Origin of the sequence: Planomicrobium soli, assembly GCF_003014655.1 — a bacterium.
GTDB classification, from domain to species: domain Bacteria; phylum Bacillota; class Bacilli; order Bacillales_A; family Planococcaceae; genus Planococcus; species Planococcus soli_B.
This window is the reverse complement of sequence record NZ_PYAT01000007.1, coordinates 115344-230686: the sequence shown is the minus strand read 5'-3', so window position 1 is coordinate 230686 and position 115343 is coordinate 115344. Positions and strand designations below refer to the sequence as shown.

102 protein-coding genes, 2 pseudogenes and 1 riboswitch (1 of these 105 only partly in view) are annotated in these 115343 nt (G+C 42.9%); of the genes and pseudogenes, 31 read left to right on the top strand and 73 right to left on the bottom strand.

Annotated features, from left to right (window positions below; translation table 11 throughout):
- Nucleotides 1-577 carry the end of an MFS transporter gene (locus B0H99_RS11160; protein ID WP_106533739.1) on the top strand. The gene continues 629 nt to the left of window position 1, outside the view, so the window shows 577 of its 1206 coding nt (coding positions 630-1206); its start codon lies beyond the left edge, outside the window; the stop codon is at nucleotides 575-577.
- Between the two features lie 131 nt (nucleotides 578-708).
- Nucleotides 709-1596 (top strand): MerR family transcriptional regulator, encoded by an 888-nt coding sequence (locus B0H99_RS11155; RefSeq protein WP_106533738.1) that lies wholly within the window; start codon nucleotides 709-711, stop codon nucleotides 1594-1596.
- A gap of 121 nt (nucleotides 1597-1717) precedes the next feature.
- Here B0H99_RS11155 and B0H99_RS11150 read toward each other — a convergent pair whose 3' ends face one another.
- Together B0H99_RS11150 and B0H99_RS11145 are read right to left on the bottom strand one after the other, a co-directional pair.
- Nucleotides 1718-1903: a hypothetical protein gene (locus B0H99_RS11150; RefSeq protein WP_106533737.1), complete on the bottom strand. Its 186-nt coding sequence runs from the start codon at nucleotides 1901-1903 to the stop codon at nucleotides 1718-1720.
- Nucleotides 1904-2033: 130 nt separating this feature from the next.
- A complete protein-coding gene (locus B0H99_RS11145) occupies nucleotides 2034-3332 on the bottom strand; it encodes an NCS2 family permease (RefSeq protein ID WP_106533736.1) in 1299 nt (432 codons plus the stop codon).
- Nucleotides 3333-3705: 373 nt separating this feature from the next.
- Here B0H99_RS11145 and B0H99_RS11140 point away from each other — a divergent pair, with 373 nt between their 5' ends.
- Nucleotides 3706-4635, top strand: coding sequence for a nuclease-related domain-containing protein (locus tag B0H99_RS11140; RefSeq protein WP_245894507.1), 930 nt, complete (start codon nucleotides 3706-3708; stop codon nucleotides 4633-4635).
- A 191-nt stretch (nucleotides 4636-4826) separates the two neighbouring features.
- Here B0H99_RS11140 and B0H99_RS11135 read toward each other — a convergent pair whose 3' ends face one another.
- The 6 genes and pseudogenes from B0H99_RS11135 to B0H99_RS11110 all read right to left on the bottom strand — a co-directional run bounded on the left by B0H99_RS11135 (nucleotide 4827) and on the right by B0H99_RS11110 (nucleotide 9860).
- A complete protein-coding gene (locus B0H99_RS11135) occupies nucleotides 4827-6038 on the bottom strand; it encodes a NupC/NupG family nucleoside CNT transporter (protein WP_106533735.1) in 1212 nt (403 codons plus the stop codon).
- 318 nt (nucleotides 6039-6356) lie between these two features.
- Nucleotides 6357-6536: pseudogene (locus B0H99_RS11130) on the bottom strand (MFS transporter); the annotation flags it as partial.
- 134 nt (nucleotides 6537-6670) lie between these two features.
- On the bottom strand, nucleotides 6671-6916 hold the full coding sequence (locus B0H99_RS11125; RefSeq protein ID WP_106533734.1) for a hypothetical protein: 246 nt from the start codon (nucleotides 6914-6916) through the stop codon (nucleotides 6671-6673).
- A 123-nt stretch (nucleotides 6917-7039) separates the two neighbouring features.
- The gene (locus B0H99_RS11120) at nucleotides 7040-8206 is read right to left on the bottom strand and encodes a TraB/GumN family protein (RefSeq protein ID WP_106533733.1); all 1167 of its coding nucleotides are present in this window, start codon (nucleotides 8204-8206) and stop codon (nucleotides 7040-7042) included.
- 134 nt (nucleotides 8207-8340) lie between these two features.
- On the bottom strand, nucleotides 8341-9186 hold the full coding sequence (gene ypfJ, locus B0H99_RS11115) for a KPN_02809 family neutral zinc metallopeptidase (protein WP_106533732.1): 846 nt from the start codon (nucleotides 9184-9186) through the stop codon (nucleotides 8341-8343).
- 65 nt (nucleotides 9187-9251) lie between these two features.
- Nucleotides 9252-9860: an SAM-dependent methyltransferase gene (locus B0H99_RS11110; protein ID WP_106533731.1), complete on the bottom strand. Its 609-nt coding sequence runs from the start codon at nucleotides 9858-9860 to the stop codon at nucleotides 9252-9254.
- A 107-nt stretch (nucleotides 9861-9967) separates the two neighbouring features.
- A riboswitch (Lysine riboswitch) is annotated at nucleotides 9968-10146 on the top strand.
- A gap of 124 nt (nucleotides 10147-10270) precedes the next feature.
- Here B0H99_RS11110 and dapA point away from each other — a divergent pair.
- Nucleotides 10271-11161, top strand: a complete 891-nt coding sequence (gene dapA / locus B0H99_RS11105; RefSeq protein WP_106533730.1) for a 4-hydroxy-tetrahydrodipicolinate synthase — start codon at nucleotides 10271-10273, stop codon at nucleotides 11159-11161.
- A 47-nt stretch (nucleotides 11162-11208) separates the two neighbouring features.
- Here dapA and B0H99_RS11100 read toward each other — a convergent pair whose 3' ends face one another.
- The 17 genes and pseudogenes from B0H99_RS11100 to B0H99_RS11020 all read right to left on the bottom strand — a co-directional run bounded on the left by B0H99_RS11100 (nucleotide 11209) and on the right by B0H99_RS11020 (nucleotide 30509).
- The gene (locus B0H99_RS11100; RefSeq protein ID WP_106533729.1) at nucleotides 11209-12048 is read right to left on the bottom strand and encodes an STAS domain-containing protein; all 840 of its coding nucleotides are present in this window, start codon (nucleotides 12046-12048) and stop codon (nucleotides 11209-11211) included.
- A 70-nt stretch (nucleotides 12049-12118) separates the two neighbouring features.
- Complete coding sequence (locus B0H99_RS11095; RefSeq protein ID WP_106533728.1) at nucleotides 12119-13075, bottom strand: GGDEF domain-containing protein; 957 nt, start codon at nucleotides 13073-13075, stop codon at nucleotides 12119-12121.
- A gap of 12 nt (nucleotides 13076-13087) precedes the next feature.
- Complete coding sequence (locus B0H99_RS11090) at nucleotides 13088-13888, bottom strand: alpha/beta fold hydrolase (RefSeq protein ID WP_106533727.1); 801 nt, start codon at nucleotides 13886-13888, stop codon at nucleotides 13088-13090.
- A 145-nt stretch (nucleotides 13889-14033) separates the two neighbouring features.
- The gene (locus B0H99_RS11085) at nucleotides 14034-15353 is read right to left on the bottom strand and encodes an MATE family efflux transporter (RefSeq protein ID WP_106533726.1); all 1320 of its coding nucleotides are present in this window, start codon (nucleotides 15351-15353) and stop codon (nucleotides 14034-14036) included.
- Nucleotides 15354-15540: 187 nt separating this feature from the next.
- The gene (locus tag B0H99_RS11080) at nucleotides 15541-16461 is read right to left on the bottom strand and encodes an SDR family NAD(P)-dependent oxidoreductase (RefSeq protein ID WP_106533725.1); all 921 of its coding nucleotides are present in this window, start codon (nucleotides 16459-16461) and stop codon (nucleotides 15541-15543) included.
- A 33-nt stretch (nucleotides 16462-16494) separates the two neighbouring features.
- Entirely contained in the window at nucleotides 16495-17409 is a 915-nt protein-coding gene (locus tag B0H99_RS11075; protein ID WP_106533724.1) for an SDR family NAD(P)-dependent oxidoreductase, read from the bottom strand.
- A 25-nt stretch (nucleotides 17410-17434) separates the two neighbouring features.
- On the bottom strand, nucleotides 17435-18352 hold the full coding sequence (locus B0H99_RS11070; RefSeq protein ID WP_106533723.1) for an SDR family NAD(P)-dependent oxidoreductase: 918 nt from the start codon (nucleotides 18350-18352) through the stop codon (nucleotides 17435-17437).
- A 125-nt stretch (nucleotides 18353-18477) separates the two neighbouring features.
- Nucleotides 18478-18771, bottom strand: a pseudogene (locus B0H99_RS11065) (LutC/YkgG family protein); the annotation flags it as partial.
- Between the two features lie 242 nt (nucleotides 18772-19013).
- The gene (locus B0H99_RS11060) at nucleotides 19014-19340 is read right to left on the bottom strand and encodes an L-rhamnose mutarotase (protein WP_106533722.1); all 327 of its coding nucleotides are present in this window, start codon (nucleotides 19338-19340) and stop codon (nucleotides 19014-19016) included.
- Between the two features lie 115 nt (nucleotides 19341-19455).
- Nucleotides 19456-20508 carry a rhamnose ABC transporter substrate-binding protein gene (gene rhaS / locus B0H99_RS11055; protein WP_106533721.1) on the bottom strand — a complete coding sequence of 351 codons (1053 nt, stop codon included), beginning with the start codon at nucleotides 20506-20508 and terminating at the stop codon, nucleotides 19456-19458.
- Between the two features lie 70 nt (nucleotides 20509-20578).
- The gene (locus B0H99_RS11050; RefSeq protein WP_245894506.1) at nucleotides 20579-21622 is read right to left on the bottom strand and encodes an ABC transporter permease; all 1044 of its coding nucleotides are present in this window, start codon (nucleotides 21620-21622) and stop codon (nucleotides 20579-20581) included.
- On the bottom strand, nucleotides 21619-22653 hold the full coding sequence (locus B0H99_RS11045) for an ABC transporter permease (protein ID WP_106533720.1): 1035 nt from the start codon (nucleotides 22651-22653) through the stop codon (nucleotides 21619-21621). The genes B0H99_RS11050 and B0H99_RS11045 overlap by 4 nt, the downstream gene beginning before the upstream one ends.
- 26 nt (nucleotides 22654-22679) lie before the next feature.
- Nucleotides 22680-24191 (bottom strand): sugar ABC transporter ATP-binding protein, encoded by a 1512-nt coding sequence (locus tag B0H99_RS11040; protein WP_106533719.1) that lies wholly within the window; start codon nucleotides 24189-24191, stop codon nucleotides 22680-22682.
- 170 nt (nucleotides 24192-24361) lie between these two features.
- Entirely contained in the window at nucleotides 24362-25990 is a 1629-nt protein-coding gene (locus B0H99_RS11035) for a response regulator transcription factor (RefSeq protein ID WP_106533718.1), read from the bottom strand.
- The gene (locus B0H99_RS11030) at nucleotides 25977-27800 is read right to left on the bottom strand and encodes a cache domain-containing sensor histidine kinase (RefSeq protein WP_181313654.1); all 1824 of its coding nucleotides are present in this window, start codon (nucleotides 27798-27800) and stop codon (nucleotides 25977-25979) included. Before B0H99_RS11030 ends, B0H99_RS11035 begins: the two co-directional genes overlap by 14 nt.
- Nucleotides 27790-28830 carry an autoinducer 2 ABC transporter substrate-binding protein gene (locus tag B0H99_RS11025; protein WP_106533779.1) on the bottom strand — a complete coding sequence of 347 codons (1041 nt, stop codon included), beginning with the start codon at nucleotides 28828-28830 and terminating at the stop codon, nucleotides 27790-27792. The genes B0H99_RS11030 and B0H99_RS11025 overlap by 11 nt, the downstream gene beginning before the upstream one ends.
- 179 nt (nucleotides 28831-29009) lie before the next feature.
- Complete coding sequence (locus B0H99_RS11020; RefSeq protein WP_106533716.1) at nucleotides 29010-30509, bottom strand: L-fucose/L-arabinose isomerase family protein; 1500 nt, start codon at nucleotides 30507-30509, stop codon at nucleotides 29010-29012.
- Between the two features lie 111 nt (nucleotides 30510-30620).
- Here B0H99_RS11020 and B0H99_RS11015 point away from each other — a divergent pair, with 111 nt between their 5' ends.
- Nucleotides 30621-31496 (top strand): AraC family transcriptional regulator, encoded by an 876-nt coding sequence (locus tag B0H99_RS11015; RefSeq protein ID WP_106533715.1) that lies wholly within the window; start codon nucleotides 30621-30623, stop codon nucleotides 31494-31496.
- A 243-nt stretch (nucleotides 31497-31739) separates the two neighbouring features.
- Nucleotides 31740-32768 (top strand): DUF2382 domain-containing protein, encoded by a 1029-nt coding sequence (locus tag B0H99_RS11010; protein ID WP_106533714.1) that lies wholly within the window; start codon nucleotides 31740-31742, stop codon nucleotides 32766-32768.
- A gap of 179 nt (nucleotides 32769-32947) precedes the next feature.
- Here the strand turns inward: B0H99_RS11010 and B0H99_RS11005 are convergent, their stop codons facing one another.
- The 5 genes from B0H99_RS11005 to B0H99_RS10985 all read right to left on the bottom strand — a co-directional run bounded on the left by B0H99_RS11005 (nucleotide 32948) and on the right by B0H99_RS10985 (nucleotide 39182).
- Nucleotides 32948-34408, bottom strand: coding sequence for a CoA-acylating methylmalonate-semialdehyde dehydrogenase (locus tag B0H99_RS11005; RefSeq protein WP_106533713.1), 1461 nt, complete (start codon nucleotides 34406-34408; stop codon nucleotides 32948-32950).
- Between the two features lie 65 nt (nucleotides 34409-34473).
- Nucleotides 34474-35685, bottom strand: coding sequence for an iron-containing alcohol dehydrogenase (locus B0H99_RS11000; protein WP_106533712.1), 1212 nt, complete (start codon nucleotides 35683-35685; stop codon nucleotides 34474-34476).
- Nucleotides 35686-35947: 262 nt separating this feature from the next.
- Nucleotides 35948-37741 carry a sigma-54-dependent Fis family transcriptional regulator gene (locus tag B0H99_RS10995; protein WP_106533711.1) on the bottom strand — a complete coding sequence of 598 codons (1794 nt, stop codon included), beginning with the start codon at nucleotides 37739-37741 and terminating at the stop codon, nucleotides 35948-35950.
- Nucleotides 37742-37903: 162 nt separating this feature from the next.
- A complete protein-coding gene (locus B0H99_RS10990) occupies nucleotides 37904-38623 on the bottom strand; it encodes an anti-sigma factor (protein ID WP_106533710.1) in 720 nt (239 codons plus the stop codon).
- The gene (locus B0H99_RS10985) at nucleotides 38616-39182 is read right to left on the bottom strand and encodes an RNA polymerase sigma factor (RefSeq protein WP_106533709.1); all 567 of its coding nucleotides are present in this window, start codon (nucleotides 39180-39182) and stop codon (nucleotides 38616-38618) included. The genes B0H99_RS10990 and B0H99_RS10985 overlap by 8 nt, the downstream gene beginning before the upstream one ends.
- A 278-nt stretch (nucleotides 39183-39460) precedes the next feature.
- Between B0H99_RS10985 and B0H99_RS10980 the strand changes: the two genes are divergently transcribed.
- The 5 genes from B0H99_RS10980 to B0H99_RS10960 all read left to right on the top strand — a co-directional run bounded on the left by B0H99_RS10980 (nucleotide 39461) and on the right by B0H99_RS10960 (nucleotide 44368).
- Nucleotides 39461-40279: an alpha/beta fold hydrolase gene (locus tag B0H99_RS10980; protein WP_106533708.1), complete on the top strand. Its 819-nt coding sequence runs from the start codon at nucleotides 39461-39463 to the stop codon at nucleotides 40277-40279.
- Nucleotides 40280-40734: 455 nt separating this feature from the next.
- Nucleotides 40735-42066 carry a hypothetical protein gene (locus B0H99_RS10975; protein ID WP_106533707.1) on the top strand — a complete coding sequence of 444 codons (1332 nt, stop codon included), beginning with the start codon at nucleotides 40735-40737 and terminating at the stop codon, nucleotides 42064-42066.
- A gap of 55 nt (nucleotides 42067-42121) precedes the next feature.
- The gene (locus B0H99_RS10970; protein ID WP_106533706.1) at nucleotides 42122-43090 is read left to right on the top strand and encodes a class F sortase; all 969 of its coding nucleotides are present in this window, start codon (nucleotides 42122-42124) and stop codon (nucleotides 43088-43090) included.
- A 106-nt stretch (nucleotides 43091-43196) separates the two neighbouring features.
- On the top strand, nucleotides 43197-43871 hold the full coding sequence (locus B0H99_RS10965; RefSeq protein ID WP_106533705.1) for a hypothetical protein: 675 nt from the start codon (nucleotides 43197-43199) through the stop codon (nucleotides 43869-43871).
- Between the two features lie 125 nt (nucleotides 43872-43996).
- Nucleotides 43997-44368 (top strand): DUF3221 domain-containing protein, encoded by a 372-nt coding sequence (locus B0H99_RS10960; protein ID WP_106533704.1) that lies wholly within the window; start codon nucleotides 43997-43999, stop codon nucleotides 44366-44368.
- A gap of 198 nt (nucleotides 44369-44566) precedes the next feature.
- Here the strand turns inward: B0H99_RS10960 and B0H99_RS10955 are convergent, their stop codons facing one another.
- The 3 genes from B0H99_RS10955 to B0H99_RS10945 form a co-directional block, all read right to left on the bottom strand.
- Nucleotides 44567-45946: a copper amine oxidase gene (locus B0H99_RS10955; RefSeq protein WP_106533703.1), complete on the bottom strand. Its 1380-nt coding sequence runs from the start codon at nucleotides 45944-45946 to the stop codon at nucleotides 44567-44569.
- Between the two features lie 171 nt (nucleotides 45947-46117).
- A complete protein-coding gene (locus B0H99_RS10950; protein WP_245894503.1) occupies nucleotides 46118-50290 on the bottom strand; it encodes a tetratricopeptide repeat protein in 4173 nt (1390 codons plus the stop codon).
- A 163-nt stretch (nucleotides 50291-50453) separates the two neighbouring features.
- On the bottom strand, nucleotides 50454-51509 hold the full coding sequence (locus tag B0H99_RS10945) for an LLM class flavin-dependent oxidoreductase (protein ID WP_106533702.1): 1056 nt from the start codon (nucleotides 51507-51509) through the stop codon (nucleotides 50454-50456).
- A 257-nt stretch (nucleotides 51510-51766) separates the two neighbouring features.
- Here B0H99_RS10945 and B0H99_RS10940 point away from each other — a divergent pair, with 257 nt between their 5' ends.
- On the top strand, nucleotides 51767-52243 hold the full coding sequence (locus tag B0H99_RS10940; RefSeq protein WP_106533701.1) for a hypothetical protein: 477 nt from the start codon (nucleotides 51767-51769) through the stop codon (nucleotides 52241-52243).
- Nucleotides 52244-52345: 102 nt separating this feature from the next.
- On the opposite strand, the gene B0H99_RS10935 is transcribed toward B0H99_RS10940, so the two are convergent.
- The 3 genes from B0H99_RS10935 to B0H99_RS10925 form a co-directional block, all read right to left on the bottom strand.
- The gene (locus B0H99_RS10935; RefSeq protein WP_106533700.1) at nucleotides 52346-53077 is read right to left on the bottom strand and encodes a class I SAM-dependent methyltransferase; all 732 of its coding nucleotides are present in this window, start codon (nucleotides 53075-53077) and stop codon (nucleotides 52346-52348) included.
- Nucleotides 53078-53174: 97 nt separating this feature from the next.
- A complete protein-coding gene (locus tag B0H99_RS10930) occupies nucleotides 53175-53564 on the bottom strand; it encodes an RDD family protein (RefSeq protein ID WP_106533699.1) in 390 nt (129 codons plus the stop codon).
- Between the two features lie 118 nt (nucleotides 53565-53682).
- Nucleotides 53683-54681: a GNAT family N-acetyltransferase gene (locus B0H99_RS10925; RefSeq protein WP_181313653.1), complete on the bottom strand. Its 999-nt coding sequence runs from the start codon at nucleotides 54679-54681 to the stop codon at nucleotides 53683-53685.
- A gap of 338 nt (nucleotides 54682-55019) precedes the next feature.
- Here B0H99_RS10925 and B0H99_RS10920 point away from each other — a divergent pair, with 338 nt between their 5' ends.
- The 11 genes from B0H99_RS10920 (at nucleotide 55020) to B0H99_RS10870 (ending at nucleotide 67289) form a co-directional block, all read left to right on the top strand.
- Nucleotides 55020-56327 carry an ATP-binding protein gene (locus tag B0H99_RS10920; protein WP_106533697.1) on the top strand — a complete coding sequence of 436 codons (1308 nt, stop codon included), beginning with the start codon at nucleotides 55020-55022 and terminating at the stop codon, nucleotides 56325-56327.
- Between the two features lie 323 nt (nucleotides 56328-56650).
- Nucleotides 56651-57928, top strand: coding sequence for an ATP-grasp domain-containing protein (locus B0H99_RS10915; protein ID WP_106533696.1), 1278 nt, complete (start codon nucleotides 56651-56653; stop codon nucleotides 57926-57928).
- A 69-nt stretch (nucleotides 57929-57997) separates the two neighbouring features.
- Nucleotides 57998-59023 (top strand): GNAT family N-acetyltransferase, encoded by a 1026-nt coding sequence (locus B0H99_RS10910; RefSeq protein WP_106533695.1) that lies wholly within the window; start codon nucleotides 57998-58000, stop codon nucleotides 59021-59023.
- 146 nt (nucleotides 59024-59169) lie between these two features.
- The gene (locus tag B0H99_RS10905) at nucleotides 59170-60060 is read left to right on the top strand and encodes a PucR family transcriptional regulator (protein ID WP_106533694.1); all 891 of its coding nucleotides are present in this window, start codon (nucleotides 59170-59172) and stop codon (nucleotides 60058-60060) included.
- A 139-nt stretch (nucleotides 60061-60199) separates the two neighbouring features.
- Nucleotides 60200-61297 carry an ABC transporter ATP-binding protein gene (locus B0H99_RS10900; RefSeq protein ID WP_106533693.1) on the top strand — a complete coding sequence of 366 codons (1098 nt, stop codon included), beginning with the start codon at nucleotides 60200-60202 and terminating at the stop codon, nucleotides 61295-61297.
- Nucleotides 61298-61873: 576 nt separating this feature from the next.
- Nucleotides 61874-62290, top strand: a complete 417-nt coding sequence (locus B0H99_RS10895) for a hypothetical protein (RefSeq protein ID WP_106533692.1) — start codon at nucleotides 61874-61876, stop codon at nucleotides 62288-62290.
- 117 nt (nucleotides 62291-62407) lie between these two features.
- Nucleotides 62408-64429, top strand: coding sequence for a sensor domain-containing protein (locus B0H99_RS10890; RefSeq protein ID WP_106533691.1), 2022 nt, complete (start codon nucleotides 62408-62410; stop codon nucleotides 64427-64429).
- A gap of 47 nt (nucleotides 64430-64476) precedes the next feature.
- Nucleotides 64477-65382 (top strand): sensor domain-containing diguanylate cyclase, encoded by a 906-nt coding sequence (locus B0H99_RS10885; RefSeq protein ID WP_106533777.1) that lies wholly within the window; start codon nucleotides 64477-64479, stop codon nucleotides 65380-65382.
- Between the two features lie 269 nt (nucleotides 65383-65651).
- Nucleotides 65652-66104: a MarR family winged helix-turn-helix transcriptional regulator gene (locus B0H99_RS10880; protein WP_106533690.1), complete on the top strand. Its 453-nt coding sequence runs from the start codon at nucleotides 65652-65654 to the stop codon at nucleotides 66102-66104.
- Between the two features lie 25 nt (nucleotides 66105-66129).
- Nucleotides 66130-66639: a spermidine/spermine N(1)-acetyltransferase gene (gene paiA / locus B0H99_RS10875; RefSeq protein ID WP_106533689.1), complete on the top strand. Its 510-nt coding sequence runs from the start codon at nucleotides 66130-66132 to the stop codon at nucleotides 66637-66639.
- 26 nt (nucleotides 66640-66665) lie between these two features.
- Nucleotides 66666-67289: an FMN-binding negative transcriptional regulator gene (locus B0H99_RS10870; RefSeq protein WP_106533688.1), complete on the top strand. Its 624-nt coding sequence runs from the start codon at nucleotides 66666-66668 to the stop codon at nucleotides 67287-67289.
- Between the two features lie 144 nt (nucleotides 67290-67433).
- Here the strand turns inward: B0H99_RS10870 and B0H99_RS10865 are convergent, their stop codons facing one another.
- The 3 genes from B0H99_RS10865 to B0H99_RS10855 all read right to left on the bottom strand — a co-directional run bounded on the left by B0H99_RS10865 (nucleotide 67434) and on the right by B0H99_RS10855 (nucleotide 70491).
- Nucleotides 67434-69848, bottom strand: a complete 2415-nt coding sequence (locus B0H99_RS10865; protein ID WP_106533687.1) for a heavy metal translocating P-type ATPase — start codon at nucleotides 69846-69848, stop codon at nucleotides 67434-67436.
- Between the two features lie 73 nt (nucleotides 69849-69921).
- Nucleotides 69922-70125, bottom strand: coding sequence for a copper chaperone CopZ (gene copZ, locus B0H99_RS10860; RefSeq protein ID WP_106533686.1), 204 nt, complete (start codon nucleotides 70123-70125; stop codon nucleotides 69922-69924).
- A 78-nt stretch (nucleotides 70126-70203) separates the two neighbouring features.
- Nucleotides 70204-70491, bottom strand: coding sequence for a metal-sensitive transcriptional regulator (locus B0H99_RS10855; RefSeq protein ID WP_106533685.1), 288 nt, complete (start codon nucleotides 70489-70491; stop codon nucleotides 70204-70206).
- A gap of 166 nt (nucleotides 70492-70657) precedes the next feature.
- Between B0H99_RS10855 and B0H99_RS10850 the strand changes: the two genes are divergently transcribed.
- Nucleotides 70658-71182, top strand: a complete 525-nt coding sequence (locus B0H99_RS10850; protein ID WP_106533684.1) for a hypothetical protein — start codon at nucleotides 70658-70660, stop codon at nucleotides 71180-71182.
- A gap of 168 nt (nucleotides 71183-71350) precedes the next feature.
- Here B0H99_RS10850 and ytvI read toward each other — a convergent pair whose 3' ends face one another.
- The 7 genes from ytvI to B0H99_RS10815 all read right to left on the bottom strand — a co-directional run bounded on the left by ytvI (nucleotide 71351) and on the right by B0H99_RS10815 (nucleotide 80338).
- Nucleotides 71351-72412, bottom strand: a complete 1062-nt coding sequence (gene ytvI, locus B0H99_RS10845) for a sporulation integral membrane protein YtvI (RefSeq protein ID WP_106533683.1) — start codon at nucleotides 72410-72412, stop codon at nucleotides 71351-71353.
- 277 nt (nucleotides 72413-72689) lie between these two features.
- Nucleotides 72690-74150 (bottom strand): potassium/proton antiporter, encoded by a 1461-nt coding sequence (locus B0H99_RS10840; protein ID WP_106533682.1) that lies wholly within the window; start codon nucleotides 74148-74150, stop codon nucleotides 72690-72692.
- A gap of 461 nt (nucleotides 74151-74611) precedes the next feature.
- On the bottom strand, nucleotides 74612-76651 hold the full coding sequence (locus tag B0H99_RS10835) for a catalase (RefSeq protein ID WP_106533681.1): 2040 nt from the start codon (nucleotides 76649-76651) through the stop codon (nucleotides 74612-74614).
- A 146-nt stretch (nucleotides 76652-76797) separates the two neighbouring features.
- Nucleotides 76798-77667 (bottom strand): ABC transporter permease subunit, encoded by an 870-nt coding sequence (locus B0H99_RS10830; protein WP_106533680.1) that lies wholly within the window; start codon nucleotides 77665-77667, stop codon nucleotides 76798-76800.
- Nucleotides 77651-78586 carry an ABC transporter ATP-binding protein gene (locus B0H99_RS10825; RefSeq protein WP_106533679.1) on the bottom strand — a complete coding sequence of 312 codons (936 nt, stop codon included), beginning with the start codon at nucleotides 78584-78586 and terminating at the stop codon, nucleotides 77651-77653. The genes B0H99_RS10830 and B0H99_RS10825 overlap by 17 nt, the downstream gene beginning before the upstream one ends.
- Nucleotides 78587-78662: 76 nt before the next feature.
- Nucleotides 78663-79793 (bottom strand): zf-HC2 domain-containing protein, encoded by a 1131-nt coding sequence (locus B0H99_RS10820; RefSeq protein ID WP_106533776.1) that lies wholly within the window; start codon nucleotides 79791-79793, stop codon nucleotides 78663-78665.
- Nucleotides 79790-80338, bottom strand: a complete 549-nt coding sequence (locus tag B0H99_RS10815; protein WP_245894501.1) for an RNA polymerase sigma factor SigX — start codon at nucleotides 80336-80338, stop codon at nucleotides 79790-79792. The genes B0H99_RS10820 and B0H99_RS10815 overlap by 4 nt, the downstream gene beginning before the upstream one ends.
- A gap of 258 nt (nucleotides 80339-80596) precedes the next feature.
- Here B0H99_RS10815 and B0H99_RS10810 point away from each other — a divergent pair, with 258 nt between their 5' ends.
- Complete coding sequence (locus tag B0H99_RS10810; protein ID WP_106533677.1) at nucleotides 80597-81448, top strand: STAS domain-containing protein; 852 nt, start codon at nucleotides 80597-80599, stop codon at nucleotides 81446-81448.
- Between the two features lie 175 nt (nucleotides 81449-81623).
- Here the strand turns inward: B0H99_RS10810 and B0H99_RS10805 are convergent, their stop codons facing one another.
- The 5 genes from B0H99_RS10805 to B0H99_RS10785 form a co-directional block, all read right to left on the bottom strand.
- Nucleotides 81624-81989, bottom strand: coding sequence for a DUF805 domain-containing protein (locus B0H99_RS10805; protein WP_106533676.1), 366 nt, complete (start codon nucleotides 81987-81989; stop codon nucleotides 81624-81626).
- Nucleotides 81990-82192: 203 nt separating this feature from the next.
- The gene (locus tag B0H99_RS10800) at nucleotides 82193-83053 is read right to left on the bottom strand and encodes a Cof-type HAD-IIB family hydrolase (protein WP_106533675.1); all 861 of its coding nucleotides are present in this window, start codon (nucleotides 83051-83053) and stop codon (nucleotides 82193-82195) included.
- An 807-nt stretch (nucleotides 83054-83860) separates the two neighbouring features.
- Entirely contained in the window at nucleotides 83861-85342 is a 1482-nt protein-coding gene (locus tag B0H99_RS10795) for a glycoside hydrolase family 1 protein (RefSeq protein ID WP_106533674.1), read from the bottom strand.
- 76 nt (nucleotides 85343-85418) lie between these two features.
- Nucleotides 85419-87332, bottom strand: a complete 1914-nt coding sequence (locus B0H99_RS10790) for a beta-glucoside-specific PTS transporter subunit IIABC (protein ID WP_106533673.1) — start codon at nucleotides 87330-87332, stop codon at nucleotides 85419-85421.
- Between the two features lie 299 nt (nucleotides 87333-87631).
- A complete protein-coding gene (locus B0H99_RS10785; RefSeq protein WP_106533672.1) occupies nucleotides 87632-88468 on the bottom strand; it encodes an HAD family hydrolase in 837 nt (278 codons plus the stop codon).
- Nucleotides 88469-88915: 447 nt separating this feature from the next.
- On the opposite strand from B0H99_RS10785, the gene B0H99_RS10780 reads away from it, so the two are divergent.
- Together B0H99_RS10780 and B0H99_RS10775 are read left to right on the top strand one after the other, a co-directional pair.
- Complete coding sequence (locus B0H99_RS10780) at nucleotides 88916-90355, top strand: glycoside hydrolase family 1 protein (protein ID WP_106533671.1); 1440 nt, start codon at nucleotides 88916-88918, stop codon at nucleotides 90353-90355.
- 233 nt (nucleotides 90356-90588) lie between these two features.
- Entirely contained in the window at nucleotides 90589-90822 is a 234-nt protein-coding gene (locus B0H99_RS10775) for a hypothetical protein (protein WP_106533670.1), read from the top strand.
- A 126-nt stretch (nucleotides 90823-90948) separates the two neighbouring features.
- Here the strand turns inward: B0H99_RS10775 and B0H99_RS10770 are convergent, their stop codons facing one another.
- The 5 genes from B0H99_RS10770 to B0H99_RS10750 form a co-directional block, all read right to left on the bottom strand.
- Nucleotides 90949-92790: a beta/alpha barrel domain-containing protein gene (locus B0H99_RS10770; protein WP_106533775.1), complete on the bottom strand. Its 1842-nt coding sequence runs from the start codon at nucleotides 92788-92790 to the stop codon at nucleotides 90949-90951.
- 238 nt (nucleotides 92791-93028) lie between these two features.
- Nucleotides 93029-94300: a serine/threonine transporter SstT gene (gene sstT / locus B0H99_RS10765; RefSeq protein WP_106533669.1), complete on the bottom strand. Its 1272-nt coding sequence runs from the start codon at nucleotides 94298-94300 to the stop codon at nucleotides 93029-93031.
- 340 nt (nucleotides 94301-94640) lie between these two features.
- Nucleotides 94641-95801, bottom strand: a complete 1161-nt coding sequence (locus B0H99_RS10760; RefSeq protein ID WP_106533668.1) for an iron-containing alcohol dehydrogenase — start codon at nucleotides 95799-95801, stop codon at nucleotides 94641-94643.
- Nucleotides 95802-96081: 280 nt separating this feature from the next.
- Nucleotides 96082-97041, bottom strand: a complete 960-nt coding sequence (locus B0H99_RS10755; RefSeq protein WP_106533667.1) for a VOC family protein — start codon at nucleotides 97039-97041, stop codon at nucleotides 96082-96084.
- Between the two features lie 39 nt (nucleotides 97042-97080).
- A complete protein-coding gene (locus B0H99_RS10750; RefSeq protein WP_106533666.1) occupies nucleotides 97081-97473 on the bottom strand; it encodes a DoxX family protein in 393 nt (130 codons plus the stop codon).
- 186 nt (nucleotides 97474-97659) lie between these two features.
- Here B0H99_RS10750 and B0H99_RS10745 point away from each other — a divergent pair, with 186 nt between their 5' ends.
- Nucleotides 97660-98205, top strand: a complete 546-nt coding sequence (locus tag B0H99_RS10745; protein WP_106533774.1) for a helix-turn-helix domain-containing protein — start codon at nucleotides 97660-97662, stop codon at nucleotides 98203-98205.
- A 55-nt stretch (nucleotides 98206-98260) separates the two neighbouring features.
- On the opposite strand, the gene B0H99_RS10740 is transcribed toward B0H99_RS10745, so the two are convergent.
- The 5 genes from B0H99_RS10740 to B0H99_RS10720 all read right to left on the bottom strand — a co-directional run bounded on the left by B0H99_RS10740 (nucleotide 98261) and on the right by B0H99_RS10720 (nucleotide 102789).
- On the bottom strand, nucleotides 98261-99466 hold the full coding sequence (locus B0H99_RS10740) for an MFS transporter (RefSeq protein WP_245894511.1): 1206 nt from the start codon (nucleotides 99464-99466) through the stop codon (nucleotides 98261-98263).
- A 93-nt stretch (nucleotides 99467-99559) separates the two neighbouring features.
- Entirely contained in the window at nucleotides 99560-100378 is an 819-nt protein-coding gene (locus tag B0H99_RS10735) for a MerR family transcriptional regulator (RefSeq protein ID WP_106533665.1), read from the bottom strand.
- Between the two features lie 93 nt (nucleotides 100379-100471).
- Nucleotides 100472-100873 carry a DUF4181 domain-containing protein gene (locus B0H99_RS10730; protein WP_106533664.1) on the bottom strand — a complete coding sequence of 134 codons (402 nt, stop codon included), beginning with the start codon at nucleotides 100871-100873 and terminating at the stop codon, nucleotides 100472-100474.
- A gap of 142 nt (nucleotides 100874-101015) precedes the next feature.
- Nucleotides 101016-101891, bottom strand: a complete 876-nt coding sequence (locus B0H99_RS10725; protein WP_106533663.1) for a DMT family transporter — start codon at nucleotides 101889-101891, stop codon at nucleotides 101016-101018.
- Nucleotides 101892-102027: 136 nt separating this feature from the next.
- A complete protein-coding gene (locus tag B0H99_RS10720; protein ID WP_106533662.1) occupies nucleotides 102028-102789 on the bottom strand; it encodes a hypothetical protein in 762 nt (253 codons plus the stop codon).
- Nucleotides 102790-102923: 134 nt separating this feature from the next.
- On the opposite strand from B0H99_RS10720, the gene B0H99_RS10715 reads away from it, so the two are divergent.
- On the top strand, nucleotides 102924-103784 hold the full coding sequence (locus B0H99_RS10715; RefSeq protein WP_106533661.1) for an alpha/beta fold hydrolase: 861 nt from the start codon (nucleotides 102924-102926) through the stop codon (nucleotides 103782-103784).
- A 58-nt stretch (nucleotides 103785-103842) separates the two neighbouring features.
- Here the strand turns inward: B0H99_RS10715 and B0H99_RS18220 are convergent, their stop codons facing one another.
- On the bottom strand, nucleotides 103843-103962 hold the full coding sequence (locus B0H99_RS18220; RefSeq protein ID WP_425440384.1) for a GNAT family N-acetyltransferase: 120 nt from the start codon (nucleotides 103960-103962) through the stop codon (nucleotides 103843-103845).
- 639 nt (nucleotides 103963-104601) lie between these two features.
- Here B0H99_RS18220 and B0H99_RS10710 point away from each other — a divergent pair.
- A complete protein-coding gene (locus B0H99_RS10710; RefSeq protein WP_106533660.1) occupies nucleotides 104602-106284 on the top strand; it encodes a sensor domain-containing diguanylate cyclase in 1683 nt (560 codons plus the stop codon).
- 505 nt (nucleotides 106285-106789) lie between these two features.
- Here the strand turns inward: B0H99_RS10710 and B0H99_RS10700 are convergent.
- From B0H99_RS10700 to B0H99_RS10665, 8 genes are all read right to left on the bottom strand, one after another.
- Nucleotides 106790-107254 (bottom strand): DUF2691 family protein, encoded by a 465-nt coding sequence (locus B0H99_RS10700; protein ID WP_106533658.1) that lies wholly within the window; start codon nucleotides 107252-107254, stop codon nucleotides 106790-106792.
- Between the two features lie 104 nt (nucleotides 107255-107358).
- A complete protein-coding gene (locus B0H99_RS10695; protein WP_106533657.1) occupies nucleotides 107359-107703 on the bottom strand; it encodes a hypothetical protein in 345 nt (114 codons plus the stop codon).
- 369 nt (nucleotides 107704-108072) lie between these two features.
- Nucleotides 108073-108426, bottom strand: a complete 354-nt coding sequence (locus B0H99_RS10690) for a histidine kinase (RefSeq protein ID WP_106533656.1) — start codon at nucleotides 108424-108426, stop codon at nucleotides 108073-108075.
- A gap of 107 nt (nucleotides 108427-108533) precedes the next feature.
- A complete protein-coding gene (locus B0H99_RS10685) occupies nucleotides 108534-108824 on the bottom strand; it encodes a hypothetical protein (protein ID WP_106533655.1) in 291 nt (96 codons plus the stop codon).
- A 220-nt stretch (nucleotides 108825-109044) separates the two neighbouring features.
- Nucleotides 109045-110010 carry a carbohydrate kinase family protein gene (locus tag B0H99_RS10680; protein WP_106533654.1) on the bottom strand — a complete coding sequence of 322 codons (966 nt, stop codon included), beginning with the start codon at nucleotides 110008-110010 and terminating at the stop codon, nucleotides 109045-109047.
- A gap of 28 nt (nucleotides 110011-110038) precedes the next feature.
- Nucleotides 110039-111508 (bottom strand): glycoside hydrolase family 32 protein, encoded by a 1470-nt coding sequence (locus B0H99_RS10675; protein ID WP_106533653.1) that lies wholly within the window; start codon nucleotides 111506-111508, stop codon nucleotides 110039-110041.
- Between the two features lie 499 nt (nucleotides 111509-112007).
- On the bottom strand, nucleotides 112008-112226 hold the full coding sequence (locus B0H99_RS10670; RefSeq protein WP_106533652.1) for a hypothetical protein: 219 nt from the start codon (nucleotides 112224-112226) through the stop codon (nucleotides 112008-112010).
- 39 nt (nucleotides 112227-112265) lie between these two features.
- Complete coding sequence (locus B0H99_RS10665; protein ID WP_106533651.1) at nucleotides 112266-112658, bottom strand: hypothetical protein; 393 nt, start codon at nucleotides 112656-112658, stop codon at nucleotides 112266-112268.
- Nucleotides 112659-112943: 285 nt separating this feature from the next.
- Here B0H99_RS10665 and B0H99_RS18155 point away from each other — a divergent pair, with 285 nt between their 5' ends.
- Nucleotides 112944-113078 carry a hypothetical protein gene (locus tag B0H99_RS18155; protein ID WP_281258870.1) on the top strand — a complete coding sequence of 45 codons (135 nt, stop codon included), beginning with the start codon at nucleotides 112944-112946 and terminating at the stop codon, nucleotides 113076-113078.
- 519 nt (nucleotides 113079-113597) lie between these two features.
- On the opposite strand, the gene B0H99_RS10660 is transcribed toward B0H99_RS18155, so the two are convergent.
- Genes B0H99_RS10660 through B0H99_RS10650 form a run of 3 tightly spaced genes read right to left on the bottom strand, consistent with a single transcriptional unit; the run spans nucleotide 113598 to nucleotide 115082 of the window.
- On the bottom strand, nucleotides 113598-114203 hold the full coding sequence (locus B0H99_RS10660; RefSeq protein WP_181313652.1) for an NADPH-dependent FMN reductase: 606 nt from the start codon (nucleotides 114201-114203) through the stop codon (nucleotides 113598-113600).
- 22 nt (nucleotides 114204-114225) lie between these two features.
- Nucleotides 114226-114678 carry a MarR family winged helix-turn-helix transcriptional regulator gene (locus B0H99_RS10655; RefSeq protein ID WP_106533650.1) on the bottom strand — a complete coding sequence of 151 codons (453 nt, stop codon included), beginning with the start codon at nucleotides 114676-114678 and terminating at the stop codon, nucleotides 114226-114228.
- A gap of 53 nt (nucleotides 114679-114731) precedes the next feature.
- Nucleotides 114732-115082, bottom strand: coding sequence for a DoxX family protein (locus tag B0H99_RS10650; protein WP_106533649.1), 351 nt, complete (start codon nucleotides 115080-115082; stop codon nucleotides 114732-114734).
- Nucleotides 115083-115343 lie beyond the last annotated feature (261 nt).

The following is a 115343-nucleotide window of genomic DNA, read 5'->3' as shown; positions in this document are numbered from 1 at the left end:
AGTCAGCATGCCTTACTTTATTCCGCTGGTCATCACACTCGTCATGAGTTTCGGTTTGCTGGCATATGAATCGGTTGTCGGCTTGTATTTGGACAACCAATTCCAATCAACAGCAAAAGACATCGCGTTTATGATTACAGCAACCGGCGTTGTCAGTGTTATCGTTCAGCTGTTTATCGTAGACCGCATTGTGCGCCGCTTTGGTGAAACCGCAGTCTTAATAGCATTCCTGATTGTTGCTGCGGCTGGTTTCTTCTTGTCTTTGATCGCTGGAAACTATGCGATGTTCTTCGCCGTTTCACTGATCATATTCATGGCATCATCTATTCTGCGCCCTGTACTTAACACCATGATTTCAAAAATGGCTGAAGGCGAAGTCGGTTTTGCCATGGGCATGAACAATGCCTATATGAGTATCGGAAATGTCATGGGCCCACTGCTTGCCGGTATGCTTTATGATATCAATATTGTTTATCCGTTTATCCTCGGCTTATTGTTATTATTAATCACAACAGCTATTACAGTAGTTTGGCAACGTTCTCGTACGGCTAAACCGTCTGCCGTAATCTCCAGATAAAAAAAGCTGGTCCCAATTGGGATCAGCTTTTTCATTTGTATGCTAGTGTACACAGCTTTACGTAACACTCCTTCAGGATGTATAATAATTATATAACTATTAGACTAAACTATAGAAATGAAGGTAATGCTATGTACAACATCAAAGCAGCCGCCAAAATATTAGATATGCCAAAAGTGACCATCCGTTCATGGGAAACACGCTATGACGCAATTACACCTGCGCGTACAGAATCCGGGCATCGTCTCTACTCAGATCAGAATTTGGAAGACTTGAAATGGTTGAAAATTCAGGTGCAGGAAAAAGGCATGAAAATTAGCCAAGCCGTCCAGCAGCTTCACCTCTCACGGAAAAAGTTCCATGCAAAACAGGACGACACAAGGGAACATCATAACCAGCCTTATGATAAACAGATACAAGAACTATATGGAGCTGCAGCCGAAATGGACACGGAGCGCTTCAACTATTTACTTGATTTGAATTTTTCGCTTTTCCATTACCGGATCGTTTTTTTCTCAATAATTGCTCCTCTTATGGTCCGCATTGGAAACGAGTGGGAAAAAGGCAATATTACTGTAGCTCACGAACATTTGATCAGCCATATCATCCAACAGCGATTCAACCAGTTTTTCCGTGTCTTCCCTACTGCACCTGATTTGCCGAAAGCGTTGGCATTGTGTCCGAGCGGAGAACATCATCAGCTTGGTTTGCTGCTGTTTACATTATTTCTTCGGGAAAATGGATTTTCAGTCGCTTACATCGGACCGGACACGCCTCTTGAAGGGCTTGATGAATTGATTGATAAGCAAAATTTTAAGCTTCTTTGCATGTCGATTTCCAATGAAAAAATGAAGCCCGTCATGGACAACTACATCGATAAACTAGCCAAAACAAATCCGGATATGCACTTTATTGTTGGAGGAAGAGCATTGAAGGAACCTGAGGTTGAAGGAAATGTTGCCTACCTCGGCACTTCTTACGAATTCTGGCAAGAATGGCTCCAGCAGCAACCGTTATAAATAAAAACGAAAAATCCCGCCAGGCTTTGCAGGCGGGATTTTTATTTGTACAAAAGCTGTACGTATTAACTTTGGCTAGTTTGTTCTTTCAATAAGCCTTTATAAAAATTAACCGAACGGTTTATTGCAAGTCCAAATCCTGATAAGCCGACTGGAATGGCCCATTGTCGGATACTTGGGAATGATAGAGAGCCTTTAGCGCAAAATTCTTCTCCAAGTCCATATCTTTCATCAATACTTTCATCTGTTTCTTCAATTCCGGATTTTCACTGACAAGTCGTTCCATTTTTGATTTGGTAAATTTCATGTGGATGCCAACTCCTTTCAACTTTTTTGTGATTTTATTATACCATGTCCCATCTGATGTCAGGAAATAGCCAGAAAACCTTTTTTATTGTATAGAAAAACGCATTTGCTTTCGCAAATGCGCTTTTGTGTCATCCGATTACATGGAATATGAAATTCATCAGGAACAAAGCAGCGATGATGTAAAGTGTAATTGAAACTTCACGGGCTTTTCCAATCGCGATTTTTAAAATCGGATATAGGATAAAGCCAATACCGATACCGTCCGCAATGCTGTAAGTAAACGGAATAAGCGCAATAATCAATAGTGCCGGAAAGCTTTCGCTCATATCCTGCATATCAAGATTTCGAATATTTTGAAGCATAAGGCCGCCAATAATCACCAAAATCGGGGCAATGGCGCTATCCGGAATCAATTTGATAACCGGAATGAAAAACACCGACACCAAAAACAACACGCTGGCTGTAATGGAAGTCAATCCTGTCCGTCCGCCTGCCACCATACCCGAAGCGCTTTCGACCGATGCCACTGTGGGACTGGTGCCGAAAATGCCGGATGCCATTGAAGACAACGACGTTGCTTGGAACGCGCGGCTAAACTTTTCAGGGCGATTGATAAAATTGACTTGTCCATGAACGAGCCCGATGTTTTCAAATACCAGTACCATTGTCAGTGAAAAGACCGCTATCCAAAATGTCATTGACACGATTCCGTCAAACGACAATGCGCCAAACACCGAGAATGCTTCTGATACGTTAATCGATGCGCCATCCATCCGGCTGAAATCGATCAAACCGAAAAACGAAGCAATCACAGTTCCCGCCACAATGGTAATCAGGAAATTTCCTGGTACATTGCGGACAAATAAAATGATGGCGACGATAAACGTCAAGACCGTTGCAAGCACGTGCGCTTCGCCAAGTGAGCCGAGTGCCAAGATTGAGGCTGTTCCTCGTTCAACAATGCCGCCTTTTTCAAGTCCGATGAGCATCAGGAATAAACCAAGCCCAACTGTAATCGCTTCTTTCAGCGAATGCGGCACAGCAGCACTCAAAAGTTTCGAAAATCGCGTGAATGCTACAGCGACAAAAATCACACCTGAAACGAACACCACACCAAGCGCTTCTTGCCATGACAAGCCCATTGACTGGACCATCGTGTATGAAAAAAGAGCATTGATGCCCATGCCTGGAACCAGCAAAATCGGAGCATTGCCCCAAAAGCCCATAACCAGACAGCCGAATACAGAAGCCGCTATGGTTGCGACAATTGCAGCTTCAAGCGGCATGCCCGCTTCCGACAAAATTAATGAATTGACCGCAATGATGTACACCACTGTAAAAAAGCCGATCAACCCTGCCGACATTTCGCGCTTTACTGTTGTTTCATTTGCTTGAAGACCAAAAAACCGGTCTACCCAATTAAACATAGTTTCTACCTTCTATTAAATTAGCCCTCTCCCAACCCGCTCTTCCTATATAGAATAGGTGAGCCAATACAGTAGTTTAATGAAAAAAGATACCACTGTCAAGGAAGAAAGCTTTATAGGATTCTATTCTTTAAGGAGGAATGAAAATGGCTCGAACAGGCTTTTTTTCTCTGAATGTGCGTAAGTTATGCTGAATGTGCGTATTTTTCTCTGAACGTGCGTAAGTTATGCTGAATGTGCGTATTTTTCTCTGAACGTGCGTAACAGCTAATAAGTTTTCGTGAAGCATGAACATTCTATAGTATAGAGGAAGAAAGCAGTGCTATAATGCAGTTAATTCATATTAGGAGGGATTTGTATAGCTGTAGAATTATTGCCAATTGCCGAAGCACTGGAATTGTTGTTGGGAAGATTGGAAAGCGATCATCCTCAGCGGGAGTTTCTTAAACGAAAACTTCACTGGACGATGGCAGGCACCCGAGGCGAGAGCCGTTTGCAGAAAGAGTTCAAGGAATTCTATTTGGAAGACGAGTTCCACATCCTGTGGAATGTCAACTTGAAAATCGGTACTTGGCCGGTGCAAATGGACGGTCTTCTGCTTACAAGTCACGGTGCTATCATTATCGAGTCGAAAAACATCAATGGTCAGCTTTATTTCAATAAAGAAACAGACGAATTTTTCCGTCTTACTATTGAAGGAGAAAAAACCATTCTGGAAGATCCGAGAATTCAAATGAACAAGCACATTCGCTTTCTGAAACAGTTTTTCAAAATAAATAATATCCGTTTGCCGATAGCTGGTTTGATTGTCTTCACAGCTAAAGAATGCGAATTCCTTTCTAAGCCACCTGATACAGCCATTTGTAAAACTTATCAGATGGTGGAGTATCTTCTAAAGATTTTGCTGGCCTTTCCCCCAGAATCCCCAAACCTTAACCTGCTGAAAATCAAAAGAATGATCCTGGCTAATCAAGCCCCTTATAAACATCCCCCTCTATGTGTGCATTTTTTCATCGACTCCAAAGATTTAAAGCCAGGGGTCTATTGCCGGAGCTGCAAAGAGCTGACAATGCAGCGCAACAAACGTAATTGGGAGTGCAGCAAGTGCGGTGCGCGTGACGAATCCGCCCATATTTTAGCTATTCGTGAGTATTTGACATTTGTAGAGAGACATCTAACAAACCAAAAACTCCGCAGTTTTTGCGGAGTTGAATCTAGAGCAGTAGCCACTCGCTTGTTAGGGAGAACAGATTTGAAAAGAATTGGCGAGTCAAAAGCGTATTCGTATCACATGCCGGAATGAAAAAGTCTCACTCATATGAGACTTTTTTATTTTATATTGCTCATTTTGCTGAACGTGCATAAGTTTCGCTGAGCGTGCGTATTTCTTCCTGAACGTGCATAAATTCTTCTGAACGTGCGTAATCCGCTCACAACTGCTCCTCCAGAACAAAAAAAGGCATCTGCGTTTTCGCAGATGCCTTAATCATTCTATTATAAAAACATACCAGCAATTGACGCACTCAGCAGAGAAGCTAGCATCCCTGCCGCAACAGCCTTAAGGCCCATGCGCGCGATGTCTGGACGGCGGGTCGGTGCCATTGCACCAAGTCCGCCAAGTAAAATTGCCAACGAGCTTAAGTTCGCGAAACCGCAAAGGGCGAAGCTGACAACGATGACCGTTTTAGGCGACAAGTTAGCAATTTCAGGTGCAAACGCTGTGTACGCCACAAATTCGTTGAGCACCAATTTTTGTCCGATAAAGCTGCCCGCTTGGACCGCTTCAGCCCACGGCACGCCGATTGCAAAAGCAAGCGGCGAGAAAATGATGCCGAGGATGCTTTGAATCGTCAAGTTTTCTGCGCCGAACCAGCCGCCGAACCAGCCAAGCACCCCGTTCAATAACGCAATCAATGCGATAAATGCCAAAAGCATGGCGCCGACATTTAATGCCAATTGCAGACCATCAGCTGCTCCGCGTGCCGCAGCATCCACCACGTTAACTGAAGTTTTGTCTTTTTCCATAATAAAATCTTTTTCTTCCACTGTTTCAATTTCCGGCATCATCATTTTAGCCATGATCAAACCGGCTGGAGCCGCCATGAAGCTTGCGGCCAACAGATACTCGAGAGGCACGCCAAGAAGCGCATAACCTGCTAATGTCGAACCGGCCACTGAGGCCAATCCGCCTGTCATAACAGCGAATAATTCAGATTTAGTCATTCCCGCGATGAACGGGCGCACTACCAATGGGGCTTCCGTCTGTCCGACAAAAATGTTCGCCGCAGCTGAAATAGATTCCGCTTTGCTTGTTCCAAGAAGTTTCGCCAAAGCGCCGCCCAAAAATTTGATAATAATTTGCATAATGCCAAGATAATAAAGAACCGAAATTAAAGAAGAGAAGAAGATGATGATCGTTAGTACTTGGAAAGCAAATACAAAACCGAAGTTTGTTGTATCGGCTGCAGGGCCAAATACAAAGCTGATCCCTTCTCCCGCGTAGTTAATTACATTCTGTACAACATTGGAAAGCCAAAGCAAAGCTTTTCTCCCTAACTCCCATTCTAGCACCATAAATGCAAATGTAATCTGAATCGCTAAACCACCAAGGATTGTCCGTGGTTTGATAGACTTTTTAGCTCCGGATAGTAAGAACGCTATCCCTAAAACAACGAATATGCCAAGTATTCCCCACAATAAATTCACTGCTTCACCTCATTAATTTAATTTCCTGATTAGAATATTTAGGCAATTCAACACCTATATATTCAGTCGTCAGACATCTTACCAAAGAAAGCAAGAGAAGTAAATGGACAGGTTGTGACAAAACATCTTCTAAAAAACTAACCTTTATTAAAACAGCATGTTTTTAGAATAAAATAGCTCAGTTTTCTTCCTCCGGCACCGCCCGTTTTAGAAAAAAGGCCATAAAAACACCAATTCCGCTCAAAATGCCTGCTGTGATAAATGAAATATTCACTCCACGCGCCAGGCCTTCCATACCTCATTGTTGCGGATTCAACGCCGTGTTGAAAATTTGCCAATCAAAAAAGCAGTGACTGGAATCATGACTCCGTTAACCAGCATAAAGACGGTCGTCAGCCACTGCGCGGTGTTGGCATTAATCTGTAGATCTTCCATGATATGCGGCAAAGCAGTCGCAAGGAGCGTCTGGTTTAGTATAGCAACAAACACTCCGGCCATTAGCACAGCCAAGAAAGAGCCTTTTTTAAAACCCTTTCCTGCTAAAGCTGTTTGGTTTTCCACTATACCCTCACCTCATAACCTGGAGAAAGAAGGATTGCTATACGGTTATTGCTTCTTTTTCATATTGCCTGTTAAAAAGTATGTTTCATCTTATAACGCATATAATACGCACCGGCAAACAATAAAATCGGCGGTACAATGGCCATCTTGAACCAAATTCCATCATCCCCCATAAAAATCAGCAAACTGGGCAATAACATTGCAGCCCCGCTCCACGCCAACAACTGCCATGATTTTTTCCAGATTCCCACGATCAACAGCACAAAAGATAAAATAACGAGTGACCAGAGCACAATCCCTGCCAAGAAAAAACTCATTTTTTTGCGCCTCCCATGCATGATGGTATGTTCTTATTTCTGCTATACCCCTTTCTAAAGTGAACTATCATTTTTAAAAAGAAAAATCGGACGAGAAATTTCTCGTCCGATTTTGAATAACTTTTATAAATTTTTTAAGAACAGCCGGATAACATCGGCGCCGCCAATGATATTGCCTGCTGCCGTTCCAAGGTTAGTCAAAACGACAACCAAAAGAACACGCGTGACTTTATTGTCCCAGAAACCTTTCAGTGTAAAGACATCTTTCGACAAGGTTTCAAAATCCCCGACATTCGGCCGGCGGACATACGCTTGCGCAAGACCCGAGAACCAGCCAGCGGCAAGCAACGGATGCAGTGCTCCGATCGGTCCGCCGACAAACGCAGTCAAAATGGCTAGCGGATGGCCGAATGCTACAGCTGCACCGATCGCGCCAAGCGTTGCCGTCCATAACACCCAGCTTTTCGTCTGGTCAATTCCAGCAGCCGGATTCAGGTAGAAAGTATAGGCAATGATGGCTACCAGCAAAATCGGCAACGCCCAGCCAATTATTGTCGGCCATTTTGATTTGGGCGGCCGTGTAGCAAGCGCTTCTAAATCATGGTCGCGATGCACTTCTTTTGTAATTCCCGGCACATGCGCAGCTCCAAGTACGGCTACAATTTTATTGCCTGGCGCTTCTTTGATTTTCTGCGCCAAATACTGGTCGCGCTCATCAATTAGCGGTGTTTTGAGTTTAGGAAATGCTTGTGTAAAATCATTCATCACAGCATTCAAAGTATCCTGTGATTTCATTTTCTCCAAGTCTTCCTCGGATATGGTTTCTTTGCTGAAGATGCTGTAAAAAACAGAGGTCAATAATTGGGCTTTGCCCATTAGACCGATATTGCCCCAAATCCGTGAAAATGTAATTTGAATGTTGCGGTCGGCAAGCACCAGATTGGCATCAATTTCTTTTGCAGACTCGATGCCTTGAATCATTTCCTGTCCCGGCTTTATGCCGAATTGGTCGGCCAAGCGATTTTGGAACGATGAAATCGCCAAGTTCATCAGCAAAAAACTAGCTTTCTTTTCTTTGATCACTTTGAATATATCGGTCTCTTTCCATTTGCTGTTTTCAGTTACCGATTGATAGCGCTGCGCATCAAGCTCAATGCAAACCGAGTCCGGACGCTCCCTTTCAATAACTTCTTTAACCTGCTCCGCGCTTAGTTTGGAAACATGTGCGGTTCCGATCAAAATAAGTTCTTTGTCGCCTAATTGTATTCGGGTAATGTTTTCTTCCGCCATAGTGAACTTCCTTTATAGAAATGTATTTCTTTCCACTCGATGCATGAAAAGACTGTCTATTCTTATAATGAATCACAATGGCCGAAATATCAATGCTCTACCGTCAGTTTCCACAAGAGTACACGAGAAAAACGTCACAAATCCTTCGCATTGAAGGTGTCGCCTTCTTTCAGGTTGCCTGCTTCAAAGCCACGGTAAAACCATTTCTTGCGCTGTTCACTCGTACCATGCGTAAAGCTGTCAGGCACGACATAACCACGCGCCCGTTTTTGTATAGTATCATCGCCGACCGCGCTTGCTGCTGTTAACGCCTCTTCCAAGTCGCCCTCTTCAAGAAGCCCCATTTCTTCCGCATGATGGGCCCAGACACCCGACAAATAATCCGCCTGCAATTCCAGGCGAACCTGTAATTGGTTATATTCCTTTTCACTAAGCTGATTGCGGAGAGGCTGGACTTGCTCCATTACACCAAGCAGGTTCTGCACATGATGGCCGACTTCGTGAGCAATGACATACGCCATTGCAAAGTCGCCTGGCGCCTGAAACTGCTGCTGCAGCTCATCGTAAAAGCTTAAATCAATATACAGCTTCTGGTCTCCCGGACAATAAAACGGCCCGACAGAAGCTCCTGCAGTCCCACAAGCTGAATTGACGCTTTCCGTAAACAAAACCAAGGTTGGCTCTACATATTCCATGCCTTCCTCCGCAAAAACCTCTGACCAGATCGTTTCGGTATCTGCCAAGACGACCGAGACAAATTCCGCACGTTCCTGATCCTCCGCCGTTTCCACGTAAGGCTGTCCTGAGCCTGTTCCTGCACCACCCAATTCATTCAAGACCGCTGTCGGGTCACCGCCCATGAGCGCAACAATCAAGACGAGAACCAAACCGCCAAGCCCGCCACCAACAAGCTTTCCACCGCCTCCCATTCCTCTTCTATCTTCCACATTCCGGCTAGCCCTTCTGCCTTGCCACTTCATAAGATTCCCCCCACTTTCATCAATCACACTTTAATTGCTTATACCCCAATATCTCAACTTATTAATCAGCTTTGCGACAGATGGTATACCAAAAAGCGTTCACGCATATTTTTTTGCCCCTCGGCCAAAACAATTTCTACTTTCCGTTCAAAGGATGTTCTGCGCTCAAGAAAATCAATATAGTCCTCCGATGGGAAAAATAGCAGCAATTTCACTTCGCGCTCCGTCTCTTCCACGGAACGCAAAATATTCGTAATGACAGACATGAAAATCTGAACCGAGAAAGGATTAAAAAAATAGAAGCGGTTATCCTGTGGAGCGATAGCATAATCTTGAGCCGCACAGCAATAAAACCTGATGTTCCCACTGGCCTGCTTTCTGCCCTTCTCGTATGCCGCCTGATTTTCCAGCGCCTCGTTATAAAACGCCGGATTAACTTCAATACCGGCCGTTTCACAGCTAAATCGATGATGGATATAAAAATTCAGCCGGCCTTTGCCGCAGCCGAAGTCGACAAGCCGATCTCCAGAGTCCAATTCATACCGGCTGAAGAACTGGTCCAGCAACGCATAGGGGGTTGGCTCATACCGGTGAAAATGCGGTGAGTCATTGAATCCCTGCTGGTTCCCCTCTGTTTTTATCCGCAGAAATTTATCGTATTCGCTCTCCTTCATGATTCTCCACCTCTCATCTAGGCATGATATACCCGATTCCTCTTGCATTTAGCAGCGTTTTTTGTTAAAGTCTAGCTAATTCAATATTTCCTGCTTCAATCATTTGAAGTGAGGATAGAGGTGCAAAAACCATTAGTATACAAGCCGAGGAGTATGAGCTCCAAGGACGTTTGCAGAAAGGGGGATTTGCCGAAGCGATAAGAATCTCATGCTCTTATCCGCTGGTTCTGCATTGAACAAATGCTGGACTGTCATATAGGAAACTATATGGAGGGCTATCTGACGCACAGAAACGAGTGGTAAACATTGTTTCTACTGCACCAACGAGAGCCTCGTTGGTGCTTTTTTGTTTATTCCCGGTTGCCCAACACCTCAGGATTAACAACAAAAAATGATAAGGGTGTGAGCTTATGAATTTTGGCCAAGTAGTAACAGCGATGGTAACTCCTTTTGACGCAAATGGAGAAATTGATTTTCAAGCGACAAAAACATTGGTGGAGTATTTGATTTCCAACGGATCGGACGGGCTGGTCGTCGCCGGCACTACCGGAGAATCGCCGACTTTGAGTTCTGAAGAAAAAGTGGAGCTGTTCAAATTTGTCGTAGCAACCGTTAATGGACGGATTCCAGTCATTGCCGGAACCGGCTCCAACAATACACGCGCTTCCATCTCCCTGACAAAGCAAGCAGAAGAAGCAGGCGTTGACGGCATCATGCTCGTCGCACCGTATTACAACAAACCTTCACAAGAAGGCATGTTCCAGCATTTCCAAGCTATTGCAGCAGTTACTTCCCTGCCAGTTATGCTTTATAACATTCCAGGGCGCAGCGTCGTCAACATGTCGGCCGAGCTGATCATCCGCCTGTCTGAAATTGATAACATCGTCTCCGTGAAAGAAGCGAGCGGCGATTTGGATGCCATGGCAGCCATCATTGAAGGAACGCCAGATACATTTTCTCTTTATAGCGGAGATGACGGTTTGACATTGCCTGTGCTTGCAATTGGCGGACATGGGATTGTCTCTGTCGCTTCGCACGTGATCGGAAGCGAAATGCAGGAGATGATTTCAAGCTTTAAACAAGGAGACACAGTGAGCGCTGCATCCGCCCATCGCCAATTGCTTCCTATCATGAAAGCATTGTTTGCCGCACCAAACCCTACACCAGTGAAAACCGCCTTAAACTTGACTGGCGTTCCGGTCGGCGGGGTTCGGCTGCCGATGATTCCATTGACCGCTGAACAAAGCGAAACATTAAAGCAAGTGTTGCCTGCCGACAAATTAAACGCAGCGACAAAATAAGATTGGAAAAAGTAAAAGCCGCTGAAGAAAAAATTCAGCGGCTTTTTTTAACTGGTAAAATTTAATTTTTGGACCGCTTGCTTCAAGCTGCCGCCAATTTCAAGGCTATTGATATCTACATCAAGCTGTGTTAATGTCAAGGCGATTTCTGGACGAATCCCTGTTAGAATTGCGCGGACCCCTACGAGTTTCAATGATTGTACAATTTGGATAACTTGTTCCGCGACCATTGAATCGACTTTAACTACACCGGACAAATCGACGATCAATGACGTAATCCGCTGACGGTTCGCCGCCAGCAACGTTTTTTCAAGCATATATCGCGCTCTTTCCAAATCGAGATCTCCAATAATCGGCAAAACCGCAATATGGTCGTTTAACGGAACAACCGGCGCAGACAATTCCAAGAACTCTTTTCGGGCTGCAGCTAGATTTTTCTGATAAGCATCTATATATGCTGTGCTGTATGAATTGACCGCGTGATCTAAAAATGAATGGAATACTTCCATGCCCTCAAAAATGTTTTCAGTGGACATTTTTTGGTGCAATGCTTCTGTCTTAATCACTTTTCCGATGTGCTTCCGGTAAAGGGAAGTTTCCATCAGCGCACTTTCCAAAGACATGCCTTGTTCCAAAAAATACCTGCCTGTCGATTCTCCCCATTGCGTAATCTTATCGAGTACTTCTTTTTCCAAATAATGCTGCATTGAATTGCCCAGCAACTCTACAAAATTCGCTCTGGTTTCGGTTACAACTTCCATCAATTCCTTGTATGCCTTCAATTCTTCCTCAGGGACGTTTTTAATTGTTTCTTCATGGATCAACTGGGCAATGAGATATTTATCCTTTACCACCCGTTCCCCCAACCATACAATCTCTTTCTCCATTTGGCCCTCCCACACGGTCTTTCAAATTTTCTTTTTTTATTGAATAAGTCCATTCGTATTTACTTTTACTCTATTGCATGTATGCCCATTGAGCAGTAACCCGGTTGCGTCCGGAGCTTTTGGAACGGTATAATGCCTCATCTGCTTTTGAGAACAAGCCCGCTGGATTATCGCCGCTTTCGTAGACTGCAACGCCGATACTGACTGTGATATTTACATGCTTCCATTCTCCATGCTCAATGTTTTCCCGAATTCTCTCGGCCATCTTTAAGGCTCCGTCACTGTCTGTGGCTGGAAGGACAATAACAAATTCTTCCCCTCCCATGCGGGCGACAATGTCCTGATCCCGTGTTTCATTTTGAAGTTTCCCAGCTAGTTCTTGCAGCACCGAATCCCCGACCGGATGTCCATATGTATCGTTCACTTGCTTGAAATGATCGATATCAACTACCAATAACGTTAGCGGTTCGCCGGTCTCTGAAGATTCCCCTGTCAGTTGCAGCAATTGTTCGTCCAAATAACGTCGATTCTTCAAACCAGTCAGCGAATCCGTTTCTGTCATTCCTTGAAGTTGCGCATTTAGCTCTTCCAACTCCTGTTTCTTTCCTTCCACTTCTTTCATCAAATCTTGAAGTTTTTTGTACGCTTCTGCTGATTCCTGGTGGATTTTCTCAGCTTGGCGCTTTGCCATGAGCAATTCATTTTCATATTCCTGTCGGATAGTCATCGGCAAGAGTACGCATTCATAACGGCCATTCCGTTCCGCAGTATTCATCAGCACCGGTATGCGGCCATTGACACTTTTTAAGGTCAGGAACATTTCCTCCACTTTACCATGCATCTTGATCGATGGCGTAAAGTAGGTTTGAAAGTAAACGCGTGAGGCAACTGTCAGCATTTCATGCATATGAATCAAAGGTTCATCTACTCCGATCAGTTGCTTCAGCGTTTCGTTCATTTCAATGATGTAATTGGATGAATCGATCACTAAGTAGCCGCAAGGCGCTAAATTCAATTGTTCATCCATCCCGATTTCCTCCTATTCTGCTAGGTACTCTTTTATGCGGCAAATCGTTTCTTCGGCATCGCTGATGTGTGGATTATGGCCCATAGCGTCCATTATGACAAATTTGCTGCCTGAAATTTTGCGATGAACATATTCGCCGACTTCAGGAGAAGCAATAGCATCATATTTCGGTTGCAATATCAACGTTGGCACCGTTACTTTTTCGAGATCTTTCCTGACATCCGAACTGAAGGTCACTTCCGCAAACTGGCGTGCTATGACTGGATCGTTTGAAATAAACAGCTTCTCAAGATCCTCTGCTAAATGCGGCCGCTCCGGATTTTGCATACTGACCGGAGCCAAGTATTTTGCCCATTCCTTATAGTTTACTTCCATCATTTCCAGCAAATCTTCAATGTCTTCTTTATCAAAGCCTCCACGATAATCCGGTTCATTCAAGTAGCGCGGTGAAGGTCCGACCATGATTAACTTATCCATCAATTCCGGCTTTTCTATTGAAGCAAGCGCCCCGATCATACTGCTCACCGAATGCCCGACCAAAATGATTTTTTCCAGATCAAGCGCCTCGCATACTTCCAATAAATCCTGTTTATAGCCATGAAGGGAATTATACCGTTCTGTTGAGTATTGGGATTTATCGCTTTTCCCAGATCCGACATAATCGAACAGCACCACCCGGTACTTGTCTTCAAAGGCCGCCGACACTTCACGCCAGACTAGTTGGTCACAGCCGAAGCCATGGGCGAAAACCATTGTCTGATCTCCCTGCCCTTTTACGTGCACGTTATTGCGTTTCAAGATTTCTGCATTCATATATTGGTCCTCCATTGCAGCATTTAGTCGATAATATAGATTATAGCGAATTTCCTAACTTCTTCTATAATAGCATTATATATGAATTATAAGTTATTCTGGTTCTAAATTCATATCAACCCTAACTTTTAAAAAGCTGCCTTATTTAAGAAACTATTTTTGCTGATTCCGTATACTTTCTATTTAACCTGGGAACATATAGTGCCAAAAAGAAAGAGCGGCCAAGGCTGAACACGATAAATGCCAGCCACAGCCCATGGTTACCGAATATCGGCACCAGGGAAAACAGCGCCAGCAAATAGACGAGCAAGGCAAAGATCATTGAATTTCGAATCGGTGCGGTTTCAGTGGCCCCGGTGAATAACCCATAAAGAATAAGGCCGAAACTTGCCGTAAATGGAAAGATGATGAGCCACTGATCATATGTCTCTGCTAAAGCAATCACTGATGGAATGTTAGTAAAAATTGAAATAATGCGTTCGCTGAAAAGATAATAGACGCCGGCAATAATCACTGAAGAGATAACAGCCCATTGAGATGATAAAGATAACGTCTTTGTATAGAGCTCTTTGTTCTTTGAGCCCATTGCCTTCCCGGCTAAAATGCTCGATGCATTGGAAAACCCATCATAAGCGTATGCCATCAGATAATGGATTTGAAAAAGCACAGCATTTGCCGCTAACATTTCCGTGCCGAACGAAGCCCCTTTCATCGTAAACAAATTGAATACCGTCAATAGGCATAACGTGCGGATAAAAAGATCTTGGTTGACGCCCATCATTTTTTTTAAAGAGCCGGCATCGATGATTTCCTTTAGTGGCGGAAATTTAGTCCGCCCTAAAAGTTCCTTCCATAAAATGAATATCCCTAGGGAAAACGCAAAAAATTCAGCAATAAGCGTTGCTGCCGCCACTCCTGATATTCCCCAGGAAAATCCGTTGACAAATAGCAAAGCTAAAATGATATTCAGTACATTCATCAAAATTTGAATCGTCACTGAAACTTTGATGCGTCCCATCCCCATCAGCCAGCCAAGAATCACATAGTTCAATAAAGTAAATGGAACACCCCAGATGCGGATGCCAAAATACTCCGAAGCGAACTTGCTGACGTCTGCTGCCGGATTGATCATAGCCAATGCTGCCTGCTCAATCGGTTTTTGCAGCAATAAAAACCCAAGGCTGACGAGCAGGGCGATGAAAAATGGGCGGGCCAATGCCAACACACTTTGCTGTTCATCATTCGCTCCACTCGCCTGTGCTGCGAAACCGGAAGTGCTGACGCGCAAAAAACCGAAAAGCCAGTACATGGTATTGAATATGATGGCACCCACTGCAACGCCGCCAATATAAGCGGGATTAGGAAGCTGCCCGACGACAGCCGTGTCAACAGCGCCAAGCAGCGGGGTGGTAATGGTTGATATGGTAAGAGGAATTGCTAAAGCTAAATATGCGCGATGATTCATTTATCTGCTCCTAACTATACTTGTTGCCGTGTTTCCTGCTGTTAATACACAATGTATATCGATTATAACAAGGTCTTTAAACGTCTACAGCATATTTTTCCAGCCACTTTCTTCACTATTATACAGAAAGCCAGAATGAGGCCTATAAATGAAAGAAAGCTGGCCTATGAGCAGCCAGCCCTCTTTCTCATGTTCTTTTTTGCTGTTCCTCTTCTTGTTTCATCCGCTCCCGTATGCCGCCGGAAACGCCGGTTCCCGTTTCCATCGGTTCGTACAGGCTTCCGGAAGTCGGAGGTGCAGGCGGAGCGCTTTGAATAATTTTTTTGACGTACTTGGCATTAAATGCTTCCGTTGTTCCAGGCGCCAAATGACTGGATATAGCGGCACTTTTCGCTTTTATGCCGGTATCAACACTCTCTTTTGGATTGTCGATCAAATCGACAATTGCATCGATGACGATTTCCGGATCGTCCATCGGTTTTAGTTCAGCTGCATGCCCCGTATAGTTTCCGGTATGTTCGAACCAAGGTGTATCCGTTGCCCATGGATGCACGGTGCAAACATGAATCTTATCATAGCCTTCCAGCTCAATTTCCTGATGGAGAGCTGCGCTTAACCCTGTTACCGCAAACTTTGTAGTGCTGTATGGCGTGTAATAAGGATATGGAATTTTACCGGATACCGAACCTACATTGATAAGCGTACCGGTTTTTTGTTCCTTGAAATGACGGAGTGCATAATGGCTGCCATAAATGGTACCGATCACGTTGATTTGGACGGCTCGGGTAATGTCTTTTGTCGGAACTTCTGTAAAAGGGCCGATCACGCCAACCGCCGCGTTATTGATCCAAACGTCGATTGCCCCGAAAGCAGCTATTGCCGATTCGCACAAATGTTTAACATCTTCCTCTTTGCTGACATCCGTTGTCACGGCCAATGCATTCGGTCCGATTTCTATTGCCAACTCTTCAATCAATTGTGTACGCCGGGCCGCCAATACAACATTTGCCCCTTCGGCTCCCAGCTTTTGCGCGACCCCTTTTCCAAATCCACTTGATGCACCCGTAATAACAACGGTCAACCCCGCATGCTTTTTCTTATTGGCCATCGAGCTATCCCTCCGCTTCGTTAGTTTCATTCATTATTGATCACTAATTTTTTTTCGGGCCAGCCGTTCTCTCAAGTCGCCGGATACACCTGTGCCTACAGGATGCGATTCATGCAAGCTTCCGGAAGTTGTCGGGGCAGGCGGAGCATCCATCAGCATTTTATGCAGCGCTTTGCCTGTGGACTTATCGGTGGTTCCTGGCACAATGTTGCCGATGAATGCTGTCCCGGTCACTTTAGCACCGATTTCCGCTTGTTCTTTTGGTTTGTCGACCAATCCGATAATTGCATCAATAACTTTCTGCGGATCATCAGCGGGCCCAACCAAAATCTCATGGCCGCTGTAATTTCCGGCATGATAAGTCCATGGCGTATCGGTCACCCAAGGGTCCACGACACAAACATGGATATCTTCGAAATCATCCACTTCCATTTCCTGATACAAACCTTTGCTAAGGCCGGAGACGGCTGCTTTCGTACCGGTGTAAACCGCTCCGAAAGGAACTGCGGCTTGACTTGCGAAAGAAGCAATATTAATGAGTGTACCGGATTTTTGCTCTTTGAAATGCCGAAGTGCATAGTGCGTGCCGTAAATGGTACCAAGCATATTGATTTCCACTGTGCGGACCAAATCAGCTAAAGGCGTTTCCGTAAACGATCCATATGTTCCCACACCCGCATTATTGATCCAGACATCAATTTTCCCAAAGGTTGAGATGGCCGTTTCGCATAAATTTGCAACGTCTTTTTCCTTGCTGATATCCGTGGTTACTGCAATAACGTTCGGACCATATGCCTGTGCAATTTCTTCAATCACATTCGTACGGCGTGCCGCAAGCACCACATTTGCTCCTTGGGCGGCCAGCTGCTGCGCAGTGCCTCTGCCAATGCCGCTCGATGTGCCGGTGATGACCACCGTCAATCCTTGCCGATTTGTTTGGTTTGCCATAGTGGTTCCTCCTGTCGCTTATCGTCTACTCTTCCTGCCCTTTCAATTTCCGCTTCAGCTTTTCACGTAAGTCGCCTGACACTTCCGTACCTTCAGCAGTTGGGGTGTGCAAACTGCCTGACGTAGCGTCAGCTTCCGGTGCAGACATTAGCATCGCCATCAAGGAGGCACCGTTCAATTTCCCGACCAGACCCGGCACTAATTTATAAGAAGCCAGTGTCCCTTTCACTTTGAAGCCGATGTCGATACTTTCTTGCGGTTTGTCGATCAGTCCGATGACCGCTGCAATGACTGTTTCCGGATCGTCCACTGGGCCAAACCGCAAGTCGTGGCCACTGTAATTACCGGTATGCACCGTCCAAGGCGTATCGGTCACCCATGGATGGACGGAACAAACATGGATGTCATCTCTTCCTTCCAGTTTCATTTCCTGGTACAGTCCTGCACTGAGAGAAGTGATGGCCGCTTTCGTTCCGGTGTATATGGCTCCATAAGGCAGCGGCACTTTGCTGACAAAAGAAGACATATTGATCAGTGTGCCTTGCTCTTGCTCCTTAAAATGCTTCAATGCATAATGGCTGCCGTACATTGTGCCGAGTATATTGATCTCGACTAGGCGAACCAAATCCTCAATAGGCACTTTAGTAAATGAGCCGATGATGCCGAGCGCCGCATTGTTTATCCAGACGTCGATTTTTCCGAATCTTGATACCGCTGTTTCATACAGCCGTTTCATGTCTTCTTCTTTGCTGATGTCAGTGGTGACCGGTAATGCATTCGGTCCGCATTCCTTCGCCAATTCTTCGATAAGTCCGGTTCGCCTTGCAGCAAGCACCACATTAGCTCCTTCCGCTGACAGCTGCTTCACAATTCCTTTTCCAAATCCGCTCGATGCCCCGGTGACGACTACCGTTAATCCATCACGTTTTTTTTCGCTGGCCATGCTACCACTCCTAATTGTGGAGATATAGTTTTCGCTGATTTATACGTACCCTTTTAGGCATAAGAAAAACGCCTTTGCAAACACCATTAAGCTGACATTTGGAAGACGCATATTTTCTCTGCTATTCACTTGTCGGTTACAACAATATGGACCGCTTCAACGGGCCCATGAACACCGATGACAATATCCATTTCAATATCAGCGCTGTTGCTCGGCCCTGAAATAAAATTGATGCAGGTAGCAGTCGTTTTTCCTTCCTCCACATCCTGATGCACCCGGTGCGCAGCGTGGGTCATGCGCGGCACAATGGTCGATTGGGGAACGACCGCAACGTAAGTGACCGGAAGCAAACTGACAGATCGGGCAATGTCTTTGTCATTGTACTGAACAACCGTTCCCGATTCAGCCAGATCAATATCACGCTCTCTAAAATCCTTTTCAATTGTTTTCATGGATGTATTGCCGCCGCCCCAATTGCAGACAGAGCGGTCCTATCCGATTAGGTTCGAACGGTAAACAAGTTCGCTGAGTCCTGCAGCTAAATTATTGGCCTTTTCTTCGCTCCATAGTTTCTGTACCATAAGTACCTCCGGTGTGATTATTTTTTACAGCTGCTGAAATTGCTTTTTCAGTGATTTGAAGAAGTTGAAGAAATCTACATTCATTTTAAATAAAACACTTCTCTCAGCGGCTTGATCGGTTCTGCTCTATTGAAATCAAATGATCCTTTTACCATAGTTGAAGTGATGGCATTCCATTTATTGCAGGCTTCGCTTTCCGCTATGTAAGCAAATGCCCGCTCAACATCCTCGCATTCAAAGCAGTAAAAAAATTGGGCACCATTTTGAAAGATGGAATAATTTTGGATGCCTGCTTTAGTATGTTCATCGAGCACTTCTTGCCAAGGTTCTTCATGGAGCTTCACATAGTCATCCAAAACCTCTTCTTTGATCGTCCACGTCCATGCAAACTTATTGCTTTTTCCCATCGTTTTCCTCCCATCAGCAAACCTTCATCTTTCTCGTTATAACAAAAGGATATTGATGGGAAGCAAGTGCTTCCCATCAACATCTTTTGGGTGCAGGATCAAATCCTTTAATCTGTTAATAAACTTCTTTCCATTCGGCAATATTTTCTTTGTCAAACCGGAACGGTTCGCCCAGCATGACTTGTGTTCCTTCGCCGTCTTCCACGATTTCTTTTTCGCCAAGGCGTCCTGCTTCAAATTTTTCTCCAAGTTTCCCTGTGATTTCACCTTCTACTAGTGCAACAGCCGTCATGCCTGCTCCATATCCAACATCAATCGGATTCCATAGGAACATCGCCGGTGAAACACCGTTTTCAATATAAGTCGCCATTTCGCTCGGAAGCCCTAAGCCCGTTAAAACAATTTTCCCTTCCAGTCCTTTATCCGTAAGCACTTTCCCTGCAGCTGCAATTCCGACAGTAGTTGGAGAAACAATCGCTTTTAAATCCGGATATTGCAGCAGCAAAGCTTCAGTCTCTGATGTGCTCTTATCCCGTAAGTCATCGCCATAAGCAACTTTTACAAGCTCGACTTTTTCATATTCCGGTTTTTCAAGTTCTTTTTTCATCCATTCAATCCAAAGGTTTTGATTCGATGCCTGGGAAGTGGCACTTAAGACCGCAATTTGGCCTTCCCCGTTGATCATTTCAGAAACCGCCTGAATTTGTGTTCGCCCAATCAGTTCCGGATCCGCTTGGTTCACGTGTACCAAGCGGCTTTGCGGATTAACGGCCGCATCTGCTGATAGAACTTTGATGCCTGCATCCATGGCTTTCTTCAAAACTGGCTGAAGTGCATCGATATCATTTCCTGTAATTAAAATAGAATCTACTTTTTGAGTAATCAACTGCTCGACAATTTGTATTTGGCCTTCCGCTGTCGGCTGATCTGGAGCGCGAAGAATAACTTCACCGCCAGCTTCTTTAATAGCCTCTTCAAAACCTTCCATCATTTTTTCCCCGTACGGATTTCCTGTGTTTTTAAATACCATGGCATACGTTTTAGCGCCGTCCCCGCCTGAATCTCCTGCTGCTGCCCCTTGTTCCGGTGCAGCTTCCTGGCTTCCGCAAGCTGTAAGCATTGTTGCCGCCAAACCGATCATTGCAAATTTCGATAGAAGTTTCTTCATCTTTTTTCGCCCCTTTAGTTTTGTTTTTTATACATATGCAACAACCCGATAGCGGCCTGCTGCCAGTAACCTATTCCAATTGTTTCCGTCTGAACCGCTTGAACTTCTGGCTGATATTGATTTTTGGCAGCCCGACTGCCGCAAGCAATAAGAGTCCCGTAATGACAAGCATCGTTTGAGAAGGAATATTGATCAATCCCAAACCATATTGGAGATATCCAAAGATGAACACAGCTATGATAGCGCCGATCATACGGCCTTTGCCCCCAGCCGTGCTGATGCCCCCTAATGCGACCATCGCGATAACGTCCAATTCATACATGGTCGCCACATTCGGCCGCGTGCTGCCCATGCGCGAGGCAAGGAAGATGGCAGTAATAGCAGCCATTAAACCGGCTAATGTAAAAACGATGATTTTAACTTTATCGATCTGAACACCTGAGAACCTGCTCGCTGTCGTATTGTTTCCCATTGCAAAAATCTGTCTGCCAAAAGTCGTTTTATGGAGCAGCAGTGTAAAGGCAACCGCAAGCACCGAAAAAACAAGCAAGATAAATGGAATGCCGCCGACATTTCCCCATCCGAAAAAACTGAACCACGTCGGGAAGTTTCCGGACGCCTGGTCTTCCAGGATGATATACGCAATGCCCCGATATAAAATCATCGTTCCAAGCGTTACAATGACGGCTGAGAGTTCTTTGAACTTTACGATCAGCAAGCCATTGATCAATCCGCAAACCGCCCCTACAAGCAAACAAGCCCCCAGCGCAGCACCCATCGGCATGCCGAAATCATTGTAAAGCGTTGCCATAATGACGGAACTTAATGCGACTGTAGAACCGACCGAGATATCGATGTCCCGGAGAATCATGATCATGACCATTGGAAAGACGATAAACGCCTTATCCAGAAAAATCATAGTGGCATCCCGGAGCCCCGCACCGTTCAAAAAGAAAGGAGAAAGATTGGTATTGATCACCAGCACTAGAAAGAAAACTAAAATCAGCAGCCATTCCCACTGGAGGAAGAATCTTTTCCATGTGAAATCTTGTTTATCCTTAAGTGTCCGTTGAACATATTCACTTTGGCCAATCGCTTTCTGTGTCATGGTCATATCTTCCTCCTTAGCAGATTGTTTCGGTCTACTCCTCTTTTGACAAGGGCGTTGATAATAACAGCTATCAGGATGATTGATCCCTGTATCGCCATTTGCCAGAAAGGAGAAACGTTCATCAACGGAAGTCCATTATTCAGGATTCCTAGCAGAAATGCCCCCAAGATAACTCCCGAAATTTTGCCTGATCCGCCCGCAATGCTCACCCCGCCAAGAATACAGGCTGCAATGACAGTCAATTCGTAGCCTGAAGCCGTATCACCTTGTGCAGAGGCGAACTTTGAAACCCATAAAACTCCTGAAAGTCCGGACAAGCCACCCATGATCGAATAGACGATCAATAAAATCTTTGTCTGGTTGATGCCGCTTACTTTCGCTGATTCCGGATTGCTGCCGACAGCGTAAATCTGCCTGCCCGTTCTTGTATGGTTGATGAAATAAAAAGCGATAATATAGATGACAATGGCGATAAACACCAAAGTGTTGATGCCAAGAATCTTGCTAGTTGCGATGGATACAAAGCTAGCCGGCATTTGATAAGAACTGATCCACTGTCCATCGCTAACTGTATAATTGAGCCCACGGAAAATATTCATCATTGCTAGCGTCGCTATAATAGGAAGAATCCCTATTTTAGCGACCAGAAAACCGATTACAATACCGCATACAATGCCAATCGCTGTTCCCATCAAGATTGCCAAAACCGGGTTCAAACCGCTATAGATACTCACAGTTTGCGCTACGATCATGCCGGACAAAGCAAGGGTAGAACCGATCGACAAGTCAATTCCCCGCGTAATCAATACCAGCATCATACCCAATGCAAGAATACTGAGAATAGCGGTGTTCGTTATCATATCCGTCAAGTTGCCGATTGTTAGAAAGCTGGCATTTTTTGTTTGGACGACTATGCAAAGCAGGATGATGAAAGCCAACAGTCCCAGTTCACGAAATTTTGAAATCGCCGCTAGTTTGGAAGCTTTTTTTTCCACAGGAAGTTCTGTGGAGTTGTCTATTACAGATTCAGCCATCTGATCCACCTCTTGTCTTTTCTGTCTTATCCGGCATTCTTTTTCGGTTTATCTGCCATCGATGCTTCAAGGATTTTCTCCTGGGTAACCGTTTCCCGATCAAAAATTTTAGTGATTCGGCCTTGGCGCATAACTGCGATCCGGTCGCTCATTCCGATCACTTCAAGCATTTCCGAAGATACAAGAATAATTCCGTAGCCTTGTGCCGCTAGTTCATTAATGATTTCATATATAGCTGTCTTTGCTCCGACATCTACGCCTTTTGTCGGCTCATCAAGAATGATGACATCCAATTGGGCTGTCAGCAGCTTTGCAACGGCAACTTTTTGTTGATTTCCTCCCGAAAGGGAACTGACAAGATCAAAAACACTATTCGCTTTTACGTGCATTTTCTCAGCAAGGTTTTTTGTAAATACGTGCTCTTTCTTTTCATTCAGCCAACCTTTTGTGCCGAATTTTTTCAATGCTGACAGGGTAATGTTCCGCCCGATGCTCCATTGAAGCACGAGCCCTTGCAGTTGCCTGTCTTCCGGCAAATAGCCGATGCCGAGCTTGATGGCTTCTTTCGGGCTCTGGATGCTGACCTTTTGGCCATTCAACTCGATCGCCCCTTTGTCGTAAGGCATGATTCCAAAAAGCGCTTGGCATACTTCCGTTCTTCCTGCACCGACCAGCCCAGTCAACCCTAAAATTTCTCCTTTGCGGAGCGTAAACGAAATATCAGCAAAATAACCTGCTTTGCTCAGCCCCTCTACCTCTAGAAGCTTTTCGCCCAGTTCCCCACTGCGGTCCGGAAAAACTTGATTGATTTCCCGGCCGACCATCGCAACAATCAATGCTTCATTGGAAATTTCGTTTATCCCCCAAGAGCCGATGTATTTAGCATCGCGCAAGACGGTGACCTGTGACGCAAGCCGGTACATATCTTCAAAACGATGTGAGATAAAGATGATTGATGCCCCTTGGTCCCGCAAACTTTCAGCAATTTTATAAAGCTCTTCGCTTTCTCTTGAAGTCAGGGCGGCTGTCGGTTCGTCCATAATGATGATTCGGGCATGTGTGGAAATCGCTTTGGCAATCTCAACAATTTGTTGCTGCGCTACACTCAAAGAACCCATTTCAGCTTTAGGATCAATAGATGAACTTAGGGACCGCAAGATTTTTCGAGCTTCCTCATGCATTTCTTTCCAAAGCAAACGTCCGGTAAGCTTTTGGACTTTTTCATGCCCCATGAATATATTCTCGGTCACGCTCAAATCAGGATAGTTCGTTACATGCTGGTAAATTGCCGCTATTCCTACTGCTTGGGCATCATTCGGCCCAGCAAACTCCACCTTTTCTCCACTCAGGAAAATCTCCCCTTCATCCGGCGCATGGACACCTGTGATTACTTTGATAAACGTGGATTTTCCTGCGCCGTTTTCGCCCATCAACGCATGAATTTCTCCTGGTTTCAGCTTAAAGTGCACTTGGTCCAGAGCTGTGACTCCCGGAAATTTCTTAGTAATCCCCTTTAATTCCAAAACGTATTCAGACATAGCTTCACTCCCAAACATATAGTATTCCTGCAGTTATTCAGATGATGTTAGCGCTTTCACAAAGAATACATTTTATTCGAATTTTCAGTAAGTAGAAGATTTTCGGAAAAAGGTGGGTATTTCTCTGTTTGTTTTTGTTTATACAAAAAAAACCCCCATTTCTGGAGGTTTTAAGCTTTCAATTTTTCTTTGTATTTAGAAGGAAGTTCACCATAGTATTTTTTGAACAATTTGCTGAAGTATTTAGTATCGGTGTATCCCACTTCTTCTGAAATTTCATAGACTTTTAAATTTGTTGTCAGAATCAATTCTCGGGCTTTACTGATTCGGCTTCGCGTAACAAAATCGAGGACTGTCTCTCCTGTTTCGCTTTTAAAGCATTCACAGAAATAGGTTGGATTCATATAAACATGGCTGGCTATTTTTTCAATTGTAATGTTATCTTTTAAATGTTGCAGGATCCATTCTTTGGCCAGGGCCGTTTCATTGTGTACTTTTTCTTTGTTTAACGCCGAAAGCTTTTGGTAAATAGCCAGTACCCAGCTTTCCAATTCCTGATTCAGCTCTTCTATGTTTTTTGTTTTGCTCAATAAATTTGCTGTATCGCGAATATCCAACAAATCTTTATTTACCCGCGGAGTGCATTTAATTACGTAATTAATCAGCTGAACGCTAAGCGATTGCAAGAAGAATTCCGCTTCACTGGATAAGCGCAAACCATGCAGCTCATCAGTAAACAAGCTGAGCCGCTTTTTCAATTCCTCCTCATTCATCCGCTCCAGCGCTTGAATGATTTGCTGGATCAATTGCTGCAATTTCCCCGCATTCCTCAATTCGTGGTTAACCATGAGGATTTCGCCCGAATCCTGCAGCAGGATCTGATTATTGCCGAAAATGGCACGATACTGCATAAGTGCCAATACGTCATTAGCAATTGTTTGCAGATAGCTCAAATCTTCGAAAGACTGACTAATCGCTACTGAATTTGTAAATGGCAGCAGATTTTGGACAGTGCTTTGAAGTTTGTGGACAAAGTTCCGGATCTCTTCTTTGAATTTTTCTTCGCTTTCATTTTCCTCGCTGCAAAGCAACGCCCAAAAACAGGAGGCTTCTCCCCTCCATTTCCAGAAATCTCTTTTACTGTCCTGAAGCAGTTCTCCGATAATGTTTTCATTCGCTAGAATCCATGTACGCCACTCTTCTTTTGGCATGGCATTTGAATAACTTAACGGTTTATCAATCGCAATTTGAATTAGTGTATAGGTTCCTTTTGGAAAATCACTCGTCCAGTCCAATAAAGAAATATCGTATTCGAACCCTTTTGTGGCCTCAATGAGTTTTTCCACTTGTTTAACATATCCAAGTTTCCTCGCCTGTCCTTCCAATAGGATTGTTTGTTCCTGTTCTTTCCACTGGATTTTAACTTTTTGCCTGAGAACATCCAACTGTTTTTTAAATTCTTCCCGGTCGATCGGTTTTAAGATATAATCCAGCGCCCCTTCTCTCAGGGCAACTTGCAGGTAATTGAAATCATCAAATCCGCTAATGACTACAGGATTGAAAAAAGCCACTTTTTTCATCTTTTTTATAAGCGTCAGACCATCAACCACCGGCATTCGAATATCGGTAAGGAGAACATCAAATTCAAAAGGCTCTTTTTCATAGGCCTCGATCAGTTCAATTCCATCACCAAATAAAGCGATCACTTCCCAATCTTCTCCACAAGATAACACCAATTTTTCTATTCCGCGGCGAATGCGGTTTTCGTCATCTACTATAACCGTTTTAATTTTTTTCAAGTTTTTGTTGCCCCCCTTCAGTACTGTTTTTTAATACAGGGATTTTAATCTCGACTTCTGTTCCTTGATCGTGGCCACTGGAGATGTTCAGGCCAAATCCGCTGCCAAAATTCATGGCAATGCGTGCGTGGACATTGCTTAATCCAAAATGTGAATCCCGTTTGGCCATTGGATCTGAAGCAAGCATCTGCTGGATGTCTGCCAGTGTTTCTTCTTTTATGCCAGTGCCGTTATCCTTTACTTTAAAAGAAATTTCTTCTGTTCCATCGGTGCCCGGGACCAGGCAGACTCCAATTTCGATGACCGTAACCCGCCCGTAGACAAGGGCGTGTTTAACTGCGTTTTCAACAATCGGCTGCAATACGAACTTGGGCGTATAATAATTTCGGGATTCTATCTCTTCCCGGATAATAAAATCAAATTTTTCCTCAAACCGGATTTTTTGAATCGTCAAATAGTCTTTTACATGCAGCAATTCGTCTGAAATAGGCACCACAGATTCTTTATTGCCGATGGAGAACCGAAGCATCCGGCCGAGCAGCGTGACCATTTCTACGACCGTTTCTTTCTCGTCGTCATCAACTGACATGGCAATTGTCTCTAAAGTGTTGTACATAAAATGCGGATTGATCTGCGACTGTAAAGCATATAATTCCGCTTCTTTTTGTTTCAATTCGATCTGGTAGTTTTCCCGGATCAAGTCTTTGATTTCTGTAATCATGGAATTGAAGTTATTAGCGAGCATTCCTATTTCATCGGTAGTGCCAATCGCTAAATCCACATCAAAATCTCCTTTTTCAACCCGTTTCATCATTCTAGTCAAGCGATTAAGCGGACTTGATACATTCCACGCCAATAAGAAGGAAATTAATGTACTGATAGCCACGAAAACGAGAAAGATCGCGATCGTTGCGTTTCTGACCAAATCAGTTTTTTCAGTCAAATTTCTGGCTAAGACGCTGTGGGCCAAAGTCCACCCGGTTTCATCCATGTAATTTAAGCTAATCAGCCGGCCTTCGTCTTCTTGGGTCGATCGGAAACTGCCATTTATTTTAGGATATTTGTTAAATTCCCGGTCAATTGTCCGGATTTTGTTCGCATCCGTATGATAAATGATCCGTCCATCTTGGTTCATCATCCACAAATCCGCTTTTCCTTCTTCGCTCATCTCGTTGATGACACTCTCCAGGAAAGTAACATTCACCGCCACAAGAACAGTGCCCAAGTCGGTCCTGTTCTCCAGATCAGTAAGCTGCTTCATCACCAAAACGAAAGGCGGATCTCCCTCAAAACGCAAGGAAGTTTGATGAGGCAAAACAAAAACATCATTGCTTTTCAACTGGATGTCTTGGCCATATGATTGAGAGTAATCCACTAATCCGAAATTGGAGTATGGAATTTTTGTGCTATGGAAAATTCGGTTCTTCGATATTACGAAAACCCCCAATATATCCTGGCTGCTTCCATTGATGAAAGTTCGTGTTAAATAAGTATTCACAGTGAACTCATCTTGCAGAAGCGCCGAGCGGCTTTGGTGGGCATCTTTCCTTAGAATCCCGACCACTTCATCCGAATTGTAGAGAAGGTCCGGGTACTCCCTCAACTCCCTTACTTGATTGGCAATATTTTCATTGGCCTGCTTCAAGAGCTTTGGAATATATTCGCCTACTTGTTCCTCAATGGATTTTGTATACTGGCTGTATGCGATATAACCTAACAGGGAAATCGGTATAACTGTCAGCAATACATAAGTGACGATCAACTTGGTCCGCAGCCGGTAATTTTTGAATTTCAGGAGTTTAGAAATCATATTGGTCCACATTCTCTTTTGTAAAATCCATCGGATCCCCCATAATTACCGTATTGTCGATCATCCGTATTTTCCCCACCTTTGAAATCTCTTGCCAATCAAAAGGCTCTTTCCCTTTCAGCGAGTTGTGGGCTAACGTTACCGTCAAGTATCCCAGTTTTTTCGGGCTCCACAGTGTAATAATCTGGGCTGAGCCATCCTTCAAATATTCGTTCATCGGATTGGGCGATGACAGCCCTACAACTGCCACTTCCCCTTCTTTCCCAAGTTCTTTTACCGCTTGGGCGGCTGCTGGGGGCCCGACCGAAGAATTTCCGATAATCCCTTTCAAATCCGGATATTTTTTCAGCAGCTTTTTTGCTGATGCATAGGCACGTTGGGGATCATCATCATTTGCCGACACTTCAACCAATGTCATATTCGGGTAATATTCTTGTTGATGAACTTTTATCCAATAGAGCCATTCGCTCAAATTGGCGGCCGATAAAGCTCCCGTCAACACGGCAAATTCACCTGTTTCATCTGTATTCCATGCCAGTGTATCCATCAAGTGACGGCCTAGCGTTTCAGGATCCACCATGTTAATAAAAAAATCTCTTGCTTCCGGAACCGTATCGGAATCCCAAGTGATTACATTGATGCCGTTCTCTTTTGCTTCCAACAAAACAGGAGCCAATTGTTCGGGATCATTTGCTGAAACAGCAATCGCATCCACTTCTTCTTCAATCAGTTCTTCAATAATCGAAATTTGCTGAGAAGCATCTGCAAAAGCTGGCCCTTTGTACAGTAAATTAACTCCCAAGTCCTTAGCCGCTTCGAGGGCGCCTTCTTCAACCGCGTTAAAATAAGGAATATTTGCCACTTTAGGAACAATCGCTATTGTAATTTGCTGTAAGTTTTGAGCATCTTTTTCTTCTGCTACCACTTCATCGATCGAATAAATAACTTCGTAACTTTCTTTATCATAAGAAGAGAGCGAGCAAGCGCTTACAATAAACAAAGTACAAAAGAGACTGAACAACGCTTTCATAGGACGAATGCACGCTCCTTCCTGTCTATCAGCAATTCATTAAAATTACAGCCATAGAAAAGCGGACAATTTTAAATTTATCGATATTTTAACACTTTTCAGACAACTTAGCTTTACTTTTTTAATAGCTTGATAAATAAAAGGAGGCTATTGGCAGCCTCCTACAAAGAATTATTCACCTACAAAGTTACATGCTTCATATTTAATAATTCTCCGACTTTTTGAAAAAGCTTGGCATTCTTTCCAATAGCTAACGCACAATGATGGGTTGGGGCTTCCTTGAACCAATGCTCCATGAAATCATCAGGGGGCATAGAAAATCTAATTGGGGTCTGGGTATTGCCAACTTGCATAATGTCCCCATCTATAGACTCGCCTTCGCCAATGATCAGCTTAAGGTTGCCATCCCCGGTTTGTGTGACATTTAAAATGGTGACCGGTCCCGTTTGCACTTTTGCTTCCACGGACACTCCAGTGCCTTGCTTGCCGTGGTATAGCCCCATTCCCCGAAGAATCGGCTGGCCGTCTGAAATAGCGATATGAAATGGCCCGTCATGCCCGAGCAATATAGTTTCCGCATCATAGTCGATTGCCATAATTTCCGAGAAGCTGCCCCCTGTTCCCAGTATGTCAGCGATTTTCATGCCTACAGCAGTTTTGAGGTCGCCTTCTCCGGAACAAGGAATGCCTTTAGCCGTAAGCAAGGAATGGCCAACGATAAAACCTGATTGAAGTTGTTCGAAATGGCTGCCGGAGGAACCGTGATAATAGTAAGCCAGTGCATCCAGATCAAACGCCTTCACCATTTTTTCTTGCGCCGCCGCAACTTTGCAGGACCATTCCAATTGTTCTTGCGTCGGTTTTCTGGCAATCGGATCCGATTGAGAATCTCCGCTGAGTTTGAACATCGCATGGACTTCTTCCATCTTCTGCTTTACTTCTGTTTCGGTGACTTCTTTAAAAAAAGCATCCAAATCCCCCATTTCCATTACCTCGACATGAAGTCCGGTCTGCGCTTGGATCATAGTGAAATCACTGTACAGATCCAACATTCCATTATAAGTGTTTCCTAAAAATCCAAAACGGCTTTCTCTTAATGTGCGGGGAACCGCCGCTGCACGAATCCATTCACTAATTTCTTTCCACGCGCGAACCGCTTCTTTGCGGTTGCTCGTTTTTTCATTTGCTAATGAGATTTCCGGTGTTTCTTCCATGCCCAACAATCCGTTGACAACACGAAACGGAATTTTTGCCCGGTTAAAGGCATTTGAAATTTCCGGGACCGGGCAAGCTCCGCAATGCGCGAGCCATTCGCCCGTAGTTGTATGCCGGTAATTGATTTTTGCCGTCGGCTGCAAATTCAAGATGACCGCAGGTGCGCCACAAATTTGATGGATGGGCAGGATCGCTGAACTTGTGGAATACGTAGCAGAATGGCAAAAAATCAAATCAACGTTTTTCTCATTGAACCAATAGCCTGCTTTTCTCGCCTCCGTTTCAGTATCGACCAGTCCGTAATTGTAAACTTCCCCGAATTCAGACATTTTTGTTTCTAAAAATCTTCCGTATCCTTCTATCCTCTCTTTTAACCCAGGAAATTGACTCCAATAGGCCTGCAAACCGATGGTATAGAGACCAATGCGCGCTTTCTTTGCCGGTTTAATCATTTGAAAAGCCATACTTATTGCCTCCTTTTTTAATCCTGTTATTTTCAGTTATTGTAACCGTTTACAATACAACCTACATCGTGTAATGTTGTTCAAAAATAACAGAATGTTGCGGAGGTCAAAATGGCTTATTATCGAGAGCAGGCAGCCCATAATTGGACAAAAGATTCAATCCGCCTTATTGCCACACCCAGCCAATTTGCCAGAACTTCTTTTTTCTATGTTGAAGAAGCTGGATATTTCCGCACATTGCCAGGCTACTTCACCGATAGGGAGCAGCTGAACTCTTTTCTCATAGCAATTACCTTATCCGGAACAGGTTATTTAACCTTTAAAGGCAAACAGTACAAGCTAAAAGCGGACGAAGCTTTTTTTATTAATTGTATGGATTATCAGCATTATGAAACTGATAGTAAGGATTTATGGGAATTCATCTGGGTTCATTTGAATGGCGCTGCGATTAACGGCTACTATCACTATTTCCAACTATCCGAGTCTCCGGTTATCGCGCTGAAAAACCCTGATACCGCAAAGTCCGCTTTGCAGCAGTTGATAGAGCTGCACAGGGAATTCACTCCCTATTCGGAACCGCTAAGCTCCAAGATTCTGACCGACCTGTTAACTGAATGCCTTTACTCCGCTAACGGCCCGCAACCAGCTGGAGATTATGTCTCAGAGACAATGACAGGTGTTATGCGTTATTTGGAACGGAACTTCAACAAACCGCTATCGCTTGATCATTTAGCTAAGCATTTCAATATCAGCAAATACCATCTTGCAAGGGAATTTAAAAAATATGCCGGCCTTGCACCAAACGAGTTTCTGATATCCTACCGGATCACTTACGCAAAAAATGCATTAAAATACTCCAACAAACCGGTAGCTGTTATTGCAGAACAAGTTGGTGTGCCAAATGTCAGCCATTTTATCAATCTGTTCAAACAGCGAACTGGCACTACGCCGCTTGCTTATCGCAAAAGCTGGCAGCCGCCGAAGTGACAACTTAATTCAATAGCTTTCTTTAATTTCCCCTGAGATAATCTGCAAGAAAAACAACCAAAAATGAAGAATCTTTAAAGCTTTCCCCATATTTTTTTCTACCGCTAAATCCTTATATATCAACTGTTGAGACAGGCATCTCGGCTATTTTTAACACGTATAATGTTTAAGTTTTAGAGAGTCGGGGGTAAACTACCACTACCTGAGTTCAAGGTTATCCAACATTACAAGGAGGAATTTACCATGGCTAGAAAAGACAATACATTTATCGGAGTATTCAACACACAAGCGGAAGTTTTAAGCAAAGTAACAGAACTTAAAGCACAAGGCTACAACGAAAATGATATGTACGTTGTTGGCCAAGATGAAAACTCGTTTTCAATGGTCCAAAATCAGACAGACGTTCATGTAGACGCTGCTGGTGGACAAAACGAAGACCAAGGATTCATGGGCAAATTCATGTCAGCACTTTCCGGCGATTCTTCTTCTGCAGGAGCATTCAACGGAATGGGATTGGATCAGCATGAGGAAGATGAATATCTTCGCCAGGTGCAAAACGGCAAACTTGTACTATATGTAGATAGTGATTATGGCGATTCTTATGATCGTTACAGCCAAAGCTATAACAGTTCTTCAGGAACTGGCAGCACTTCAAGTGAATCGGCTGCAGGATTCGGTTCCAGCACAACTTCAGGATTGACATCAAATGACCGGGATACGTTCGGATCTTCATCTGATACAAGCGGAACGTTCGGTTCAACTTCATCGGATAGCGGAAGCACATTCGGTTCAACTTCCGGCACTACAGATAGCACAACTGGCGGAACGTTCGGTTCATCAACTGATTCAACAACAGACGAGGAACGCCTACGCCTTCACGAGGAACGTTTGAATGTCGGCACTGAACGAGTTCAAACCGGCGAAGTGAATGTCGGCAAGCATGTTGTCGAAGAAAACCAATCGATTGAAGTTCCAGTGGAACGCGAGGAAGTGTACGTAGAACGCCGTCCTGTAAATGAAGAAGTGACAGACGCAGATGCTTTCCGTAACACTAACGAAACGATCAATGTACCGGTTTCAGAAGAACGCGTAAACGTTTCGAAGAAAGACGTCGTTTCTGAAGAAATCGTCGTCGGCAAGAAGAAAATCCAAGATACTGAGCATGTGAACGAAACTGTTCGCCGTGAAGTAGCTGACATTGACGAAGACGATAACACTCGAAATACTACAAACCGCAACAATACAAACAACAACAATAATAACTCGTTTTAATTATTAGAAAAGCAGGCAGCCCATAAGCTGCCTGCTTTTTTTTGCATCGGTTGATTAGCACAAGAGTCCCTTTATACCGATAATTCCTACGTTTCTTCCGGCAATGCCAATTTAGAAGAAAAAATCCATACATAAAAACACCTGAAAGAATTATACTCTTCCAGGCGTTCAGCAATTTTCTATGACCAGCGTGCAGTCAGCATTTTTCTTCTTGTATAAAATTCAACGCCATCCGACCCGTTCGCATGCAAATCGCCATAGAATGAATTTTTCCAACCGGAGAACGGGAAGAAGGCCATTGGAGCAGGTACGCCTAAGTTGACGCCGAGCATTCCCACTTCGATGTTTTCACGGAAATAACGGACGCTTCGTCCACTTTCAGTGAACAGGCAAGCGCCGTTTCCAAAATCGGATTTGTTTGTCAGTTCGATCGCTTCTTCAAGCGTATCCACGCGGACGATGGAGAGAACCGGAGCAAAGATTTCCTCTTTCCAAATGCGCATATCCGTCGTCACGTTATCAAAAATAGTTGGCCCGATAAAGTAGCCATTTTCCGTCATACAAGCATCTTCTCGGCCATCACGCAAAAGCACCGCACCTTCCTGCTGGCCGATTTCAATATATTGAGCTGTTTTTTCTTTGTGTTCACTGCGGATTACCGGTCCAAGGAAGACGCCTTCTTCCAGTCCATTGCCAATAGTCAAACCGTCTGCAGCTTCTTTCAATTTTTCGATAAGCGGTTTCGCCACTTCTCCGACAGCAATTACTACAGCGCAGGCCATGCAACGTTCACCTGCTGAACCATAAGCCGCTGAAACGATTTCTTTTACAGCAGCATCAAGCTGAGCATCCGGCATGACGATGGAATGGTTTTTCGCTCCCGCCAATGCTTGAACACGTTTGCCATGACTTGTTCCTGTTTTATAGACATATTCCGCCACCGGCTGAGAGCCTACAAATGAAATGGCCGGAATTCCTTCGTGCTTAAGGATGCTGTTTACAACTTCATGGCCGCCGTGGACGATATTAAAGACACCTTCAGGCAATCCCGCTTCTTCAAACAATTCCGCCAAGCGATTTGCCAAAAGCGGTGTTTTTTCAGATGGTTTCATGATAAACGTATTCCCCACAGCAATTGCCAGCGGGAACATCCAGCAAGGAACCATCATCGGGAAGTTGAATGGCGTAATTCCGCCCACAACTCCGATCGGGTATCGATACATGCCGGATTCAATGTCCGTCGCAATATCAGGCAATTGTTTCCCCATCATTAAACTTGGAGCTCCTGCCGCAAATTCCACACATTCGATGCCGCGCTGTACTTCTCCTCGCGCTTCGTTAAAGCTCTTGCCGTTTTCAAGTGTGATTAAGCGGGCAAGTTCGTCCCAATGTTCCACCAAAAGCTGCTGATATTTGAACAGGATACGCGCTCTTCTTGGCACCGCCGTTTTGCTCCACGTTTTAAAGGCTGCAGTTGCCGCTTGTACTGCATCATCAACGTCAGCCAATGTCGAAATCGGTACTTCAGCCAGAATTTCTCCTGTCGCTGGGTTTGGTACTTGGTTATATTCTTCGGTTTTCGCTTCTACCCATTCTCCGTTGATATAGTTTTTCAAAACGTTTTTTGTAGTAGTTGTCATTAGTATTTCCTCCTTAAGATTTAAAATCAATTGGTCTGCCGAACCTGGCAGCTTCCGCTATCGTTTCAGGATAGCTTTCCTGACATTTCATCCGATGCAAATTGGTAGTTATAGCACAGGCGGTACAACGCTTCAATTTCCTGTTGATCCGGGACGCGCGGATTGTTGTTCGGGCTTCCGCTGATCAAGGCATCGGCAGCCATTTTGGGAAGTGCTTTTTCAAATTCCGTCTGATCGATTCCCCAGCTTTCGAGGTTCGGAATTTCAAGATCCAGGCATAGCTTTTTTACTTGTTCTACCGCAAATTCGGCTGCTTCTTGCATCAAGAGAGTTTCTTCATTCCCGGCAAACAAACGGCCGATATCAGCCAAACGTTCCAAGCACGACTCTTTACTGAATTCCAGTACTGCCGGAAGCAACATTGCATTGGAAATACCGTGAGGCACATGAAACAAGGCTCCAATTGGCCGGGACATGCCGTGGACCAGACAAACAGAAGCGTTTGAAAAAGCCATTCCCGCATACATCGATCCGGTTGACATCGCTTCTCTTGCCGCTACATCTTCCGGATTATCAAAAGCTTGCCGCAAATTGGGGACAATCAAACGAATGGCTGCAAGCGCCAAAACGTCCGTCATGGGATGAGCTTTTTTAGACAGATAAGCTTCCACTGCATGGCTGAGTGCATCAACACCGGTGGCAGCTGTCACTTTTTTAGGGGAAGACATCGACAATACCGGATCAACAATTGCGACGGCCGGCATAAAAGCAGGCTGCTTGATCATCATTTTCACATCATCAGCAACGTTTGTGATGATCGTAACATCCGTCGCTTCTGAACCGGTACCTGCTGTTGTCGGAATCGCGATATGCGGAATCGGCGATGTGGCCGCTAATTTTTTCGCTCCCATATAGTCACTTATATAACCGCCATTTGAAGCAAGAACCGCCACCGCTTTCGCTGTATCGATACAGCTGCCGCCGCCGAGTGAGATGATGGTATCACATCCCGACCCAGTGAAAAGCGCCAATGCCTCCGCCACATATCGGTCAGTCGGCTCAGATACAACACCTGTGTATACTTCACTTTGAACATTTTCCTGCGATAAAATTTCCACGCATTTGTCAATATTGCCAAGGCTCTGCATAATGCTGTCGCTCACAATCAACGCCTTTTTCCCTCGCAAAGCCGTTTCAACCCCTACCCGCTCAAATGCGCCCTTTGCATAAACAATCACTTGAGGAGTTCTGAAAACTTCATAATTGATCAATGCCATTCACTCCATTCTTTTATCTCACTTTTTTATTCAGCAAGAAACGTGCCATGTTTTATAAATATGGAATAAAACGAAAAAAATAAATCAGAAGACCAGAAAAAGTAATCAGAAAAGACCGTAAGTAAGCGGTTTCATTTTCGCAAAAGATTTCCATAAAAGCGTGCTTTCCTGAATCAATAGATAAGAAATGAACGCTTGCCCTCTGTAAATTGTAGCAACTACACTACACGTGTAGGATTGTGTAGCCAGAAGCCTACACATTCTACAGTCCATACTTCTTTAATTTCTGATAGAGTGTTGTTCGGTGGATACCAAGCCGTGCAGCAGCTTCGGATTTATTGCCACGGACACTTTCAAGTGTCTGGACGATGAGCTTTTTTTCTTCTTCTCCGCTTTTCCATTTGAATTCGTCTAGCTTGGAAGGGATAGATTCCTGAGTTTCCTCCTGCCGGTTGCCTGTCTTCTCCGGCAGATCTTCCAGATCTATAGTTTCACTATTGGACATGATGGCACTATGCTCCACTAGATTGGCTAATTCCCGGATATTCCCTTTCCAAGGCCGTCTGATAAGTGCTTTGACGGCAGTTGGGGTGAACGTTTTTTCCGGAATGCTATATTTAGCGCAAACCTTGTTAGTAAAATGAGCAAGCAGCACTGGAATGTCTTCTTTGCGCTCACGCAGCGCAGGCAGATGAAGACGGATGATATTCAGGCGGTAATACAAATCCTCCCTAAACGTGCCTCTTTCCACCATCTCTTCAATATCGCGGTTGGTAGCGGCGATTACCCGCACATTAATGCTGTGCTTTTTCACGCCGCCGACGCGTTCGATTTCCCGTTCCTGCAGGACACGAAGCAGCTTGGTTTGCAGGAGCAAGGACAACTCCCCGATTTCATCAAGAAAGATGGTGCCGTTTTGCGCCAACTCGAATTTGCCGAGCTTCCCGCTTTTTTTTGCTCCCGTAAATGCCCCTTCTTCGTAGCCGAACAGCTCTGATTCAAACAAATCCTCGGGAATTGCTCCGCAGTTCACGCTGATAAACGGGCCATTGTAATACGGACTTAAATGATGGATGCTTTTTGCGAATACTTCCTTGCCTGTGCCACTTTCCCCGGATATCAAAATCGTCGCAGGTGTTCGCGCCGCCTTTCGCGCCAACCGTTTCGCATTCAGTATCGGTTCACTTGTTCCAATTATCTTATTCATAGTGACGCGACTGTCTTCTGCCAGTTCCGCACTGAGCAATTTCGGCTCGGTTTGCCCCTTAATCTTGTCGCCTTGCAGCCGGTCGAGAATATCGTATACTTCCGATACGCTTTCGAAAATCAGCATGCCGATCGCCCCTACCACTTTGTCATCTCTCCAGATAGGAATGCGGTGCACGAGCATCGACTGCCCTTGAATATTCTGCAGCACTCCGCGGTCAGGGATTGCGGTTTTTGCCGTAATATGTAGATTGGTGTTTTCAATCACTTCCGTGACGTGCCTGCCGATAGCATCTTCCCTTTTGACGCCTGTAAAGCGGCTATATGCATCATTAAACTCCAGCAAGATGCCGTTCTCGTCCACAACAGCGATTCCTTCATATGCTTTTTCCAGAATGACGTTCAGCACTTCGGCTTTATTTTCTGTCTGCTTGAGTTTATAAATATATTTCGACAAGGCATCCACAATGTCTCGGGACGTTAAAATTCCGACTACCATCTGTATAGTGTCGACAACTAGAAATTCTTGATGCGGCCCAGCGACAAGATCCAGCATATTCGTTTCCTGGGAAATCAACAGCGACGGATCCAGTTGGATTTCCTGGGCAATCTTCGCCTCCCCGCCGCCATTCAACAAAAATGGCAAAAGCTGCTTTAGCGACAATAACCCGACCGGCTTCTTTTTGCCGTCCACTACTGGCAAGTAATTAATATTCAGCTCTTCCATTCTTACAGCGGCTTCCCGGAATGTCTTTTCTGCATCTATGGTATAGGGCAAAGGAGTCATCCAGTTCCCTGCACTTAAAGCATCGCTTGCATTAGTATTCACTGTATTATTCAGTTTCCCCATGTTTTCACCCTTACCTTATAAAATCTTAGTTTTTAGAATCTTATAATTTCTATCTTATCACGATATGGCAAGGAAGCTGAATTTGCTCATCTTCTTTACTTGATGAAATATGGAATTTTAATTTAAGCCAATAAAAAAAACCTGGCTGCTAAAAGCGCCAGGTTAAAGTTCAGAACTGAGGACAATATTGCCTTGTGGAGACTGGTTGCCTGCGTTTGGTTCTCGCGTGATAGCTATCGTATCCCAGCCCTCCGTGTTTTCTTTCAAGCTAAAGTAAGCAGCACCTTCACCGTCAGGGTTTGGCGAAAAAGCGCCGGCCGGGATCGGTTGTCCTTCTTTGAGCAACCATACCTGGTAAATCTCATCGCCCTGCAGGTCTTCAAGCCCTGCAGTTGATACGACTACATCAAGCGCCCCGTCTTCTCTTATCAACCTTGCTTGGCCTGTTCCGTTGAATGCTTCACTCGGTTGGAGGTCTACTTCCCGTAATGCTGTTTCCGGCTCTTGCTGATCAGAAAGCTTGAGGAATGCATAAGCATTGCCAATCAGGGACATTAAAAGCACTGCCGCGATAAGCGGTGTCCACCAGTTGCGTTTTGCCTTCGGCTTGATAACCGGCACTGTAGCTGGCTTTGGCTTTGGCTTTGGCTCTGATTGCAGCTTTTCTTTTACCTCTTCTTCAAAAACGTTCGTTAAAATCCGAGCTTTCATCCCTATCGGTGGCTCAATCGGTTCCGCAAGGTAAGGGAGCTCGCCTGTCAATTCAACAATTTGCCGGCAATCCGCACAGGTTTTAAGATGTTCTTCAAAAGCATGTAGGTCTTCATCGGTCAATGTTCCATTCAAATAATCCACTACGTGTTCACAATCTATTTTAGTCATCGATAGCCCCCCTTTCTTGCACACCATGCAGCGATTTTTTCAATTTCTTCAATGCAAGCCTGATTCTGCTTTTTACAGTACCAAGCGGAATGCCGCAAATGCCGGCAATTGTTTCATGTGTATACCCTTTAAAGTAAAACAGCTGGATCATTTTTTGCTGGTCGTCTGACAATTCCTGGACGGCAGTTTCAATCTGCTCTTTCTGTTCCTGCCATTCTGCTAATTCCTCGACTGAAGAATCGGTATTCACCAAATCCCCAACCTCTTCTAAAGGAACAGAAGGCTTTTTCCGTTTCCGGATCAAGTCAATTGCCACATTGCGCGCCATTGTAAATAACCAAGAAGTAAATTTACCCTTACTTTCATCATATTCTCCTTTGCCTCGCCACAACTTGATAAAGACTTCCTGCAAGGCTTCTTCCGCCAAATCCGGATCTTCAGTCATTTTGACAAGGAAGGAGAAAAGGATTTTTTCATAACGGTCGTACAGCTCTTCAAGCGCCGCTTTGTCTTGTCGCTGTATCCGACCATAAAGCATAAAGTCAGAACTTTTCTCCATGGACGTGCTCCTTTTTTTAAACTGTCGTGCTTCAAGCTTACTATAATTTGCGCGGCAAGAGCGAGTCTATAGCATAAAAACTTTAGCCCCTATATCCTGGAGCTTTATAACATAACGTTGCGCAAGTCTTTTTAGTTCACTTTCCTAAAAATATACCATTCCACCCTCTTCTTTTTGTCCGATCGGTGAAATCACGAATTCCGAATTGTTTAATTAAAAGCATTCGGGGAACACAACTATTAGTACGCAACACAAAGAAACCGGAGGAGGAATAGAAGTTGGGACATTATATTGAAGTGGAACCTAATGTAAAAGTATTTGTGGAGGATATCGGCGAGGGGCAACCTGTCGTTTTCATCCATGGTTGGCCGTTGAACAGCAAGTCATTTGAAATGCAGGCAAATGAACTGGCGCTGCAAGGATTCCGGTTTATCGGCATCGATCTGCGCGGTTTCGGAAAATCGGACAAGCCATGGTCGGGCTATGATTACGATACACAGGCAAGTGATGTAAAAGCGGTAATCGATCATTTAAACTTAGAGAACTTTGTGCTTGGCGGATTCTCGATGGGCGGGCCGATTGCTATCCGTTATATAACCAAGTATGGCCAGCAAGGTGTAGATAAACTATTGTTGATGGCTGCGGCGGCTCCGCTGTTTACGCAGCGTGATGATTTCAGCATCAATATGAAAGCTGAAGAAGTGGACGATATCATCGAACAGATCAAACAGGATCGCCCCGCTTTTCTGGCGCAATTCGCTGATATGTTCTTTGAACAGAAAAAATCGGACAAATTCCTGCACTGGTTCCAAATGCTCGGACTTGAAGCCGGCGCCCATTCTACGATCAATGCCGCTATAGCGTTGCGAGATGAGGATCTGCGTGGTGAATTGGCTGGCATTACGGTGCCGACAGCCATTTTCCATGGCCAGAAAGACCAGATCTGCGCATATGAACTCGGAGAAGAACTGGAAAAACAAATTCCCAACTCTGTTCTTGTACCATTCAAAGACAGTGGCCATGGTATTAATGGAGATGAACCGGAGCGGTTCAATACAGAAATGATTAATTTCTTAAAAAGTTCAGGCGTAAAATAATTAATTGCCGATTATAAAAGAACCGCCTGTGCCGCCGATATAAAAAGTACATTGAACGCCAATCAGACCGTTAATTCCAATCCGGATTAACGGTCTTTAAATTCGTATGATCAATTCAGGCATAATACTATCCATGGCTGGGCTTTGCTGCTATAAAGACTAAAGTTCTTTTTTTAGTCTTTCCACTTCGTTTTCTAAAAAACTGATGCGCCGATGTATTCGGTAAAAAATAGGCAAGTAAGCCAGTACCACAATAATCATCCACCCCATCTCTCCACCCCCTTTTGTCACATATATTATCACAGCAAAGGGTTAGTTTTTCCAAAATATACAGTTTATTAATAAACCACCTGCTTTTAACTTCGCTTGAAACATTTTTTTATAAAAAAGTGATCCATTTCTGGACTCCTTCCGTTAGGTAAGCAAGAAATCAGAAATAGAGGAGTGGTTCATTGATGAAATGGAGAAAATTTTTGGCACCAGTACTAGGGGCAACGCTTTTGGTCACCGGAACAGCCACAACAACATTCGCACACGGAACACCAAAGACGGATACAACAGGAGTGGAACTTCGTTTAACACTGGACTCCTTACTGTCGGAGCATTATGCACTTGCAGTCGATTCCATGATGAAAGTTTATGACGGAGACAAAGGCGCTGAAGCTGCGGTTGCAGCACTTGAAGCCAACGCCGCAGACATGGAACCGGTCATCGCTTCTGTATACGGTGAGGAAGGCGGTGCAGCATTTGAAGAGATTTTCACAAAACATAACACAGGGACAGAAGAGTATGCTCTAGCCGTCAAAGAAGGCGATAAAAAAATGCAGCAAGAAGCGCTGGAGGAAATACAATCGTTTGTAAACGATATGGGCGCATTTTTAGGGACTGCCACTGAAGGCAACTTGCCGGAGGACGGTGCTACTCAAGCACTTCGCCAACATGAAGATTTCGTGCAAGACACTTTTGATCTATACTCAGCAGGAAAATACGAAGAAGCGTATACATCTTACCTTGAAGGCTTCAAGCAGATTTTCGGTGCAGGAAGTGCCATCAGTGGCGCAATCGCCACTCAGTTCCCGGATAAGTTTTCTGATCCAAACACTCCAGCTGGAGACTTCCGCTCGACAGTAAACCGCATTGCAGCCGAACATTTTGCTTTGGCGCAATTGAGCATGGCAAAAGGCTATAACGGTGCAGATGATTTTGACTTTGCAAATTGGGCGCAAGACCAGAACACTGAAGAATTCCGTGGCGCCATCGCTTCCATATACGGAGAAGAAGCCGGCACGCAATTCGTGGAAATTTGGGACAACCAGCATATTTCCGTACAAAGTGACCTTGCAGGAGCTGCGGCTTCAGAGGACCAAGCAGCTGCAGGTGAAGCGGCAGACGCCTTGACGAATGAGTTTGCCACAGAGCTTGGAACATTTTTAAGCACTGCCACTGAAGACCGCATGCCAAAAGAAGACACTATTGCTGGAATCCAGGCGCATGAAACTTCTGTTATTGACACTTTCAACCAGTATGTTGCAGGAGACTTTGAAACATCTTACGAAACATACCGTACAGGCTATGCTCTAATGTTTGATATTGGTGCCGGACTAAGCAGCGCTATCGTTGATCAGTTCCCTGACAACTTCCACAACGACGCACCTGAAAAAATGCCGAAAACAGGATTTGGCGGGACAGCTGGCCAATCAAACACTATGGTTCTTTGGGTAACTTTAAGCTCATTGATTTTAATCGGTGCCGGAACACTGACATATCGTCAAAGTAAGCAACAATAACAATAGGAGAGGGCCTTTGCGCTCTCTCTATTCCTGTTGAGAGGGAGGGTTGAGCATGAAGCAAATATACACAATGGTAACTGCATTGGTTCTATGCGCAGCGCTGTTTTTTGTCATGGACCCGCTGGCGGATAATTCAGCATTTGAAAAACCGCCAACTGAAAAAAATAGTGCGCCAGTTCAAACAAAAATCGAAACAGTTGCCAAAGAAGAAGATAAAGCTGTTGATAAAATTGCCGAATTCCCGGTCCTCCCTGCCCAGCGGGAAAAATTGGATGCTTTACAGCGGCAGCGCCAAGAAAGCATAAAAGGCATGGACCCCGCCCGAATCGAGATTCCCTCCATTAAAGCCAAAGCAGTAATAGAGGCAACCGGCATATTGAAAAATGGTGAAATGGGTGTGCCTGAAGATGTTGACGAAGTCGGCTGGTTCGAACCCGGCTTCAAAGTTGGCGCAAAAGGCCATGCCGTTCTTGCCGGCCATGTTGATAGCTTGACGGGTCCTGCGATTTTTTATGATTTAAAGAAAATGAAAATCGGCGAGACAGTCATATTGACAGATCGTGATGGACGCGAAATGGTTTTCCAAGTAACTGAAATGGTGAGCTACGAGACTGACGAAGCACCGATTGAAGAAATATTCGGCAGCTCGGGCAAACGCATGATCAACTTGATTACATGTATAGGCGATTTCAACCGGAAAATCGGTTCACATGAAGAACGGCTTGTTGTATCCGCGGAACTGGTCTCTGATTCGGCTACAAAGGAAAAAGAGCCAGAACCGCCAACAAATGTTAAAGCCACCTCATCCAATATCTCTTGGTATGCAGTACGCGATGATGCCATCATCGGCTACCGTATTTACGAAGAAGACAAAAAGACGGGTGAAATAAAGAAAATCGACACGGTTTCACTGTTCGACCGGAAAAAAGTGGAGCTGCAAACTTCTCCTGACAAACGCTATTTTGTCACCTCCGTGGACGTCGATTTGAATGAATCAAAAAAAGCCCAAGCAACACAATAAACTTAAGAACCGGACCTCCATGCTCATAAAGCTGGTCGTCCGGTTTTTTCTATTGGCCCTTTCGTGTATCATTCAAGAAAAAGAATCTTTTATGGGAGGAAAACTGATGGCTCTAAACTGGCTGCAAGGAGGCCCTTTTCTCGAAGTCAGTTTTTTATGCGAGTTTCGAGAAGAAAGAAAAGAAATCATCCAATCTCTGGCCAGCAAGCTTTCTGACCTTGCTATTCCGGTTAACATTGTTGATCCCAATATAGAAGAACTGATTGCGGCTTTCGAGGCTGGGTATCTATATGATGAGTCAGATCCCAATTCACTGATTATCCATTCGCTTGAATTCAAGCTAGAGGCGGATATCTCCGGCAAAAGAAAAGCTATTCTACATGCAGAACAACTTTCCTCTAATACACTTCTTGTTGATTTCCGGTTTTTTGGCAGCCAGTTCGATGCGCCAGAATGGAACCAATCAGGAATTAAAAACGAGGATTTGCCATGCTTCATAGACTTCCTGATTACACTTTATGAAAAATTCGAATTCATAGCAGGCGGAATCGCCTTGGATGAAGATGTACGTGAACTGTTTGATTGCATGGAAACAACCCCTTCCGAATGCTATCGCTTTGAAAAATTATCAGCCCCTGCCATTCTGCATTCCCAAAAAAAATTTTTGGCATTGGTATGGAACGAAAACTATCAAAAGCTCCAAGATACTCCACCCTTTCTTAAAAGAATAGGCAAGTCAGGAGTGCTTGCCACCCCTTCAGCTTCTTACAGTGAATTTTAAAAGGAAGCTTACGCACAAAAGCTTAGCTTGCCCAAAAACCTCTGATCTAATTCCTTCTAAAAAGTCCGAATCTATTTAAGGATGTATACGTATAGTATGGAAGAAGATTACAAGGAGGGAGTTTTATGAAAGCTTTAAAGTGTTTATTTGTTGTTTTATTAATCCTGATTAGTTCTGCCTGTTCGAAACCAACAGAAGCACTCGTTGAATCACCTTATCCAGCGACCGACATCATTTCAGAAGAACCTGCTTTCACCGGATATATAGTTGGAGTTATTGAAGATAAACAAACGCTCCTTGTCATAAATGGAATTTCAAAAGAAGAAGCTATGGATATAAATCCATCTAATACACTTGGCGTGATCACGTTCTACTCCAACTTCACAAACTTTGATGGTGCTTTTAGAGTTGGAAACAAGGTAGCAATATGGGAATCTAAAGAAAGTGCAGAAAATACTCTTGGTATTGCCCAGAGAATCGTACTCTTGGAAGAATGACCTCACTGAGTCCTGCCAAGTGGCAGTACTTTTTTTCATGCTTTATTAGAACAAAGAAAATGCCTTTGTTTCTTTAACAAGGAGTCTCATTAGCAAACCAGGCCCCAACTAAATTTGGATAAGAAAACGATCTAAAGTTTTTTGGCACAAAGAAAAAAGCTAGCCTCGACCGGCTAGCTTTTTCATTTCACTCTACTATTAAGATTGTCTACGCACACGCAATGCCAATGTAGTAGTCAAGCCTGCTAGCATTAAACCTGCTAGAATCCACATGAATGGTGTTGTAGATGAATCGGCCATTCCGCCCATTCCAGTTTTCGGCATTTCAGAAGGCATTTCTGCGGCACTGAATTTTTCCGGGAACTGATCAACAATCGCTTCTGACAGACCTGCTGCCGGCATTGTCATGTGAGCGTATGCTTCACGAATCGAGCTGTAAGCTGTCTCGTAATCGCCAGCTACGTAAGAGTCAAAAGCCTTCAGCAATTGGCCGACGTGCGCAGTCAATCCTTCTTCAAGTGCATCAGCAGGAACTCGGCCTTCAGTTGCCGCGTCCAAAAGGGCAGCTTGTTCGACGATATATTCATCAAGCTCTGCTTTCGCCTGTTCCTGGCCTTCAGCATTTCCTTCGCCAGTCGCCACTACATAATCTACAAAGTAGCCGATATGTGACTTCCAGATTTCATCAAACTGCGCGCCAGCTTCTTCGCCGTATACCGAAGCGACAGCAGCGGAAAGGTCGTCAGCGTTTGCCAGCAATGCTCCAGATGCTGCTTCAAAGCTTTCAGCTCCGTCAGCTCCGTCTTGCATCGCCATTGCTGCAAGTCCAGCATGCTCAGTGAACGTAGCGTTCAATTGTGCACGAAGGTCGATTGCCGGTGTATCCGGATTTGTGTTCTCGAACTTGTCAGCAAATTGATCCGTGATTGCAATCGATAACGTTTCTGCAAACATGCTCATATGGTGGATCGATTCCCGTTCTAGCGAGTAAGCTTTTTCAAAGTCGCCAGCTACATACGCATCAAATGCTTCAACCAACTGGTCTACGTGCATGTCCAATCCTTCTTCGACTGCAGCGGCAGGCAAGCGCCCTTCGGTTGCAGCATCAAAGAATTCTGCTTGGGTTTTCTTATATTCGTCCAAATCAGCAAGTGCTTTGTCCTTGCCTTCCTGGTTGTCTTCAGCTGTTGCCGTTACATAGTCGACGAAATAACCGATATGGGATTTCCAGATCTCATCAAATTGCGCTGCCCCTTCTTCTCCATATACTGACGCAACAGCCGCTTTTAGATCATCGGCATTTGCAAGCAAGGCTCCAGACGCCTGATCAAAATCTTCAGCGCCATCCACGCCTTTTCTCATCGCTTCCACTGCAAGGAATGCATGCTCCGTCAAAACAGTGTCCAAGGCAATCCGCAGTTCAGCAGCGGGTGTTGCAGTTCCTGCTTCCATGGAAGACTCGTTTTGTGAATGCCCACCCTTCTCGGAATGTCCTCCGTGACTATCCGCAAGTGCAGCAGTAGGGACTAATAAAGAAAGCGTTAATGGTAATGCAACTAAAAGTTTGTTCATTTTCATTTTAACCATCTCCTTTTTCTGTTTTGTTTTTTGTTCTGCTAACTAAACGGTGAAAGAAGAGGATTAGATCACTTTTTTTAAAAAAATATTGAATTATTTAATTTTTATTATAGAAAACACGAAAAAGCCTTCCAGTCGACTCTATCAACCGGAAGGCATTTCTAGCTTTAGTCAGGCAAATTCGCCGACCTGGTTATTTAGTTCTTCTATAATAGGTTCAAACAGTGGATCATCATTGACAGACAGAATATAGTGCTTGCCCTCTTCCTGACGTAAGAGGTAACGCAAATGGTTTAGCGCATCCTGTTTATTGCCAAGCATCATTTCTGCGCGGGCCAGTTCGTAATAGGCCGGCCAATAATCTTCTTCATCTTGCATCAGCGACAACAGAATCTCATGCGCCTTCAAGCCTTCTTCCACTGCAATATACACCATTCCGAGATTAAGGCGGATCCATTCATGGCCTTCCAATTCTTCCGGCAAGCGCGCCTCAAATCCTTTTACCTTGCTGGGACGGCGCTCTGCTAAAAGATGCATCAAGTGAATGTAGCCTTCTGCGTTGAAAGGTTCGAGGTTAATAAGCTCTTCATATTGCTGCAGCGCTTTTTCAGTTTCATCAATAACGGTAAGCGCCTCTCCTCTAAGCAGCAACAGGCGTGCATCGTATGAGTGCTCTTTATGAAGCTTTCGTGCTTGGACAGCAGCTGCCCGGGCAATTTTATATGATTCTTCTTTTTCAGCCAGCTGAAGCGTCGCTCGAATCTGCAGCAAAGTCGCTTCATAATTGCTTGTCCGTTCGACAAAAGGTTTTAGTACATCTAAAGCTTCCTGCACCATTTCCCTGCTCAAGTATAGTTCTGCCAAGCGCATGACCGGCATTTCATTTTCCGGCAGCTTTTTAATGGCCTCTTCATATAAGGTGATAAGGGTAGTGATGGTCCGCAGCGAACGTGCGTGATGGCGCATCTTCGAAATCAAACCTTTTGGCTTTTCCTGCTCGAATTCTTCAAACCACAGCGCCAGGAAATCCGCACAATAAGTTTTCGCAATAGCCAAATCCTCGCCGGAAAGTTTTCGTTTCAGCCGTTTGCCGATTTCATTTGTCTTTCCGATTCCAACCAGCATGTCGATATATTTTGCATATAATCCTGCCAAACTCGGATAGTCAGCCATCAATTCTTCCAATAAGGACGCTGCGCGTTTGAAATCTCCTCTGCGTTCACAAAATTCCACATGCTCAAACCGAGACGTATAAGCCTTATTTACCGCTTTTGCTTGCAAAAGCAATTTTTCAGCTTCCTTGATCTTTCCTTCTTTCTCCATGCAATGTGCCTCGACCATAAGCAGCCATTCTGCCGGCACTTTTTCAGTAATTTTCTCAACTCTTTTTAAGATGGCAGAAACTGCTGCTTCGGTATCCGCCAAAAGGAACAATTCTGCTAAATCAAGTTCCAGCGGATCATTTTCTAGTACAACCAATGCAGCAGTAAATGCACGCTCTTTGTTTTCAAGGGCCATGTAATTGCGCATCAAACTTTCATAGGCAGCGGTGAATCCTGGATCTAAATCTGCGCAACGAATGTGATGGTTGATAGCCGCTTCGTATTTACCGCTTTTTTCTTCCAGCAATCCTAGGCGGTAGTAGGCCAGTGGATATTCCATTTTTCCCACCGCCTGCTGATATAGTTTCCGGGCATAGCGATAGTTATCGGCTTCTTCATGAAGTTGCCCCTCCATGCAGAGCAATACTTCATCAGGACCTGCTTCTCTTAAACTCTTGAATTTTTGCAGCACCCGATGCCGGAAATACGGATTTTCCCCGAACTCGGCATATTGTCCGGCAATGTCATGAAACCCTTCCTGTCCGGGATTCTCAAGTGCTTTTTCGAGCAACGATACCGCCTGTTCTTTCCCTGTATATCCGGGCCACTCTTCCCACAGCATCGATGCTGTGCGGATATAATAGCCGGTGTCCGCCTTTTCAATATGTTGACCGATCCACTCCCCCGCTTCCCTGAACAGGTCTTGTTTAAGGAGCATATGGGTGATATGCGTAGCAGCAAATAAATCTTCTGGATCTAGCTCCAGCGCCTTTCGGTATTCCGTTTCCGCATCTTTGAACCGTCCTTGCTCTACTGCAATGTGGCCCCGATATATATGCAGAATGTCCACTTTTTCAGCTTGGCTGATGCCTTCATTGATAATTTCTTCCGCTTCTTTCCATGCTTTCGCTTCCATTTGAATTTCAGCGATTCTCAGATAAGAGTACGGCAAGGCACAGTCTATTTCGATTGCCCGCTTGAAGGCTGCAATCGCTTGCTCTTCTTCCCCAAGCTGCTGGAAGCACCGGCCGATTTCATAAACAAAATACCCATCTTCCGGATGTTCTTCACTAAGGTTCTGGAAACGTTCCAGTGCTTTTACATACGCTCCTGATTCATACTGAATCAGGCTGTGAGTAATCTGTACAAATAAATCAGACGGCAGTTGTTCAAGTGCAATACTTGACCATTTGTATGCTTGGTAAACCTTGCCTGTCTCCAAATAGCACCGAGCAAGATGGCTGTATGCCTCAGGCTGATAATGATCCAGTTCAATCGACTGTTTCAGCAATGGAATTGCCTGTTCATGAGTGTCCTGATCCATTAAAATGGCCCCTTTTAAAAACAATGCATAAGGGCTTTGTTTTTCATCTACATGGGCAAGGCAAGCAAGCGCTTCCGGCAATTGCTTCTTATAAAAATGCATATGGGCAGCCAGAAGCGCCACTTCCGCATCTTCTTTCCCGAATTCCAGCTGAAGCCGCTCTATCCATTTTTCGTGAAAAGCCTGGGCTCCATCTGTAAACAAACTAGCGATTCCGACAACCGCTGCATAACGCTCTTCAATATGGCTGTCCAAAAAGCGGAGAAAATCTTCACTTTCATCGTTCTTTGTTTCATCTAAGAACGTATACAACTGATCAAAAAAATGGTGCTCGCTGCCATCAAGAAAATCCAAAAGTGGTTTTTGTTCTTCCTTCACAAAGGCTACGCTTAGTGAATCCGTCAACTTATAAGCTGTTTTCACCTTTGAGTAGGCAAGAAGAAAAGGCGCTGAGTCATTCGGATCCTGGATGATAAGCCCTTGGAGCCGGTCGTCATAACCTACAACCACCTGCACATGTGAGCTATTTTCAATCATCATACTAAGGAGCACTGGAACCCCTGCATCTATAAACTGTTTATATAACTCTACGTTCCCTTTGAAATACTGCGCTCTGAATCCCAGCGATTCCATATAAGTTAAAGTGGTCCGGAGTTTCGACCCGGTCACATCAAAAACATGTGAAGCAATTTCGTCTTGGCCGATATCCATTCCGAATGCTTCAAGGATGAGCGAGAGAGAAGCTGGTACACAGTAATTCATCTTTTGGACCTTCGGTGTCAGCTTCAGCAGTTTTATTTTTTCATCATGCTGGATGACGGTTTTTCCATAAATAGTGCTTTTAAAAATTTCCTCATGCTTGCTGATCCAGCCATCCAGCTCTTTCCATCGCTCAAGTTTATACAGGCTGGCAGCTGTCTGGTAGATGAAATAATCGCGGCGCACATTGTATGGGTTCTTCTGATTAAGTTCCTGCATCAGATGCAGTGCCTCTTCATATTGCTCCAGGTGATAAAACCTGCTCACTTGTTCAATGCGAAATGCCCAGTTTTCCGGCTCTGCCAATTCCCATTCCTGCAACAGGGCCAAAGACTCGGCTTGACGGCCAGCCATTGATAAAAAGTCTACGTAAAGCAGCTTTGTGTAGTTGCTGCGCTCTGATTCTCCTTGAGCCAAAGCAGTTTTCAGAATGCGTTCGGCCGTTTCCCAATCCCCGCTATGTATATAATAAAACCCTTCCTGATCTGGCCAGATAAATCCTTTAGTCTTTTCGATTTTCTCCAATTCTTCTTTTGCTTCCGGCAGCCGGTTCAGTACACAAAACACTTTAAACAGCAAATCATGTGCTGCTGCCAAATCCGCTGTCGTGTACTCATTGGCCGCAGCATTTTGCAGACGGGCACGCATCCGCTCTTCCGCTTCCAAGCTTTCCCCTGTTTCTAATAGCCTAGCGCAATGCCACGCAAACGAACGAAGCGTCCCCAATCGCTTGTATGCCTGAGTCGCAAAAAAATTTCCGTAATTGTCGAGATCTGCCTGATCAGCCAGCTGAATCAACCGGTAGAACTCTTCTTCTGTCTCTATTCCGTTAAGCCATTTGCGAAGCCGGCTGAGCGAGCGCCCTTCCCATAGTTGGCGAATTGCTTCAATCAGCTGATCTGCTGTCATAATATCTTTTGCTTTCATGTTATTCACCATTCCCCTGTCTCTCCCATGTCCCCCACTTATGCGGTTGATTAATTATAGGATGGAAAATTATAGGGTGCAAGGAAATTTAATACTAAAAATAATTCTTTTTTACTGCTTGAATCCGGATCTCTATAACAAAAAGGCCTTCCATAAAAGAAGACCCCTTAACTTATTATTTTTTCGTGTATTTCTTGATAGCCGGTAAAATTTCCGTTCCAATCATGTCAATATTCCGCATCAAGCGATCGAACGGCACGCCACCAAAATCCATTTGGGCGATATAGCGCTGATGGCCAAACATTTCCTGCTGATAGAGAATTTTTTCGATAACCTGCTGAGGGCTGCCGATATTCATTACATCGTGCGGACTGGCTCCATGCATGAATTGCCATTGTGGATAACCGCGGCCGTTCGTTTTCATCATTCCTTTATCCACATGTGGATGAATTTCGTCAAATGCCTGCTGAGAAGTTTCAGCAACATGGAAAAACCCAGCTGTCGCGACTGGCAGCTCCGCCGGATCAAAACCGCTTTCTTTAGCGGCATTTCGGAAAGCATCAATGGAGTGCTTGAAGCTTTCAGCTGGTCCGCCGAGTGTTGCAAGCATCATTGGCACACCGGCATGCCCTGCTTTGATCGCGCTAGCCGGATGGCCGCCTACCGCCCGCCAAATCGGAAGCGAACCGTCTTGCGGCCGCGGCAGAACTTCGGCATCTTTAAGCGGTGCCCGGAACCGGCCGCTCCAGTTGACCGTCCGCTCTTCATTGATCTTCCGAAGCAAATCGAACTTTTCTTCATATAATTCTTCATAATACCGGACGTCATAGCCCAGCAGCTCGAACAAGCCGATGCGCGACGCTCGTCCTGCAATAATTTCCGCTCTGCCTTTTGATATCAAGTCGATTGTCGCAAAATCCTCATACACGCGGACCGGATCCGATGTACTGATAATGGTAGAAGAGCTGGATATCTTGATTTTTTCTGTTGCTTGGGCAATTGCCGCAAGCACCACAGTATGCGCCTGTGTCGCAAAATATTCCTGATGGCTTTCGCCAACGCTAAAAAAATCGATGCCAGCCTGTTCAGCGAGCTTCGCAAGTTCGATGATTTCATGGATTCGTTCGCCAGCAGTGATCCGTTCGCCTGATATTGGATCTGGCAGATGGTCTCCGAGTGTATACAATCCAAATTCTAACCCTCGCTTTGGATCAATGCGATATTTTTCCATATTCTTATCCTCCCATTGGCTCAACTTCACCTTTCTAGTATAGACTTCCGGCAGAGCCGATAAAAGAAAACTGGATTAAGGAAATATTTTACTTCACAACCTTTCTTTTTATTATTTTAAATTTCTGACAATTTGTTGACTTTGGTTAAAAAGACTGATAGATTAATAATTAATAATCATTTTTAACAGAATTAAGATAACATTCTATCTTTCGACCTTTCCCTTACTCAGCCATTCTTACATCAGGGGGTATTATTATGATAATGAATAAGAAAAAAGTCTTAATTCTTAGTGGAGCTTCATACATGATTGAGATTGTAGAAACCGCAAATAAACTTGGATTGTATACAATTGTCGCAGACAATATGGTGGAATCGCCTGCTAAAAAGTTTGCGGACAAGTCTTATATCAGCAGTACGAACGATATGGATAAGCTTGCTGAGATAGTTTTAAAAGAAGAAATTGATGGGGTCTTCAATGTTTTTGATGATTCCAATACATGGCATGCTTTGGCTTTGTGCAAAAAAATGGGGCTTCCCATGTATACCGTCAGCGAACAATATAGAAGCTACTTCAGCAGCTGCCGATTTAATGACTATTGCCAAACCTTCAACGTGCCAGTTATTGAAGAAGGAGCGCTTGATGATTGGTACCACCAGGACCTTGCACAAATGGAGTTCCCGGTAAGATTTCCGGACCAATTACCTGCTGAAAAATCACTGCAAGTTATTTGAAAAACGCGATTGCTGGAGAATACCTAATCTCAATGATACACAAATAAACAATTCAGGCAGCCGTTTAAGGCTGCCATTTCTCATTTCAGGTCCCAAAAGAACCTATTCCGCAGAAAGTTGTTCTGCTATCATTCCATAGTAAATGCCTGTCTCCGTCGTGTAATGGATACGTTCGAATGTGGTTTTGAAACCAGCTTCAGCAAGCAGCTTTTCCCACGTATCCATAGAAAACAAGCCTGATATGGAACTATCAGATTCCCTGAAGATCTCACCTTTTTCATTTTTCATGATATAGAGATACTCTGTTTCAGTAACAAAGTCCTCAGGATCCTTGTCATCGGTCCACTCCAAATACCGGAAACCCCGTCCGTCCTTATCAATGCCGCCATGGCTTGTCTCAGGCCGAAACGTTTCTGTGAATTGATCGGTCATAATAAACAAAATGCCTTTTTTATTTAAGTGCTTTTTGGCATTTTGCATGACTGCCAGCAAATCAGAGGTAGCAGTAAAATAAGTGATGGCGTCATGTATAAAGACCAAATCGAATGTGGAACCTGCGTCAATGTTGCGCATATCGCCTTGGATGTGTTCACACTCAGGATTCAGTCGCCGGCTTACCTCCAGCATTTCCCGGGACAAATCGGACAACACCATGGCAAAATGCCGCTTCAAGTAATACGCATTACTTCCACCGCCTGATCCAAATTCTAAAGCCTGTTTCACGTCCGGATGATAACGCTGAATGATGTCCAAATACAGAGATGCTTCTTCTTCGTACTCCGTATGCGGCGACATCCACGGCCACCATTCCGCCAACTCGTTGTACAGCTTCATCTCACTTCTGCACCGCCTTCCATTTTCCTTCATTATAGTATCCACCGAAAGATCCGCATATAAAAAGCGATTCCAGAAAAACGGAATCGCCCAATGCCTAAAGTTCTTTTACTACTGTATGTGCATAAATATCATGAGGGAATTTTGCTCCTTCGTATGCATCGTACTTTCCTCGCTCTTTTAAATAGATGAAAGAGCTGGCAAAATCGCGGTGTATGGTCCGTTTAAGTATTTGTTCGGCTGTCAGTTCGCCGCCGGTATCGCTTTCAAGCCGAATTCCCATCGCTTTTTGTCCGAGTGTTTGCCCGTTTAGACGAAGCTGGGCATACTCCAGTCCCCAAAGAAAGAGCGATGGAGCCGCTAAGGCAAAGAACATTTCACTTTTCACTTTTTTTCGCAGCAGTGGTTCTGCAGCAGATGATACAGCAGTTGAAACGATCGTATCGATTAAAATCGCTTTTACCCGCTTTTTCGCTAATGGATTCATCTTTTTCTCCCCTTATCTTTTTCATGTTAGTTCCACTATAAAAGACCTCAACAACCAGAACAATCAATTGCCTCGTTTCGTAAGTTATTAAAGTGCCGGTCATCGAAGCACTCTGATTCTATCCTCTATAAGCAGGGAAATAGTTTAAATCGACGTCTTTGGCCATGCTCAATTTATAACTCGTCAAAATTTCGTAAAGTCTGGGATTTCTTACTTTTTTGCCCGTAAGGATTGCCAAGGGTTCTGTTTTGGTAAAGCCCCTTTTAAAGCGGTACAAAGAGTCAGTCGAGGCGCCGCCAAGATGCAATTCCTTTTTGCCATGGTCGACTCCCCAGCGGCAGCCTTCATTTAAGACCAGGCTGTTGCCAGCGAAATTGAAAAAGTCTGGATCATTTGCCGCTAAATGATAGTGCAAATAATCTCCATGATGCAAAAAAAGCGCCCCCGAAATATATTGCCCTTTGTATTTAGCGTAAACAATGAACTGTTTACCTGCTAAATGCTGGAATGATTCCGCAAGCAATTCCTCAGTAAACACATAATGGTCTGGAATGTCATTTTTCTTCGCCATAATCATGTAAAGACGGTGAAATTCCTTTATGCTGTCGCCAGTGTAATCGTATTCGATTTCTACACCATTTTTCAGCGCGCGTCTGACTTGCTGGCGAGTACCAGATTTAAATTCCTGCATAAAATAGTCTTCAACTGTCAAATCGATATACATAGTGATGCCGCGGTTATCCATGCCATACAAATTTTCGAAATCCTGCGCATTGTTTACCCAGGAACTAAACCGCACGTACTCGGATATTATGTTGTTCTCATCGCAATATCGTTGGAATTCTTTATCAAATGCAGCTGCTAATTCTTTTCTTTTTCCCGGAATGCAGTTAAGAATGATAGGACCGCTCAAACCGAAAGAAGTGATGGTGTCGTAATAAAGTATAGAGCCGAACATGATTGGAATTGCCCTCAAAATGAATTGGTAAAAAACGTGGCCCATTTCATTTTTCATTTCAAAAACACGCATTTCTCCATGATCATGCTTCTCGTAGGCTTTCCCCCATTCCGGTGTGAAGAAGATGTCTGGTGTTGTAGTCTTAGAAACAACTGTCATTTTGTTTTTCCTCCTTGGCTGCTTCATATTAAGCAACGACTAAATCTGTGAAGTAAATTAATAGTAGGACCGATTGGTTAAAAACAGGTTAAATTAAAAAGCTCCAAAAAGCAGGTCTATGAATTTTTATTTTCCCTTGGCTTTTCCGCGACACGCCCCTCTTCAGTAATGTAAATATTCTGATAACTACATTGACAGTATACATCATCACTGGTAACTTGGTATTAAAATACTGTAAATATATGATTAAAAAGAATTAGTCTATTTTTCTTTAATAGCTATTTAGTAGGCAAAGGATTAACCAAAGTGGTTGCTTATTAATCTCAGGAGGTCTTCAAATGAAACTAACGCAAAAAAAGGTGCTAATACTTGGAGGTATTCACCATATGATTGACGTGGTAAATACTGCCAAGAAGATGGGGATTTACACTATTGTTACGGACAATATTGATGGATCACCAGCAAAGATGTACGCCGATAAATCGTACGATATTAGTACAGCCGACATCGACGCGCTTTGCGATATGGCTCGATCAGAAAACGTAGCTGGCATTTTTACTGCTTTTGAAGATATTAATACGTGGAATGCTTTGCTGCTCTGCGAAAAGCTCCAACTTCCTTTTTATGCGACTAAAAAACAATTGGAAATCGCTTCGAATAAAAATCAGTTTAAAGCATTCTGTCGGCAGTATGGGGTGCCCGTCGTTGAGGAGTTTAAAGTGGAAGGGAATTTGACTGAACAGACAATTGCACAAATGACTTTTCCAGTCATTATCAAGCCGGTCGATAGTTATGCCAGCAAAGGCATTACTATTTGCCATGATGCCAAAGAAGCAAAAAGCGGCTATGAAAAAGCCCTCCAGTTTTCAAAATCCAAGACGGCTATCATTGAACCTTTTATCGATAATTCTTATGGCGTCCAGTTTTTCTATACTATTCAGAAAGGGCAGGTTGTCTTAAACGGTGTTGTCGACAGATACGTCTACAAACAAACGAAAGATGCACCTCCTTTGCCGGTAGCGATGGCTTTTCCTTCCCGCCATCAAGATCACTATATAAAGACGGTCGATCCCAAAGTCCGGAAGATGATCCAAGGCATGGGGATTGAAAACGGCCTTGTTTTTATCCAGGCCCTTTTCGAAAATGAGTCTTATTATATTTATGAAATGGGATTCCGTTTCAGCGGAGAACAGCATTATAAAATTATCGAAAAACAGACCGGCATTAATCTGCTTGAAATGATGCTCGACTTTTCAGTCGGCAACCCAATTGAGAAATATGATATTTCTACATTTGATGACGGCTATATGCCTCGCCCTTCTTATAATCTTCCTATTCTTCTGAACACTGGCACTATCAAAGAAATTATTGGATTGGAAAAAGTCGAAGCTATGCCCGAAGTTGTCTCAAACGTCATGACCCGTAAAGTTGGGGATACGATTGATGTCATAGGTGCCTACTCCCAGATGCTTGGCCGCTTCAACATCGTTGCCCAGTCGACGGACGAATTGAATCAGACAATAAAAAATATACAAGAAACATTGCGTGTAGTATCGACTAGAGAGACTGAAATGATTTCCGTCAAATTTTGCCCGGTCACAGGCACATGCACAAACAATCAACAGACAATATCGCAATTCCGTTAACAGGCTTACCAGACAAATGAGGCGGCAAGAAAATACTTTATAAATAATTTCTTAATCTCCTTAAATTCGCTTTCCTCTCCTTTAATCTGTCTGCACTCAGCATTATATATGTCTTTAAAGTAACTAAAAATTCAGAATACACGTTGACACTTTCTATATGTGTTGGTACTTTTGGAATAATAGTAAAAATGCCACAAAAAATATGTAAATTTTTAACTTTTACACAGGATTTTAATTTTATGATCAGGACAGTGGAGGATTGAGCTAAAAGGTGAAAGGATTGTATCAAAGCTGATGATATAAAGGTTTAGGAGGCCTTCTAGATGAGCCAAGTGGAAAAGAAGCGGATTTTATTTCTAAGTGGAATCACCCAGATGATAGATGTTATAAGAACGGCTAAAAATTCCGGTTACTATACGATTGTAACCGACCGAACACCCGGATCCCCTGCCAAAACCCATGCAGATAAATTCTATGATGTCAGCACTTCGGACACTGAAAAATTAGCTGAAATTGCTAGAGCCGAGAAGGTGGATGGCGTTTTCAATGCGTTTGATGACGTCAATACATGGAATGCTTTGGCGTTATGTGAAGAATTGAATTTGCCTTATTATGCAACGGCCGAGCAATTGGAGATTTGTTCTGACAAAGGGAAATTTAAGGAATGGTGCAGAAATTACAGTGTACCGGTCATTGAAGAATATAAAATCGATGGCGACTTGAGCGAAGAGTTTCTGTCAGCGCTGGAATTTCCGGTGATCATCAAGCCTGTCGACAGTTATGCCAGCCAAGGAATTACGGTCTGCTATGGCAAAAGCGAGGCAAGGGCCGGCTACACCAAAGCGCTCCGCTTCTCAAAATCCAAAAAAGCCATTATCGAACGCTTTATTGACAATGCTTATGGCATACAAATACTGTATACCATCCAAAATAACAATATTATCTTAAATGCGGTGGTGGACAGGTTTGTACATAAGCATTTCAAGGAGCACCCTCCCTTGCCTATTGCGATGGTGTTCCCTTCTCAACACCGTGAGCAGTATATCAAAGAGGTGGACTCTAAAGTCAGAACCATGCTGAAAGGCATGGGAATAAAAAATGGCGTTATATTCATTCAGTCCTTATATGAGAATGACTCTTTCTATATTTATGAGATGGGCTTCCGCTTAGGAGGATCTCAACTTTATTCTATTATTGAAAAACAGACGGGAATCAATCAAGTAGAGATGATGCTTGATCTATTAACAGGCAGGAGTCTGGAAAAATATGATATGAGCATGTTCGACAATGCCTATACGCCTTATCCTTCCTGCAACTTGCCCATCTTGTTGAACGAAGGAACAATCGGGAAAATCGTCGGCTTAGAGAAAATACCGCAAATGCCAGCCGTCATTTCCTGTATCACCTACAATTCGGCCGGAGATAAGATAGCTGTTACCGGCTCTTATACCCAGATGTTTGGCCGAATTACAATTGTCGCAGCTTCGGAAGCAGAATTGAACGAAACAATCGCCATCATTCAAGAAACGTTAAAAGTTCTCTCAACTGACGGAGAAGATATGATTATTGCCAAATACCACCCTATTCAAGTTGAAACCTAAGAAAATAAGAAATTTATTTATTCATCAGACTATGCGGGCAATAGGACAACCAGGAAATGAGGTTTTAAAATGATAGATATCTTTTTTGAGGAAAAATACGGCAAACTATATGAGAAACTTGAAAATGGCACATGCGAAGTTTTTGAATTCAGCCATCCGCTGGGTACTGTCAGACACCTTTTCATCAAACGCAAGATTCCATTCGCAGTCCACGGTGAAACCTATTATGATATTGTCACGCCATACGGTTACGGCGGTCCTCTTATAACCGGTTGCGAAACCGGCAGCAAACCGCAACTCATCGAAGAATTCCACAAAGCTTTTGGCGAGTATTGCCAGGAGCACCGGATTGTCGGGGAATTTATCCGTTTTCACCCGCTTCTTAAGAATGCAGAGGATTTTAAAAGCTTCTATGATGTAAGGTATATGCGCAATACCGTCGGCACCAACCTTAAAGATTACGATGATCCGGTTCAATCGGAGTTTTCCAAATCCACCCGAAAAAGCATCCGAAAGGCGCTGCGGGAAGGCGTTGAATTCCGCGTGACAAGAAATCCGGATAATCTGCACAAATTTAAAGAGCTCTACCATGCCAATATGGAGCGCATAGGGGCGAATTCTTATTATTATTTCGATGACAGCTATTTTTCCCGCTGCCTCGAATATTTTGGTGAGCATATCGTGCTTGTTGAAGCTGTTTATGAAAATCAGACCATTGGAGCGGAATTGCATTTTCATTATAACGATCTGATTCATACCCATTTATCGGGAACACTTGCCGAGTTTCACCACCTGTCCCCTGTTTACGTCATGACTTATGCCATTGCCGAGTGGGGCAAGCAAAACGGGGCAGCCCTTGTCCATGCGGGCGGGGGTACAACAAACAATCCGGACGATTCGCTGTATCTGTTCAAGAAGAAATTCGGGCAAAATACCGAATTTGAATTCTATATTGGCCGAAAAGTGTGGAACGAAGCAATCTATTCGGAACTTTGCAAGAAAGCAGGCGTCGAAAAGGATGAAGAATTTTTCCCTGCTTACCGCTCCGACTCCTGTACGGAAAAATTAGGCGAAGCTGCACCGCAAGCGCGTTAAAAAAAGATGAATAGTGCTGCAGAAAAAGGGTTGCCTGAACGGCAATCCATTTTTTCTGCCCTTTTGTCGCATTATCAATAGACGGGGCTGTTTCCACTATGGGAAAATGGTTTGTTAGAAGCACCATTTAAGAAAGAAGTGATTTAATGATCGGGCAATTGCGCAAAATTTACCCCTCCCTTCTTGTATACACAACTGAAAAAGGCAGCCTGGACGTTCGCTACAAATGGTTTATGACCGAAGACAACAGCATCATCGGTATTCATCAAAAAGAACTGTCCGATAAAGACCAAGCGTTGCTCGCTGCTTTTTTAACGCCTTACAATGTAGCATTCCCTCCCATGACGAATGACGAGTTAAGATGGAAAAAAGCGGTGACCCATATAGAAGGGCACCCCCCTTTTACATTTCCTTTAGCCAATCCATATCGCTTTATCTACTTCTCGATCAATAAAAACCAGATTACCCCAGTTTTTTTCCACGAAGCCATTCAGGAACTTTTTGAGCACCCAGTTCCGATACTTTGGGAAAACGAGTTTGAAGGCCTCATCATTGAAGAGCAGAATGCCAGTGAAGATAACCCTTCCTATGAACAGATGATTGATGTCTTAATGAGCGATCTTTATGTAAAAATCACTTTTTTCGTCGGCCCTTTCCAAAAAAGCTTCGACTCTATACAGCCGTATTACCGTTCCGTTATACGCGACGCCAAAAAAGTGTTCGCCTATTCGGACAAGACCGTTATTACCTATATCGATGCTGTGCCTTATTTGCTGATCGATCAAATCGATCCGGCTTTCCGCAATGAGCTCAGCAGAAATGTGCTGCAGGAGTTTATCGATGATGAGGACACGCTGAAGATGCTGGAAACGTTCGTCCATAGCAATCTGAACATTTCAGAGACCGCCAAGGAATTGCACTTGCACCGCAATAGCCTTCAATACCGGCTGGATCGGTTTTTTGAAAAAACCGGCATCGACATACGCCAATTTCATCAGGCAATGCCGGTCTATCTGGCGATGCTTGCTAAAGAATAATTCTCCTCTCTCTTCTTTTCGTAAACATGCACCAAGGACTCCCGAATCTTTGTGCATGTTTACCATTACTTTAATTGTCGGAAAATTGTATGCTAGAATCAGTTATTGAAAGCACTTACATAAATGGAGGGGAATATGAATGGCTGGATTAAATTTAGTGAATATCCGTAAAGAGTACGATAAAGGTGTAGTATCGGTGCAAGACTTCAACTTGGAGATCCGCGATAAGGAATTCCTTGTTCTCGTTGGCCCATCCGGCTGCGGGAAATCAACAACACTTCGTATGATTGCAGGGCTTGAAGACATTACAGACGGCGATTTGTTTATCGGCGAAAAACGCGTAAATGATGTATCGCCTAAAGACCGCGACATCGCTATGGTCTTCCAGAACTACGCTTTATATCCGCACATGAATGTTTATGACAACATGGCGTTCTCCTTGAAATTGCGCAAGATGAAAAAAGATGAAATCAAAAAACGTGTCGACAACGCGGCGCGCATCCTGAATCTCGAAGAATACTTATTCCGCAAACCAAAGGCATTATCTGGCGGTCAGCGCCAGCGTGTAGCTTTAGGCCGTGCTATTGTACGCGACGCTGAAGTGTTCCTGATGGATGAGCCGCTTTCCAACTTGGATGCGAAACTGCGTGTCCAAATGCGCGCAGAAATCCAAAAGCTTCACCAGCGTCTGCAGACGACTACTGTCTATGTAACGCATGACCAAACAGAAGCGATGACAATGGCTACACGCCTTGTTGTTATGAAAGCCGGTTTTATCCAGCAAGTAGGAACACCGAAAGAAGTTTACGATCTTCCGGACAACATGTTCGTAGCCAGCTTTATCGGTTCACCGGCGATGAACTTCTTCTTCGGGAAACTTGAAGGCAACTATTTTGTGATGGGCGATCAGAAAATTCTTGTACCACAAGGCCGAGTGCAAACTTTGCGCGACCAAGGCTTCGAAGGCAAGGAAATCGTTCTTGGTGTACGTCCTGAGGATATTCACGATGAGCCTGTTTTCCTTGATGTTTCACCGGAAACAAAATTCCGTGCGAAAATCGAAGTTGCTGAGTTGATGGGTGCGGAAATCATCCTTTATTCTCAAGTTGCAAGCCAAGATTTCGTGGCACGCGTCGATTCACGCTTCAACGTAGAAGCTGGCCAGTCGCTCGACTTGGCATTCGACATGAGCAAAGCTCACTTCTTCGACAAATCGACAGAACTTCGCATTAAATAATAGCAGAAACCGGCGACCAGTTTTATTTGGTCGCCGGTTTTTTGTGCATATATTATCAGTTTAGAGATTATTAGCACGGTGCAACCATTATTTTCGAGTTTTTCGAATACCATCTTTTAAAACGCCACTTATGGCTGCTGACTATTCATTACTCAGCAGTTCATCTCTAAATGATTCAAAAAAACTACGTTACTTATCAGAGGTTAGAACATTTCAAAGTCAACTCCAAAACTTTAGATATTTTTACCTATTTTAAGTTTAAATTATAGATTATATAATTCATCTAATAAATTTTTTAATTAAGCATTTATATCTATTTTTTTAGTCTAGTATTTAAATTATTTTTCCTTATAATGTATTTTAAAATATTAAAATCCATACACTTAACCTAATCATTAAGCAAAAAACATTATTTTTTATAAGAAATAAATAATTTTTTATTTTCATGAAATTATATGTATAATAATTGTCAATTGAGAAATAAATAGGTCTTTTTACTTTTAATCATTTTAGGTATTTTCAATACTTATTTCTGCATCTAATGGTTTTGCCAGTTTATTAATGGGGGTGCCTTATATGTTTTTATTTAAAAGAAATTTGTCCTTAAATGATTCAGAGTTGAATGAAATAAAAGAATATGTAGGCAAAACTATTGAAAAAATGTTAATAACAAAAGAGGAAACTCTAAATATTCTTAAACAATATGACATGGTACTTATTTGTTCCTGGGAAGGCGATTATATGGTAACGGATATTTTCCAGCTGTCAAAATTTACGATCTCTGATCGAACAAATATAAGAAGCCAAAATACTCCTTTTTATACTGTCGCACGTTCACTTACTTATAGAAAAGAAACAATTCTTTATCTTGATGAACATAAAGAAAAAGGATTGATGATTAAAAATCTACAAGCTTTTTATTATGTTTGTGACCTCTTAAAAACTCTAGATGTTGACGTCTTTTCTGCTCAAGAATACAAATGCGTTTGGTAGTATCCATGAAGGCAAAGCAATACGATTCTCATGACTACTTAAGGTTTTTAAAAACAAACAAGTAAGAAAAACCAACTTTTCAAATAAGATACAAAATGAATTGTGGGAGTGACTAGTATGGAAATCTTAGAACAACAAATACAGGAATTAATCGACATGCGAGAAGATTTTGTTGTTCTTCTGAATACAAATGGAGTCATTGTCCATGCCAATCAAAATTGGAAAAATTATTGCCATGACCGGCAATTATCAGATGTTTTATGGAAGACTGGAGAAAACTACCTCCATGGATTAGAAAAAAATGGAAGAATCAGTGAATTGCATCACACTAAAGATATTTTGAGTGGAATTGTTGTCGAGCAGGTTCATCTTACTTCTTTCCAATTTGCTGAGACAACAGAACATTTCTCTGTAAAGTATCGTCAATTTCCATTAAGCAATGGGGAGATTGGTGGAATCCTATACACACAACCCTTAAATCGCTTGCTAGCTGAATCAATGAACACAGACTTGGTTCTTGAAAGTATGACAGATGCCTTTTATCTTCTCGATGAGAATATGAATTTCTATTATCTGAATACAAAAACCGAGTCCATACTTGATATGAGAAAAGAAGAGTTGGTCGGCAGCAATATCTGGACATTGTTTCCGCGACTGGTGGGAACAGCTTTCTATGCAAATTATAACCGGGCTATCCAGGAACAGATTCCGCTCCAATTCGAAGAATACTACGGTCCCCTCGATGCGTGGTTCACGGTAAAAGTGGAGCCGATGAAACATGGTGGGCTGGCTGTTTATTATCAAAAAATCAGTGATAACCAACTAGCAAAAAAAGAAACATCGGAATATGCTTACATTGATTATTTGACCGGTTGGCCGAACCGGTTAAAATTTGAAGAGAAAATTGAATTGATTCTGCAGGAAGAAATCCCTTTTTCATTGCTTTATATCAATTTAGACAATTTCAAACACATAAATACTCTCTATAATCACAAAATAGGCGATAAAGTCATTAAAAGCATAGCGAGAAATTTAGAAAAACTGCTTGGTCCTCATGAAATAATGGGAAGATTAGACGGTGATGAACTGATTCTTCTTCATTTGCATCAAGAGAATGAAAAGATTGAAGACTTCCCGAGTAAAGTTAGGGAAATTTTTGCTCAATCCATTCTTATAAACGATTCCCAGTCGCTTACAGTAAATGCTAGCATCGGAGTCTCTTCTTATCCTCAAGATTCATACAGTGTTGAAGAATTGATCGCCTATGCAGAGACTGCAATGCGGGAAGCTAAAAAACAAAGAGGCTCTTCTTACTCTCTCTTCCACTCTGGAATGGGAGCAAATTTGGCACGACGACTGATGATTGAAAAAAGCTTGGCGGGAAATCTTAAGGAGCTTGGATTATACTTTGCTATTCAACCTCAACTCAATTGCATAACCGGAGAGCTGAGTGGCATTGAAGTGCTAGCCCGCTGGCAACATCCTGAGCTGGGACCAATTTCTCCTTTAGAATTCATTGCCGTAGCCGAAGAAACTGGCACAATATCAAACTTGACGAGCTACTTATTAAAAGAAGTATTTTCTTTTATCAAAATGAACAAAAAAAAATGCAGTAAGTTTCCAAAGACTGCTATCAACGTGACGCCTTCTCTACTCACAAGCACAGCATTTTTTGAAGATTTATTTCACCTTATGGAAAAATTCCAGATTTCACCAGATTGGATTGAAATTGAAATTACGGAAAGCGTAGAACTTACTTGCTCCGAAGCAACACTAAAAAATTTAGTGGCCTGCAGATCGAAAGGAATCTCCATTGCTTTGGATGATTTTGGTACAGGTTTCTCCATGTTGGCGTACTTAATGGATTTTCCAATCGACAAAATTAAATTAGATAAATCATTCATTACCAAAATCGGCTTTGATCGTAAATCTGAAGCTGTTCTTAAGTCACTTATCCAATTTGTTAAAAGCATTGACTGTGAATTGGTGGCAGAAGGAGTCGAGTTGGAAAATGAGGCCGCTTTTTTAGAAACTAGCGGCTGCGTAATCCATCAAGGCTATTTATATGAAAAACCGATGTCGCCAGAAGATTTTGACAGAAAATATTTAGAACTATCTTATCATAAGCAGTTAAATTGAAGAATTCAACATAAACTCACGTCTCCTATAGAAAGATGATGATGGCAATGAAAGCACATTTAAATACCTTTTTATTAACGGATCCGGGAATAAGTGAGTCTGTTCTAAATTCTTTAAAAGACCAAATCTGTTTAATCGATGCAAATGGAATCATTTGTTTTGTAAACGAAGAATGGAAACGATTCGCAATAAGCAATGGCGGAGCTTTATCCGAACTTAGCACCGGCAGCAATTACCTTCAACAGTGCAAGGCAGAACCAGAGTTATATCAGGGTTTACAGTCTATCCTGAGTGGAGATGCGGACTGTTTCAACTTTGAATATCCTTGTCATTCCCCTTTCATAAAAAGGTGGTTTTTGATGCAAGCTACCCCTTTTCAACCAAATGAAGGTAAGATTGAAGGCGTGGTCATTCGCCATGTAGATATTACTAAACAAAAGCTTCTAGAACTCCAACTGAAAGAATATGCAGAAAAGGATTCTTTAACTTCTTTGTTTAACCGGCGCTATTTTGAAAAGCAACTTAGGAAAGAAGTAAGCTACGCCGTTCAACAAGGAACCTGCCTGTCTCTGTTATACATCGACACTGATAATTTCAAAGATATTAATGATGCGTATGGTCACCCTGCAGGTGATCGTGTACTGAAAGAACTTGCTCTTCAAATTACTAAAGTAACCAGATCATCTGATATTGCAGCACGTATTGGCGGAGACGAGTTTGCCATACTATTGCCCAATACCGACAAAGCACAATTAGAACCTATAGCTAACAGATTAAGTCTATGTATTAAGAAATTGGAAATTCGGGAACAGAACCGTCCGATTGACATTACCGTGTCGATTGGAGGTAAAAGTTTCAAAGACGACTTTCCCCTTGAGTCGATGGCAAAATGGGTTGACAAAGCATTGTATTTAGCAAAAGACATGGGGAAAAATCAGGTGGTCATTATTTAAGTGTTAGTGGCACTTTATGTATAAGCGACCATATATAAATAAGAGGCAGAGAAAATGTTAAGACAAACATCTTCTTTGCCTTTCTTTTTTGTTCTTGGGACTGAAGGATGTGTTTATCTAAGTCACTGTAGTAATCAGGAGGCGGTAACCCTATTACATGAAAAGGAAACTTCATGCTCAAATTTTATTGCATATGCAACAATTACATAGTATATTCAATATATATTTTTACTGTATATGCAACTGAATAATACCAGGAGGAGTGCACTATGAAAGAAATTCTGCGTGAAATTGGCATGATCGCCAGGGCGCTTGATTCAATCAGCAACATCGAATTCAAAGAATTCGATCTTACCAAAGGGCAATATTTGTACCTAGTGCGAATATGTGAAAACCCGGGAATCATCCAAGAGCAGTTACTGGAGTTGATCAAAGTGGACCGGTCCACTGCAACCCGTGCTATCCAAAAGCTTGAAACAAACGGCTTTGTTGAAAAGAAAGAAGATCTAAACAATAAAAAAATCAAAAAACTTTTTCCGACGGAGAAAGGAAAAGCGGTCTATCCTTTCATCATTAGAGAAAATGATCACTCCAACCTTATAGCACTGGATGGATTTTCCGAAAAAGAAGCGGAAACGGCTTTCAGCCTTTTGCAACGAATCCGGAAAAATGTCGAAAAGGATTGGGAACTCGTTAAAAAAGGAAATAAGAGAACTTATTAAAAGGCTAAAGGAGCTATCTGCTGAAATGATGATGAAGAAATGCACGCTTAGAGATTTACGGGCACTTCAAGAAATCAGTATTGAAACATTCACTGAGACTTTCAAAGAGCAAAATTCACTTGAACACTTGAATGCCTACTTGGATAAGGCATACAAATTGGAGCAGTTGGAACAGGAATTGGCTAATCCTTCTTCGCAATTCTTCTTTATTTATTCGGAGCAAGAGCTTGCCGGATACTTAAAGATTAATACCGGTGCCGCACAATCGGAAGCGATGGGCGATGATTCCTTGGAAGTCGAGCGGATCTATGTGAAGAAAAAATTCCACAAAAACGGGTTTGGAAAAGTGCTGTTGGCTAAAGCGGTGGAATTGGCAAAGGAGCAGGAAAAAAAGAGGATTTGGCTTGGAGTTTGGGAGAAAAATGAAAATGCCATTGCATTTTATCAGAAAAAAGGATTTGTCCAAACAGGTTCTCACTCTTTTTATATGGGTGATGACGAACAAGTGGATTTGCTCATGACTAAAACACTTTAATTTTATATTGCGAAAGGCGGATTGCTATGTACATCCCAAAACACTTTAAGGTCACCGATATTCAGGAAGTTTACAAATTCATCCAAGCGCATTCATTCGGAACGCTTGTTACTACAAAAAACGGAAGACCAATAGCGACCCATCTGCCTTTGCAGTTGGTTAAAGAAGATGAGGCATTCTATATCACCGGGCATATGGCTTATGGAAATTCCCAGTGGCGGACATTCGAAGCTGCAGAAGAAGTATTGGTGATGTTTCAGGGGCCTCATGCTTATATTTCCTCCTCCTGGTATGAAAAGGAAAACGTTCCGACCTGGAACTACCAAGCGGTCCATGTATACGGAAAAGCGAGCATCTTGAATGAGGAAGAATTGAAACAGGATCTGACAAAATTGCTGGAAAAATACGAGAACCATCGAGATGCCCCTGTTCTATGGGACAAGCTCTCCCCTTCGTTATTGGAGAAAGAATTGAAAGGAATTGTTGGATTTAAGATTAAGGCCGGGGAAATACAGGCGGCATACAAATTAAGCCAGAACCGAAATCAAACGGATTATGGCAACATCATTGATAATCTGCAAAATGAGAATAACTCAATCTCCAACGAATTGGCGGCAGTGATGGAGAAGGGATCAAAAAATCATCTGTAACTTCTTCAAGTGCAAGAAACTTTTTTAAAACACCTTAGCATTAAAAAAAGGAAAAGAAGCGCTAATTGAACAGCACTTCTTTTCCTTTTTTATTCCATAAGCAAACAGTGTACACCATATTAAATTTCACAAAAGGCATTTGCTTTACTTTTCTAACTTCACCCGTTGCAGCCGCAATGCGTTCAAAACGACGGATACAGAGCTGAATGCCATTGCTGCACCAGCCAGCCATGGTGCAAGTAAGCCAATTGCTGCAATGGGAATTCCAAGCGTGTTGTAAGCAAATGCCCAAAACAGGTTTTGCTTGATGTTGCGCATCGTTTTACGGCTCATGATGATGGCATCAGCGATACTGTTCAAATCTCCCCGGATTAAGGTAATGTCTGCAGCTTCCATTGCCACATCTGTGCCTGTACCGATGGCCATACCGATATCCGCGGTTGCAAGTGCTGGCGCATCATTGATGCCGTCTCCGACCATCGCCACTTTTTTGCCTTGCTGCTGCAACTTTTTCACTTCTTCCGCTTTGCCTTCCGGAAGAACTTCCGCAATGACTGCATCGACTCCCACTTCTTTGCCGATTGCTTGAGCAGTTCGTTCGTTATCTCCGGTCATCATAATAACCTGGATGTTCATATCCTGAAGGCGGCGCACTGCTTCGCGGGAAGTGTCTTTGATGGTATCCGCTACGGCCACCATGCCTGCATACTCTCCATTGATGGCAGCGAGCATAGTGGTTTTCCCTCTGCTTTCCAATTCTTCCATTCTTGAAAGCACCGGCTCGATACTGATGCCATATTGCTGCATAAGTTTACGTGTACCAATCACGACGCCCTGTCCTGAAACGGTTGCTTGTATCCCGAATCCCGGAATGGCTTCAAAATATTGCACATGGCCAAGTTCAATGCCTTTTTTCTGGATTCCTTGAACGATAGCTTGGGCTAACGGATGTTCCGATTGTTTTTCCGCTGCGCCTATAAGAGATAGAAATTTCGTTTCGTCCTGTCCGTCTTGCAGCAAAACATCGGTCAGTTCAGGCTTTCCGTGCGTAATTGTGCCAGTTTTATCAATTACTACCGTATCAATGCTTTGGGTCTGCTCTAAGTGCTCCCCGCCCTTAAACAAAATGCCCGCTTCTGCCGACCGTCCCGATCCTGCCATAATGGACGTCGGTGTTGCTAGCCCGAGAGCACATGGACAGGCAATCACCAATACAGCGATCAATACTTCAAGTGCCGGAGTAAAGTTCCCTGGTTCGACCAAGAAAAACCAAATCAGAAAAGTAATAATAGCGATTCCGACAACGATCGGAACAAAAATGCCCGAAATTTTATCGGCTAACCGCTGAATCGGCGCTTTTGTGCCTTGTGCATCTTCCACCACTTTAATAATCCGGGCAAGTGCCGTATCCCGTCCGACTTTTGTCGCCTTCATGTGGATAAAGCCATTGCTGTTAATTGTTGAGCCGTATAAAGCGTCACCTGTTTTTTTGTCCACCGGCAAGCTCTCACCTGTCAGCATCGATTCATCAACTGCAGTGATTCCCTCCAAGACTTCACCATCGACCGGAATTTTTTCGCCTGGCTTCACCATAATGATATCGCCAATCACGACTTCTTCAAGCGGCACCTCTTTTTCTGATCCATCGCGTAAAACGACTGCTGCTTTCGCCTGAAGGCCCATAAGTTTTTTAATGGCTTCAGAAGAACGGCCTTTTGCTTTTGCTTCAAACAATTTCCCCAAAATAATGAGGGTAATCAATACCGCGCTTGTCTCAAAATACAAGTGCGGAGCATGATGAGTTCCCACCGTTATAACCGCTTGATAGACGCTGTAGAAATAGGCAGCCGATGTTCCCATGGCGACCAGCACATCCATATTCGCGCTGCCATTGCGGAGGGCTTTATAAGCGCCGACATAAAACTGTTTCCCGACAATGAATTGGACCGGTGTTGCCAACAGCATCTGAAACCAAGGGTTCATCAAGATATTTGGTACGTAAAGAAAAGAAGTGAAGGAAAAGTGGCCAATCATCGTCCACAGGAGTGGAAGGGATAAAACAGCTGAGAAGATGAACTTCCGCTTCTGGTCCTTGATGGCTTTTTCACGGTAGTCTGCCTGTTCCGTCTCCTGTTGTTGATGCGCACCATATCCAAGCTTCTCCACTTTTGCAACGATGTCCGCAATCGCTACTTCCGATGGATTAAATTCGACAGTCGCTTTTTCAAGAGCCAGATTGACGTTCGCCGCGGCAACGCCTTCCAGTTTGTTTAACCCCTTCTCAATGCGCGTGGCACATGCTGCACAAGTCATGCCGGTAATATCAAGTTCCGCTTTTTGTTTTACAACACCGTACCCGAGTGCTTCAATTTTCTTTTCAAAATCCGCTTCGTTAATTTTTGTAGGATCGTATTGGATAGACGACTTTTCAAGAGCAAGGTTTACGCTCGCTTGTTCGACGCCTTCCATTTTATTGATTCCTTTTTCGATTCGTGCGGCACATGCTGCACAAGTCATTCCCGTGATTTGAAAATTTGCTTCTTTCAATTCTGTACCCATGTTGTTCTCCTCCTCCCACATACTACCCGGGGGTATATTTTACAGAAAAGTAGAGAGTGCTATAAAAGCACTCTTATACTACCTCATATCCTTGATCTTCAATTGTTTCTTGAATCTCATCTAATGAAGTCTTGCTATTGTCGTATTCAACTGCCACTTCGCCTGCGCCAAGATCCACTTTCACGCTAGAGACACCTTGCAGTTCGCCAACGCTCGTTTCAACCGCCTTTACACAGTGGCCGCAAGACATGCCTTGTACTTTCACAGTTTCATTCATTAGTTTTGCCTCCTCGAATATGATTAGATTAAATCTAACATACCCCTAAAGGGTATCACAACTATTTTATCTCATCTATTACTTAGTCATAGTTTTCATAACATCCATTAATTCATTGATCGCTTCTTCGCCTTTGTTTTCCTTGATGGCTTTTGCCACACAATGATGCGTATGGTCCTCCAACAATGCCAATGAAACTTTGTTCATTGCCGATTGGATAGCACTTACTTGATGCAGGATATCCACGCAATACCGGTCGTTTTCCACCATTTGATGAACGCCGCGCACCTGTCCCTCTATCCGCTTTAACCGGTTCAAAAGCTGCTGCTTGTTAGGTTGTATTGTTGACTTTGTTGTATTTTCCATTAGCCATCCTCCGATCTCATATACCCTATACCCGTATAATATAAAATCTTTTACTTTTTGTCAAAGAAACTGTTTGCCGTTACAACTAAATGAAACTTATAACTTCTTAGCGACGTATTAAATAAAATAATGATACTGGCCGATTAATAGAACAGGAGCGTGAAAAATGAAAACCAAATCTAAAGTGATCGTGTTTTTTATGATGGTTTTGTTCGTTGTAAGTGGGTGCAGCAATAGCAAAACAGCAGAAGAAGCAATCAGAAAGAATACGGAATGGCAGGATGTCTTTTCAATCGTTCAAACAGATAATGATTTCGCTTTGGCATTCATGGAAGAAACGGAAGGATTGATTGAAGTGGGGTTAGTGGTCAATGGCAAAAACGGATGGGAAACTAGTGACACAACAGGTGGTTTAGGTATTCATGATCCTTCCGGAGGATTTGCCGGCATGTCAGGGCCTTTGTATATAAATGACGATGATTTTTTAGTTTTGTCGTGGGGTTTGATTGTTGATGAAGAAATAGAAAAAATTGAGGTGGTGAATGACAAAGAAAAGGAAGTACATATAATCGAATCCAATTACGGAACAAAAGTATATTATATTGTTGATGCAAATATGGAAGACATTTCGGCAGAATACCAACTTGTTGCCCTTTCGAACGATGGGATGGTTTTATACGAGCGCCCTTAAGCTATTTCATTAGAGGGTGCATAACATCATATGATACCGCAAAAGGACTCAGAAATGGGTTCTTTTTTGAGGAACCCCCATACCATTAGTTAACAAAGTAAAAAAAGAAGAAACTTGATGGCAAGTTTCTTCTTTTTCGGCATCTATATTCTTCTAAAGCAATCTACTTTATATCTTGAAGCTTAAACGGATAATGCCAGCTTCTTTTAAAGAGTTGAAGAGAATGACTAAAATCGGCCCTAGGATGACTCCTAAAAATCCTAAGAGCTTCAAACCTAGAAACATAGCAATCAGAGTAGCCAATGGAGACAATCCGATATGGGTACTCATTACTTTAGGTTCCAGCACTCTCCGGATTATTAACAGGATTCCTCCGAGAATAGCCAGTTGTACACCAAGAACCGTATCTCCGACAAGAAAATGATAGATAGACCACGGAGCCAGAATAATAATTGAACCGATCAGCGGGAACAAGTCAATAAGCCAAATAATGATCGCCATCATAACCGCTATTTGAGGAGATATGATAAGAAGCCCTATCAAGGCAACAATAAAAATGTAAACACTGACATGGAATTGCGCCTTTAAAAAGCCAACAAACGTTTGCTGCATTTTTGAGGCCATCAACTGATATTTATGAGCTGTATTAGGCGTCATAAAGCTGAAGAACTTTTCTTTCAATCGCGGAAGATCAAGTAAAAATAAAAACAGCGCAATTAGATACACGATCAGGCTTACCAAATAGTTAGGAATGTTGCGTACATAGATACCCAGTTTTTCCAAGGCAAACACTTCTGTCAGCTTTAACCTTACCGTATCAAAGAAACTCTGGACATATAGAGATAGCTCTTCAAGGATTCCTTCAGGCAAATGTTCCGCCTTACCAAAAAGATTCGCTTCAAACCCGACCCAAATATTATTTATTTCCGTAATATAAAAAGGAATATTCTCGATGAATCTGGCTACTTCCCCAATCAATATAGCAACAATGAAATAAACAGATAAACCGAGGATGAAAGTAAACAGTATAAAAACGGTCAGAACGGCTAACTTGCGACTAGGAAAGAATTTTTTCTGATTTAAAAGCCTGACTGCTGGTTCCAGCATAAGTGCAGTTAAGAAGGCAAGGATCAAAGGTACAGATGCGGGCAAAACAAATAAAAAAATCACTGCAAAAAAAATGATGCACAAAACGATCATCAGGTTTCGTTTAGACAAAATAGTAGTCATTATAAATTCCTTTCACCTAAGTTTTACCCTATTACTTTTTATTAGATAGTAAATTTTTGCTGTTACACAGAAATTTATTATCCTTTATTTCCAGCGCATATAGTTGATATGAATAGAGTGAAAAATAAGGACCTTAGCGCTAAGCAAAATGCCTGCCTAAAATCCTTATTTCCATTCTAGCATAAATTAGTATGCCGGGAACATATACTGGCAAAATGATATAAAACAACTTAGCTTATCTGACTGTCCATTCTTCTTGCTTTAGAAAACTCAAATTTCAGATCGATTTCTTCAAATTTTCCGCAGTTCCCAGCAAAGATTGTTTTGCTTCTTTTCTTCTTTCTTTATCTCCCAGCACATATAAGGTATCGCCTTTTTTAATAACAGAAGCACCCGTTGGAGTCAGTAACTTTTTGTTCCGGCTAATTCCGATAATCAGCGTATCATCAGGCAAAATCAAGTCGGTTAAAGACATATTGACTGCAGGGGATTGTTTAGGGATGGTTATTTTCATAATTTCAGAATCCGTATCCCCTAAGTTTATCAATTCGACACTTGAATTTTCTTCGTCCCCATCACTAGTCAACTTCAACTTTTCAGCTAACCAGGACAACGTGCTTCCTTGCATAAGTGCAGATATCAGCACGACGAAAAAAACAGTATTGAATATAAGATTACTGCTGCCAATACCAGCTACAATCGGATAGGTAGCCAAAACAATCGGTACAGCACCTTTCAGTCCTGCCCAAGAAATGAATAGTTTTTGGTTAAAACTATACTTCATAAACAGCATGCTGATAAAAACAGCAACAGGGCGCGCAACAAACATTAAAATAGCCGCAATTAATATACCTTTCCAGAAAACGTCAATCAGCTGTCCCGGAAAGACAAGTAAGCCGAGCAGTGTAAACATGATGATTTGCATCATCCATGCAAATCCTTCATTAAACCGAAGTATGGAAAAGCGGTGAGTTAAATCACTATTTCCGACAAATACGGCCATGACGTAAACAGCAAGCAGCCCACTTCCTCCCAAATAGTCAGTTACGGCGTAAGTAAAAATCGCCGCCCCCATTGCAAGTATGGGATATAAACTGGAAGTGTCTAGTTCAATGCTATTGATTACTAATACAGAAAGCTTGCCTAGAATAAGACCTATTAAAAGACCAAGACCCATTTGCACAAAAAAGGTTCCGATAGCAAACCATATAGATGAATCGGGTATGGTTATCAATTGAATAAGCGCAACGGTGAGAAATACCGCCATCGGATCGTTAGAGCCTGACTCTGCCTCCAGTGTAGCGGTCAATCGTTTATTGAAGTTTTTGTTGCCCAGGACAGAAAAAACCGCTGCTGCATCTGTAGAACCGATAATAGCTCCTAATAGAAGTCCTTCCAATAAAGAAAAGTCCAGAATGTACATGGCCGCAACACCGGTAATAAACGTTGTAAGTAAAACCCCAAGCGTTGCTAATGAACTGGCAGGACCAAGAATCGGTTTCATTTTTGACCATTTCGTTTGGGTTCCTCCATCAAACAAGATGATGATCAAGGCTAATGTTCCGATAAATTGGGCGAGCTGAACATTTTCAAAATACATAAAGCGGTTGAGTATCATACCTGCAACCAAGAAGAGAATAAGAGCAGGAAGCCCTAGTTTTGAAGAAAACTTTGTAGCCAATACGCCAATAATGAGCATTACAGAAATCAAGAATAATGTAGTTCCTACGAATTCCATGCAGTATCCTTTCGTATTTCAATTTTTCATATTATAAATTACGCGTTAACTGACATCCGAAAATAAAGGTTTGCAAATAAAAAGTGGGTTTGAGGAATAGAGTTGTGGTTAATATGGAAGTGATTTCATGTTTTTATTTAAATCGGATGTATTGGGGAATACATCTATACCCTTGCCCTTGTGCCTTTCGAAAGTTAACGCTGAATTTTTATTCACTTGAATTTTCACCTATATTAATCGTAGCATTCTCAAATGAAGATTGCCATTTATCTAACGCGGTTTCAAAAGTGCATGTTAACAAAAAAGCATAAGTCAGTGCTTATGGGTCGAATCGCTGCTGAAGATGTTGAACTTCAAGCCCTCACAAAAGCGAATCTTGTTCCTTTTGAAACAAAAAGAAGAGAAGATGCCATTCAAGGCAGCTTCTCTTATCTTCATATCCATTTAAAAACATCTTGAACTCAACTTACATCACGGTCCCAATGGCGGTGTGCTGAAACAGCTTCGATAAATTGCTTGGTGAAGTCTGTCGTTTGGCCTGTTGTTACTATGCCGGGCTGATCAAGCATTTTCGCTGCTTCAAGCCATTTCTCCCCTTCTTGCGCCGCTCCGATTGCTTTATAGTGATCAAAAGCCTCTCCGAGGAATTTGGCGGCATTTTTCGCGAATGCCTTCGACACGTCCGGTCCGCCTACTGCATAAAGTGCATCGTAAAGGACCGCATCGGTTGTCGAGAAAGTATGAGTTACTTCCAACTCAGTACCATCTGCCCCAGTGACTTTCCCCTGTGTCTCACTTATAATTTCATACTTCATCTTACTGGCTTCGAGTTCATTCAAAACCGGCATGATTTCTTTTCCATCAAAGCCATTATCAATCAAGACTCCGACTTTTCGCGTATCGGGGAGCTTGACGGTATTCTCCTGGCTAAGTGCAGGGGAAGATTTCGTTACGTCCGATCCGCCTTCTGCAGGCGGCGTTACGCCGATATTCCCGGCAACTTTCTGCGCAAGTTCCAAGTCAACATTGGCCAGCACTTCAATATTCATTTCGCGTATCGGCATATCGCATTTCCCAAGCTCAAAGCTATAAGCTTCGACAATATGCTGTTTTTCCGTAGCACTCATCGAATTCCAAAACAGCTTCGCCTGTGAGAAGTGATCATTGAAACTTTCACTGCGGGCACGGACTTTTCGGCCTTCCACTTTTTCCTGGTAATGTTCATACCCGCCTTCAGCCGGACTTGCTGGCGCCGGGGTATTGTTTGCGAGTGAGTTAGGGTGGTAGCTGACTCTGCCTTTGTTGATCGTCTGGCGGTTATAGCCGTCCCGCTGATTGTTATGGAACGGGCATACCGGGCGGTTGATCGGAATTTCATGGAAGTTTGGTCCACCTAAGCGGATTAGTTGAGTATCTGTGTAGGAGAACAAACGCCCCTGGAGAAGCGGATCGTTTGTAAAATCGATTCCGGGCACTACATGCCCCGGGTGGAACGCCACTTGCTCCGTTTCCGCAAAAACGTTGTCCACATTTCGGTTCAATGTCATCTTGCCGATCATTGTTACAGGAACGTCTTCTTCAGGCCAAAGTTTGGTGGGATCCAAAACATCAAAATCGAATTTGAATTCATCTTCTTCCGGCAAAAGCTGTACACCGAATTCGTATTCCGGGAAATCTCCCGCTTCAATCGATTCCCATAAATCTTTACGGTTAAAGTCTGGATCTTTTCCTGAGATTTTCTGTGCTTCATCCCACACCAAAGAATGGACGCCCAATTTCGGCTTCCAATGAAATTTCACAAAATGTGATTTTCCTTCATCGTTGATAAAACGGAATGTGTGGACGCCAAAGCCTTCCATCATACGGAAGCTGCGTGGAATCGCCCTGTCTGCCATATTCCAGATAACATGATGGGCCGATTCGGTATTGTGTGCGACAAAATCCCAAAACGTATTGTGTGCTGCGGCTGCTTGAGGCATTTCATTGTGAGGTTCCGGTTTGATGGCATGTACAAGATCCGGGAACTTGATGGCATCCTGGATAAAGAATACCGGCATATTATTAGCGACAAGGTCGTAATTTCCTTCTTCTGTATAAAACTTCGTGGAGAAACCTCGGGTATCGCGGACCGTCTCTGCAGAACCACGAGAACCCACTACTGTAGAGAATCGGACAAATACCGGTGTTTTCGTCCCTTTTTTAAGAAATCCCGCTTTTGTAAACGGTTCTGCTGTCCCATAAGCTTCGAATTCCCCGTGGGCTGCATAACCGCGTGCATGCACAACCCGCTCCGGAATCCGCTCATGGTCAAAATGCGTCATCTTCTCACGGAAGTGAAAGTCTTCCATCAAGGTCGGACCACGAACACCGGCTTTCAGCGAAAATTCATCATTGGATACTTTCAGCCCTTGATTGGTCGTCAGTGCCTGGTTTTGATCATCTGTCCGAAACTGCTCCAACTGCTCATTTTTCCTGTTTTCATGCCTATTGCTTTTTTCCATTCATGCCTCTCTCCTTCTTTCACAATTATTTGTTATTTTTCTACTTCCCTAATAAATTTCTTGAAAACGCAAAAATTGAAAATACCCAAATCCCTTTATTTTGCAGTAATTGTTTCTAGAAGAAAAAAGGCTGTTAGCCTGCTGATTCACACATCGCGCTTTTTGAAACTGTAGATGGAAAAAAGGACGGCGACTATACCGTATAATACCGCATACCATACCATGATGTTTCCAGGAGTGGAGACACTGGTGAACATTCCGCCCTGCGCCAGTGACAGGGGATCGTTAGCCGAATCAAATAACAAAACGGTCATTTTCCGGTACATGGAATCGATCGGAAAAACAAGGCTCATGATGATGCCGATATTCACCAGGCTCGCTTTCTCAACGACCGCCCCAAATTGCTCGATAAAGCCCCCGATAAAAGCTGCGCCATATAAGATGATTGCAACGATTCCTGCGTTTAACGTGGTCATTCGTGTACTCAACAAGATGCCGAACGCAATCAGCACAAACGGCTGAATCGCAAACACGCTTACAGCTTTGATCATCTGGATAGGCTCGATGTCCAATGACATCCATTCCACTCCGATTCCTTGATGCAGAAAAATGATGCTAAAAAACAAAGCGACTGCATAGGCAATCATTAGCAAGGCTAGTCCGAAAAACTTCCCTAATACAAATTGCGATCGGGAAATCGGCCGCATCAACCACGTGTCGATTTGGTGGCTCGACACCTCTCCGGAAATGGCACTGACACTGGACATGATCGCCAGCAAAGCTGTAATAAAAGACGAAAAATATAGGCCGACGCCCAAAAGTTGGGATGAAACAAACTGCTGCATCAAAATAAGTTCAGTCCCTTGAACGGCATCTTCCACTTCCGCGCCTTCTCTTCCAGCAAAATAAATGGCCGTTCCATAGAGCGTCAGAAAAACGAGCGTCATAATGATCGTAATTAAAAAAATGCGCTTGGAGATGATTTCTTTAAAAGTGAGTTTACTGATTGTCCACATAGGCGCTCTCCTTTTTCTGATTTACCCAATGCAGGAACACATCTTCTAGATGAGGGGTGTTCGGTTTTACTTCAAATACATCAATCTGTTTGGATGATAAGTAATGAAGGATTTTGGGTATGTCCGTTTCATTTTCTAGCTCGAGCACCCACCGCATACGCCCTTCTTGTTCTTTGCCTTTTTGATAGCTTGTCACGAAGGCCGGAAAAGGCGCCGCTATAGATCCTGCGGTGACAATTTCAACTCGTGCTTCCGTCATCATCAATTCGCGCCATGGCCCTTGAGCAATCATTTCCCCTTGATGGACAATCGACACATAGTTGCACAACGACTCTACTTCATGAAGCAAATGGCTGTTTAAAAAAACTGTCTTCCCCTGGTCCCGGAGATACGCCATAAGATCCCGGACATCTTTGCGCCCGATGGGGTCCAGTGCTGAAGTAGGTTCATCAAGAAAAATCACCTTTGGATCATTCAATATGGCACAAGCAATGCCTATCCGCTGGGACATCCCTTTTGAAAAGCCGCTGATCTTTCCTTTTTCTCTTCCGGTCATTCCCACTAGATCCACTACTTCTTGAATTCGTTTGTTTTGTTGCCGGGCAGGAATTTTACAGAGATCGGCATGGCTTTCCAACAATTGCTTTCCTGTCATCCAATTCGGATAGCGGAATAACTCTGGAAGATACCCAACTTGTTCCCGGGACTTCGTGGTCCCGATCGGTTCCCCGAGAATAAACCCTTCTCCGCTTGTCGGCACCAACAAGCCAAGGAGCGTCCGGACGAACGTGCTTTTTCCGGAGCCATTCGGCCCTAAAAATCCATAGACTATTCCTTCTTCTATGGATAACGTTACATCTGAAATGCCGCCTTTTCCATCATACGTTTTCGTTAATGAATTGGTCTCTATTACGCCCATCTCGTTCCTCCCCAAAACTTATTAAGAAAAGTTCAGAGTGCATTTAGGACACCCTGAACTTTTCTATTGTTTTCATTTAATTTACCTGTTCGCTCCATTGAAGCAATTGGTCTGCAGTCAAGAAGCCTTCAGCAAAAATGGTGTGAATATTGCCATCGTCCTGCCAAACAATATAGGAATGCTCCTCACTTTCCACTGCAATCCCTTGAGCATTTCCTACTTCGACTTCAGTCATCTTAGATCCTTCTGTGGCAGCATAAGGAATTGGCAAAGTCGATTCAATATTGTCTATGCTCGCAAGCTGCGTTTTCACATTTTCCGGCAAAAACGGAAGTGAAAGCATCGTGGTTCTTAACTGCTCGATCGACACACCTTCAGGGACGTTGATTTCCGGTGATTTTGTGTGCATGTAGGATACGTGCTGAGCTGCTGTTGCATAATCTGTATGAACGGCTTCAAAGGTTGTTACGGAAAATGGCTTTCCGTCTAAAGATGCTTCAAATTGTTGGTCGGAGCCTAATTGAGCTAACATTTGATTTGCTTTTTCTACATCTAAAGTAAAGGTCATTGTAGAAGCCGGGGCTACACTTACTTGCTCAACATGAAAATCTTCAAATTGAGGCACATCATAGCCAGCAGCCGCAGCCTCTTCAGCTGAGCTGAAGTAGGTTATGTCTTCTGCTTCCTGGGACTTTTCCAACTGCCCGATTCCTTTAAGGTCCAGCTTGCCGTCTTTGTTCTCGCCGACCCAATTTTCGATTTCTCTCAAATCATTTGGTGTCAACGTTACAACCTCAAACTGATTTACACGGAACAAAGATAAAAAATCATTCGCTTGAACCCGAACTTGCGGATGCGCAAGCGAACTGAACATAGCAGCTGCCACCGCTCCTGAAATGAGCAGCCGTTTTGTTTTCGTTTTCAATGTACTCCACCCCTTTTTATTTTTCACTACTTCATCTGCCAACTTCTGATTGCCGTTATGCCGAAGTTTTTCTTCGAATTTTGCCCATGCTTGATCGGTATTCACGTCAACCTCTTTTACCACTAATGCTCTCTCACAAAAAGAGTGAAGGGTTTGCAATTCTTTGATGTTAGATCGGCACTTCCGGCAACTTTCTAAATGCTTCATAATTTGTTTTTTTTGCTCGCGGCTAACTTCCCCATCTAAATAAGCTTGAAGCACCCCTACATCAGGACAAGTCATCTTTGCTCTCTCCTTCCCTCCATATAAGATTTTTTAAAACGTTGTTTAGCCCGGGCTAATAGGGTTCCGATGGAGAGTTTTTCGATCCCTTTATTTTTTGCGATTTCTTCGTAGCTGAACCCGGAATACTTCATAATCAGGATATCCCGGTCTCTTTCAGATAGTTTCATCAGTGTTTTATGAACTTCGTGAATATCTTCAAGCTGTGTATAGCTGTCTTCAAGCGATTCCACTCCATTGGTTTCATACATCTGTTGTTTGTTTTTTCGGGCATGATGGCGTTTTTCAGTTCGAATATGATTGTAGGCGGTATTAACAGCAACTTTCGTCAGCCAACCCGGCATATTGTTGATCGTCTTGCGGTCGGTATGGTATAACTTGACGAATACTTCCTGTGCAATATCTTCCGCAACGGATTGTTCTTTAACAATCACCAGAACTTTTCGAACGACAAGAGAATAATGCTGTTGGAACAGCTCCTGAAAAGCATCTTCTATTGACGAATCGTTACTGTTATCCCACAAATTCGCCTTCACCTCCATCATTATTTCCTCCCTTCGAAAAGCCTTCTCTATAGTGACACCAGTTTTCTTAATTTTGTGACAAATTAAAAGAAAATTCAATCATTTTTCTAAAAGAAAGAAGATGCGCTCTTGCTTTGGATTTTAGCTTTATTAGTTTTTTCATTATATTTTATGTACTAAACAATTTACCTTTTGGCTTCTAACAAATTGATCGAGTGATATATACTATTCTTAATGCTTGTTTTAAACAGTTACTTAAGAACAGAGGAGAAGAAAATAATGTTGAAGAATCAAGAATTACATGATTTTCTATGCGAAAAAAACAAAGAGCTGACAGCTCAATGGTATGAGACGTTGGATAAAAGCGTTGGAGGAGTATATGGATCAAACAATCCGGAAGCGATTGAACGATTAAAGCAGCAAAACTACGAATTCCATATGCGTTTTTGCTCAATGTTCGATACAGAGGAAATCGAATGCCTAGAAAATTTCCAAGATTGGATCATGCGTGTTTCAAAAGATGAAGGCCACCTTTCAACGCCTCTAGCAGCCATCTTAAAAGAGTTTTTTAGAACACAGCTGCAATACGTGAACCTTATCAAAGAATTTGCAGCCATGCATAAAGATATTTCAAGCGAGCAGCTTGACCTATGGAAGCAGGCAGTCATTCTAAAAACCAATGAGATTATCCTGGAATTCACCGTCCAACACACAGCGGCAGCTGAAAGAAGGTTGAATGCCCAGAAAGAAATGATCGTGGAAATGAGTGCTCCTGTCATTTTGCTAACAAAAGAAATGGGATTGCTTCCACTAATCGGAGAAATCGATACTTACCGTGCTCGCATCATGTTTGAAAAAGTGCTGAAACAATGCCATGATGCTTCTATTGAAAGGCTGTTTATCGATTTGTCAGGAGTCCCGATAATTGATACGATGGTTGCCCATCAAATTTTCCAATTGATTGATGGCTTGAAAATCATTGGAGTGAAAACAGCCCTTTCCGGCATCAGTCCGGACATCGCCCAAACCGCTGTCCAACTGGGTATTAATTTTGGCGAAATTGAAATATACAATACATTAACGCAAGCCATCAAACTTCAGGGTTTGAAAGTTCAACGGTTGCAAGCCTAGAATCAAAAATAGCGTTCACCAGACGGGTCCGGGGAAAACACTTTTGTTCTTTCTTTTAAAAAACTAGGCAGTGCAAAGTTTAAAGATAAATAAAAAAACAGGATTTTGGTTATATACCAAAATCCTGTTTTTTCATATCCCTGCTAATTGCCATTAGATTTCATATCGAACGCAATTAAAATGCCGCTTTCGGATTCGGTCCGAAAGTGTTTGTTTTTGCTTCGCTATCTTTAACGGTAAACACTAAAAGAACGATAAAGCCGATAATAGGGATTAACGAGATTAAAACCCACCAGCCGCTCTTGCCAACATCATGAAGGCGGCGAACAGTTACAGATAAAGTTGGAATGATTAAAATAATAGAAAAAAGAGTGCTTAATATTCCCATGTCTTCTGCAATCTCGAGCCCTGCTACAGTGTCTATAATCGTAAGAACAATACTGAAAATAAGAGTAAATAAAATAAACATCCAGTATTCCTTACGGCGTGAGCGATCACTGAAGTTAAAAGCTTTTTTCATTGCTAATATAAACCATTGCATTTGTTTTCCTCCTTTCTATTTCTAAAATCCTATCCTATTATACATTTATGGTAATAATTTGTATATAGCGTGTACAATGTTTATTTTTCCCAACTTTTTAGCCGTTATTTGTACTAATTTTCTTTTCAACGATCTACGATATACACAAAAAAATTCAGGAAGATTTTTTCAAATCTCCTGAACTTCTCAAGCTTAATTCTTCTTTATTTATCTAAAATGTATTTGTTTATGGCATGAGCTACGCCGTTTTCAGCGTTCGAGTATGTAACAACGTCACAAATTTCCTTTACAGGAGGTTCTGCATTGCCCATTGCTACTGATATCCCGGCCACTTCAAGCATTGGAATATCGTTGAAGTTATCGCCAATGGCCATCGTATCATTCATCGAAATGCCATAATGATCAGCTATTCTTTTTAAGGCGTTTCCTTTATTGCCATTCTTGTCCATCACTTCAATGTTCAAAGGGTGGGAAGAAGTAAAACCAATCGTGTCAATATCCTCCAGATAGGTGGTTAATGTTGTTTTGATGCTATTGTTTAGCGTCAGCACAAAGAACTTTTGGATAGTTAGCTCTTTTTCATCAAGCAATTCACTGTAGTGGTCAAAAAAGTTAACGAGACTGGATTTTTGCGGCTGTTCTGTGATTCGTTTATAGATTTCACCTGGCAGCCCTTCAACTTCAATCTGTTCTTTTTCCATGGCTACCTTTACGCGTTCTGACCAGTTTGTAGGTATGTAAATCCCATCATCCGTGTAGATTCGATAAGGGGCTTTCTCATCATCCAGCTTTTCCGCAATCTTAACAATGTCCTCTTTGTTCATCGATACCTTTTTCAACAACTGTCCTTGGACTTGCACCACTGTTCCGTTGCTTCCGGCCAACGGAATCGAAAAATCATATTTTTTGAGGATTTGTTGGATATCTTCTGGAGCACGGCCCGAGCAGATCATCACGATATTCCCTTGATTTTGTGCTTCACGCATTGCCTCGAGACTTTCTACTGTAATCTCCATTTCCGGGGATAGAAGCGTACCGTCCAAATCAATTGCTATAAGTTTCATTTTTCTCCACCTCTTATGAATGTTTAAATATAATACTATCTTTCAGTATAAAGCATTATTTTATATCTGCATTTTGTAAGGCTTATAAGTTTGATGCTCTGTTAATTTGACCAACCGGGCCGGCTACTTCGCTTTCCGTGGGCACGGCTTCAGCCGCTTCCTTTGCTCCTGCGGTTACTCGTCGCAAATGCAAAACATTCGCTTTCGCTCAGTCCAGGGTCTTCAGCTCGTGTCGCTCCGTCGTTTCACTCCGTCACTGCTCCAACAAGAGTCTTCGTGGCCGGCCCGGTTGGGTGTCTTGATGAATCAAGGAAACAATTTCAACACGCTGCTTTCAATTCAGAAATAGCTGATGCAAGACGCCTCGTTTCCCCTTCTTGCTCAAGGCTTTGGAGCGCAAGGCGGCGAGCAAATTGTGCGAAGGGAGTTCGACCAATTTGTTTGCGACGAAGCAGCGAAGCGATGCAACGCCCTTTCATGTTTCGAAGCTAGTGCAGCGATGCAGAAACAGGAGCAGCGGTTTTCCAGCGGGATAGCGAAGTGCCGAAATCCACTCGGGACTTGTTCCGAGTTAGTTCGGCGCGAGCCCGCGGAAAGCGTCCGCCTGGAGCGAAGGAGCCGGCATGGCTCCCATAAGATGTGTCTTCTATTCCATAACACAAACTATTATTCTTTTGTCTACAGACTTAGTGCCTTGCTCACTAGAGCAAGGCACTTTTTAGTTTGTTGAGAAATTCGTCTGCTCTATTGAAATGGATATTACCCTTACTATTAAAATGCCCTACTCTATTGAGTAAGGCACTTATCTTATTTCACTTCATTTAAACTTTTTTGTTGTAATTCTGCGCCGTTAGTAGCAATTACATTTTTATACCAATCAAATGACTTTTTCTTTTTTCTTTCCAACGTGCCGTTGCCGTAATCGTCCTGGTCGACATAGATGAAGCCATAACGCTTCGACATTTCTGATGTACTGGCTGAAATCAAATCGATGCAGCCCCAGCTCGTATAACCCATTAGATCAACACCGTCTTCAATGGCTTCACCCATTTGTTCGATATGCGAACGAAGGTAATCAATGCGGTAATCATCGTTGATCGACCCATCTTCTTCTACAACATCATATGCCCCTAAGCCGTTTTCCACAATGAACAATGGTACTTGGTAGCGGTCATACAATTTCTTCAAAGTGATGCGCAAGCCTTTCGGGTCGATTTGCCAGCCCCAGTCCGAAGCTTCCAGATAAGGGTTTTTGATGCCAAGAGAAAAGTTTCCTTTCTCTTTTGCTTTATCCGGATTCCCGCTCGCTACCATTGTCATGTAATAGCTGAATGACAGGAAATCTACAGGGTGCTGAAGCAAAATTTCCTCATCGCCCGGAAGCATTTGGAGCTGGATGTTGTTTTCTTTGAAATATCGGTTCATGAAACTCGGATAATAGCCGCGCACTTGGACATCTGTGAAAAACAGGTTTTTCTGATCTTCATCAAGTGCTGCCAGTACATCGTCCGGACTGCATGTTTCCGGATAGACTTCCATGCGGGCCAGCATACAGCCGATCTGTGAACCCGGAATGATCTCGTGACATGCTTTTACTGCTCTTGCACTTGCCACAAACTGATGATGCAAAGCTTGATATACAGCTTGTTCCTTGTTTTCGACATCGTCAATCAAAATGCCGCTGCCGATATAAGGAGAAAACATCGAGATGTTAATTTCATTGAATGTCAGCCAGTACTTCACTTTGTCCTTGTAACGGTTGAATACGGTTTCCGCATAATGGACGAAAAAGTCAACCAGACGGCGATCCGTCCATCCGTTGTATTTTTGTACAAGATGAAGCGGCATTTCGTAATGAGACAAGGTTACGAGCGGTTCAATGCCGTATTTTTGCAGTTCATCGAACACCCGGTCGTAGAAAGCCAATCCTTCTTCATTTGGCGTTTGCTCGTCGCCGTTCGGGAAAATGCGCGGCCAGGAAATTGACAAACGAAATGTCTTGAAGCCCATTTCTGCAAAAAGGGCAATATCCTCTTGGTAACGGTTATAGAAATCGATTCCACGGCGTTTCGGGAAATTGGTTTTTCCGTTTTCCGCCAGCAGTTCGTTTAATTCCGCTTCGCTTTTTACATCCATTTCAATATCGTTGCCGCGCTCTTCTTTCGGTACGAATGAGACCATATCAAAAATCGATAGTCCTTTTCCACCAGCATCGTATGCGCCTTCTAGTTGGTTCGCAGCTGTTGCGCCGCCCCATAAAAAACCTTCTGGAAATTTAGTAGATGTCATGAATTCGATCTCCTATTCCTATTATGTATAGAAGAAAAACGGAATTCCGTTTTTCTTCTTATGTGTCAATATGATATTAAACTTCCAATGAAATGAGCGGTTCGCCCCATTTGATCTTTTTGTCAGTTGTTGTATTGACGTTGGTATACTTTTCAGTGTCTGTTATTACAACAGGTGTGACAACTTCGTATCCGGCTTGTTTGATCGCTTCAATATCAAATTCAATCAACAGCTGGCCTTTTTCTATTTGGGCACCTTGCTCAACATGGGCAGTGAAATGCTTGCCGTTAAGCTGGACCGTATTCATGCCGATGTGGATCAAGATTTCCGCGCCGCTATCTGCTGTAATGCCGACTGCGTGTTTCGTTGAGAACAGCGCTGTTACAGTGCCCGAAACCGGTGCATATAATTTCCCTTCTGTTGGCTCAATCGCTACACCTTTGCCTAAAGCACCTGATGAGAACGCTGCATCTTCCAATTCAGACAGTTCTTTTACTACGCCTTGCATAGGGCTTGCCACAATTTGATTTCCTACAAGCAATGCTTCATCTTTTTGAACGACTACTTTTGGAGATGGAGCATCAGCCGCTGTTTTCTCTTTGCTCAAACCAAACAGGTATGTCAGCACAAAACCAATAATAAAGGCTACTGTAATTGAGACTAAAACTGCCCAGAAAGCGAAATTCAAACCTTCAGTAGGGTGAATGTAAGTCGGGATTCCAAAGATTCCAAGGCCGCCGACCATAAATAAACTTGATTTGGCAAACCCAAGAATAGCACCACCCACAGCGCCACCAATACAGCTCATGATGAATGGCTTTTTCAACGGAAGCGTAATTCCGTAAATTGCCGGTTCTGTAACACCGAAAATCCCCGAGATGAACGCTGGAACGCTAAGTGTTTTCAATTTCTGATTTTTAATCTTCAAGTAGACTGCAAGAACGGCACCAATTTGTGCAAATGAAGCCGCAAACATCATCCCTAGAATAGGATCCGAGCCTTGAACCGCCAAGTTGTTGATGGCGATTGGCACAAGTCCCCAGTGCAAACCAAAGATAACGAATACTTGCCACAGTCCGCCGATAAACAAGCCGGCAATGATTGGGCTTAAGTTAAAGATGAACATAGTTCCCTGGCCAAGCAACTGGCCTGCCCAAGTTGCAATCGGCCCGATCAGCATGAATGTAACCGGTACAACTACAAGCAACGTAGCAAACGGTACAACGAATGCTTTTACAACATCAGGAACCACTTTTTTGAAGCCATTTTCTACTTTAGCTGCAAAAAACGCAGCAAGAATGATTGGAATAACAGATGATGCATAACTCATTAAGATAACCGGAATACCCAAAAACGTGATAAAGACAGGTGATTCAAAAATCGTGCCGCTGAACAGCGTATAAAGAGGTTCGCCTGCTGTTACACCGGATAGTGCCGGATAAACAAGCGCGGCTCCGATGGCCATCCCGATAAAAGGACTGCCGCCGAACTTTTTAATTGCTGTATAACCAAGGAAAATAGGGAAAAAGTAAAACAGTGAGTCGCCGACTGCATTTAAAATCTGATATGTACCAGAAGTTGTGTCAAGCCATCCAAGCGCTACAAATAATGCATTTAATCCTTTGATCATCCCGGTTGCAGCAAGAACCCCGAGAATAGGAGTGAATATGCTGGAAATGACGTCAATAAATCGGTTGAATAGGTTTGTATCGCCTGACTCCTCTTCTACCGGAGCGTTTGATGAAAAGCCGCCTACTTCTACAACTGCCTTGTATACATCCGGCACTTGATTGCCGATAACCACTTGGTATTGTCCGGCACTTTTCATGACCGTTACAACATCATCCATGTCTTTTAACACTTCTGTATTCGCCTTGCTCTCATCTTTCAATTTAAAGCGAAGACGGGTAATACAATGCACTACGCTGTTGATGTTCTCGCGTCCACCAACATTCTCAATAATCTCTTTTGCTAACTTCTCGTACTTCATCTTTTCCACCCCCGTATTAGTCAACAATTCTTTTTGGAAACAAAAAAACCTAAATCATACAACGACAGAGATAGAGCTCTGTAACGTTCTATGATTTAGGTTTTGCCTGCTTCACCAGTAACAATCCTAAAGGATCGATATGTAGTTGATAGGTTCAATATATCAGCGTGCAATTCCGATGTCAACGCTTACATTGCAGAAATTTTAATTTTTCGTAAAAAAATGTAAAGGTTTCCTTAGTTTTATAGGTTCTTAGCTGCAGCATATTAGCCGCCGCTCCACAATAAATGGGCAGTAATTTAAATCAGTCCATACTTTTTAAAGCTATTAAAAATACCATCTTCATCATGCGTATCTGTGATATCATCGGCTGCCTTCTTTACCGCTTCTTTTGCATTACCCATCGCAATCCCATATTGAACATACTGCAGCATTTCAATATCGTTTATCCCGTCGCCATAAGCATATGTATTTTCTTTCGCCAGATTCAAATGCTGGATCAATGTCTCAATAGCCGTCGCTTTATGAATACCGGGAACTGACAATTCGCCACTATTATCACCAAATGCCGGCACTGTGCTGCGAATGACCATAAACTTCGATTGGAATTCTTGTTCTATAACTTCAAACGGTAAATCCGATCCCAGGAAAGAGATCTTATTAACATCATCCCGGATTAAGTCATGCCCTTCCAGCAGAATATCGTGAAAAGGCTTCAACCCTTTTTCAATTTCCCCTCTTGCTTCAGGATTTTCACTGATCATTTTTTCGACGATCGCCCGAATATGTTTTTTACAGTTTGCACTGGCAAACAATCCTCCATTCGACTCCAGATAAAAATCGACCTTATGTTTGTTGAAGAATTCCACAAGATGGCCAAGGTCTGCTTTTTTGATCCTTTCATGCAATACCACTTCTTCTTCCACCTCGATATAGCCACCAGCTGCACCGATAATGCCATCAAAACCCACTTCCAGTATTTCTGGAAATAATTCAGCTTTGGATCTCCCGGTACAGATAAAGACCAGATGGCCATTTTCTCTGGCTTGTTGAACGCTCCGCTTGGCTGATTGTGGGATTACGCCCTTTTCATTAACCAATGTCCCATCAATGTCCATAAAAACAATTTTCCGCATCGTCGCACCTTCTTCTCATTATTTTTTAGGCAAAACGCAATCGCAATACAAAAATAATCTAAGCGAACGCTCCTTGCTTTCCCGGATTCCCCTGTTGGCTTTAACCAACACCTTACAAGTTTTCAAAATCATTAGTCAAGAAACGATACTATCAAAAAAAAGAGAGATCTGCATTAAGTTTTGTTTTTAACGGTTTTTTAACTTGAATTCCTCACCGTCGTATATAATGCTTTCGTGTTCGCCCAAAAAAGTTCACGTGAATTTCTTGCCTAATCAAAAAAGCGGTGTTACAGTTAAGGCAATTACACATTACAGGATTGTTACTGGTTATGCAGGCAAAACCTAAATTACGCAAGCTTGAGGACTGCTCTGTCTTCTTTGCGTGATTTAGGTTTTTTTCATTGGCCAGATGAAAGCGCAATCACTACTTAAATGGAGGTTTTTCATATGACGAAAACATATCAGTTTCCTGAAGGTTTTTTATGGGGCGGCGCAACAGCGGCAAACCAATTAGAAGGAGCGCATCTTGAAGGCGGCAAAGGAATGAACCTTGCAGACGTAATGCCTGGCGGGAAAATCCGTTTAAAAATGATCATGGAACCCGGATTTGATTTTGAAATTGATAGAGAAAAATATACATATCCGAACCACGATGCCATCGATTTTTACCACCGTTACGCTGAAGACATTGCACTATTTGCTGAGATGGGTTTTAAAACGTTCCGCCTTTCTATTGCTTGGTCACGCATTTTCCCGAACGGCGACGAGCTTGAGCCGAACGAAGAAGGCCTTGCATTCTACGATCGTGTATTCGATGAGTGCTTAAAGCATGGAATGGAACCGCTTGTAACGATTTCCCACTACGAAATGCCTTTGTATCTGATCAAAGAATACGGCGGTTGGAGAAGCCGTGAAGTTATCGGTTTCTTCGAGCGCTATGCTACCACTTTATTCAACCGCTATAAAAACAAAGTGAAATACTGGTTAACGTTCAATGAAATCAACGGCGCAACACATATGCCGATTTTCGGCCTTGGCTTCTCTCCTGCCACTGAAGATGTTCGTTTGCAGGAAAGCTTCCAAGGGTTGCACCATCAATTCGTAGCGAGCAGCCTAGCAGTTAAAGCTTGCCACGAAATCATTCCCGGCGCCCAAATCGGCTGTATGTTGATCTATGCTCCTGTTTACTCATTCGATTCTAATCCGGAAAACGTATTGCATGCGATGAAGGAAGAGCAGATTTTCAACTATATTTGCGGCGATGTGCAAGTGCGCGGTGAATACCCTGCATTTTCAAAACGCTATTTCAAGGAAAACGGCATTGAACTCGAAATGCAAGAAGGCGATCTGGAAACCATCAAACAGCATCCAGTCGATTTTATTTCCTTCAGCTACTATATGTCACGCACTGAAAAGAAAGAAAAAACAGCAGAAGAAAAATCAGCCGGAAACATCATGTCAGGTGTGAAAAACCCATTCTTGAGTGCTAGTGACTGGGGCTGGGAAATTGACCCTACCGGTTTGCAAATCGCATTGAACCAGTTATATGACCGCTACCGTGTGCCTTTGTTCATCGTAGAAAACGGCCTTGGCGCATATGATAAGATCGAAGAAGATGGAAGCATCAATGACGACTACCGCATCAAATACCTTCGCGAGCATATTGAGGCGATGGGTGAAGCGATCGAGGACGGCGTTGAATTGATGGGTTACACGCCTTGGGGCTGTATTGACCTGGTAAGTGCTTCCACTGGTGAAATGTCGAAGCGCTACGGTTTCATCTATGTAGACAAGCACGACGACGGAAGCGGTACGCTTGAACGTAAAAAGAAGAAGTCTTTCTACTGGTACCAAAACCTTATTGCGACAAACGGAAAAGAACTATAATATCCAACAAGACGAGCATTGGGCCATTTTTATGGGCCAATGCTTTTATTCATGATAGCTTCAATCATGTTTCACTCAACAACTCCAGACTTTTTCTCTAGTCTGACTCCTGATTTTTCAGGAGTTTTTTTATTTCGCTTAAACTCACGTAAAATGGGGTAAACCCATGTAACTTAACTTGGAGCATTTGCTAAGAAAAAGAGTCTATCGCAGAAAGAAAGGGTGTAATAACCATGAAGCTGGAAGATATCAAGAACCTTTTGAAAATTTCGTGCAACTTCAATATATCTTCCATTAGCCATTCCTTCATGATTGGTGAGGAAGATATCGTCACGGTGAAATGCTTGAAAGAGACATTCATACTTGAAGTGACTTCCAGTAAGCAGTCGAAGGCCGAATATTACCTGTCTATTGACCAAGCGGCTCAGGCCCTATACGAAAAGATCCATTCCACTAAAACGGACTAACTTCCTTGCAAAAGAGAGTTATTATTTTTCTCTCCTATTATCTGAATCCCTCTGCAAAAGTTCATATATGCAAAAAAATACCCTCTCAGCCAATTACAGCTGAAAAGGTTAGATAATGATAAACACCTATTGGGGCTGTTTAAACAAATAACTTCTGGATTGAAACAATCCAATAGCGAACAGCAACAATGCGATATAGGCAGGCAATATATGAATGAACGCTGTATATCCTATCACATAATGGATGAGGATTGCCGTACTGAATGCCGGAATTCCGCCGAACAGGAAGGTATACCAAACCCATTTCTGCCCCTCCTGAAAACCCCATAACGCGAGCATCAATACGAGTAAACCCACGCTGATCAAAGCGCTTCCCAAGCCTGCCCGGTCATGAGCTATGACTGGGATCAGCCGCTCATTTATCCCCGCCAATTGTTCCGGGCTCATGCAAATATACGCAATGTCGGTTTGCACGAACACGCCATTGACGCCTATGACAGAAATAACAAGTCCTGCGATGGCCAGACCAAATCCGAGCGCGACAAAAGCAAGTTGGCCCCACAGACTCTTTTTCCATTCCCTGTGGTTTGTCCGATTAGGGGAAGCCGAATGTTCTTTATGATTTTTAGCAGCCAAATATCCTTTCCAGAAAAATGGAAATAGGATGAGCCAAAGAACGCCGTGAAGCCAGTCAAAATAGCCAAAGCCCAGAAACAGGAGAATTCCGAGAAACCCTAACGTACCGGCGATATGAACGGCTCTTTTCGCCCATTGCAATCCTTGCCGGACGCCATAGCAAGCCAATTGCATATAAAGGACTCCACCGGATATCATTGTTCCGGCCACCGTCATCCGATCATGCTGCATAAACCGGTAGATATTCGGATTTATTGCAATTATTTCTTCCCGCGTCAGCTTTAGAAACGACTCGTCATACGGCAGGACGACGACGGTCATGCTCACTAGCAATGCACTAACCCCGCCCATCACCATCAGAAAACCGAATAACCAATGCCAAATCCAACCGCTGTATGGAGTTTTTGGCTGCTTTCTACTATCCAACAAACCTTCATTGATCCGCTTGGGCAAACCGGGACCGGTAAAAACATACCCGGCTGTCAGCATCACCAAATCCGCTCCTGCCTGAAACAAAGCCAAGGCATCTTTCGGCTCGGCTATGCCGCCAGAAACGATAATTGGAATGTTGCTTTGTTTCCTGATTGCCAATACCTTCTCTGCTAACCCTTCTGCCTGCGCCAAAGGATACACCAGTCCCTCACCGGTGTCCGTTGCCGTTTCATCAAGGATGACACCGTCTATCAAGCCTGCATCGGATAACTGCTCAATGTACCGGACATTCATTTTGCCGGAAGAACAGGCATACAATATAGGCTTATCCATCGCTGAATTTTTCAATAAGCGCCATTCCTGCTCGCTGAACTGATCTTCCAGAACAACCGCCTCTCCGAATCGGCATAGCTCTTGCAGTGATGATACGGTATTCTCAAAAGAATCGGACTTCCCGATACGGATAAAGATTGGCTTACCGAATGCTTCGAGCCTCTGCAATTTAGCAGCTGCCTGCTCAGCACCGAGAGATTCCAAACGATAAGGGAAAATCAGATTGTCTTTGGAACGGGTGAACTTCGGGGCATCTGAATTCTCCAGCTTTGCGGAAATCGGGCCCACTTCAATAAAACCGAATCCCAAATGGCCAAACGCCTTCGTACCCGTTAGGACGGGATCGATTTTCCCGCCTAGTCCGATGGGATTGGAAATCTTCAACCCGAGAATATCAACCTCCAGCTCAGCAGCCGGCGCGGTATGCCCCAAGTATTCGATCAACTTACTGCCTCCTGGAACCGCAGAAATCATCGTCATGCCCTTATGGATAAACTCTCTCCCTGCTTTCGCCGGCAATTGGGAAAGCAAGGGTTTAAACGCGGTATGGTAAGTCCAATCCGGCAAAGCAATCACCGTCCTAAAACTAGTATGCTATTATTCTACATCTAAACCAGCCGGTACGATACAAGCTAATTGATTTCAATAGACCGGCGCCAGGCACGTCAACGGTGAAAAAGACACGCAGCAACATGGCAAAAAATAATGCCATCAAAAAGTCCTTCTGAAAGAAGTTCTTTTCAATGGCATCGGTAATGATTGATTAATTTTTCTTGTACAAGCTTCCTGGAACTTTTTGAACGATTTAGCTATTCACCAAGTTTTTAGAAGGTTTCTTGATATCAAATGCTTTCTTGATGTTTACTTTTTCCCCTTCTTTTAAACGCTTTTTATATTCAGCTGTTGCTGTGAAGAGAACGTCCGTTGACGAGTTAAGCGCTGTTTCAAATGAATCTTGTAAAACCCCGATGATAAAGCCGACAGCAACCACTTGCATTGCAACATCAGCAGGAATCCCGAACAAGCTGCACGCCAATGGGATAAGCAATAGAGAACCACCAGCAACACCAGAAGCGCCACAAGCGCAAACAGCCGCCAAGATGCTCAGAAGAATGGCTGTAGGAATATCCACTTGGATACCGAGTGTATGGACTGCAGCAAGTGTCAGAACAGAAATCGTAACCGCAGCTCCGGCCATATTGACCGTTGCGCCAAGCGGAATGGATACTGAATACGTGTCTTTATCCAAACCTAATTTTTCAGACAACTTCATGTTAACAGGAATGTTTGCAGCAGAGCTGCGTGTAAAGAATGCGGTAATGCCGCTTTCTTTTAGGCATGTAAATACAAGCGGGTACGGATTCTGGCGAATATTTATAAAGACGATGAGCGGATTGATCACAAGAGCCACCAAAAGCATACAGCCGATCAACAAGCCAAGCAATTTTCCGTAGCTTAACAACGACGAAAGGCCGTTTGTTGTAATTGATTCAATCACCAGACCCATGATGCCGAATGGCGCCAACTTAATGACCCAACCTACCATTTTGGCAACCGCATCCGAGAAATTAGTTAGGATGGTTTTTGTTGTATCAGAGGCACTTCTTAAAGCCAGGCCAAGGACAATCGCCCAGGCTAAGATGCCGATATAGTTTGCGTTGGCAATAGCGTTGACAGGATTATCAACAACGTTAAGAACTAAAGTTTTAAGAACTTCTACTACACTGCCAGGAGCCGCCAAATCTTCCGCTCCCTGTGTCAGTGCTATATTTACAGGGAAAATGAAACTAGCAATTACTGCGATTAATCCGGCAAAGAATGTACCCAGCACGTAAAGGAAGACAATCGATTTCATATTCGTCTGCTGGCCTTTTTTATGCTGCGCAATCGACGCCATAACCAAAATCAGAACCAGTACAGGTGCGATTCCTTTTAGTGCACCTACAAATAAAGAACCTAGAATAGTTAAAGATTTTGCTGTTTCAGGAACTGATACAGCCAGGATAACCCCAAGAATCAAGCCAATAGCTATTTGCTTCACTAAACTTATTCGATTCCACATTTTCAAAAGTTTCATACCCATTCCCCTTATTAGTTTCTTATGATACCGCAACACAGCTGAACCCCTGTCATACCTTTCTTCTAGCATCCTCTTATATCAGCGGGAATTATTCAACCTAATCCCATTCTATACAAAGGCAGGTATAGATTAAACAAAATTTTTTATTAAGTCAATTTTTTATTATCTTTTCGCTTATAAATTGCACCTGCGATAATAAGGAAATTACCGTTTCCAATGTTTGCTGTATCTAAAGTAGGAAGGAGAAATTTGCAGCTCGCTTCTTTCGAGATAAAAGGTCATATAGTTGTTAAGGATCATTTCTCATTTGCACCAGCTCAAGTTGTTACTTTAGTGGTTATTCGTTATAGGCCTGTTCAAGAATCTGCAGGTAATCAGCGGCTGTAACTGTACGGACATTGCTTGGAGTCGAGCCGTTTTGCATCGACAATTCAACAAGGCGCGGGAAATCTTCTTCCCGCACCCCAGGCAGATCTTTTAACGCCGGGATTCCAAGCTTTTCTGTAAAAGCCGCAATTCCTTCTATAAGTTGTTGGACTGCAATTTCATCCGAATCCGATTCTTTAGCGAATTTCATATGCCGAGCTATTGTTGCATGCAGTTGTTTGTTCTCCGATGCGTTGAATTTCAGCACATGCGGCAAGAAGACCGCATTCGCAACACCATGAGGAGTGTCGTAAAGGCCGCCAAGCGCTTCCGCTAAACAATGCACCGCCGCCACATCAGCAGAACCAAAACATAGGCCCGCCAATAAGCTGCCTTCCAGCATATCCCGGCGGGCTTCTTCATTTTGGCCATCCCGGAAGACAATTGGCAATGCCGAAACAATAGTTTCCATCGCCCGGGCGCCAAGGGCTTGTGAGATCGAGTTCGTTGCCTTGCATGTATAGCCTTCAATGGCATGGACCAAAGCGTCAACACCGGTAGCCGCAGTAACAGAAGCTGGCACGGTGTAGGTCAATTCGGGATCAAGAACAGCCAAGATCGGACGCAATGAAACATGTTTGAGCGTCATCTTGCGATGAGTAGATGCCTCGGTGATCACTGAGGAACGCGTTACCTCCGATCCTGTTCCCGCCGTAGTGGGAAGGCAGATGATCGGTGCAATATTTATGTAAGGAAGTCGGCCGTCGGCATAATCAGCTGGTGTTCCGCCATTCGGTCCACATAGCGCAATTGCTTTGCCTGTATCCATCGCACTTCCACCGCCGATGGCTACCACAGCACTTGCATTAATATCCCGGAATTGCTCGGCGCCAGCTAAACAGTCGGCATCACGGGGATTAGGGGAAAGCGAATCGAATACCGAAACTTGAAAGCCGGCTTCTTCCAGAGCGGTTTTGATCGGAGCGACCAATCCTGCACGAATCACACCGGGATCACTTACCAGCAGGATAGTTGAGCCTGTGTTCAGAGATTGCAGCATTTCAGGCAGTTGCTGCGCCTTCCCTATTCCGAATTCGATTTGAGTAGAACAAAAATAATTATAGGACTTCATCAATTATTCCTCCAGTTCCATAAAATAAATTTTCCCTTTGAAAATTCGTGCACTAAAAGCCGGACTTTCTTTAAGAAGTGCGCTTAGTATATTTCTATTTAATATACTAAGCCGCATAACAGATAGCCAGCCCATTCTGAAAATGCCGATAGCCATAATCGTCCAGTTAGGCAAATTCAATTAACGGCAGATTAGCATCTTTGATAAGGAGAGCAAAATAAAACCGGCTCTGTTCACAAAAGTGAACGGAGCCGGTTTTATTTTCAACTGAGCAGTGTTATCAGTTTTTCAAAATCAGTTTCAGCTTGATTCCAGAAGGGTCTTCTGTCGTGATCGTCTGATCGTTTTCTTGAAACTGGAAGTTTGCTTTTGTCAGGCCGTTTTTTGCTGCTTCATACTCATCTTGATTGAGGTGAAAAGTAAAATGCATTAATCCCAGTGCATTTTCCGGAGGCTTCGGTATGCCCGTTCCTGCCCATGTATTCATTCCGATATGGTGATGGTATGCGTCCTTCGAAACAAACAGCATGTGGCTGTCTTGAGCAACAATATCAAAACCAAGAGCTTCTACATAAAACTTTTTTGAAGCTTCCAAGTCTGATGCCTGCAAATGCATATGGCCAATTCTAGTTCCCTTGGACAAGCCAGTCCATTTGGCGTCTTTTATTTCGGAAAGCAGTCCTTCAAAATCTAATTGGTTTGTTGCTCCGACATATCCCCCGCTGTTATCCCGTACCCATTCAGCTGAATCTCTATCGGCGTATATCTCAATCCCATTATTATCTGGATCAGCAAGGTATAGGGCTTCGCTGTATTGATGATCCGAAGCGCCCTGCATCGGATAATCAGCTTCCATCAGATGTGTGAAAGCTAAAGCTAAATCCTGGCGGGTAGGCACCAAAATTGCCAAGTGGTATAAACCAGTCGATCTAGATGGCCGTTCAACAAAATCTTCGGATTGCGTTAAAATCAAGTGCGGTGAAACGCCATCGGCAGTTAATTGGACTGTATTGTCATCTTTTTTCAAAATGCTGAACCCGATCAATTTCTGATAAAATTCCACAGATCTCTCCAAATCAGAGACTTGCAGTTCCACATAGCCGATTCTGGGTTCAGAAGCTCCTGTATAAGTAGCCACGTTCATCGCCTCACTCCCTTCTTCCTTTGTTAAAAAAGAGACCAATACAACTAATCCCAAAACTAAGAGTAGAGTAATCAAGATAATTTTTGTTCTGTTCATCTCATGTCACCCAGTGAAATCCTTTTCACGTTTAGCCAATCAATTGTTCCTCGCTTTTGCTAAAACTTGGTCCACGGCGTATAGCTTGCTTCCGTTTAGCAACAGGAAAACCGATATTGCAAGTAAGGCAAGGTCGTATGCATAACCGCCGATAAAGCCAGCTGCGAATTGAACAGTAACAATGGCACCAATCAGAAGCAAAGCAAACAGCCCTCCAACAAGACGAACCCCTAAACCGATAATCAAAGCGATTCCGCCAACAACTTCAAGCCCACCTACCAGATAAGCTAAAAAGCCAGGCAATCCAATGCTGTCAAACCAGCCTGCGATGTTTCCAATCCCACCTCGAAATTTTTCCATGCCATGTGCCAAAAAAATAACTCCTGCCACTACTCGCAGCAGTAATGCGCCAATTCCTTCTCTATTTTCCATTCTTATTCCTCCTATTTTTTAACTAATAACAACAAAATATTCATATTAAGAAACATAAGAGCAAAAAATAAAATGTTTCTTAATAAAGATATATGTTTCTTATAAGATAACAACGCACTTGTCGATTGTCAACGATTTTGCTACTATGAATGTACGTTTCATATCGAGAAAGCTGAGGTGATTATGTTGGACATCGGAAGTAAAATTCGTGCAATCAGAACCAGAAAAAAAATAACCATTGCACAAATGTGTGAATCCACCGGGCTTTCAAAAGGATTTGTCAGTAATATTGAAAACAACAATACGTCTCCTTCGATTAATACGCTCAACACAATAGCAGAGTTTTTAAAAGTGCCCCTTCCTTATTTGCTGCTGGAGCAAAAACAGCATATGCGGGTCATTCGAAAAGACGAAAGACGCATGTCCTCATATAAAAACTTGAAAATCGAGCATTTGACTTCAAAAAAGGGCCTTCGGGTGATGATCGTCGAGTCACCCCCTGGAGTGGCTATTGGCGAAGAGGCGCCTCATGCCCATGAAGGGGAAGAATTCCATCTGGTTCTGCAAGGAAAAGTGTTAGCTGAACAAGGCGAAGACTCTGTTATCGCAGAAGAAGGCGATACGTTCAGCTGGAATGCCAGTGTTCCTCACTTTGTAAAGAATATTGGCGACACCAAATCGGTAATTCTCGTCGCCATTTATTCGGATACAGAATTGGATGACAAGTTATAAAGAGATAAAGAAAGATAGGTAGAGCAGCGATTGCAGCTTTATCTATCTTTTTTGCTTAGAGAAAACTGCCTGTATGCTCACTTTCGCCTACGTAATGCTTCGGCTGCTTTTTTGCCAGGATGAGCGAAACAAGGTAAACCACAAGAAACACGCCGTAAATGAATGAAGCGAAAACGTAGATGGCCTGATAGGAAGCAACGGCCGCTACCAGTCCAAGGACAAAAGAGCCTCCCCCGATGCCCAAATCAAAAAAGTTAAAGAACGAAGCCATCGCATCCTCGTGTTCATGTTCCTCCACCAAATTGATGCACCACGTTTGAATGGCAGGGAAGATGGCACCGAAACCAAATCCATAAAAGACAGCTGCAGCTAAAATCATGCCATCGCTTGATGCAGTGTAAAGCATGAGCAACCCGATGATCGACAGGACCGAACCCGGTATGAGAATAATGGCAGGACCGTGTTTATCGAACAGCTTGCCTGATACCAGCCGGACAACAAAACTTGCCGCCGCTACCAATAAGAAAAACAAGCCCACATGCGAGAACTCCTTCTCCAAGGCATACAAGGCAAAGAACGACATGATTCCTCCAGCGGCAATTCCGATCAGGAAAATAAGCAAGGCCGGAATCAGAACCCGTTTCTCCAGCAGCTTGAATTTCACCGTCCCCTGCTGATCCCTTTCTTTTCCTTCAGGTGCTCTTTTGATAAAGACCGCCATGAATACCGCCAGGAAAAGGACAGCCATTCCGCCTAAAAAGAGGCGCTGGAAGTCGTATAATTCCAGTGTCATGATCCCGACCATCGGCCCGATCGATATGGCTACCGTTTCACCCACACCAAAGTAACCAATGCCCTCACCCCGACGCTCTTTCGGAATAATCTCCGCTGCAAGTGTCGCAAAGTAGGTGGTTACCAAGCCGAACCCAGCGCCGTGAATCAGCCGGACGATCAATAATGCTGTGATATTATTGGCCAGGTAATAACCGCCCGTAGACAAGGCAATCACTGCAATTCCGAAAATCAGCAGCAGTTTCTTATCGAATTTGGAAGCCAGAAGTCCTGCAAATGGGCGGATCAATATGGCAGACAGCATAAAGATTCCCGTTACCAAGCCTACCTGGCTTGCGCCTCCTCCTAAGTTCGTGATAAACAATGGCAGTGTGGGCAGCAGCATTTCGAAAATCATGAAGACCAAGGCATTGGAAATCATGACGAAAATGAAAGACAAGGACCAAATCTTATTTGTTGTATGCACTATTTTTCCTCCTTCTTTTCTTTGATTGAAGCACCTGATAAATGAGGTACTCTTGAAGATCCTTTTCAAACAATAAACCCTCCCCTGAGGGGAGGGTCAACAGTTTAATGGGATTTGAATTTCCGTAAGATGATCTTCTTCCGATTTAGAAATATAATGGTCAATAATGGTTCTTTCAATAGCGTCCCCTTTAATTTGGAACCCATTTTCTTCGATATATGCCAACAGGCTCTTATAATACAGGCGGGAATGTGTATGGTCCCCCCTAAAGTAAATACTGGCATATTTCCCTTTTGGAAAAGAATTAACCAACGGACTTTTAATATCTTCTTCCTCGATCATGATAAAGATGGAATTATATTCATCAAATTCCCTTTTTCTCACCTTATCCATCTCAATGGTCAGCCCGACGCCGCCTATGTAAATGGAAGAATTCATATTCGCAAGATTCTCCAAATGCCTCAATGATAATTCCAGTTCCGGTTCCGAACTGATCCTTTTCAATAGCCTTACAATCCGTCTTTCTTCAACATCTTGTATGGAAGGTACCCCTAATGATTCTATTTTACGGGCAGATTTAATATCATCTATCCTGTTCTGAAATCTGCGATTCACTCGTTCCAATTCCTTGATCTTTTTCTTCGTCAATTCCTGTTGTGTTTCCAACGACTCCAAAAAACTTTCAATATCCCGATGATCGAAGTGTTTCTTAATTTCTTTTAAAGTAAATCCGATTTCTTTCAAATATTGAATGGTATTCAGCAGTTCAAACTGATCCGTGGAATAATACCTGTACCCATTGTTTTCATCAATTTGAATTGGCTCGAGAAGACCGATTTTATCGTAGTACCGTAATGTTTTTATGGTTGTATTGTGGAGTTTGGCCATTTCTCCTATTGTCAGCCTATCTTTCATTTTGATCACCCTTTCCGATTTTCCTACTTACAATATCACAGAAGATTTGGAGGGCTACTAATAGAATGAGTGATTGGACTAATAGAAGAAAAGTCAAAAGCCCAGCAAGTCGAATTGAAAGATTGCAATCAAAGCGATAACCAGAAAAACCATCTCATTGACGGTTATAATCGCTTGTTTAGGATTCCGGGAAGACCTCCATTCAAACGCTGCCCTAACAGCAAAATCGAGAATGATGAGCAAAGTCAATCCAATAAAATATAGAGCGATTTCGAAATCTTTGAATATCACCAAATATAAGAGTGTAAGGTTCGCAATCATAGAACCAATTCTTATCACCCAGTCCACTTTTTGATGCAGTTTATTTATATGGTTATAGGAAAAAAAGTTCTTTTTTTCTTTTTCAATCTTGAATAGTTTTCTCAAAAGAAAATTTGTTATTGAAATTAGTGCAAATAATAGTAAAAGAAAAAGACCGGCTTTCAGCCAAAACATGGGCACCTCTCCTCAAAAATCGAAATATTGGTTTACCTTTTTCTACGGAGAATAAAAAAGAGCGAAAATGAAATGCACAAATCGCTTTGATGAAAATTTGAAAAACCGTTATACAATCGAGAAAAAATTCAGGCCTGCAAGCTTAAGCTATGCTTTTCCTTTTTTTCGCTAAAGCTATATAAGCTCCCGCCATCGCTAAAAGAATACCGATCACCAAATTTACGGTAAATGCAGTTTCCCCCATCAGGACACTGGCAAAACCGCCTATCGCCGGGAACATTGCTACCATATAGCTGCTTTCAGCAGCACCTACGTTTTTAACCAGCAGCAAATAGAATAACCAAGCCACAAATGAGGCAAAAATCGCAAGATACAGCAAGCCGCCCCAGTAATTCAAAGTCATCGGCATGTGCATGTCTTTTCCGCTTATTAATGCAATCGCGCCAATTAGAATAACGGCTGACAGCATGCCGATAGTGTTAGCGGCAATCGGTTCAGTCCCTTTTTTATTATTGAACGTGGATAATGTATCGCCAATTGAAGTGATGAGCGTGCCAAGAAACGCCAAGCCAATGCCTAAAATCACATTTGAAGAAATCTCGTGAAGATCCGGATACAAAATGACAACCACACTAAGCAAGCCTAAAAAGCCGCCGATATAGATTTTCCCTTCGATTTTTGTTTTGAAAACGATACCGATAAAAATAGGTGTCGTAATCGCCTTCAAAGAAAAAATCAGCGTTACTAACGCCGCTGTACTGTAAATTGTGCCATAGTAAAGCAGCAAATAGCTGACAGCGAAATTACAAACACCAAATCCAATAACTGCTAAAAAACTGGTTTCCTTTCTGTTGATTTTGATGCGGCTTATTTTCAATAAAACATAAAAAAGAATGAATGCAATAACGGACCGATAAAGCAATGACGCTTCCAGCGAAGTCTCCGTCCCCTGGATTTTGACCGCAATAAAATTCAGTCCCCATATAAACATACAGGCTATATACATGAAATGATTCAACTGGAACTTCTCCCTTGGAAAATTGCTAACGTGTTTTATAAAATTCTTGAACGCTGTTTCACTGCAACAGTTTAGAACAGCCCAGACTTGAAACTCTTGGAAAATGAAAAAACAGCTTCAAAGCAAGCAGTTGACCTTATGGGGTTCTTTTTACACTCGGCCTAAAAGCCCTTACTTCATGATTCAAAATAGTAACAAACAAAAAATCATGGCGATGGAAAATCGCCTTTGTTTTAGTTGAAAACTTACCGGGATATTCCGAAACGCGCCCTGCAGTTTCAAACTCCCATAACCGCAGCTTGTGCTCTTCAATAAAAGCACCGAATTCATGGGTTAAGGCAAAAGCGATAACATTGCCCGTATCAAACGGAACTTCGATGGTTCTTTCCCTTTCAAGCTGCTCGTTTAAGAAAAGCAATCTATTGGTTTGCCAGTTCAGGCATGCGTAAGGTTTATAGCGAGCAAAAAGCGCCTCGTACAGAAGGTGATTTTGGTCGGCAATGGCCGCATAGGACTCTGGCTTACCAAGTGGCGCGGCGTAGTTTAATCTGTTCTTCCCCAGCTTCTTCCCAAACACGCCTTCGTCACCATAAACACAAAGAACGCCCTGTTTATACGGAATCAACTCAAAGACATCTTCGCCGACATCCTTTTCGGAAACCAATCTGCCCCCTAGTGTATAAAAAGATAAGGTCGAATCTTCCAAAAGACAAAAGTGCTCTTTTGTAAATCGAATCTTACGAAAACCTGTCGTGCAAGTCAATATCGTGTTGCTATTCAATTGGACAATATTTTCGCCTCTGCCTTTCAACAAGACAATTACATCACTTTTCTTGCAGTCCGCATCAATAATGCGCCGCTCTTTGCTTGTAAAAATCGTTTCTTCTTCCATAATCATTACAGCAATCTTCCTTCCTTCTTGTGCCGTTCATTTGTTCATTGCTAGAATACAAACTGTTTTTCCCTTAGTGCTTTTATGACAAGATTCTTTAGGGTACATTTTAGTTGAACCATGAAAAAGGAGGGAAACACATGTTATTCGAAAACTTCCATTTACACACGATTGATACCGGTGAAGTAAAAATTCGATTGCGCTATGGTGGTGATGGCCCTCCACTCCTCTTGCTTCATGGCCATCCTCAAACCCACGTGATGTGGCATCATATAGCGCCGCTTTTAGCAAAAGAATTTACAGTCGTCATGCCCGATCTAAGAGGTTACGGGGATAGTTCCAAACCTCAAACAACAAGCGATCATTTTACTTATTCCAAACGTGCGATGGCCAGAGACCAAATAGCAGTGATGAAAGAATTCGGGTTTACACAATTTGCCGTCGCCGGCCATGACAGGGGCGGCAGGTGCGCCTATCGGCTGGCTCTCGATTTTCCGGAAGCGATTACGAAGCTTGCTGTCTTAGACATCATTCCAACCGGAGAAGCATTCCGGCATATCAATAAAGAATTTGCGATGGGCTTCTGGCACTGGTTCTTTTTGGCGCAACCTTACGACCTTCCCGAAAAATTGATTGGTGAAAATCCGGGCAATTTCTATTTTCGTGGGAACAGAAGCATATTTCATCCTGAAGCCTTGGCAGATTATTTACGCTGCATTCATCAACCCGGTACAATTCATGCTATGTGTGAAGACTATCGGGCTGGCGCATCCATTGATTTCGATTTGGATAAAGCAGATCGTGGTGTAAAAAAAATAACTTGTCCCGTATTGGCTTTATGGAGCAATGAAGGGGAACTTCCCCAGTGGTATGATGTATTGTCGGTTTGGCGAGATTGGGCCTACGAAGTAAATGGGTGTGGCATAAACTGCGGCCATTATTTAGCGGAAGAGGCACCTGAAGAAACTTACCAGCAACTATATAACTTTTTCAAAGTTTAGGCTGTATTATCAAACCGTGCTTCTTAACTGATGTTATTCAAATTAACTTTGACATGTACTATTCATCAATATACTTGCCGTCAACCAGCAACGAGTCTCTTTTTGCCCAATCAATTACATGTAAAAACAAAGCTCTCCCTACTCCTTTTCCTCGACCGTTACTGTGGACGCCTACGATAATATATGCCTGGTGAGAAATCCGCTTGGGTTTCTCACTTTAAATCTCTAGATACCCGACAATCTGATTCTCCTCATCAGCAATGAATATTCCTGATTTTTTATTTCCATTTGCGGTTTTAATGAAGTTTGCATATGGTTCAACAGCGATCTTACTTTCATCAGGATCGAATAACATGTATCCCTATGCTTTCGCATTTTTCATTACCCAATAATTGAAGCCGCATCGCTTTTAACCGCTTTACGAATTTCCAACTTTATATGCATTCTTCAATTTAATGAATTGGCTATATAGATATTAACATTAATTTACAATCACTCTTATAAAAACCGCTTAATTTTTTCCTGCTAAAATAAAAAACAAATGTTCGATTTTTTGTAAAATAGTTTAATAGGATAAGCAAGCTTTTTAGATGATTAATATGTTAAAATATTCCTAATACTTTTTTTATAGACATATCAAAAGCTCTATTTTTCTATACATTCATCAATTAAACAAGTTTTATGATGGTTATCCAGCATTTTGCAACAGTCTGCGTCGTGTAAGCAACGGCAGAGCAAGCATATAACTCATTGAATGACAGAAACCATGATTTTTTAGATAAAAAAATTATCTTTAGTTATTGAGGGAGATGAAACCATGCCACACTTTCCAGAAAAAAATGGACCGGACATTGCAGGAGCTGCAGCTCTTTTTGATTATATACAGGATTTGGTTTTTTTAATGGAGGAAAATCAAGGGACCTTTCGCTACGTTTATGCAAATCCAGCTGCTTTCAAAATTTTGCAGCTCCAGGAAAACATTGTTGGAAGCCCAATAGAAGATGTAATGTCTTCTGAGCAGACCGAATTACTGATTCGGTATTACCGCCAAGTTCAAACGACGAAAAATCCAGTCGAGTTTACTGAAAAGATAGACGCTGAAAATAGGGAACTTATAGGAGAAACTGTGCTTAACCCCATTGTGACAGAGGATGGCCAATGCAAATACATTCTGGCCATAGTAAGAGATGTGACAGAGAGGGAACTGGCAAAAAGAGCTTTGATTGAAACAAAGGAAAAACTTGAAGTCTTTTGGGAAAATGCCACAGACCCTGTGTTTTTCATCAATACAAAAGGCGAAATTATAAAAGTCAATCCGGCCTTTGAAAAAACCTTTGAGTACAGTGAAGAGGAGATGGTGAATCAGAAAGGGTCTATCGTTCCATTGCATATGAAATCCGATCCTAAAGCCATCGTTGAAAGAATTCTAAAAGGCGAAACGGTGAATTCACACGAGACCATCCGGTTGACGAAAAGCGGCAACCCGTTGAATATCATTTCTTCCTATACCCCGGTCCGGAACGCGAACCGGGACATCATTGGGGCAACCATCTTCTACAAAAACGTGACGGAACTGAAAAAAGCTGAAAAGGATCTGCAGAAGAGCCAGGAGAAATACAAGCTCATCACGGAAAGCGCGTTTGATATCATCACGTTGATCGATTCCGCAGGCTTGATCGAATACGTGTCGCCTTCCAACGAGAAGATCCTAGGCTATCCGGATTCCGCGTATATCGGGAACCCGTTCACCACCAACGTGCATCCGGAGGATGCGTTCGGCCTGATCGAAACGGTTACGTCCCTGATGGACGGCGACAAGCCAGCTACCATCGAAGTGCGCTTTCAGCACCAGGACGGCCAGTGGATTTGGATGGAAGTCTCTCCTACGCCGGTCCTGACGGACGGAAATGTGATGCAGGTCCTGACCATTGCGCGCGACATCACCGAGCGGAAGCGGCTGCAGGACAAGATCGCCAAAATGGCCTTCTTCGACCATTTGTCGGGCATCCCCAACCGCCGCACCTTTGACAACCGGCTGCAGGCGGCCATCCAGCAAGCGGACCGGTCCGGCAAAAAAGTTGCGGTCCTCCTGATGGACGGGCGCAAGTTCAAACAGATCAACGATCGGTTCGGCCACGATACAGGAGACGCGGTCATCAAGGAAATGGCGATCCGGCTCCAAGCCGCGGTCCGGCCGGTCGATACGGCCGCCCGCCTGGGCGGCGATGAGATGGGCGTGGTCTTGCCCGAACTGGATTCGCTGGACCTTGCCGAAGAGACAGCCAAACGCATTCTAGCTTCTTATGAAGAGCCGTTCACGTTCAATGGCTACGACATCAAAATGGGCGCCGGCATCGGCATTTCCCTGTATCCGGATCATACGGCCAATGAAAAGCAGCTGATAAAATTTGCGGACCTGGCGCTGTACGAAGCGAAAAAAGCGGACCGGGACGAGTACGTAATCTACGGAAGAACTTTACTGGATAATGTCCTCTTCTAAGAATAAGAAATAACAATAAAAGCCTGGAAGAAAGCCTTTCGATCGGTTTTCTTCGAGGCTTTATTATAAAAATGCTATATATGTGGAACTTATTATCTTTAGTTGTTAATATTTCTCATTTGTTTTTTGCTGTAATTATTGCATGGAGCCGCTCTGTTATTGTTTGAAGTGAGAAAACAAAAAGATAAGCGATTACTCAAGGACGTAAAGGAGACGATGAAAGTGAGATTATACTGGAATCTATCAGATAGAGAGAAATTCATCCGGTCACTTTGGACAGGTATATTAGCGTTACTGTTTTTATATTTTGCTGCTTACACTTATGAAGGCAGTTTATTCATTAAACTTTATTTACCGGTAATCGTAACTATAGGTATGTTGATATCATTAATTTATAAATTTCGGAAATACAAAAAATAGAGCAAATTAAAAGTAGTTGAATCTTATTAATACCGAAAGCGAAAATAGTTGGCGGTTTAACGATCTTCGAGTAACGTCTTCTTTTTCACCATACCGAAAGCCTTGTCCTAGGGTCATTTTCAGCGGTTATATATTCAATGCTTTCAAATCCCCAGGTGATTGCGTTGTTGTGGATTGATTCGATTGTCTCCTGATTTTTGCAATAGATTGTGGCGTAACTGCAATCAACGACCAGCAGGACCAGTTCACAGCTGCTTTCAAGAAATTCTTCAAAAGTTTCAACTCGTGCGACTCTATTTTTTGGAAACGCTTGTAGATCGGCGAAAATAATATAATACTTGTTCACATCCAGTAGATTCTTTAGTCTTCTCCCTTCGATGACATTTTTGTCATCCAAGAATAGCTCTTTGTCCAATTGGTCATTAACCACTCTATAGGTCTCGCCACTTCCAATTCGCCAGTCAAAAGCAGCAACATCAACAGGCTCTAGTATCTCCCAAAGAAACTTGCCATACTCATTTGGAATCTCAAAGCTGATTCCTCTTCTCATCGATTTGTCCTCCTAAAATATGAATCCGAAAAAATAGACAGCCAACCTCAACACTCTCTCAACTAATAGGCTTTTAAATGAAGCACAAAGCATTTGCCTCTAATCTATTTTCTAATAGTCAATAATTGCCCTTCGTTCAGCAGCAATTGTTTCGGTTCATTAAGTTTGGAAAACGCGATCAGGGATTTTTCTTGCACTTTAAGTTCCACCAGATTCGAATTCAGCAAATGTGCTACCTGAATGACACAGTTTTCATAACGCGCCATATGATTCGAAATATATTGATGTAATTCTCGTAATTGCCAGCTTTTCTCCACGCCATTGTAAATTTCTCTTTGAACAGGAAAGTCAAAGCCAGGAATAGCCATTGGATCCGTCTTAAAAAATTCAAGAGAGCTGTTTCCATCTAATAGGTTTTGATCTGAAGCTAGATAATAATAGTACGTCATATTGCACCTGCCCGATTCAGAAATTACAATTGTTTTTGCTTTTAAAGGATTTTATTGCTTTGGTTCGGGAAATTTATCTATCAAGATCCCACTAGCCATCACTGAAAATCCAAAGGCAGCTGAATACCTGAAAAAATCATGATCCGAATACCCCAATACGTACAGTAAACCAATACAGCTAATTCCAATTCCTAAGAAGAAACAGAAAGTGCCGATTCTTTTGAGCAGTAAAATTCTTCTCTCCCCCTTATTCTAGAGTTCAACATGGCACATAACTGCATCTAAGTTTTATTCAATTTCATATAGAATCTTTCTTTTGCAGACAGTGTTTAAGGTTCGTTTTTACTAATAATACTGTATAAAAAATAACTATTCTTGGTCCTCGTGTTCATATAAATAATTCATGAACCCGTCATGGAGTTCACCAGACTTACGTAATGACTCGTTTTTTTCTAAATCAATCAAATCCACGGAATAAGGCAAAGTACCATATCCATCAATCATTTCCATCATTCTATATATGACCGTTTCAACCACTTCATTTTGGACTTTAGAGAAAGCCCTTACTTCTTCATCCGTGCTAAGTTTCTTATGAAGTAATTTGTATTCCTCTTTTAAAGGGCTGTTCTTTGGTAATCTCAAAAAGCATTCAGAATCGCCTACGCATACATCCTTAATATTCTTTAATTCCTTAAACAGTAGTTCTTTTTTTCTGTCCAACATACATCCCCTCCTTTAATCCCTTTTACTTCTGTTGATTTTAGCAAAAGAAAAAGAACCTCAGCAGCAGGCTTTCCAGTTATCTGTCTGCAACCAACATTATCTTTAGTTTAAGACAACGGCTTTCCTTTTTTTACTTCTCCAATCCATTCAGCTATTTCTTCATCGCCATGAAAATAAACAGTTGGCTCTATTTCCAAGTCAATTGCCAGAAGAAAAATGAGATTAGAATGTACTTCATTTTCAATTGAAGATAATTGATTTCTATTGTCAAAGTTCTCTACCCATCGGTATGCCCATATGCTGAATTCTTCTCTCGACAAGCTTCCACTCAGCACATGTTTCAATTTGTCTATTATATCAATTTGTGTTGGCTGTTTTACATATGACAGTACAATCACCTTTTTCATCCCTTATTTTATTCACTAACATACTAGCTTAGCCTTTAACTGGCCTAATCCTTTGTGCAATAAAAAAGGAGCAGGATTTAACCCCACTCCGTCTTTTGCATGAATCGATGCACGTAGTCATCATGCTACTTTTCTTCTGGAATTTCGCACCATAAAACCAGAACGTTCTTCACCTTGTTTACTATAGGATTGGATAGATCTATTATTTATTTTATCCTATTAATTCCAATACCTGTTCTTTGGAGGGAATGGAAGTAATTGCCCCTTTTCCAGTAGTAGTCAAGGCACCGCTAGCATTTGCAAATGCCAAAATTTCTTCATAGTGTGTGCTTGCTATAAGCTCAAAATTGGCTTGATCTGCATTTTTATCCAATAGTTGATACAAGAAACCGCCGATAAACGCATCTCCCGCACCAGTGGTATCCTCTACTTTTACAGAATATCCCGCAGATGAATATTTTTCGGTCTGTACGTAGAGGTCCGCACCTTTTTCGCCTTTTGTAAACACCACCAGCTTTACATCGCCGGTAAACAAGGATGCAATTGCTTGTTTTTCATCCTCTATACCCGTGATGAATTCCAGTTCTTCATCAGAAACTTTAACAATATGCGCCAGCGGGATAAATTCCAGGATTGTGTTTCTGCAGTCTTGGGGATCGTCCCAAAGAGGAAGACGCACATTGGGATCAAAGCTGATGATTCCGCCACGATCCTTGGCTGATTGAATCGCTTTAACATGTGCTTGTTTCATCGGGCTTTCAACCAAATCCACAGAGCAAAAGTGCAGTATATCCCCTTGATTGAACCAATCGGCGTTTATTTCTGAATCTGCCAGGAGTAAATCCGCAGAAGGGTTTCGGTAAAATGAAAAATCTCGTTCCCCATTTTCGCGCAGCGATACAAAGGCTAGTCCGGTATTCGCTTCTTTTGTTCTTAGTACTTTATCTGTGCTGACACCGGACTTTTTAAGTTGTTCCAGAAGAAAATCGCCAAATGCGTCTTCTCCCAGTTTGGTAATCAGTGAAGCATTTCCGCCAAACTTTGCAACAGCAACAGCAACATTTGCTGGAGCACCGCCCGGAACCCGCTCAAAAGAGATAACATCTTTTAATGCGATTCCTTTTTGCTGGGGAATAAAATCTATTAAAATTTCGCCGATAGAAAGTAAATTTCCCATTCCACACCTCTCTCTAAATATTCCCCCATTAAAAGTCCCACTTTACCGCCTTAAATGCCGCACATCCACCTGCTGCAAAAAAGCGGATTTCTCTGCTTTTTATATCAGGAAAAATGCGGGAGGTGAATACTTCCTCTCCGTCGTTTACGAAAATTTCCACGGATGAAGTATCGACAAACAAATGAAACTTGATTTTCCCTCCAGGCATTTGGCATTTCCTTTCTGTTCCATACCCTTTTCCTACCTCTTTGCCGGAAAGCGAACGGTCCAGTATCACTTTCCCTTGAGCCGCATCATATTTGATAACCGTTTTTTCTTCTTCCCCTGCCCGGAATTCGATCCCATATTCAACGGCATCTCCACTTTCGATCTCACAAATAAGTTCATAGGTAACGCCAGAAAATCCATCGTACGTTTTCTTTTCATTTGATAGTGTACCTGCTGCTTCGGCTTTCCCTTTGCGAAGATATTGGAGTTCCTGAACCGGTTTTTGCACCAGTTTACCGTTTTGAACCGATAATTCCCTCGGGATTGTCAAGCAGTGCGCCCATCCATTTATGTCACTTGGATACTCGTTTTCAGGCAAACCCATCCAAGCGACTACAATACGTCTGCCAGCAGAATCTTGCATTGTGTGAGGGGCATAAAAATCAAAACCCCTGTCAAATTCCACAAAACTTCCATGAGTCAATTCTTTCTGTTGCAGATCCAGCTTCTCTCCCAGCACATAGCCAGATTGGTAAATGTTTTGATAGTTATCTCCTTTAGGCTCCAATCCTTGCGGAGAGAAAAGCAATATCCCTTGATTTTCTATTTCAAAATAATCCGGACACTCCCACATATAGCCGAAGTGATCCAATTTCGTCGTGAGTTCTCCTTCAAAATTCCATTCCAACAAGTCAGAGGAACTCATTAAGCCGACACATCCGATTTCATCTGTTTTTTGAGCTCCGATTACAGCGTAAAATCGTTCTCCCTCTTTCCACACTTTCGGATCACGAAAATGTTCCGTATATCCTTCAGGCACTTTATCGAAAACCGATTTTTCCAATTTAGTGATTGTTCCATCCGAGTCCATAACTGCTATACATTGATGCGGGTTTCTAATAAAGTTTTCATCCCTTGTATTGCCGGTATAAAATAAATATATTTTTCCATCATGCTCAATGGCACTTCCAGAATAGGCTCCATGACTGTCAAAATAAGCGTCCGGTTTAATGGCTATCCCTGCATTTTCCCAGTTCACAAGGTCTTTTGACTTGGTATGATACCAATATTTCAGTCCATGGAAAGGACCTAACGGATGCCATTGATAAAACAAATGGTATTCCCCCTTGTAAAAACAAAAACCGTTTGGATCATTAAGAAGGCCTGAAATTGGTTGAATATGAAAAGTTTGCCGCCAAGAACAGTTATTGACCCTTAAGATCAGTGCATCAATCTCTTCCTGGCTTACCTCCTCTATCCGGATATATTTTTTTATTTTTTGTAATTCCATCTGTATTAGGCTCCTTTTAGTAAAAGCAAAATTCCCATTGCTGCCGGTCCAATAAAACTCTTCTTTCACAAGTACATAAAAGCTGAACAAACTTCAACTGGCATCACAAAAATTATCCTTCGCTAAATCGGGCATCTCTTTTTTGATGGTTTATCACTCCCTCCAAATTCTTTTCACTAAAAGAGTCTGTCGGAATGGCCATTAATCCAGTCACCATTCTTTTCAAAGCCCGTAGTTTTTTAGTTAAAACGATTTTGCTGTAAGCTCTCTTCTCTAGCTTGCCATATAATTCAACTGATACTTTCAGATTCTTCTTTACGAGCTGGGCTCCTACAAAATTTCCATTATTTTTAATATTCTTTCTTTAAATATAACTACATATTGACCTAATTGCTAATTTATTTTCATAAAAAACCGAACATAAAACTACACTTTTGTGAACACATAAAAAAGAAACTTATTGCTAAGTTTCTTCCGTTAACTCTATGACAACCTGATTTTATGGTTCTTGTTTTCCCCTCTCAATATTTTCACTTTTTTTGTTATTTTTAAAGAGAACGTAAATAATATTGGCAAAAACCAATAGTATAAGAGCAGTCAAACAACCTAATACAACATATATACTGGGATTTACAAGTAGACCACCAATAATCCCCCCAATAAAGGATAGTAAAGCATATCCGCTGATTTTCCATTGAGAAGATAAAATTTTCTTCAAAGCCTATCTCCCTCTTCCTTACTCTTTTTTAATCCCACTTTACTTAAGTATTCTCTTTAAATCGTCCGTTTGTTCCTTGGTTAAGGCAAAAAAACCTTGATCTCTCTCCCCACTCGATAAAAAGGCACTGCCGTCATTTTCATACCATATATAACGCCAGATTTCTGAGACGCTTTCTTGAGGCCTGTCTATTGTGAAGACAACGTCTGGCTCCCTTGTTAAATCTTTCGGCTGCTCGATCTCCTCTTCCATTTCAAGGACCGTCCGTAAGTCTGTTATGGCTCTTGAATCTGTAATATCAGTATGGAACTCTGCACCAGTGGTCCCATTGCTAATAAAAGGAGTGCCAACGCGAATTACTTCGTCAGGAGCACACCCTGCCATTGTTATTGACATAATGACGGTTACAATAAATAAAATTGATTTTCTCAAGTGAGCCTCCCTCTTTCCTGTAACTTTTAAGTTCAGTTTTTATAAAAAAAGAATTTTCTGATTAGTATAAGTTTAACATAATTTCCCACTCATTTAACTTCTGAACTAAGAAAATGGCAGCCAATTAGCCAAGGCTGGCAGACGGTCTTCACTTTGTCTGTATTAAAGCGCATTATCTGGATAGATGTCTTGGAAACCATTTCCGGCACGGTCTAAAATGCAGCCATTCTTTATGTATTTGTTAGTGACACCCTGCTGGCGAATGAGAAATGGGGGGATTCATCAATGGGCCTTTTTCTGGGGTTGATCGGCGGCAGCCTGTTCTTTTTGCGATTTTCAAACTGGATCAAACAGAAACTCAGCCAGTTTATTTTTTGGTGGCAATCCTCAGCAGTTTGGTCATTATCTGCTTCGGGATAACCTTCGGCGCTGCTTCCCTCTTAATAGGGGTCTTGGCAGATGCATGTGGCATTAACAGTATCTTTCTCTTGTCCGGACTTTTATTGGCAGTGCAGCCTGTTTGCTTACAAAGGCAGAATCTTATTATGGCGGACCATGTAAAGCAAATATTAATAGCAGGGAGACATTCGGCAGCATCTCGAATGTCTCCCACCTATTTGTGTAGCTTCTTATAAGTGATAATATGCAAATCAGAAATTAATTTGGTTCATAAGCTATTTATGCTGTCTAAGATTTACAATCACCACACAAGCTGTGATTTTGTTTTTTATATTATAAAGTTTGATATTCTATATAAATACCAACTAATCTAATTCCTATACAGCTAGTAATCGAATAAAGGAGCAAGATAAAGAAAAGCACCTCGTGCCGAAATATCATATTATTTAAAAGGATTAAATGGATAGTTTCAAGTTAACCAGCAAATGCAAAAAAACTCGCAAAATATGATTTTTGCGAGTTCCTTTAGATTTAAAAATATTAACGGATGGTTTTCAAAGCTGTTGACCACGGGATGACCTGATCCAGCATCTGGTTTACGGAATCGGCTTGGACTGGAGCTGCTTTCAGTTCCGCCCCGTTTTCAAAATCAGTGAATAGCGACAATGCCGGATGGACACGTACATCCGCCACTGACAATTCCCCCAAAATACCGCGCAAATGTTCTGCCGCGCGTGCGCCGCCGACGGCACCATAGGATACGATGCCTGCCGCCTTGTTGTTCCATTCCACGCGCAAATAATCCAATGCATTTTTCAATGATCCTGTGATCGAGTGGTTGTATTCCTGTGCGATGAAGACAAAGCCGTCCTGTGCTGCTACCGCTTGGGACCATGCCGCAGCGCCTGATGCATCTCCGCCGTTTTCGCCAAGCAATGGCAATTTGTAGTCCGCGATGTCGATGATAGTATAATTCGCATCTCCGCGTTTGTCAGCCAACTCTTTTACCCAGTTTCCTACTTGCGGGCTTAAGCGCCCTTCCCGTGTTGATCCTAAGATGATGCCGATGTTCAGTTTTGCCATTGTTGTTTCCTCCTCTTGTGGTTGTGCTTGTTGTGTTCCAAATAATTTATCGAAAAATCCCATTTAATTTTTTCGCCTCTTTCTTTTATGCCTTTAGCTCTTCAGCAGCAAGACCAACCGACTTTAACAAAGCGGTTAATTGTTCCTTTTGGCCTTCGTCTAATACAGCCAGATTTTCCACGATCATTTTTACATGCTTCGGAAATATATTATTAAACAGATCCTGTCCTTTTTTTGTGAGAATCACTTTGCAGTAGCGTTTGTTTTCATCCTCGATTTCACGTTTAACAAATTCTTTTTTTTCCAACTTGTTGACCACATACGTGATGCTTCCACTTGGGATATCCAACTTCTCACTGATTTCTTGAATATAGTGTGGTCCTTTACTGTAAAGGAGCTCCATGACCATGAAATTCTCCAGTGTCAAGCCATGCGCCATAATGTCCTTCGTTACATTATCAAAAAGTGCTTTCGATGCTTTTGCCCATATTCTAAACAGCTTCAATTCTTTCTCGCCGTACTCCAAATTTTGTTCCATCTATCTATCGCCTCCGACATTTCTTTATCTTCAGCATAAAAGATTCTACCCGCTTAGCCAAGTAATGCTGAGTAGTTTAATGCCAATACAGCAGCACCGAGTCCCAAAAGAACAATTGGCATTGCCATATTCTTCACTTTATCGTGTATTTTAATGTGCGTGAAAATGGCTCCGACCATAATACCAACGACAAGCAAACCACCAATCGCAGTTAATGTGTCGTTCCAAATTCCTGCGATCAATAGCGCAGCGGCGGCCAGTTCCATCACTCCTGTGAAAATTCGGAATCCCGCTGAATAGCCAAAATACTTGAATCCTTCTATCATTTGAGGTGAACTGAATTTCATGAATCCGAACATGATAAACCCTAGTCCTAAAATTGCCTGTAAAATTATTGATAACATTTTCTTTTCTCCTTTTTATCATCCTACACATAGGATTAATTCCGTATTATTTATTGGTAATTCTCTTAATAGCATTCAAATTGATTTACACTTTTAGCTGGATCATACAGCTTTGCATGGAACCATGGTCTTTCCTCCTCTTGAAATCCGATATCCTAATGCTAGGATAATAATATCCTAGCATTAGGATTATTATAAGTCAACACTTATTTATTCCAATAAATCACGAATCAATTTTAAATCCAATTGATTTTGTTCATC

Coding starts and splice junctions, on each gene's coding strand:
- B0H99_RS11155 (WP_106533738.1), top strand. CDS start 709: ATGTACAACATCAAAGCAGCCGCCAAAATATTAGATATGCCAAAAGTG.
- B0H99_RS11150 (WP_106533737.1), bottom strand. CDS start 1,903: ATGAAATTTACCAAATCAAAAATGGAACGACTTGTCAGTGAAAATCCG.
- B0H99_RS11145 (WP_106533736.1), bottom strand. CDS start 3,332: ATGTTTAATTGGGTAGACCGGTTTTTTGGTCTTCAAGCAAATGAAACA.
- B0H99_RS11125 (WP_106533734.1), bottom strand. CDS start 6,916: ATGAGTTTTTTCTTGGCAGGGATTGTGCTCTGGTCACTCGTTATTTTA.
- B0H99_RS11120 (WP_106533733.1), bottom strand. CDS start 8,206: ATGGCGGAAGAAAACATTACCCGAATACAATTAGGCGACAAAGAACTT.
- ypfJ (WP_106533732.1), bottom strand. CDS start 9,186: ATGAAGTGGCAAGGCAGAAGGGCTAGCCGGAATGTGGAAGATAGAAGA.
- B0H99_RS11110 (WP_106533731.1), bottom strand. CDS start 9,860: ATGAAGGAGAGCGAATACGATAAATTTCTGCGGATAAAAACAGAGGGG.
- dapA (WP_106533730.1), top strand. CDS start 10,271: ATGAATTTTGGCCAAGTAGTAACAGCGATGGTAACTCCTTTTGACGCA.
- B0H99_RS11100 (WP_106533729.1), bottom strand. CDS start 12,048: ATGGAGAAAGAGATTGTATGGTTGGGGGAACGGGTGGTAAAGGATAAA.
- B0H99_RS11095 (WP_106533728.1), bottom strand. CDS start 13,075: ATGGATGAACAATTGAATTTAGCGCCTTGCGGCTACTTAGTGATCGAT.
- B0H99_RS11090 (WP_106533727.1), bottom strand. CDS start 13,888: ATGAATGCAGAAATCTTGAAACGCAATAACGTGCACGTAAAAGGGCAG.
- B0H99_RS11085 (WP_106533726.1), bottom strand. CDS start 15,353: ATGAATCATCGCGCATATTTAGCTTTAGCAATTCCTCTTACCATATCA.
- B0H99_RS11080 (WP_106533725.1), bottom strand. CDS start 16,461: ATGGCCAATAAGAAAAAGCATGCGGGGTTGACCGTTGTTATTACGGGT.
- B0H99_RS11075 (WP_106533724.1), bottom strand. CDS start 17,409: ATGGCAAACCAAACAAATCGGCAAGGATTGACGGTGGTCATCACCGGC.
- B0H99_RS11070 (WP_106533723.1), bottom strand. CDS start 18,352: ATGGCCAGCGAAAAAAAACGTGATGGATTAACGGTAGTCGTCACCGGG.
- B0H99_RS11060 (WP_106533722.1), bottom strand. CDS start 19,340: ATGGGAAAAAGCAATAAGTTTGCATGGACGTGGACGATCAAAGAAGAG.
- rhaS (WP_106533721.1), bottom strand. CDS start 20,508: ATGAAGAAACTTCTATCGAAATTTGCAATGATCGGTTTGGCGGCAACA.
- B0H99_RS11050 (WP_245894506.1), bottom strand. CDS start 21,622: ATGACCATGACACAGAAAGCGATTGGCCAAAGTGAATATGTTCAACGG.
- B0H99_RS11045 (WP_106533720.1), bottom strand. CDS start 22,653: ATGGCTGAATCTGTAATAGACAACTCCACAGAACTTCCTGTGGAAAAA.
- B0H99_RS11040 (WP_106533719.1), bottom strand. CDS start 24,191: ATGTCTGAATACGTTTTGGAATTAAAGGGGATTACTAAGAAATTTCCG.
- B0H99_RS11030 (WP_181313654.1), bottom strand. CDS start 27,800: ATGATTTCTAAACTCCTGAAATTCAAAAATTACCGGCTGCGGACCAAG.
- B0H99_RS11025 (WP_106533779.1), bottom strand. CDS start 28,830: ATGAAAGCGTTGTTCAGTCTCTTTTGTACTTTGTTTATTGTAAGCGCT.
- B0H99_RS11020 (WP_106533716.1), bottom strand. CDS start 30,509: ATGGCTTTTCAAATGATTAAACCGGCAAAGAAAGCGCGCATTGGTCTC.
- B0H99_RS11015 (WP_106533715.1), top strand. CDS start 30,621: ATGGCTTATTATCGAGAGCAGGCAGCCCATAATTGGACAAAAGATTCA.
- B0H99_RS11010 (WP_106533714.1), top strand. CDS start 31,740: ATGGCTAGAAAAGACAATACATTTATCGGAGTATTCAACACACAAGCG.
- B0H99_RS11005 (WP_106533713.1), bottom strand. CDS start 34,408: ATGACAACTACTACAAAAAACGTTTTGAAAAACTATATCAACGGAGAA.
- B0H99_RS11000 (WP_106533712.1), bottom strand. CDS start 35,685: ATGGCATTGATCAATTATGAAGTTTTCAGAACTCCTCAAGTGATTGTT.
- B0H99_RS10995 (WP_106533711.1), bottom strand. CDS start 37,741: ATGGGGAAACTGAATAATACAGTGAATACTAATGCAAGCGATGCTTTA.
- B0H99_RS10990 (WP_106533710.1), bottom strand. CDS start 38,623: ATGACTAAAATAGATTGTGAACACGTAGTGGATTATTTGAATGGAACA.
- B0H99_RS10985 (WP_106533709.1), bottom strand. CDS start 39,182: ATGGAGAAAAGTTCTGACTTTATGCTTTATGGTCGGATACAGCGACAA.
- B0H99_RS10975 (WP_106533707.1), top strand. CDS start 40,735: ATGAAATGGAGAAAATTTTTGGCACCAGTACTAGGGGCAACGCTTTTG.
- B0H99_RS10970 (WP_106533706.1), top strand. CDS start 42,122: ATGAAGCAAATATACACAATGGTAACTGCATTGGTTCTATGCGCAGCG.
- B0H99_RS10965 (WP_106533705.1), top strand. CDS start 43,197: ATGGCTCTAAACTGGCTGCAAGGAGGCCCTTTTCTCGAAGTCAGTTTT.
- B0H99_RS10960 (WP_106533704.1), top strand. CDS start 43,997: ATGAAAGCTTTAAAGTGTTTATTTGTTGTTTTATTAATCCTGATTAGT.
- B0H99_RS10955 (WP_106533703.1), bottom strand. CDS start 45,946: ATGAAAATGAACAAACTTTTAGTTGCATTACCATTAACGCTTTCTTTA.
- B0H99_RS10950 (WP_245894503.1), bottom strand. CDS start 50,290: ATGGTGAATAACATGAAAGCAAAAGATATTATGACAGCAGATCAGCTG.
- B0H99_RS10945 (WP_106533702.1), bottom strand. CDS start 51,509: ATGGAAAAATATCGCATTGATCCAAAGCGAGGGTTAGAATTTGGATTG.
- B0H99_RS10940 (WP_106533701.1), top strand. CDS start 51,767: ATGATAATGAATAAGAAAAAAGTCTTAATTCTTAGTGGAGCTTCATAC.
- B0H99_RS10935 (WP_106533700.1), bottom strand. CDS start 53,077: ATGAAGCTGTACAACGAGTTGGCGGAATGGTGGCCGTGGATGTCGCCG.
- B0H99_RS10930 (WP_106533699.1), bottom strand. CDS start 53,564: ATGAATCCATTAGCGAAAAAGCGGGTAAAAGCGATTTTAATCGATACG.
- B0H99_RS10925 (WP_181313653.1), bottom strand. CDS start 54,681: ATGACAGTTGTTTCTAAGACTACAACACCAGACATCTTCTTCACACCG.
- B0H99_RS10920 (WP_106533697.1), top strand. CDS start 55,020: ATGAAACTAACGCAAAAAAAGGTGCTAATACTTGGAGGTATTCACCAT.
- B0H99_RS10915 (WP_106533696.1), top strand. CDS start 56,651: ATGAGCCAAGTGGAAAAGAAGCGGATTTTATTTCTAAGTGGAATCACC.
- B0H99_RS10910 (WP_106533695.1), top strand. CDS start 57,998: ATGATAGATATCTTTTTTGAGGAAAAATACGGCAAACTATATGAGAAA.
- B0H99_RS10905 (WP_106533694.1), top strand. CDS start 59,170: ATGATCGGGCAATTGCGCAAAATTTACCCCTCCCTTCTTGTATACACA.
- B0H99_RS10900 (WP_106533693.1), top strand. CDS start 60,200: ATGGCTGGATTAAATTTAGTGAATATCCGTAAAGAGTACGATAAAGGT.
- B0H99_RS10895 (WP_106533692.1), top strand. CDS start 61,874: ATGTTTTTATTTAAAAGAAATTTGTCCTTAAATGATTCAGAGTTGAAT.
- B0H99_RS10890 (WP_106533691.1), top strand. CDS start 62,408: ATGGAAATCTTAGAACAACAAATACAGGAATTAATCGACATGCGAGAA.
- B0H99_RS10885 (WP_106533777.1), top strand. CDS start 64,477: ATGAAAGCACATTTAAATACCTTTTTATTAACGGATCCGGGAATAAGT.
- B0H99_RS10880 (WP_106533690.1), top strand. CDS start 65,652: ATGAAAGAAATTCTGCGTGAAATTGGCATGATCGCCAGGGCGCTTGAT.
- paiA (WP_106533689.1), top strand. CDS start 66,130: ATGATGATGAAGAAATGCACGCTTAGAGATTTACGGGCACTTCAAGAA.
- B0H99_RS10870 (WP_106533688.1), top strand. CDS start 66,666: ATGTACATCCCAAAACACTTTAAGGTCACCGATATTCAGGAAGTTTAC.
- B0H99_RS10865 (WP_106533687.1), bottom strand. CDS start 69,848: ATGGGTACAGAATTGAAAGAAGCAAATTTTCAAATCACGGGAATGACT.
- copZ (WP_106533686.1), bottom strand. CDS start 70,125: ATGAATGAAACTGTGAAAGTACAAGGCATGTCTTGCGGCCACTGTGTA.
- B0H99_RS10855 (WP_106533685.1), bottom strand. CDS start 70,491: ATGGAAAATACAACAAAGTCAACAATACAACCTAACAAGCAGCAGCTT.
- B0H99_RS10850 (WP_106533684.1), top strand. CDS start 70,658: ATGAAAACCAAATCTAAAGTGATCGTGTTTTTTATGATGGTTTTGTTC.
- ytvI (WP_106533683.1), bottom strand. CDS start 72,412: ATGACTACTATTTTGTCTAAACGAAACCTGATGATCGTTTTGTGCATC.
- B0H99_RS10840 (WP_106533682.1), bottom strand. CDS start 74,150: ATGGAATTCGTAGGAACTACATTATTCTTGATTTCTGTAATGCTCATT.
- B0H99_RS10835 (WP_106533681.1), bottom strand. CDS start 76,651: ATGGAAAAAAGCAATAGGCATGAAAACAGGAAAAATGAGCAGTTGGAG.
- B0H99_RS10830 (WP_106533680.1), bottom strand. CDS start 77,667: ATGTGGACAATCAGTAAACTCACTTTTAAAGAAATCATCTCCAAGCGC.
- B0H99_RS10825 (WP_106533679.1), bottom strand. CDS start 78,586: ATGGGCGTAATAGAGACCAATTCATTAACGAAAACGTATGATGGAAAA.
- B0H99_RS10820 (WP_106533776.1), bottom strand. CDS start 79,793: ATGACTTGTCCTGATGTAGGGGTGCTTCAAGCTTATTTAGATGGGGAA.
- B0H99_RS10815 (WP_245894501.1), bottom strand. CDS start 80,338: ATGATGGAGGTGAAGGCGAATTTGTGGGATAACAGTAACGATTCGTCA.
- B0H99_RS10810 (WP_106533677.1), top strand. CDS start 80,597: ATGTTGAAGAATCAAGAATTACATGATTTTCTATGCGAAAAAAACAAA.
- B0H99_RS10805 (WP_106533676.1), bottom strand. CDS start 81,989: ATGCAATGGTTTATATTAGCAATGAAAAAAGCTTTTAACTTCAGTGAT.
- B0H99_RS10800 (WP_106533675.1), bottom strand. CDS start 83,053: ATGAAACTTATAGCAATTGATTTGGACGGTACGCTTCTATCCCCGGAA.
- B0H99_RS10795 (WP_106533674.1), bottom strand. CDS start 85,342: ATGACATCTACTAAATTTCCAGAAGGTTTTTTATGGGGCGGCGCAACA.
- B0H99_RS10790 (WP_106533673.1), bottom strand. CDS start 87,332: ATGAAGTACGAGAAGTTAGCAAAAGAGATTATTGAGAATGTTGGTGGA.
- B0H99_RS10785 (WP_106533672.1), bottom strand. CDS start 88,468: ATGCGGAAAATTGTTTTTATGGACATTGATGGGACATTGGTTAATGAA.
- B0H99_RS10780 (WP_106533671.1), top strand. CDS start 88,916: ATGACGAAAACATATCAGTTTCCTGAAGGTTTTTTATGGGGCGGCGCA.
- B0H99_RS10775 (WP_106533670.1), top strand. CDS start 90,589: ATGAAGCTGGAAGATATCAAGAACCTTTTGAAAATTTCGTGCAACTTC.
- sstT (WP_106533669.1), bottom strand. CDS start 94,300: ATGAAACTTTTGAAAATGTGGAATCGAATAAGTTTAGTGAAGCAAATA.
- B0H99_RS10760 (WP_106533668.1), bottom strand. CDS start 95,801: ATGAAGTCCTATAATTATTTTTGTTCTACTCAAATCGAATTCGGAATA.
- B0H99_RS10755 (WP_106533667.1), bottom strand. CDS start 97,041: ATGAACAGAACAAAAATTATCTTGATTACTCTACTCTTAGTTTTGGGA.
- B0H99_RS10750 (WP_106533666.1), bottom strand. CDS start 97,473: ATGGAAAATAGAGAAGGAATTGGCGCATTACTGCTGCGAGTAGTGGCA.
- B0H99_RS10735 (WP_106533665.1), bottom strand. CDS start 100,378: ATGAAAGATAGGCTGACAATAGGAGAAATGGCCAAACTCCACAATACA.
- B0H99_RS10730 (WP_106533664.1), bottom strand. CDS start 100,873: ATGTTTTGGCTGAAAGCCGGTCTTTTTCTTTTACTATTATTTGCACTA.
- B0H99_RS10720 (WP_106533662.1), bottom strand. CDS start 102,789: ATGATTATGGAAGAAGAAACGATTTTTACAAGCAAAGAGCGGCGCATT.
- B0H99_RS10715 (WP_106533661.1), top strand. CDS start 102,924: ATGTTATTCGAAAACTTCCATTTACACACGATTGATACCGGTGAAGTA.
- B0H99_RS10710 (WP_106533660.1), top strand. CDS start 104,602: ATGCCACACTTTCCAGAAAAAAATGGACCGGACATTGCAGGAGCTGCA.
- B0H99_RS10700 (WP_106533658.1), bottom strand. CDS start 107,254: ATGAGAAGAGGAATCAGCTTTGAGATTCCAAATGAGTATGGCAAGTTT.
- B0H99_RS10695 (WP_106533657.1), bottom strand. CDS start 107,703: ATGACGTACTATTATTATCTAGCTTCAGATCAAAACCTATTAGATGGA.
- B0H99_RS10690 (WP_106533656.1), bottom strand. CDS start 108,426: ATGTTGGACAGAAAAAAAGAACTACTGTTTAAGGAATTAAAGAATATT.
- B0H99_RS10680 (WP_106533654.1), bottom strand. CDS start 110,010: ATGGGAAATTTACTTTCTATCGGCGAAATTTTAATAGATTTTATTCCC.
- B0H99_RS10675 (WP_106533653.1), bottom strand. CDS start 111,508: ATGGAATTACAAAAAATAAAAAAATATATCCGGATAGAGGAGGTAAGC.
- B0H99_RS18155 (WP_281258870.1), top strand. CDS start 112,944: ATGGGCCTTTTTCTGGGGTTGATCGGCGGCAGCCTGTTCTTTTTGCGA.
- B0H99_RS10660 (WP_181313652.1), bottom strand. CDS start 114,203: ATGGGATTTTTCGATAAATTATTTGGAACACAACAAGCACAACCACAA.
- B0H99_RS10655 (WP_106533650.1), bottom strand. CDS start 114,678: ATGGAACAAAATTTGGAGTACGGCGAGAAAGAATTGAAGCTGTTTAGA.
- B0H99_RS10650 (WP_106533649.1), bottom strand. CDS start 115,082: ATGTTATCAATAATTTTACAGGCAATTTTAGGACTAGGGTTTATCATG.